Consider the following 115,343-nt stretch of genomic DNA (forward strand, 5'->3'; position numbering starts at 1 on the left):
AATATGCGATTCAAGCGCGTTCTTAGGATTATGCGTAAAGACAAGTACATTACTGACGCAGAATATAAAAGCGCTAAAATGCCACAAACCATTAATCAGACTAAGCAAAACGTTTATTCAGGACCTCAAGGTTATTTGCTTCACATGGTTCGCAGCGAGCTTACTCAAAGCGGAGCTTTTACAAAGGAAGACCTTGATACTGGCGGATATCGTATTGTTACAACAATCGACAAAGCTAAGCAGGATTTAATGTTTAGTGTGGCAAGCCCTGCTATGGGTGGTCGCGGAATCACTCCAGCTGGGTTGCAAGTAGGTGGAATGAGTGTAAATCCTAAAGACGGGTCAATCATATCCGTTTATGCTGGAGATGACTATCTTTCTAAACCGCTTAATAATGCTACTCAAGCCCTTTATGAGCCTGGAAGTACCATGAAGCCATTCGCTTTAATCGGTGCTATTCAAGCTGGAACAAGTCTTAATACGCTGTTTAATGGAAATTCTAACCTAAAGTTTGAAGGCATAGATAAGCCTGTTAACAACTATGCAAACACTAATTGGGGAACAATCAACCTTTATAAAGCAACAGCAAACTCTGTGAACACGCCGTTTATGTCTTTGCAGCAAAAGCTTGGGCGTAGGGCTGTGGCTCATACTGCTGTTACGGCTGGCTTGGATCCTAAGAGGATTAATGGCGAAAATCCGTTCACAGTGTTGGGTAACGACCCTGTGCATGTTAGCGAAATTGCGCGAGCCTATTCTACGATAGCAAGTCAGGGACGTAGACCAGATATTCATATTGTTGCTAGCGTTAAGAATCCAGATGGTAAAGAATTTTATAGAGCTCCAACATCTGGACGACAAGTGTTTTCTCCAGCAGACATGGCTCTTACCACTAAAGCTCTGCAAGGCGTTGTGCAATATGGTACTTCTACGGAAGCTAGGGGTGTTGGCAAACCTATAGCTGGAAAGTCTGGTACTGCAAACGATGAGACTGCATGCAGCTTTGTTGGTTTTACTCCTAGTGTTGTAACCGTGTTTGCTATATGGTATCCGAATGCGCAGGGAAATCCTCAGCCTGTTCCGTCTTTCCGCGGTTATCCAGGCGGTGTTGGGTATTCTGCGCACTTGTTTACAAAGTATATGCGTCACGCGCTTACTGGAATGCCTACCGAGAAGTTCCCAGAAGCTAAGGATAACGGCAAAATTGGTGGTGAAGATGGCAAGTGGGGACTTGGCGGCAATAGGCATACTTCGGAATACGACTACTCGGATAGAGCTTCTGACGATAAAGAGCCTTATAAGGAAAATAAGGATAAAGTAGATAGGACAGAAAATAAGCCTTCAGATTCTGCAGGCGCGGCTGCTGGCGACTCTTCACGCGCGTCCGAAGGATCTTATGGATCTGGGCTTGGTTCGGGAGAGTCTGGTCAGTCTGAACGCGATTCGTCTGGAGCATCTGGCTCGGCAGGGTCGCAATATGGATACTCTGGATCAGAGACTCAAGAAGGCGCTGCTGGCGGCGATTAATCTATATTTCCCCGAGTTTGTACGTGAATCGGGTCGAATTTGGTACAAAAAGCGTCGATTGGTTCGCGCGTTACAAGATTACGTAGGTTGCGCCAAGTAGGTAGAGATTCGAGATTTTTCGCACTGAATGAGATGAACCTCAGCATGAAATGGTGATTCATCGAATGAAGAAGAAAAATCGAGAATCTCGGTGATTAAGATATACGCAAAAGTTTTAGATATTCAGAAGGTTTGATGTATTTCTATACGAGCAATAAAAGAGGAGCGTAGCGACGGGACTTGCGAGGAGAGAAATACTCAAACCTCGCGCAACAGCAAGCAAAGAAATACCGTTCGCGCGCTACTGCGCAATTCGCGCAATGATGTAGCGCTCAAGCGTTTGAGGCGTAACATCTTCGTATCCATGTATATCAGCGAATTGCGGTCCGTTACTTACGTCTAGATTCGAGTACGCTGTTTGTGCAAGAGTCGTCGCCCCCGAAGCCGCAGCCGACTTTAACCCTGCAAACGAATCCTCAATAGCGATGCAATACTTCATGTTTTGCGCACTAATACCAAGCAGTTTCCCTGCTGCTAAATATGGCTCGGAGCTTGGCTTTGTAGCATATCCATCGTCTCCGCAAATGTATCCTGCAAACGCACCTTTTGGCGCATGGTTCACAATGTTTTCAACAAGGCGCCTTGGTGAATTGCTCACTAGAATCGAAGGGATTCCTGCATCCGCTAATTTTTGCAAAAGATTCAGAACGTCTGGTACCCATGGAACCTCTATCTGCTCTTTTTGCGCCACATAGTCCACCATCGCGTTGCCGATTTCTTCAACGCCCATTTTTGTTCCGCGAGCAATCATGGCTTCAGCAACGTCTTTTAAAGATCCACCAGAATACTGCCAAGCTAATTCTTCGCTCCATTCGCCACCATGTTCTTTTGCGATTTGGATTTCAGCATCATGCCAATATGGTTCCGAATCAATTAACGTGCCGTCCATATCCCAAAAGACTGCGGAAAGCTTGTGATTTGTGGTGTTTTGCGCTGCTGTTGTGTTTATTGCCATCAATACCCTTTTGTTTTGTTGCTTTACATATGCAATATTTATATTTTATATTTACATTTTATATTTAAACATTTGATTAGTATTTAATAATATCTAAACTAATGTTAGACTGCTACATTGCTATATTCTGAATGCTCGCCACAAAACAACAGACTTATCGTCGTTTAAATCATCATAATCACAATTGTTGTATTGAGCATCGTTTTGCGAGTGAGAATGTTTATTATACGATGATGGCAATGCGCGCTGTTGGACACGAATATCGCGCCGCCAATCCTTTGCGCTTTGTGACCTTTGAACTTCTACAATATTCCCATCTACAGTCGCAGTAAAAATATTTCGTTCAGCGCAATTGGCTTCTTCAATCAAATGTCTTACTTGTCTTTTAAGCTGGCGATTTTCTTCTTGCAAAGCCAAAATACGCATTATTCCAGCAAGATTTACTCCATCTTCTTGACTTAGTTTTTGTGTTTGCACAAGCCTATCTATGTCTCTAAGAGAGTATCTTCTAGCTCCACCTTCTGTACGCTGTGGCATAATCAAGCGCAGCCTGTCGTACTGTCTTAGTGTTTGTGGATGAGTGTCGGTTAGGTTGGCTACGTGGCTTACTGTAAAAATCGGCATGTCGATTTTAAAGCCGACTTCATCTGCGCCGTCAAGAGTTGCGCTTCCACGCACTAACGCCACTGCACACATTTCGTACAATGCTTTAGTTTGGCGCTCCAACCTAACCATGACTTTTCCTTTCTACACGCATGCGTTAAGCGATTTGTTGCTATGCTCGCAAATCGTGCACTTCTTGCTCATATGATTCTCCGCATGCCTTGTTGAATTCTTTTGCAGCACGCTTTATCATCATGCCCGATCGCTTTGGTATTTGTATTTGTACGATTCCTACAAAGGCTCCATTTTTACCTGGCACGCCTTCGCCTTCTACACGTACTTCGCTACCGCTAGATGTTCCAGCTGGCACTTTAAACACTACTGGATTACCATCTAGGTTTTTAAGCGTGACTTTTGCTCCGCGAACAGCCTCATCTAGTGTAAGCGGAAGATTTGCCACTAAATCACAGCCGCGTATAGAAAAATTATCGGTTTTTTCTACCTGCACCTGTAAGTACATATCTCCAGCTTCTCCACCAAACTTCCCTGGCTTACCCTTGGACTTTAAGCGGATTTTTTGCCCATCTTTTACTCCTGCTGGAATATGAGTTTTAAACGACTCTCCGCCCGATCGCAGCGAAACCGTAGCACCTTTGAATGCTTGTTTAAATGTTAGTTTGATTGAAGTTGTAATGTCTTCACCGCGTTCAGGCGAATTTTGTTGAGCAGATTGACCATACTGACCATATTCTGCGCCACCATTAAAGCCACTTCCTCCAAATCCTTGCGAAGATTGCGCTCCTGCGCCTCCCGTGAACATGGAGAATATGTTTCCCATGTCTGGTCCAGCTCCGCTTGTGGAGAATCGCACGCGAGAGCCGCCGCCCATTGGCGATCCGCCGAACATCGATGAGAATATATCACTGAATCCACTTGCGTCGAATCCGCCTGCTCCAGAACCTCCAGCGAATCTTGCTCCACCCGCTCCAAATTGGCGTATCGCATCGTAACGCTGACGTGTTTGCTTATCTTTCAACACGTCATACGCTTCGGACACGTCTTTGAATTTTTCTTCCGCTTCTTTTGTTTTGTTTAAATCAGGATGATATTTTCTAGCTAGTTTTCTGTATGCTTTTGTGATTGTGTCTTCATCGGCATCTTTGGAGACACCGAGCACTTTGTAGAAATCTTTGGCTAACCATTCATTTTCAGCCATTTGTGCCTCCTTCTTATGTTTCGAGCACATTGGCATAACATTTATATATAAACCTTAAATACAAACCTACTCGTGTTGGTTTTGCGTTTTTAAACAGTGTTTTAAACGTTTTAAACCAGCACGAGTAAGTTTTTATGGGATTCTTCGCAAGTCGGTAACTGCGTTTTAATGCGTTACATACAAACCATACGAATGTTTCACAGCGTGTTTCACGAGTTTGCTGGCGATGCAACAACCACTCTAGCTGCGCGAATCACTCGATCTCCGATCCTGTATCCTGCTTCTACAACAACATCTACTGTGTCTTTTGTAGCATCTGGATCTGGCTTATGCAGAATCGCATCGTGCTTAGTAGGGTCAAATTCTTCGCCCTTTTCGCCGAACTTTTCAACGCCGAATTTCTCAAATGCTTTGTCTAACTTTGCAGCAACGGCTTTAAATGAATCATCCATATCGCTATGTTCACGAATACGATCAATATCATCTAAAGCAGGTAGCAAAGCTGTTAAAACATCGATAATTCCATGTTGACGGAACCGATCTTGCTCTTTAGAAGCACGGTTGCGGAAGTTTATGAACTCTGCTCGCTCGCGTTGCAACGCTTCCAAATACTCCGCTGCCTCTTTTTTGGCTTTGCCAAGAGGCGTTAAAGAATCTTCTTTTTCGTTGCTTTGCTTGTCTGAAGAATCATTATTTTCTTTCGACTTACTAGCGTTGGCTGCATCGTCGGTTGCTGGCGACTCTTCACGTTCGGCACTTGCATTAGCGTCCGCATCTTGCGTTGCCGCATGCTTTGCCTCATGAGTAGCTGCGTCTTGTGCTGCGTCTTGTACTGCGTCTTGCGATGCATTCACATGCTCATTAGACGAGGCTGCACTAGCAGAATCTGCTGGATTTGGCGATTCTGCCGAATCGCCAGCATCCGAAGGCACATCTTCCAATCCGCTCAAGTAGTCGTTGGCGTTAAACTCGGACATTACTTGTTGTCCTTATCGTCCTTGTCGTCGTCCACCACTTCGGCGTCAACCACGTCGTCATCCTTTGCAGAAGATCCAGCGCCAGCATTTGCATCAGCAGAAGCGCCTGCAGAGCCTGCGCCAGCCTGAGCGCCAGCAGCACCCTGCTGAGCGTAAAGCTGCTGACCGATCTTTTGAGCAGAAGTCATAAGCTCGCTCTGAGCAGACTTAATCTTCTCAATATCATCGCCCTTCAAAGCTTCCTTCAAAGCATTCACCTTATCGGTAACTTCCTTGGAGATTTCGTCAGAAAGCTTATCCTTATTATCGTTCACAAGCTTCTCAGTCTGATAAGCGAAGGATTCTGCCTGGTTACGAGTATCCGCTTCTTCCTTACGCTTCTTATCTTCAGCTTCGTGAGCCTCAGCTTCCTTAACCATGCGGTCAATCTCGTCCTTTGGCAAACCAGAACCGCCCGTAATCGTCATGGACTGTTCCTTGCCAGTGCCCTTATCCTTAGCGGAAACGTGCACAATGCCGTTAGCATCAATATCGAAAGTAACTTCAATCTGAGGAACACCACGAGGGGCTGGAGCAATACCAGTCAACTCAAAAGTACCGAGAGGCTTGTTATCGCGAGCAAACTCACGTTCACCCTGGTAAACCTGAATCAACACGGATGGCTGATTGTCTTCTGCAGTAGAGAACACTTCGGATCGCTTAGTTGGGATTGCAGTATTACGCTCAATAAGCTTTGTCATAATTCCACCCTTGGTTTCAATACCCAAGGAAAGTGGAGTTACATCAATAAGCAGAACGTCTTTGCGGTCTCCCTTAATAACGCCCGACTGTACGGCTGCACCAACAGCCACAACCTCATCTGGGTTCACAGACTGGTTAGCTTCCTTACCGCCCGTAAGCTCCTTTACAAGCTCCTTGACGGCTGGCATACGAGTTGAACCACCAACAAGCACTACGTGATCAATCTGGCTTACGGAGATGCCAGCGTCGGAAAGCACGTTGTTAAATGGCGTACGGCAGCGACCGAGCAAGTCGGATGTCATTTCCTCAAAGTGAGCACGAGTCAAAGTCTCATCCAAATGCACTGGAGTTCCGTCTTGAGTCATTGCCAAGTACTGCATAGAAATTGAGGTAGAAGTAGAAGAGCTAAGCTCCTTCTTTGCTTGCTCAGCAGCTTCCTTCAAGCGCTGCAAAGCAATCTTATCCTTGCTCAAATCAACGCCATACTTGTTCTTAACTTCGCCAACAAGCCAGTCGATAATCTTCTGATCCCAATCATCGCCACCCAAGTGGTTATCGCCGTTAGTCGCCTGCACCTGAATTGTGGAGAAGCCGTCATCATCCTTACCAATCTCAAGCAAGGACACATCGAAAGTACCGCCGCCCAAATCGAATACCAAAATGCGCTCGTCTTCCTTGCCCTTTTCAAGACCGTAAGCCAAAGCTGCAGCAGTTGGTTCGTTAATAATACGAAGCACATTCAAGCCTGCAATCTTACCTGCATCCTTAGTTGCCTGACGCTGAGCATCATTGAAGTATGCTGGGCATGTGATAACAGCATCGGTTACTGGTTCGCCCAAGTAAGCCTCAGCATCGCGCTTCAACTTCATCAAAACCTGTGCGGAAATCTCTTGTGGAGTCCACTTCTTGCCGTCAATTTCAACAGACCAATCAGTGCCCATGTGGCGCTTTACAGAGCTAATCGTGCGATCAACGTTTGTTACTGCCTGACGCTTAGCAACTTCGCCAACCAAGATTTCGCCCGACTTGCTGAATGCCACCACGGATGGTGTTGTACGTGCACCTTCAGCGTTAACAATAACTGTTGGGCTTCCGCCTTCTAGTGTTGCAATGCAGGAGTTCGTTGTTCCTAAATCAATACCTACTGCGCGTCCCATAATATCTCCTAGCTATCTTTAATCTATGTACCTTAATATGCACTCAAATTCCTGGCAGCTAGCCTTGCGACTAACCACTTTTTCTTTTTACAAAACTTGAGTCTAACACACTCAAGTTATTAAAGTCAAGCATTTTTGAGCGCGTTTCGCAAAAACTTAATACTACTCCACTCAACTTTTGCAACTTTTCGCAAAAATCACGCAAATCTAAAATGTCTAAGCGAATTATCAATGGCGTTATATCGCGCCAAAACTCCAATAAGCGGCTTTCCTATACCAGTTATAATCTTGATTGCTTCAGTTGCCATCATTGCGCCAACAATAGCTGCAGTCGCGCCCAATACAGCCGATTTTGGTACTTTTTCTTTAGGCGGAGGGCAAGCATACAAGTCACGCAAACTAGGCCCTTTTCCTGGCACAAAAACGCTTACTTGACCTTCATAATAAAGAACTGAGCCATAGACTTCTGGCGCGCCAGCGCTCCAAGCAGCATCCGCAATCAAAAAGCGTGTAGCAAAATTATCACAACCATCAATTATTAAGTCGTGACTTTCTACGAGCTGCTTTGCGTTGTCTTCATTAAATCTATCTACAAGGTTGATTTTTAAACCTGGAGATAACGCTTGCAGACGCTTAGCCGCAAGTTGCGCTTTCGACTTGCCACACTGATCCACAGTGTATAAAGTCTGCCTTTGCAAATTAGAAAGCTCTACAACATCGTCGTCGCAAATCGTGATTTCACCAACTCCTGCGGCAGCAAGCGAAAGCAAGCACGGCGAACCAAGTCCACCTGCCCCAACCATGCAGATTTTCGCATCGCGAAGTAACTGCTGATGTTCATGCGTAAAGCCCGGCAGGAGCAAGTGGCGAGAAGTTCGTTCTGCCTCAAGCTCCTGCAGGTTATCATAGATTTTATTAATCGTCATGCTGAATAATATGCCGAAAAATATTCTGAATAATATGCTGAATCAATTACAGTACAAAATTTACAGTACTGCATCAGCCCAAGCGCGACCTTCAACAGGCGAAGAAGCGAGCGCATGCTCACGCTTAGGAATACGACCAGCATCGTGAGCAAGCTTTCCAGCAGTAACAGCAGCAGCCATTGCGCGACCCATCTTTACAGGATCTGGGCAGCGAGTTACAGCGCTTGCAAGAAGCACGCCAGAGCAACCGATTTCGAAAGCTTTAACAACATCGGAAGCAGTGCCAACTCCAGCATCCAAAATCACAGGAACGCCAGCTTCTTTGCTTTCTTGAACAATCAGCTCAATGTTTCGAGGATTTAAAATACCAAGTCCAGTTCCAATTGGAGCACCCCCTGGCATAACAGCCTTTACGCCAAGCGACACAAGACGACGAGCCACAATCGGGTCGTCATTCGTGTAGCAAAGCACGCTGAATCCTTCTTCAACTAGCTTTTCGGCAGCAAGCAAGACTTCGCGAGTATCTGGGAGCAAAGTATCGTCGTCTGCAATCACTTCGAGCTTAATCCAATCAGTTCCAAGTGATTCACGAGCCATTTTTGCTGTAAGAACAGCATCATGAGCAGTTTTGCAACCAGCAGTATTTGGCAAAACGTTAATATTATGGCGTTGCAACATGCCGTAAATATCCACGCCAGTTTTTGCGTGACGACGTAAAGCAACAGTCGCTACTTCCGCACCTGAAGCAACAAGTGACTTTTCCATAATGTCAATGCTTGTCATTCCACCAGTGCCAAGCAAAAGCCTTGAATGTAAGGTTTTACCACAAAGCTGCCAAGTATCGACATTTTCTTCATTATTTTCTGTATTATTTTCTGCCATTTTAAGCCTTTTATATAAATTTTTTGAAACTATACTCAAATTATTTGAAATCAACCGCTATTGTGGATCAGTCGCCTATTGAGGGTCATCCGCCCTGAACAGCGCTGAGAATTTCGATTTTATCCCCATCGCAGATGATGGTTGATTCCCATTGGGCGCGCTTAAGCACATCGTCGCCAATGGCGACCGCAATGCCAAAACCTAAGTCAGATCCGTAGAGTTGTGCAACAAGTTGGGCAATAGTCAAGTTATCCTTCACTTGAGTGGTTTCACCATTGACGACGATTTGCATAATTCAACCTTTATTAACGTCTATTAAAACTTGCGTTTCTAGAAACTTGCGTAACTAGGAACTTTCTTCACTAGAAGCGAGCAGGATTGCAGCTCTCCAAGAAGCCCTTTTCCTTCTCAGTCAACTCTTGCTCAAGCACAAGCTTTGTAGTCAAAGAAGAACCCAAAGCTGTGAGCAAAATTCCGTGACGGAAGTAACCAGTAGAAATAGTTGTGTGCGTCTTAGGATCAATGCCAATGAATGGTAAATCGTCTGGAGTTCCAGGGCGTCCACCAGCGGTAACCTCTGTAATCGAGCATTCCTGAATGCCAGGAAGTACGCTTGCTGCATCGCGGAGCAAATCAAGCACACCGCCAACCTTTGGAATATCGCGGTCGTCTTCGCGAGAAGTAGCGCCGAGCACAAGCTCGCCTGTTTCCTTAGCGCGAGGCACCAAATACACTGGGCGATCGTGCACAAAACCACGAACCACAGAGCTCAAAATTGGGCGCAAAGGCTCTGGAATAGTCATACGAATCATATCGCCCCACACAGCACGAAGCTTAAGCTGAGGAAGCATATCCTTAGCACCCAAACCAGATGCCAAAACTGTGTCTGGACCCAAATCGTCTGGAGTGCTTGCGCGACGCTCAATAACAACACCACGCTTTTCAAGTGCATCAATCATTGCTGCAGTGAAAAGACGAGGATTAATCTGATGATCATCTGGAACGCTTACAGCGCCTGCAATCGTCGGCGAAAGCGCAGGCTCAATTTCACGAAGCTTACTCACAGAAATATGCTCAGCTCTACGTCCGTAACGATGCTGCAAGTTTAGCAACTCGTTTACGTGCTCGTTATCTGCAGCATCACCGCCAATTACGTAAGATCCGCACTCTAAGTAGCCAGTTGGCTTATCGGTGTATTTTGCAACCGAATCAACCAATTCCTTATACATAGTTGCAGACTCAAACATGAGCGGATACAAGGCATCCTGCTGATATTGCATTTCTGCGGTAGGAGCTAACATGCCGGCAGCATGGTGAGAAGCACCGGAGACTGGATCTGGATCAATTATGCTAACTTTTACGCCAGCTTCCGTAAGCCTCCATGCTGTTGCTAAACCAATGATACCTGCACCAATAATACGAATATTTCGCATAATACTCCTTCCCTACGGCGGCATTACCCGCATCAGGTTTACGGTCGGCTTTCGCCCTCTCAGCCTGTATAGAACAAGCTCCCGTGTTTCGTCTATTTTGGTTAACTTTAAACCTTTTAGACTGTTTTTTAGATTATTTTTTAGATTATTTTCTCTTTTTGGCTTTTGCAATCACAACTACTGGCGATTATTTGCGGTAGTGCAATCATGCAAACGCACCCATGCGGGTGATTTGCAATTTTGCTTTGCATAAGCCACAGTTAGGGATTTTAACACTTTTGTGAAAAATTACTAAATCCATTGGTATGTTCTTAGCAATGTTCTTCAAAATGTTATTTTTAGTTTTCTTTGCTATGTTATCGGCGTTTTCTTCGGCGTTTTCTTCTTTACAACAACAAATAAAATGCGGAAAACAAACAAATAATTAATGGCTTGAAGAAACTATCCCCAAGCCATTAATTTACATTACTCCAATCGTAGCAGCATCACACACTGCTACAGATTAAACTAACGAGCCGAATGCCTCCTACGCTTAGACGCAGCACCAGCCACTCCGAGTCCAGCAAACACCGCAGCGAAAGCAGCAAACACCGAGGAGCTAGCGCCAGTATTAACGCCACTCACGTCACCACGCTTGAGATTCATTCCAGCAGAGTTACGCGCCGCGAGCATTCCATCACGCAAAGCTGCACGCGCAGCACGCAAACGAGCCAAAGCAGAATCAACCTGCCCCTGAGTAGCATTAGCGTCCGCTAACACTAAACGAGCATAATCCAAAGCCGCATTAAACTCACTCACCAAGCTAGAATCAGCCACTACACCATTAGCATTAGCCGAAACATCACCAAGAGCTTGATCAACCTCAGCCTGCAAAACACTCTTATCAACAACATTATTAACACTAGTAGTATTCGAATCATTAACACCAACACCAGTATTAACATCGGTATCGGTTCCAAAATCATAGTCAGAACCACTACCAACACCACTACCACTATTAATAAGCCTATTATAAGAATCAATCAACTTTTGCTTAGCATCACGAAGCCTACGAAGAGCCTGATCAACCTGATCCTGCGTAGCATTAGGATCCTTAATAACACTATCCGCATCATTCAACGCCTGCTGATACTCCGCAACATCAGCAGCCTTACCAATAATAAACGGAATAGACTTACGGAAATCAGGATCATTGCCCGCCTCAGTATTCAAATCAGACTTATCAGTCTTATGAGAATCAGCAAGCTTCTGCTTAGCATCCTGAAGCTTCTTCAAAGCAGCGTCAACCTGAGCCTGCGTAGCATTCTTATCACCAAGAACCTTCTTAGCATCCTCAAGCGCCTGCTTGTAAGCCTCAGCCTCAGGAGAACCAACAGCATTCTGATACTCAGGAGTCTTAGTGAAATCAGAATCCTTACCAGCCTCAGCAGTCAAATCAGACTTATTAGTCTTATAACCATCCGAAAGCTTAGACTTAGCATCCTGAAGCTTCTTCAAAGCCTCATCAACCTGAGCCTGCGTAGCATTCTTGTCGCCAAGAACCGTGTTCGCCTCATCGAGCGCCTTCTTGTAGGCTTCAAGAGCCTGCTTAGACGCATCATCACCCTTAGCTTGAGCATTCTGATACTCAGGAGTCTTAGTGAAATCAGAATCCTTACCAGCCTCAACAGTCAAATCAGACTTATTAGTCTTATAACCATCCGAAAGCTTAGACTTAGCATCCTGAAGCTTCTTCAAAGCATCATCAACCTGAGCCTGGGTAGCATTAGCGTCACCAAGAACCTTCTTAGCGTCATCCAAAGCCGTCTTATAAGCTTCAAGAGCCTGCTTAGACGCATCATCATCCTTAGCTTGAGCATTCTGATACTCAGGAGTCTTGGTGAAGTCGCCATCAGCATCTGCTTCAGACTTCAGCTTAGAAGGATCAGTCTTGTAGACGTTAGTAATCTTCTTCTTAGCATCTTGAAGTTCCTTTAGAGCCTTGTCAACTTCCTTCTGGGATGGGATGTCCTTTTCACCAGGCTTTGGCTTACCGTTCTCATCGAACTTGCCAAGCAAAGTCCTAGCTTTCTTCAACGCATCCTTATAAGCAGTGACGTCAGCATTATCCTTGTCGCCATCAGCCTTCTTAGAATCAGCGTTCTTGAACTCAGTAGTAGCCTCAAAGTCAGCATCCGCTACTGTGCCTCCGTCAGCAGTAGACTTCGCAGCTTCAGTATTCAAAGCCTTAGCATCGGTCGTAAAGGCGTCATCGATAGCTTTCTTTGCCTGTTGCAACTCATCCAAAGCTTTCTTAACATCAGCATTAGTTGGCTGCTTATCAACATCAGCATTCGAATCTGGGTTATTCACCTTGTTGATAAGTTCCTGCGCGGCCTTGAGCTTCTCGTTGTAAGCTTCCAGCTTCTTAGTTGCGGAATCATCTTTCTTTGCATCCTCTTCAGATTCAGCGTTCTTCTTTTCGAGCGCATTCTTGTACGCAACCGACTCTTCAAACTTAGGAGTTACAGGTTTGCCATCTTGATCTTTATCGCCGACTTCGTTAGAAAGCGGAGTTACATTAGTCTTATAACTATCAGCAATAGTATTCTGATAGTTCTTGAGCTGCTTTACTAACGCATCAACCTCACGCTGAGTAAGCTTGTTTGTATCCTTAAGCTTTTCAGCAATCTTAGCAATCTGACCTTCAAAACCAGTTTGCTTAGTAGCATCACCCAAGTCCTTACCAGCCTGCTCATGCTTAGCGTTGTTAGCGTCATCCTTGATAGCAGTAGCATTCTTGTATTCAGGCGTCTTCTTGAATACATCTTCTGCATATTGCTTGGCTTGCTTAAGCTTATCAACGTCCGTCTTGTAGCCGTCAACGATGTTTTGCTTAGCTTTCTTCAAAGCCTCAAGAGCTTCATCAATCTGCTTCTGAGTTGGATGATCGCTGAGGGTGCCAGATGTGTTATCTTGCGCCAACTTGCGTGCTTTTGCCAAAGCATCCTTGTACGCTTTCACATCATCATTGTCTACCTTATTGCCGTCAGCACCGTCCTTCTTCTTAGCATCAGCGTTCTTGAACTCTGGCGTATACTCGAAGTCGTCTTCAGTAACGGGAGCATGCTCAGCAGTAGACTTATTAATTTCTGTCTCAAGACCAGTAGTAACGGTCTTATACTTCTCAATCTCAGTACGAGCATCGTCAAGATCCTTAAGCGCGGCATCAATTTCTTTTTGAGTTGGCTGCGCATCCAAAGGCGTCTTGCTATCAGAATCTGCCTTCTTAAGCAATTCCTGAGCTTCAGCTAACGCTTTGTCGTATGCCTTTTTGGCTGCAGCAGCAGCGTTGTTCTTGGTGTCATCAGGAACAAGCTTGCCGTTATCTTCCTTCATGAAGTGAGGATCAGACGCATTGCGATACGCATCAGAAGTTTGCGTGCCTTCTGTAGGTGCAGCGCCATCTGTAGAGCCGTGCTTCTTTACGCTTTCCTTGAGCTTGTCGGTGTCGGTGTTGTAGGCGTCAAGAGCCGAACGCTTCTCGTTCAAGGTCTTAAGCGCATCATTAACTTCCTTCTGCGTTGCATCAGGCTTCTTGAGCAAGTCTTTTGCTGCATTAAGAGCAGCACCATACTCATCTACAGCCCTTTTAGCGGCATCATTCTTAGCATCATCAGCAGTTGTTCCGTCATCATTCTTGAAATCAGGATGCGAAGCATTCTTATACTCAGGCGTCTGCTTGGTGTTGTCATGCTCGTTAATCGACTTAAGCAAATCGTCAGTATTGGTTGCAGCAAACTTGTTCAAGTCAGCAACTGCTTCATTCATTCCCTTAAGAATTGCATCAATATCCTTATCAAGCGGCTCACCTTGCGCATGTGCCTGAATATTCTTCAGGTAGTCTTTGTCATCAAGGTTGCCGTCCTTCTCAGGGGTATTCGTATCAGGAATATCCTTACCATTTGCTTGATCCTTAGGCATCTGTTTATTAAGCGCCTGGTGTAGCTTCTCTACAGCTTTGTCATACCTAGTCTTAGCAGCCTTTGCCTCTACACTTGCATCATCTGCAGATGCATTCTTATACGCTGGGCTGTTTTGTATTGCGAGGTCATTAAATACAGCTGCCGAAAGCCTGCTGGTGTTAGTTGCATACTTGTCAATAACAGTACGAGCTTTTTCAAGAGCTGTCTTGGCTTCATTAATCAATCTTTGATCTGGAGCAGTTCCACCATTCTTAGCTTCTTCTAGCTTTTGCTTAAGCTCCTTGGCTTTTTGATAAGCATCGTTGTAATCTTTGAACGCTTTCTTGGCGTCAGTATCACCTGCTTGCGCCTTATCAAAAGCGTTAAAGTATGCAGGCATCAGGTAACCGCTAAAGTTATCCGCAAGCACTTTCGTAAGTTCATCAGCGTTACTTGCATATTTTTCATGCAATACTTTTTCAGCAGCTTCAAGCTTCTTTTTAGCATCGTCAACTTCAGCCTGAGTTGCTTTATCGTTCTTAAGAACCTTGCGCGCATTATCTAACGCGTTGTTATAGTTGTCAACAGCGGTTTTAGCAGCTTGCTTTTCTTGATCATTAGCGCCGCTAGTCTGCTTGTCAAAGGCATTCTTGTAGAAAGTGCTCTTTTTGCCGTTTGGCTTGTCCGGCTCAGGATTATCAAAGGTGAGCTTTTCAGCAGTTATCAGCTGCGACTTATCGGTAGCTTTAGCATCAAGCGCCTTCTTAGCATTCTCAAGAGCTGTAATTGCAGCGTTAACGTCCTTTTGAGAAGCGTTTGGATCTGCTGAAAGATCCTTTGCCTTCTTTACAGCGTTATCGTAAGCTGTGCGCTCACCATCAGTTGCGTTTTGATAAGCTGGGTCGGCGTTAGTCAGCGTTTGAGTGCCCTGATTGTCCCTACCATCCTTCACCTTGCCATGCTCAGCAATAGCAGCGTTAAGCTTTTCTTTGTTGGTGGTGAAGTCATTAAGCTTTGCGCGTGCAGCATCAAGCTTTGCCTTGGCTTCGTCAACAGCCTTTTGCGTGGCGTTCTTGTCGTCCTTTACCTTATTAGCTTCAGCGAGCGCTTCATCGTAAGCCTTCTTGGCGGCTTTAGCAGCTTCATTCTTCTTGGTATCAGGCTGACCACTTGCATCCTTGAAGTCAGGCTCAGTAACATTCTTATACCTATCAGTAGTTACAGTACCAGGTTTTTCAGCGGTAGCGCCTTCGGCAGCTTTACCATTAGCATCAATCGAGGCACTCAGCTTATCCTTCTTGGTAGCGTCACCATCAAGAGCCTTGCGAGCCTTGTCTAACTTAATGGTCGCATTGTCAATATCAGCTTTTTGCTTCTCAGTAAGGTCAGACTCTTTTGTATCTTTAACTTGCTCGTACAAAGCTTTAGCAACTTTGAGTGCATCATCGTAGTCGCTCTTTACCTTGTCCGACGCGTTGTAGTACTCATGCTGCGTTGGAACTTCATTGCCCTCAACAGCAACAGTCTTGTGCTCCTCAACAGATGTCTTCAAATCTTTCGTCTTATGATTCATCTGCGGCACAAAGATAACGTTAATTGCCTTTGCCGTATTGCCTGGATGTCGATTTTTCTCCAGATAAACATCCTTATAGTACGACATTGCATACGGCTCAACAAACAGACGTGCCTTGAAAATCTTGCCCTTTTTAGCAGCCACCGTTACAGAGCCAGCTTCTTCATCCCATGTATACGAACCAGCTTCTGATAAATTATCACCGAGGTCTACGTCAGAATTAGAGACTTTCTGATTCCCATACCAATAAGCGCCGTCCATATTGCCAAGCGTTAGCTCGCCCGTTGGCTCGCCATTTTGCAACGCATAGTGCATGTGCGACTTTTGCGCGGTATTCCCTGTACCTTCATAGGAAAGCAGCTCGCCGCCCTGAAGGTCACGCAAACCAGACTTTGGATTCTTTGGTGTAGCTTTCAGCAAACCAAGAATCTTTGTTGTATTAAACTCTTCTGCTTTAGTTGGGTCGTAACGGTAGATGATAGTGGTTTTCTGATCATTACTCCAAGAAATACCTTCGTCGGTGTCGCGACCATCAATCTTGGTTTTAGTCCACGAAACGTCGTAATCCGTACGAATATTTGGAAGCTTTGTAAGCTTATTCGCCTTTATATCAGACGTAAACTCGGCAACCGCCTTATCGGTCTTGATTTTAACGGTAATCGTGTTTTCCGCCTGACCGTTCGAGATGCCCTGATTAGCTTGACCAGCTTTAGTAAAATTGCCCTTAAGATATTCAAGCGAAATCTGATCTACACTGGTAAGGCCAAGTTCTGTATTGGTCTTGTTGGCCTCAAAAATCGACTGCTTGATTCGGTTAAGCTCCGCGGTTGAGTAATCGAGTGGGTTGGCAACAAAGACTGCTTTGTCACCAGTTGGAACGGTAACATCCTTTTCTGCAACCTTCTTCAACACAAGGTCGCGCACAGCGATCTTCGGCGCATCCTCAGTATCCACGCCGTCGAAATTAATTACAGCATTACCTTTATCAAACGAAATCTTATCTGCCGTAACGCCATTAATCTTGGCAAGCTTCGTCTTAATTTCTTCCTGAACTTCAGCCGAAAGATTATTCGGGTCTTCAACAATCGGCTTTTCAATAACATCGTTATAACGCACAATAGTCAGCGGAATAGCCTGCGACTTAAAACCAAGATCGGTAACGAAATGAGTATCTACGATAGATACACCAACTTTACTATTTGCTTTCGTTAATGCATTCTGATCGTATTCGTTGCTGCTAGTAGGAATTTTCTCATCGATAGTATCTAACTTTCGTTTACCAACCTTGCTTAACGCTTGAATTTGTGCTTCTAGCGATAGACCATCAATACCACTCTTGTTAACATGCGTTGTTTTGCCATTCTTTTTAGCATCATCCATAGCATTGTTGACATCTTTTTCGGTGATAGCAGCATCACTTACTTTTTTAACAATAGTTCCAGCACTTTTCGGAGGTACTAACAGAGCCGCTCTGAATTGATCTGATACTGCATCTTCTTTAGCACTTCCAGGAACTGGAGTTGGATTAATCTGAATCGAACGTGTTGCAGAATAACCTTGCGCATTCTTAATACCTTTGGAATCACCACGTTCATCTTTACGGAAAATCCTATTCATGGTAAGTGTTGCAGAACCATCAACGTTCTTTTCAAACACATATTCGCCAGAATATGGCTGATGTCCGTTATTGTCGGAATCAAAATCAATACTTCCTGCAGTTTTTTTGGTATTAATATGGTTTGAAGTTGAAGGAAATACAGCTACACGCGTAACAGCCTTATCTGCTCCATTAGCATCTTGCTGTTTAGGAAGCTTAAATATTATAGGATTATTTGCGAGTTGCTCATCATACTGATTATCCACTGTGCCAAAGCCATAAACGTTCGGCATTTCACCTGTTTGACTAGAGAAAGCTACTTCTTTTATGTCACCATTAGAAGCGCGATTCTGATTTTCAGATGTAGCGGCATCAGTTTGTGGATTTTCTTTCACCGCACGCTTTGTGCGCCTTGCAGGAGTTTCTGCAGTGGCGCTACTAGCTACATTAGTCTTATTATCATCAGTAGTCGCAGACTTATTATCCTTATTATCTACAGACTTACCATCAGCCTTAGAGTTCTCGCCCTTAGTGCTCTCAGTCTTACCAGTCTTATTCTCTTTAGCTGATTCAGTCGATGTAATAGGAGCAGCAGTTACCTTAGGTTCTACACTCTGCTTAGCATCTGCGGATTTCTTACTATCAGTAGGCGCCTCCACCTTAGTCTGCTGAGGAGCCTCCACAACAGACTTAGTATCTACACTATTTTTATTAGAAGGCTCAGCTTTCTTAGAAGCCTCAACCTTAGAAGCATCATCCTTCTTAGTAGTATCTGTCGCAGTCTTCTTAGAATCCTCAGCCTCAGCATTCTTCTTAGCAACTAAATTCTGCTCCTTTGCAGAATCATTCGTATTAACAGGCGCAGTAGCAGCCTCCGCAGCCATTGCAGGAGTTGCGCCAAAAGCAATCGCCGCGCCAGCAATTACGCCAGCAGCACCAGCCGAAAGAGCAGCCACTTTGCGCATGTCAACAACCTTTGCAGACTTATCTTTTGCAGAACCAAATGTCTTGTTGGCGTGTTTACCAGATTTTGTAGTCATGTTCTCCTCTTTCGTGAGTTTAATTCGATTTATTTGATATTGCTTTGCGCGCCAACCGTGGCCCTCAAAGCCCTATAGTTTTTGACAATAGTTTTACACAGTCTTATAGCGTACATCTATAATGATGTATCTAGCCTTTGATAAATCATTATAACATTTTAGAAAAAATTTTGAAGACAACTAACAAATGTTTATAGCTTCGGGGGATACATACCCCCCCCCCCCCAAGCCTTTTATTTTAAGGGTTTTTGCGAGATATTTTTTTCAAAAATTCTTGCGATTCTGGCGAGTCAACCGCCACTTTTAGCTCACTCATCTAAACATTTGTATATGATACAAATCACATTTTTAGACCCTCTGCAGCGCGCTTTTTCTTTTATCCCGCGTTTGTTCCCATATCAGGTTGATATGTAAACAAGAGCAGGAATACTTGCCCGCGTTTGTTCCCATATTTGGCGTTTCAATAAACAAACGCGGGAATACCCCTCGCGAGTGTAGAAACACCCAGCCCTCACACAACGCCAAGTAAGTGGAATCGTTCGCGCTGACTGCATAAAGTGCGGCGGAGATTCGAGATTTTTCGCCCTGAATAGAACTTGACTTCAAGTAAACAAAATCAAGAACACTTCCCCGATTTTGTTTACTTATCTGGCGTGTTGGTAAACAAAAACAAGAGTGGGTTCTTGCTTTTGTTTACTTATCAGTCATATAAGTCCACAAAACCAAGAATGCTCCCCCGACTTTGTTTACTTATCTGGCGTGTTGGTAAACAAAACCAAGAACAGAATGCCAGTGAGGGCTGGGTGATTCTTGGTCGAACAGTATAAGAGCGGCAGCCGATACCAAATAATCCAATGAGCCACCACTACAAACAAACTTCAACACAAAAACAAAATCAAAACCAAATCGGAACAACCGCAACAACAACCAACACGCAAGAGGCAGAGCGTTGTGAGACAAGAAACACCCAGCCCTCACGCAACATTAAGCAGGAATATCGCTCGCGCGTTACAGCGCGCTCACGTCTTCGCTTGCGTTGAAAGCACACTGTGCTTTCAACCTTAAGCAAGCTCAGCGCTACGAAGTAAAATCTCCTCAAGCGCGCGCTTAACCGAATCAGGCAACGTGCACTTCCATTGCGCCCACTTAGCAACCTCTGGGTGCTGCGGCGCATGTGCGTTAGTCAAGTCAACGCTTTGCTGATGGCGCTCAAACTCGCTTTCGCTAGTGTACTCAAGCGCACAAAGCTCGCTTATAGCACTCGCGCTGCCACCAGCCTGGCGAATCGCATCAAAAGCAATCTCCTTGCCGCGGTACGGCATTTGCGCCTGTAAAAGCAACCTGTAGCAATCGCCAACCTTAGGGTCTTGCGCAATTTGCAAACCGCCATCCACAATCACTCGCACGCAATCACAAACAGGCACATTGTGCACAGAAACAGTAAGACTTAGCGTAGATTCTTCGCCTTCATATGAAACTTCTACAGCCTTAGATTCAAGCTGATTTTCCCCAACAAAAACGCGAACGCGCGAAAAGTCTGGGCAAGCCACGCCTCTAAACACCACGCTCCAATCGCGATTAGAAGGCAGCGAAGAAACAGCACTATCACAACCCGTTGCAGCGTTGATCACAAATTGTGTAGATGCGTTGCCGTCGCGCCAAATCAACTCCATGCGCGTATCGGCAGTTTTCCCAGCGCACGCGTCTTCAAAGCAACCATTATCTTCGCGCATCACAAACTCGCCGTTCGCAGCTGGGAATGCAAGAACGCGCAAAGATCGCGGATTTTCAACGCTATTAACAGCAGCCGCCGCCTGATCGCTACTTGCGCAAGACGCTTCGCTCGGCAAAACTTGCATTGGAATAATGGCACCAGCGCGCGCAAACGCTGGCACGCGGTCGATTCCTCGCCAAACCTCAAACCTGCGCCCAGCACAGCCGCGCGAAACATAGCGCCTTCCGTCAAAGAAATCGTACCAATCGCCTTCTGGAAGCCAGACGGCAGTGCATCCGCGCTCAACTTGCTCGCACCCCTTGCTAACGATTGGCGCAACAACAAGCTGGCTGCCAAAACGGTACTCGTTCGGCATCTCGTATGCTGCAAGCGTTTCTGGCGATTGCCAATACATTGGCTCTACGATTGGTCTGCCATCAACCGCCGCGCGATAATTCATCGTATATAAATAAGGCAGCAATTGCGCGCGAAGTCGCAGCATTTTAACCATCGCATTGCGCGTCTCAGCCGGGAAATTCCACGGCTCTTTGCCCGCAAACGGCGAGCAGCTGGAGTGAAGGCGATTAATCGGGCTAAACGCGCCGAAAGCGTACCAGCGTGCCTCCAGCTCATCGCATCGCACGCCAAGCATGTGGCCACCAATATCATGGCTCCACCAGCCGTAGCCAATGTTGGACGCCGTAGAAGTAAAGTAAGTTTGAAAAGCCAGCGAATCCCACGTTGTTACGCTATCTCCCGAGAATCCCACTGGGTATCGGTGCGAACCAGGCCCCGCATAGCGCGAGAACGTAAGCGGCCACGCACCGCCACGCCCCGAATCCTGGTAATGCACGTGGTTAAGCATCCAAAGCGGATCCAAGCCAGCCTGCTTTGTAACTCCGCCCTGCTGCCAATCAATCCACCAGAACCCAACGCCCTCGTTCTCCATGCGCCGATGCATGTTTAGGTATGCTCGCAAAAAGCGCGGATTTGTAAGGTCAAACTCAACTGCCTTGCCGCTTGCAGGGTCAATTCCCATATCGCGCGCAACTTGCGCATAATCTTCTTCAAACGCGCGCACGCCGTCTCTCGGGTGCAAATTAAGCGTTGCAACAAGCCCTTCGCTGGCAAGGCTGCGCAAAAACGCACGATGATCCGGGAACAAATCGCGATTCCACGTGTAGCCAGTCCATCCCGAACCATACTTTGGGTCCACATCCGTTACATGCCAATCCATGTCGATTACGGCCGTGGAGAACGGTATACCTTCGCGCTTAAATCGGCTCATCAGCTGCAAATATTCGTCTTGGCTATACCTGTAGTACCTGCTCCACCAGTTGCTTAGCGCGAATCGCGGAAGAAGCGGCTGCGCGCCCGTAAGCTTGTAAAAGTCGCGAATTGCGCCTATATAGTTGTGACCGTAGCCAAAGAAGTATAAGTCTTTAGAGTTTTCTCCAGACACGCCGCCATCCGCCTTTGCGCGCGGCTCCACCCATGCTCCGTATGGGTTTTCTTTTCCATCAACAGCAGCCGCGTACGCGATTTGTGCCGAGCGCGAATCGTCTAACACGGCCCACCCGTCGCGAGATATTACGCCCATTCCAAGCTTTACGGCACCATCCGCCTCATCCACTGTTCGCGCTGTGCCGAGCAAATTGCCGTGGCATTCGTCGCCGTAATGCCATGTGTTGAATTGCGAGCCTGGCACTCCGCGCACAACAATGCTCAAGCCCTCTTTACTAAACGGCTGCTGGTTGTACGTGATCAGTAGTTTTTCGGTTTCGACTTCTATCCAGCCATTTTCCAAGTTTTTTACACTATATTTTGGATTAACAGATTTTGGATTAAAAGCGCGCGATGCTTCATCTTCGGTTGCTGGCGATTTTTCCGCGGCAATCTGCGCACTGCTCTCGAAGTTTCGTCTTACAACTGTTTGCGTAGGCGCGTCTACGAATCCGCCGTTTTCGCTCCACTCAAGGCGCACAAGCGAATCCGTGATTAACGTAATTCGCCAATTTTTGCCGATTATAACCTGCGATTCTTTTGCCTTAGCCAGCGGATTTTTAGCGTAATCGTAAAAAATGTGCGCGTCTTGGATATTTTGTGCATCTTGCACACCTTGCGCCTCCTGCGACTCACTCTCGTTTTGTAAAGTCATTAGACCAGACCTTTTCTACTTATCTTTTCTACTTACCACTTCTACTTGCCACTACCAGTTGAAATTCCAGCAATAAACTGCTTTTGGAACACCAAGTACACTACTATTACAGGAATAATAGCAAGCGATGCCGCAGCAAACAAACCGCCGTAGTCAGTTCCAAATCTTCCGCTAAACGTCTTCAATCCAACTGCAAGAAGCTGCTTTTTCTCGTCTGTAATCATAAGGAATGGCCACAAATAGTCTTCCCAATTCCACAAGAACGTAAATATTGCGAGCGCAGCAATAGTATTGTGGCTCATTGGCAGAATTATTCTGTGGAATATTCTAGAATCCGAAGCTCCATCTAGTTTTGCTGCTTCAATCAATTCGTCGGATATTCCGCTTATTGATTGTCGGAATAAGAAGATTCCAAATGCGCTTATTAAGCCTGGAACTATAAGTGCACGATACGTATCTTGCCAACCAAAGCTAGTCATCATGTCGTATTGCGGAATGATTGTTACTGCCCAAGGAACCATCATCGTGCTTATTACTATTCCAAAAAGCAGATTTCTGCCACGGAACCTCATTTTTGCAAACACGTATCCAAGAACGGCACTCGTGTAAATGGCTATTACCGTTTTAACTACCGATATAAACAATGAGTTAAAGAATAGCCTCAAAAAGTCGAATTTCTCTTGAATCCCAACGTAATTCCCAAATGTGCTTGGCTTTGGGAACAGCCCCCCATCTATGCGCACAATGTCGCTGTTTGGAGCAAAGGAAGATACAAACATCCAAATAAATGGCACGATTGTTAAGAAAGACAATAAGAATAGGAATATTGTTAGAAACCATCCAATAATGCTCTTTTTAAGATTTTGTTTTTTCATACTAACTCACTATCCTTAGACGCTTTAAACATTATGAATGTTAGGATTCCAGTGATTATAAATAGAACAACGCTCATTGCAGATGCTATTCCAAAGTTATACTTTTGGAACGCTTGATCAAAAATTAGGTAGCTGATTGTGTACGTTGATGTTCCTGGACCACCATTGGTCATAACAAGAATCTGAACATACGCTTGAATATAACCAATCATAGATGTGATTACTATAAAAAGTGTTGTTGGCTTTAGCAATGGAACTGTTATTCTAAAGAATTTTTGCACGCTATTAGCGCCGTCTATTTCTGCCGCTTCGTAAACATCTTTTGGCAGATTCATTAGTCCAGCCAAATATAATACCGTTGCGTAGCCAAAGTCTTTCCAAATTGTCATTATTATGATTGCTGGCATAGCCCAAGTGGAACTGTGCAACCAATTTATATTTAAGCCTGTAACCCTATCGATCATGCCAAACTGCGGGTCAAACATCCACATCCACACAAAGCTCACTGCCACCAACGGCGTAATTGTTGGCATGTAGAAAAGACCTCGCAACGTGTCTTTGCATTTAACAAGCTTGGAGCTTAACAACATTGCAAAACCAATGCCAAGAATAACGCGGAATACAACAGATACAAACGTAAAGATTGCGGTGTTTGCAATGGACTTCCAGAATAACTTATCTACTAAAATCTGCTTAAAATTATCCAGCCCAACCCAATTGTATGTTCCAACAAGCGGATTCCATTCGTGGAAACTGCCTGCAAAAGCCTTATATATTGGATAGGCAAGAAAAATCACAAAATAAACAATCAGAAACACTACTGCTATATTCCGAAAGGAGAAGGTTCGAGAAAGAGCAGTGCTTATTTTTGACATACCACCATTATGTTTTCTCATTTTGCTCAAATGAGAATCCTGATTAACTTGTTTCATGATTTTCCTTGCCTTACCTACTGAGCACAGTGATTACGATTTACAACTAGTTAACTAATCTGCTTTGTTTTTACTTGTGCTCTTTGAAGAACTCATACTTACTTTCTGCAGACGTAAACTTAGAATTCTTCATATCTTTAACCATTGTTGCTTGAGCCTCTTTGATTGCATCATCAATAGACTCACCATTTTGCATAACGTTCTGGAAAGCAGCCTTGCTACTTGTTTCCACGGTAGAAGGCGTGATTCCTGGCCAGATTAGGCGATCTGCACGCGGCTGAATCGCAGCCATTACTGGAGCCTTTAGAATCTCAGGATCGTTTTGCAAAGACTTCTTTGCTGGGAACGAGTTCAAATGCTTTACTGCCGAGCGAATAAACGCATCGTTAGCGAGAATGAACTTAATAAAGTCTTGAGCAACCTCTTGCTGATCTTTTGACTGGTGAGCGTTAATTCCTGGAGTGGATTCTCCATTGTAGCGATCGTACGCAAATGGCTTTTCTTTTGTAAATGTTGGAGTTGGGAAGACTCCATATTCAATATTTGGGTACTTTTCTTTTAGCACACCTTCGAGCCATCCCCAGGCATAAACCATTCCAGATTGGCCGTTTCCAAAGCTTTGCGTGTAATCCGTGCCAAAGTCGGTAGAAATGACCTTGTCTTTGTCGTACAAATTCTTCAAGAACTTCATGTTTTCACGCGTGACTTTGTTGTCAAAATTAGGCTTCTTGCCACTTTCATCAAAAGCAAGTTCACCACGCTGATAGTTCAATCCTTGATTGATTGCAGCATAAGCATCGCCGTTCACGTTAAATCCAGCCTGTTCCATCTTGGAACCGTTCCACTTAGTGAGTTTCTTTGCCACTTCGCGCAACTCATCCCAAGTAGAAGGAATATCTGCCTCGGTTAAGCCAGCTTCCTTCCAAAGCTTCTTGTTGTAGTAAATGTTTCCCGTATTGATTACGGAATCAATGTACTTTACATTACCTTTATCATCTTCATGCGCACTCGCCGTTGCGTAATCCGATTCCATAGCAGCCTTGTCAATCTTGTAATCGGCAGCATATGGGCGAATAAGCTCATCTTTGGAGTTGTGAATATTGAACAAAGCTGGGCCCTTTGTTCCCTTTAGAGCAAGCGGAAGCTTTGTCCAGTAATCATCCCAAGCAACGTTCTTAGTCTTAAACTTTACATTTGGATAAATCTTTTGATAATCCTTAATCATGTCGTAAATTGGATCAGTGGACGCGTCTCCCCAGCTCCAATACTCAAGCTGGATTGGCTTTCCTTGATTTACTAAATGATTTGGGTCATACTTTAAAGCTTGACCCATAACAGCTAGGCCTTTGTCTTTCTTTGTATCTGTTACTCCTGCTGCACCATTATTCCCACATGCGGCAAGCGTAGAAATCATGCCCAAAACTGCTATACAGGATATGCATATTTTTTTAATCTTCATTGTTACTCCACTTCCTCGTGAAATTGATGGGTAATTTTATAATATTGCTTTAAGTTTGACTCGGTCAAACATTAAAAATGTAAATGTAAAGGTTTTCATTTTGAATCCTTAATACTAAGCTAGTTTTGCACGAATAAATACTTTTTAGGCGGCGTGTCTAAAAATGTAAACCTTTTCATTTATGATGACTAGAAGCAGGGTGATTACAAGAGATGCAGTTAAAAACTCTGCAGCTAAAACGCTTAAAAGAGGTGCGACTTGTCAAAAACTAGTATTTGCGATGTAGCAACACTGGCAGGAGTGTCGATTGCAACAGTCTCCAGAACATTCGCACACCCAGAAAAAGTCTCCGCATCTACACGCGCCAAAGTCATGCGCGCAGCTGAACAAATGGATTTCACTGTTTCTAGAACCGCCGGAGAGCTTAAAACAGGCAAATCGTATCGCATAACGCTACTAATCGGAAGCAGTAAAATCGAATGGTTTAGCTCGGCAATTATAGAAGGATTAAATAGCGTACTTAACAAAAATGGCTACGACCTTGTAATACACCTTTTAGAAGGAGTTGAACAAAGAAAAAACTTCTTTAAAGAACTGCCTTTACGCGCAAACACAGACGCAATAATCGTATCGTCATTTGACATAAGCAGCAATGAGGCCGAACAATTACAACGCATAAACGTACCAATTGTCGGAATAAACTGCACAGCTTCTAAAGTGCTCTCTGCATCAATCGGAATCGACGATGCTCTGGGCATAAAACTTGCGATTCAACACTTAGCAACATTAGGACATAAGCGTCTTTTATACGTGTATGAGCATTTTTGTTCATCTTTCCGCTTTAGCTCGTCAAGAAGAATCACAAGCTTTGAAAACGTGTGCAACAATATTGATGGAATGCAAGGGAAAGTACTACCAATAGACATAAAAGATGACCCCATAGATGCCACTCTTTCTGAGCTTTTTACACAAGAAAATCCTCCTACTGCAATATGCTTCCACCAGGATTCAACAGCAATGCCGTTCTTGTTTAGATTACAAAAATTAGGAATTCGCGTGCCTGAAGATTTATCGATTATAGGATTCGACAATGGCACTTATGCAAAAGAGGCTGGACTAACCACAATCCGTCAAAATCCTAAAACAATGGCAGAACAAGCTGGGAACATTGCGATATCTCTTATAGAAGGTAAAGCTGTAGCGCGAAGACATCTTACAGCTCCAGTGCAACTTATTATAAGAAATTCTACGGCTGCGCCTAAAGCAAAATCGTGAATGCGCTTGCGATTACAAGCATAAGCGGATACCACGCATACATAAGCCAGCGGAATTGCTTAGTTTGCTTAGGACCGTCGCCATACGGACTGCGGTAATGCAGCACAGCCACGCCAACGCCAGGCGCCAAAAGCGACATAGCGCCGAACGCGCCAGCAATCAGCTCCATGCGAATCTCATGGTTTTCTAGGAATCTAAAAATGAGAACAAATCCTAAAAGTAAAGCTCCGCCCCAAAAAATATTCTGCCTAAAGCCGACTTTTCCGAAAAGATTCCACAATATTCCTGCAACCAGAATTACTACGATTGACGCCACTTTTTGCGCGCCCTTAAAACGCGCACGAACCATGTCGATTCCCGAAAGCACAAACAGTGCGATAACAAGACCAAACACTGGGTTTTGCGAGCGCATATCGAAAGCGCAACCAAAGGTTGTAAAGTCGTACGGAACTTCGCAAATAAGAGCCAATATAAGCAGACGGAGCGTGTAAAGGTTGAGGTTATGCGTGTTTTGATATCCGCGAACGAGCAGCCACGCGTACCACGGCAGAGCCGACCAGCTTATAACTTCGCACACCACGGCAGCAGTGAGGCTCCACATGTTGGAATTGGAAAGACCTCCAAAAAGGTGCGGAATCACGGTTGTACCGAACGCGCTGAGCATCATCATTACAGCGCCGAGCAGCTTGAACTTTTTGAGCGTAATCCCCATTTTTATGTTCTTGTCTGCGCGGATCTTTGGTTTTAGCGCGTCCATAATTCACCTCTTGCTCGCACGCGTGGCGTTAAGTGCGTATATAAGTACGTATATAAATACGTATACTACGCCAAGCTGGGTAGAGATTCGAGATTTTTCGCAGCGGATGAAGCGAACCTCAGCATCTTTGATGGTGACTCGCTGAAGCAGCAAGAAAAATCGAGAATCTCAGGCGATTAAGCAATACGCAATTGCTCAAGCACGTAAGAGGGCTGGGTGATTCTTGGTCGAACAGTATAAGAGCGGCAGCCGATACCAAATAATACAATGATCAACCACTACAAACAAACTTCAACCAAAAACAAAAAATTAAAGCCAAATCGGAACAACCGCAACAACAACCAACACGCAAGAGGCGAAGCGTTGTGCGAATCGACGACTTCGAGCTGCATAGCGCGCGAGAAGTCACCTCGATTCGCTGAGCCGCTTAAATGTAAAGTCCAGTGGACTTTACATGCGACGAAGGCGTGAGCGCGGCTAATCCGCGCGAGCGTAGAAACACCCAGCCCTCACACAACGCTAAATAGGAAAATCGTGTTATAAAACAAACAGAGCGAAGGACTGCGCGCCGAGTTTAAGCGCGGAAGAGTCGCAAGTAACCGCTCCAACCGAAATCCGCGGCCGCAAAATCGCCTCTGGCGTAATCCCTGCAAGCGCGCTAAGCGAAATCGTCTCCTCGTTTAATCCAGGATTCATAGCCACAATAATTTTTTCTGTAGAGGATTCGCCATCCGACCCATCCGGCTCAGCCGCGCATCGCTCGTACGCAAAGCTGCGACCATCCACAGGCGCGTGCAACACTCTCCAAGTGGCATCCGCATGCAACGCCGCGCACTCGTGGCGCAAAGCAATCAGCGCGCGCACCCAGTTAAGCAGCGAATCGCCATCCTGCTCCTGCCCCAAAACTGTTGGAATTTCGCCACTTTGCACGGCTTGGTTGCGCGAATTTGCGCAAGTCCTTCCATCCGCGCGCGCCTCAACAGGCAAATACAACTTCGACTTTGCAGCCGTGGAGAATCCAAAATTCTTGGAATCATCCCACTGCATTGGCGTACGCGTACCCGTGCGCGCGTAACCGCCTTCTTTTGTAGGAATATCGCGGTATTTCATGCCGATTTCGTCGCCGTAATACACAAACGGCACGCCTGGCATTGTAAGAATCATGCCAAACGCAATCCGCCTTTCGCGCTCGCTTAATCGCGGAGCAAGTCGCGGCGTATCGTGATTGCACGTTATAAAACTAAAGTAGCCATCGTTACAAGTAGCCTCGTATTGTGGGCAATAATCGTCTAAAAATGGGCAAATGCTGCCGCCGCCACGCGCATTAAAGTAGCTGTGGTCGTGCTCGGGATTGCTGTCTAGCGCATTATCCACATCTCTAGCTAAGCGCGCATAACCGTTAGGATTCCCATCCCAGCGCCAATTCAAATAAAAGTCCATGTCGAACCCAGCAGCCAGCGCCTGACGAGGCCTGCCCCACTCCGAAACGAAAGCAGCCTGCGGATACTCGGCTTTTACAGCGCCCAGCATTTCTTGCCATGCGTGAATCGTGTTGTCTTTGCCAAGGCTTCCTTCGCCATTGTTGTCGTCGTTTTTTACAAGCGAATCCGCCATGTCTACGCGGAAGCCGTCTGCCCCAAGCGAAAGCCAGAATCGCATAACATCAACCATTGCAGCGCGAGTTTCTGCCGCCTCCTTGGAATCTGGCGCGGATTGCCACGCGCGATCCCTATGTGCAAAACCGTAATTTAGCGCTGGTTGGCATTTGAAGAAGTTAAGAATATACGTGGCATCTCGCTCGCTTTCGCCGCCAATAAACGGCATGGAATAGCCACTAAACGCACTGTCTGTCCATATGTATCGCTTGCTAAACTCGTTTTCTTGCGCGCGCGAGCTTTGCTTAAACCACTCGTGCTCTTCGCTTGTGTGACCTGGAACAAGGTCTAGCAAAATGTGCATTCCGCGATTGTGTGCTTCGCTAAAAAGACGCTGCAAATCCTCGTTTGTGCCGTAGCGCGCTGCCACTTTTTTGTAGTCGCGCACGTCGTAGCCCGCGTCTTTAAATGGCGAATCGTAGCAAGGATTTAGCCAGATTGCATTGCAACCAAGCGATTTTACGTAGTCGAGTTTTTCGATTATGCCTGGAATATCGCCGATTCCGTCGCCGTTTGAATCGTAGAAGCTTTGTGGGTAGATTTCGTAGAATACGGCGTCGCGCAGCCATTGCGCATGTTCGTTTTGCATATTTCCCCCGTTTTGTTGGCGTATATTAACTTTTGCGTATATTAACTTTTGACTTGTCCGACTTTATTTTACTATTAACATTCTTGCTTTTGTTTCCGCATTTTGTACCACATTTGACCTAAATCACGTACATTCTCAGGAAAACAACTCCGCACTTTGTACCACATTTGACCTAAATCACGTACAAAAAGCGGAAAAGATTGACGCACTTTGTAGCTAGCAATCATCAATTAGCTTAACCAATCAATAATAAAATTCCGTTAAATTTACTGAGTTATAGAATAAAATACGATTTTCTAAAGCTAAAAAGTCACTTTACAAACAATTTTTCTAATCACTTGCGACATGATTTGCTAACACTTTTATATCCGTGTATACTACACAGTGCTTATACACGGATTTCAATAAAAATGTGACGCTGCTCAACGCAGCAAAACGCGATGTTGCGCCACATGGAATCTGTTACTATGCCACCAAAGAACATGCCAAGCTGGCATGATATAGGAGGTCAAGGATGACGAATATGAAGAAAGTGCTGGGCGCAGGCCTCGCAATCGCTACAATGTTTGGATTTGCTGCATGCGGTTCTAGCACCAACGCTGGCTCCAGCAGCAAGTCAAACCCAGTAAAGCTCACCGTGTGGTCTTCTTCCGAAGATCAGAAGGCTGGCGGCTGGATTCAGGCTATGGAGAAAGCCTTCAAGAAGGATCACCCAGAGGTTACTTTTAAGAACGCTGTTGTTGCTCCACCAGATGCTGCTAAGACCGTTAAGCAGGATGCTAAGGCTGCTGCCGATGTTTACCTGTTCCCTAACGATCAGCTCGGCGACTTGGTAAAGGCAAACGCAATTGGCGAGTTGAGCGATGATGCCGCTAAGCAGGTTAAGGAAGACAACGATGAGACCATCATCCAGTCTATTACTGCTCAGGATGGCAAGATGTATGGCGTTCCATACATGGGCAACACTTGGTTCATGTACTACGATAAGTCCAAGTTCTCCGACGAAGACGTTAAGTCCCTCGACAAGATGCTCGAAAAGGGCAAGGTTGCTTTCGATATCAGCAACGCTTGGTACCTTCCAGGCTTCTACCTCGATGGCAACATGACCCTCTTCGGTGAGAAGAGCAACGATGGCAAGGCCGGCATCAAGATTGGTGACAAGGCTGCCGAAATCACTAAGTATGTTGCAAAGCTCATCCAGAACAAGAACTTCGTAATGGATGGCGATGGTGCTGGCTTGTCTGGCATTAAGAACCACACTGTTGACGCTTACTTCTCCGGCTCTTGGGATGCTGGCGACGTAAAGAAGGCTTTGGGCGACAACTATGCTGCTGCTCAGCTTCCAAAGTTCAAGTCTGAAGATGGCGAACATCAGATGAAGTCCTTCGCTGGCTCTAAGGCTGTTGCTTACAACCCTAACTCCAAGGCTCCAGAGATGGCCGCTAAGTTCGCTGCATTCCTCGGTTCTAAGGAATCCCAGGAGCAGATGTACAAGCTTCACGGCGATATCCCAGTTGCTAAGTCTTTGGCTGATCTCGTTAAGGACAACCCAGCCGCTGTGGCTCAGATGAACACCATTGCTAAGACTTCTGTCTTGCAGCCAACCGTTCCAGAAATGGGTGCCTTCTGGGATCCAATGAAGACCTTCGGTACTGCATTGGCAAACAAGGAAGTCAATGATGGTAACGCTGCTGCAAAGGTTGCAGACTTCCAGAAGGGCTTCGAGGAAGCTCTCAAGAAGTAAGTATTAACTTACGACTATTTTCTAAATTTAGATTCTTTCAAAAAGAGAATAATATTTAGAAAACAACGGCAAGGACGCCCCGCTCCCCTAAGGATTTTAAAATCGGGGCGGGGCGTCTTTTGCTTGTAAAAAGCCCCACAATTTTACGAAAGGCATGTCATGACTGGCACGACATCCACCAAGCGAGGGAAGCGTAAGAAGGCACCTGATGCCGAATACATTGCCCCTTCGCAATACTCATTACAGGAGGCTGCAAAGCACGCAGACGTACTGTCTTGGGTTTCGATAATTATCTTCGGTTTTGGTAACTTCGTTCGCAAACAGTACGTGAAAGGTCTCGTATTCATTCTATGCGAGGCTGGAGTTCTTGCCTTCTTGGCCACAACTGGCGCTGAATATCTACCAAAATTCGGTACTCTTGGTACTAGGAAGCAAGGTAGAGTAAAGATTAACGGCTTCTGGCACTATGTGGCTGGAGATAATTCTGTTGAAATTTTGCTGTATGGCGTTATGAGCATTGCAGCAATTGTTGTTTTAATTTATTTAGCTACTTTGTCTTTGCGTAGCGCATACAAAGCTCAGTCTTTTGTGGCACGCGGAGAAAAGCCTATTACTTTTGTTAAAGATGTTGAGTCTTTGCTCGACCGCCATGCGCACGTTGGTTTTATGACTCTTCCAACCGCTGGAATTGTTTTGTTCACGGTTTTGCCATTGGTGTTCATGATTTCGATGGCATTCACAAACTATGATCGCGACCACACATTGCTGTTCCATTGGGTTGGTTTGAACAACTTCTTTAAGATTCTTGGAAATACAACTGGAACCATTAATGCTGGAATCTTCTTTGATGTTTTGATTTGGACCCTTGTTTGGGCTTTCTTCGCTACATTCTTGAACTTCTTCTTCGGCATGTTTATGGCAATGATTATTAACAGACGCACAACTCGTCTTAAGAGCTTGTGGCGTATCTGCTTCTCTTTGACCATTGCTGTTCCACAGTTTGTGTCTTTGCTTGTTATGCACAGCATGTTGCAAAGAGATGGCGCTATTAACCGTCTTCTCATCTCTTCTGGCTGGATTCATTCTCCACTACCGTTCTTCCAGGATGCTACTTGGGCAAGGGTTACGGTTATTCTCATCAACCTTTGGGTTGGTATTCCTTACACCATCATGCAGATCACTGGTATTTTGCAGAACGTTCCAGCTGAACTTTACGAAGCAGCAGAGCTTGACGGTGCAAGCTGGTGGCAGCGTTTCATGAACGTCACTATGCCATACATCTTCTTCGTTATGACTCCATACCTGATCACCACCTTCACTGGAAACGTTAATAACTTCAACGTTATTTACCTCTTGTCTGGCGGCGAACCAACACCAATTGGTTCTTCTGCAGGTAAGACTGATTTGCTCATCACCTGGTTGTACAAGCTTACGGTTGATAAAGATAACTACAGCATGGGCGCGGTAATCGGCATTATGACATTCATTGTGCTTGCGATTGTTGCTTTGATAACATACCGCAACTCTGGCTCCTACAAGAATGAGGAGGGATTCCGGTGAGTAATAAGAAGGATCTTATGCAAGGCGAACAGACTGTGCATAGTGTACGTAGCGTCCCATTCTGGCGCGATCAGCGTATCCGCCGCATATTCGGAGACGTTGTAGCTCATCTGTTCCTGATTGTTATGGCTGTGATTTGGCTTGCGCCAATCGTATGGGTGTTCTTGGAAAGCTTTAACCAGAACACTGCACCATATCAGACAACATTCTTCCCAACTAAGTACACGTTTAATAACTACATTCAGTTGTTCACTGAAAGAGAAGTTCTTGACTTCCCACGAATGTTCTTGAACACCTTGATTGTGTCTATTTTCGTGTGCATTATCTCTCTGTTCTTCGTTCTTGTAGTAGCGTTCTGCATGTCTCGTTTGCGTTTCCGCGGTCGTAAGACATTTATGAACATTGCTTTGATTCTTGGTATGTTCCCAGGCATCATGGCAGTTATCGCTATCTACTTCATTTTGAAGGCTTTTGGCTTGACGAATGGCTCTGTTGTTCTTATTTCCCTTATAATCGTTTACTCTGCTGGTAGCGGCATGGGCTTCTACGTTATGAAGGGTTATATGGACACCATTCCAAAGTCTTTGGATGAGGCCGCTTATTTGGATGGCTGCACAACTTGGCAAGTGTTCTGGAAGATTATTCTTCCAATCTGCAAGCCTATGATTGTGTTCCAAGCTATTGTTAGCTTCTTGGGTCCATGGCTTGACTTCGTTTTGGTTAAGACTATTGCTCGTACTCAAGATAATTACACTGTGGCTTTGGGCTTGTACCAGATGTTGCAGAGAGAATACATCAATCACTGGTTCGCACGATTCTCCGCTGGAGCTGTGTGCGTTTCCATTCCGATTGCAATCCTGTTTATTGTCATGCAGCGATTCTATGAAGAGTCGATGTCTGGCTCTGTTAAGGGATAGTAACCTCTACAGCAATTGTGGGGTTTAATTGAAAATGGGGGCCGAGCGTTTTAAAGCGTTTCGGCCTTCATTTTCTGAATAATTAAAAGAAGGATATATTACATGACGTTCACGTCTTCAACACAATGGCCAGTGTACTCGGGTCAGCTTGGATGCTCGCTTAATGAAAAATCAACAACATTCACAGTTTGGGCGCCAACCGCATCATGCGTAACGCTAAGACTTTTTGAAACAGGAAATAACAGCGAGCCGTTCAAAACACGTAATTTAAAGCCATTGCGCGACGGCGCATGGAGAACGTCAATATTGCAAAGGCTAGATGGCGTTTACTACGATTTTCTGGTGACTTTTGCGGATGGAAAAGTCAATCGTACAAGTGACCCGTGGGGTGTTGCTAGTGGCGTAAATGGCGAGCGCAGCATGGTTGTAAGTGAGGAACGCGTTAGCCCAGCTGACTGGCACAAAGATAAGTCGCCAGAGTTTGTACGCCATGCGACGGTTGTTTGGGAAACGCATGTTGAGGACTTTAGCAGCAATCCTAATGGTGGTTTTAATCCAGAACATAGGGGTCAGTATCTTGCTTTTACAGATTCGCATACGACTTTAGATGGCGATAAGCACTTCCCTACTGGAATTGACTATCTTAAAAAACTTGGCGTAACTCACGTTCAACTAATGCCAATCTACGATTTTGCTACTGTGGATGAGGTTGCGATTTCGTCTGCTCGCAAAAACGGTGAGGGTGTGGATTCGCTTTACAATTGGGGCTACGATCCACATGCGTACAATGTGCCGGAGGGTGCTTACTCTAGCAATCCATACGACGGTACGGCAAGAATACGCGAGTGCAAGGCGATGATTGGCGCTTTGCATAAGAATGGTATACGCGTAGTTATGGATGTTGTTTATAACCACATGTTTGAGGCTGCGTCGAATGTGTTTGAAAGTGTAGCTCCAGGCTATTTCTGCAGGCGTAAGGCTGATGGGTCTTTTGCAAATGGTTCTGGCTGCGGCAACGAGATGGCTTCCGATCATCCTATGTTTAGGCGTTTTATGATTGAGTCCATTTTGCATTGGGCGCGCTGCTACCACGTGGATGGCTTTAGATTTGACCTTATGGGCTTAACGGACGCGGAAACGTTGAACATGATTCGCGCAGAGCTAGATAAGCTTGATGGCGGCAAAGATATTCTTATGTACGGCGAGCCGTGGGGCGCGGGCGCTGCAGCTGTTGGCGATGACTGCCCTATGGGTGATAAAAATGGTCGCGGCCACCTTGATTCTAGAATCGGCTGGTTTAGTGATGAGTCTCGTGACACGCTTAAGGGCAATGTTATGGATCATCATGACCGCGGATATGTAAATGGCAATGAGTTTTGGACTGCGGATCCTGTTCGTAACGCGTTTAATGGCTGGCGTGGTATGCCTTGTGCTGGTAAAAGCGTTGGTCAGATTGTGCAGTATGTTTCTGCTCACGATGATTTGACTTTGTGGGATAAACTGTGTATTTCTATGCGCGATAACGCGTCTAGCAGCGATTTTGACGCAAGTGACCCAAACAGCGTTGCAGACATCTTTAGCGCTAATATTCTTAGCTCCGGCATAATTTTGTGTTCTGCTGGAATGCCATTTATGCTTGGCGGCGAAGAGTTTGGTCGCACTAAGCACGGTTGCGATAATTCCTATAATCGCGGTGTGCTTATGAATCAGCTGGATTGGTCTAGAACTAAACAATTCCAGCCGCTTGTAGAGTGGTATAGTGCGCTTATATCGCTTCGCGCTAAGAATGCGGAGTTTTATGATGCTCAGCACACAAGGCTTACTGCGTCTGATAATACTGTTCTTGCGGAGCAGATTGGAAGCGATTTGATTGTGTGCGTAAATCCTATGAATGATGCGTCTGCAACAATTGATTTGCCTGCTAAATCTGCAAACCCGTGGCGCTACGTGTTGGATTCCACTGAGTATTTTGCTAAGTGGACGGGGCGCGACTCTGGCAGCTGCGTTTCTATGCTGTGCGATGATAATGGCTCTCAGCGTGCGGTTCATGTGCCGCCGCGTACATTTGTTGTGTTGAGTCGCAAGCGCGCTTGATTGCTCGAGTTCTTGAGCGCGCTCGACTTGCATTTTATCCCGATTTTGTTCCCTTATTCCTATGATTTGGGAACAAAGTCGGGATTATTTTTTGGTTTATAGTCGAATACTAATATTTTGAATACTTAGTCGAATACTTAGTCGAATACTAATATTTCAAGGCAAATCCTTGTAATTTCCTTAATTGTTCCTTATAACTTGCCAAAGTTAGCGAATTATTCCTGTTGTTCTGCTAGAATCACTTTTATACTTTATACCCCTATTATGTATATGCAGAGTAGAGAAGTAGAAAGTTCAGAAACAAGACAGGGACGTGATGCAGACGCAGATTGTATGCCAGCGCTTTGATCTTACAACTTGATAATTAAACAAATATCCCCACCCCCCAAACCTAAATGATTTGAAGAATGAGGTAAATATGAACGCTAAGATTGCAGCCGCCATCTCTTTGGGTGCTAGCTCTTTGGCTCTTATTGGAAGCATAAGCATTGCAAACGCTGCCAACGCCGCCGACGCGACTACAACAGATACGTCCAATCATCCAGCAGCACGGGTTGAGACCATATCCAACACTGGTTTTAATGCTGTTAGCAATGTTATGTCTTACGGTCCAGAAGATTCTACACCACAAACCGTTAATCCTCCTGTTGCTGGCGACGCTGTTGCTGGTAAGCAAGAGAAAGAAAATTCTGGAACAGTTCAAGGTTCAGACACATCTAAGAATAACACTCCAGCAAATGCAGAGATACTCCAAAAAGTCGAAGAATCAACGAAACTGCAAAAAGAAGCTAAGAATAAGCATGATGAAGCAAATAAAGCTGTAGAAGAAGCAAAACGAGAAGTTGAAGATACTGCAAGAAAAATTAATGAAGCTGTAGAAAAGAAAAATAATGCAGAAAATAGCATTGCTGAGACCAATAAGAAAATAGAAACAGAGACTCAGAATATAGCAAATGCCAAGCAGCGCATTGAAGAGAAGAATAGAGCCGTAGAAGAGGCAGAAAAAGCCAAGAAGGTTGCTGACGAGGCTAGACAAAATGCTGAACAAGTAAACAAGATTAGGTCTGAAGAAAAAGCTGCAAAAGATGAACTTGCTAAGGATGCAAAAGATGACCACGAAGATACTGCAGAAGATTTAGCAAATGAAGAAAAGGCTAAATCTACGCTTGAAGCAGAGCTAGCTGAAGATAGAAAAAATGTTGAACAAGCAAAATCAGATGCTGAACAAGCAGAAAAAACCGCTGCCAAAGGTAAAGACGCTGAAACTAATCTTAATAAAATCAATTCAAATCTTGAGAAATTAACAGAAGAATTAAAAGAAGCTAAGAATAATAAAGAAACAAACTCCAGCAAAATCGCAGAGTTGAAGAAAAATGTTGAAAAAGCAAATGAATCTGTTTCAAATGCTAAAAAGGATGTAGAAGAAAAGAAACGTAAATATGTTTTACAGCAAGAAAAAGTAAATACTCTTGAAAAGCAGCTACAGGAATTAGAAAAAGATACTTCTAAACTTGGCAACTCTGAGCATGCTGAAAAAATGAATAAAATAGGACAAGAAAAACTAACTGAAAGCGATGCAGCAGAAAAACTTAAATCAGAGTTAGACAATGCTACTCGTACGCTTCAAGAAGAAACAACAAAAGCTAATAAAGCTGAGCAAGATCTGATGGAAGCAAACAAAAACAATGACGCTATTAATGAAATATCAGATGCAATTAAAGAGTTAACTTCTGAAAAGGAATACAATAATAAGATTGTATTGGAAGCTGCTGAAGCAAAAGAACTTGCATCTAGAAAGAAGACTGAGGCTGAAAAATTAGCTAAAGATATTAAAGAAAAAGAATTAAAGTTACAGGAATACGAAAAAACAATAGCCGAATTACGCGAATCTAAACAAGATGCCGAAAAAGCTTTTTCTACCACTAAAGAGGCAGCAGAAAAAGCTAAAGAGGAGGCAGAAAAAGCTGCTCAAAACTTACTAGCAAGAACAGAAGAAGCACTAAGAGCAGAGAAAAAAGTTCAAGACGAAACTGCTAATTTTGAAAACGCTAAAATGGATAAGGATACCGCCGAAAAGAATCTTAATCAACTGAAAGAAGACTTGAAGCGAATCGATAAAGAAATATCAGAAGCGAAAACTACTGTTGAATCAACTAAACAACTTGCTGAAACAGCAAAGCAAAAACTAAATGATGCAAAAACTAATGTTGAAGCAACTAAAGCAAAGATCTTAGAGCTAAAAGCTTCGATTGAAGAGACCAAGCGTACACTTATTTCAAAATATGCTGCGAGCACCCAAACCATAGAAACAGCTTTTGCTTTCATGATAAATGAGGTTGCTCATCGATCTAAAGAACTTGATAAATCAACACAAACGTTGAACGATGTGGAAAAGAGTCTCACTGCAGCAAAACAGAAGGCTGAGGAAGCTTTGAATCCACAGGCGCAAAAGCCAGCTCCTGCTCCAAGCGCGCCGCAAGAGGCTCCACAGACTCAGCCGCAAGAGACTCCACAGGATCATCCACAAAATCCTGCAGTGCCAGAAACACACGCTCCTTCTGCACCAGAGTCACAAGCTCCGCTTACACCTCCAGCGCCTCCAGCGGCTTCAAATCCACAGGTTCAGAAGCCAGAAAACGGTGTGAATCCAGAAAACAACGCGAAGCCAGAGGACAACACGCAAGATAGCAATAGCTCTTCTCGAGGAGACTTTGCAGGAAGCAACTCGCAGCAAGACGGTGGCAATTTGAGTGTTGCTCCAGCTCCAAACACTCCGCAGAATGCGCCACAGAACAATGCTGCACCAAGTGCGCCACAGGCTTCGGCTCCTTCTGCTCCACAGTCTGCTCCACAGTCTGCACCTAAGCACAGTGCTGTCCCAGCAAAACAAACGGAGTCCACACATACCGCAAAAGCTGCAGAAGCACTAGTAGAAAACGCTACTGCTAAGTCGCCAGCAACCGCAGAGACTCCTGCACGCACGCCTCGTGCTGCAGCATCTGCTGCAGCACCTACTACAACACCATCTACCGCACATTCCCATACGCAAAGCGATGCCGAAAAATCAAATAACAGCAACGCTTCTAAGGGAAAGGAAGATGTAAAGAGCGAATCCAAGGAATCCGAAGATTCTAAGAATAACGAATCTAATAACAACAATTCTAAGAACGAAGAATCCAAAAACGAGGATTCCAAGAGCGCAGAGGCTGCAACCCCAAAGGCAACAGCTCAAGATTCTGGAAACAGCGCATTCATGAAGATTGCAGCAATCGCAGGAAGCATCACTGCTGGAATCGCAGCAATCGGCGCAGGATGGCACTTTATGCGAATTCGTCGCAAGTAGTCGCAAGTAGTGAACATGCGCAAATAATCGCAAATAACAAATAACAAAACCGCAGTTGGCATTTAGCTTTCTGCGGTTTTTGTTAATGCGGTTTTTGTTAAATCCCACTAAAATCGCCAATATTGCAAACGATATCAATACTTAATATAATGGTTAGCTAGAGCGTGCCTCAATCCAGTGATGTGTTGAGAAATCGCACTCTTCGACATCGTTTGCAAACCAACATCGATGCGACGAGATTACATGTGCCACTGATTAACAAAGGAGCATCATGAGCACAACAGACAACGCCAAAACAAAGGCTGCCACGCCTGTGCCCGTAGAAGAAAGCGCAGAACGACTCAATCGTCCACTAATTCAGCTAGCAAAAGCCTGCGGAGTTGCAACTTTCTACATAGACCAACTAGGCGACTATACGGAAATTACCGATGAAGCTCTTGTTGGCGTGCTAGATGCACTAGGTTGGCAAGCAGATACAGAGGAAAATATTGCAAACTCACTAAAACTAGTGCAAGAAAAGCGAGATAACGAACTTCTGCCACCAACCGTTGTATGCTTTAATGGCACAAAAACAATAGTGCCTGTGCACACTGGCGGCAGTGCAATCGACCCAAGCAAAATTCATGTAACGCTGACTTTAGAAGACGGAACAGAATACGAGGATACGCCTGATAAGCCTCTTAATAACTTTAAGACAAGCAAAGAGGGCGACTTGTTGCTGGAACTTCCAGAAGATTTGCCAATGGGTTACCACACTCTGAAAGCAACTGTAGATGACGAATGCTCCTTGCATACTCAGGTTACACTGATTTCTGCTCCAGCAAGAATCCCTCTTCCACAAAGCGTTCAGGAACGCCATCGCTGGGGCTACATGACTCAGCTCTACTCCGTGCGATCAAAGGAATCTTGGGGAGTTGGCGATTATGGCGATTTGCGTAGACTTCTTAAAGACGCGGGTAGCATTGGCAAAGCCGACTTCATGCTTATAAACCCAATTCACGCTTGCGCACCAGTGGCACCTTTAGAGCCTTCGCCTTATTTGCCTGAGTCGCGCAGATTCTTAAACGTAACTTATATTCGCCCACAGGATATTCCAGAATACGAGCAATTAAGCGATAGCCAGAGAGAACAAGTAGAGGCTCTGCACGAGTCGGTTGAAGCGCAAAACAACGATCCAAATCCTATGGATATTAACGCTGCTTGGAGCGCAAAACTACCAGCATTAAAGATGATTTTTGAGCAGCCTAGAAGCGCAGAGCGCGAGCAGGATTTCGCAGACTTTAAGGCGCGTTCTGGAGAAGACTTAGACGCTTTTGCAACTTGGTGCGTAGCCTTTGAAGTTTGGGGCGCTCCTTGGGGAGATAACCTTTGGTTTGATACCACTGGCAAGGGCACTCCGCAGATTGACGCACTTAAGAGCGAGCACGCCGATTTGTTGGAGTTCCACCGCTGGCTGCAGTGGATTGCAGACGAGCAGGTTGCAGCTGCCCACGCCGAAGCCAAAGCCGCTGGAATGGCAATCGGTCTTATGCAAGACATGGCTGTTGGCGTTCACGGCTATGGCGCAGATGTGTGGTGGAGCCCAGAGCGATTTGCTAACGGCGTTAGCGTTGGTGCACCTCCAGACTTCTACAACCAGCAAGGTCAAGATTGGGGTCAGCCTCCATTTGACCCTAATTATCTAGACGAAACTGGATACATTGCATACCGAGACATGGTTCACAACGTGTTCTTGCATGCTGGCGCGGTTCGCATTGACCACGTGCTCGGTCTTTTCCGCTTATGGTGGATTCCGCAAGGTCAAGGAGCTAAAAACGGTGCTTACGTGTACTACAACGTGGACGCTATGCTTGCTGTTCTTAGTATTGAGGCAACTCGCGCAGGCGGATTGGTGATTGGCGAAGATTTGGGCACTGTTCCAGCATATGTTTCTAAGGTTCTTGCCTCGCACGGAATTCTTGGAACTGTTGTTGAATGGTTCACTCACAACGACGATGCAGAAAAAGCCGCTAAGAAGGCTGGTAAGAAGCAGATTATATTTGCAAACCCTTCTACATACCGCGAATACGCTTTGGCATCTGTTACAACTCACGACATGCCACCTACAGCTGGATACCTTGCTTTCGAGCATGTTAAACTTCGCGAGGAGCTTCATTTGCTTACCGATTCTGTAGAAAGCTTCCAGAAGGCTGCGAGCGCAGAACGAGACGCCATGATGAAAATGCTTTTGGAAGGCGGATGGATTAGCAAGGATGCTGCAGAACATGTAGAGGACCATGTGCAAGAGATTGTAGAGGCCATGCATGCGATTATGCGTACTTCCCCATCTTTGCTTTTGCAAGTGGCGCTTGTTGACGCAGTTGGAGAAAAGCGTTCGCAGAATCAGCCTGGAACAAGTACAGAATATCCAAATTGGCGTATTCCTCTTGCTGACAAAGATGGCAATGTTATTCACACTGACGAAGTGTTCAAGTCGCCTAGAGTGCTTTCTATGGCAGCTGTTATGAACGGCAAACAATAGTTAGAATTTAAGCCAAAATAACAGTCAAAACAACAATAAAACAACAAAAAGAAAGGGCTAAAAACCTTTATAAATAAAGCCATTTAGAGTATAATGGAAGGGTATGGTTACCTGTTAAGAGTAACTTTATTCCCTCCCCCGACATGGTGTTAGGATTTGTGCATAGTTGCACATTTAACGCACCTTGTAATGATGTCCCAAATGAGGCGAACATCCGTGATGGTGTTCGCCTCATTAATTATTTTGCCGATTGCCCTTATTTGGTTACCACGGTTATTTGGTTACCCAAATAACCAATTAAATATAATTCTCGGGTTACTAATGTCAATTCACAGATCACTTACCACTTGTTTTAACGTATTTTGCAAACACGCGCTCAAGCAGCGGAGTGTGAAGCATAATCAAAGACCCCCATCCAAGCAAAATCAACAATGGCAATCCCTGCAAAAAATACTTTAAAGATAAATAGACAAGCGCAAAAAATACAGAGTCAAGCAAAACCATCATAAAAGTGGTTGCAATGTAAGATACGCTAAAAATCAACGAATTAATCAAAGTTCTACCAACAGAATTTTCAAATCTTGCTTGAAGAGCAAACACCCATTGAGCAACCAAAACCCATAAAATACTAATCGCAAACTTTATTATTAAAAGTGGCGTAAGCTGCAGAAAAATCCAAGACCCTACAATTGCCACAAGAATCGGAAGCAAAATTATCCAAATAATAGTAGATTTAACAAAATTATTTTTAAAAGATTTAAAATAGATTGAAGTTGTGTGTGCTTCGCCGCGCTCAATTCTTCTAGCAGTTTCATGAGCAGCTGTAATTGATGCGCCAATCGTTATAATCGGAACACTCGTAATAATCATTAAAATGGTAAGCCATACTGCGTCTGCAAACGATTCCATTCCTTGAGCAAACTTTGAATCGGGGCTTCCAAAAGAAATCATTACAACCACTCCTGCATAGTTAAACGCAATCTAAAACAAATCTAAAACAAATCTAAAACAACAATACACTAAAAAATACTCCTAAACACAAATGATGGTGGAAGCAAAGTTTTGCAACCACCATCATCATGCAACCGAAGCCCGAAGGAGAAAAGACCTCAGCCTTTTACCGCACCAGCCATAACGCCTTTGATAATATACTTCTGGCAGATGAGGTAGAAAATAATAATTGGAAGAATGGCAAGAACCAAGCAGCCCATCATGGCACCCATTTCAACAGAACCATAACCACCCTTCAAATATTGAACTGCAATCGAAACAGTCTTATACTTGTTCAGATCCAAAGTGAGGTAAGGAAGAAGGAAGTCATTCCAAATCCACATTGTTTGCAAAATCGACACAGATATAATAGCAGGTCTCATAATCGGAACAATAATCTGGAAGAATATGCGCGGTACGGAAGCGCCATCAATCATTGCGGACTCTTCCAACTCCTGAGGAATACCCTTCACAACGCCCGTGAAAATAAACACAGCCAAACCTGCGCCAAAGCCAAGGTAGATAATCCACAATCCCCAAGGGGTGTTCAATCCAAGCTTTGTAGTGATGTTGGAAAGAGTGAACATAACCATCTGGAATGGCACAATCATATTGAACAAGAACAATACGTAAAGCAGCTTTGCAGCCCAATTGTTTACTCGCACAATCCACCATGCGCACATCGAAGTGCACAAAAGAATCAGAACCACAGCGCCAATCGTTACAACAATTGTCCACCAGAAGCTCATCAACAAATTCGTGCGGTTAATGCCAAGAACGTAATTATCAAAACCAATAAACGACTTTGGAGTAAGTGAGAATGGCTCGCTAGCAATATACACCTTTGACTTAAAGGAGTTCATAAACACTAACGCGATTGGGAAAATCCACAACAAACTCACTACAGCAAAAAGCGTGGTCCAAAGCACAGGATGCTTAGTCTTCTCGTTCATGCTGCCACCTCCTTAGACGTTGTCAACCTGTTCTGAATCAAAGCAATTACAGCCACAATGATGAAGAATATGACTGCCTTTGCCTGACCGACGCCTTCACCATTGATTCTTCCATAGAATGTGTTGAAAATGTTCAACGCCAACATCTCCGACTTTCTGGAAGGAGCACCATTAGTCAACGCCAAGTTCTGATCGAACAGCTTGAATCCGTTTGTAACAGTCAAGAATGTGCACACTGTAATGGACGGCATCATAAGAGGAATCGTAATCTTAAACAGCGTCTGCATTGGAGTTGCGCCATCAACAGCTGCCGCCTCAATAACATCTCCTGGAAGCGCCTGCAAACCAGCAATGTAAATAATCATCATATATCCGATTTGCTGCCAGCATATCAAAAGAACCATGCCCCAGAATCCGTACGTTGCAGAATACGTAATAGCACGACCAAAATAGCCTAAAATACCATTAAGCACTACTTGCCAAACATAGCCCAAAACAATGCCACCAATAAGATTTGGCATAAAGAACACTGTACGGAATAAGTTTGAACCTTTGAACTTCTTTGTAAGCATATACGCAATTGCAAAAGCAATAACGTTAATAACAACTGTTGTTACAACAGTAAAAGCAGTTGTGAAAATCAACGAATGAATAAAATGAGGATCGCGCAAAGCCTTGCGATAATTGCGAATACCCACAAACTTTCCATCCGTAACAGTATGGAACTTAGTAAAGCTAAGATACACACCCATTACGAATGGCACTAAAAAGCCGATTACAAAAGCAGCAAACGTTGGCAAAGCGAATAACGCCCACCATTTGCGTATTGCTTTTCCACTCATATTAATCATGACTCGTCACTTTCTCCTCCTTGAGTACAACGCCTGTACGAGCGTCGACGCCCGAACCAACACTTTTATATTACTACATGCAACAGCAATGTCAAACGTTGTCATTTTTTGCATGTCGTTACGCGATGAAATCAAAATCAAATGTGAAGAAAATCCCTATTTTTGGCGATTTTGCAGCAAAATCTGCTATTATTATTTTTATTGCAAACGTTTGTGTATAAGAGGCGCAATGAACATTGATGTATGCGCTGCTCATATACTATCGTTGAAGATGTTTGAATGATATTAATGAAGACATTAATAAAAATATTGATGAAGATATTGATGTTGTGCGAATAAAGGAGTTCACATGCCGGCTAATATTCAAGATGTTGCCAACGAAGCTCACGTATCAGTATCTACTGTTTCGCGCTCATTTACACGACCAGACTTAGTTTCCGCAATAACTCGCGACAAAGTGTTGGCTATTGCAGAAAAACTAAACTTCTCAATATCTCGTTCTGCAGCCGCGTTAAAATCTGGCAGAACTCTAAGAGTCGCACTACTAATGAGCGACAGCATTCGTCTGTGGTTTAGCGCATCCATAATGCAAGGATTGAATCAGGTTCTTCACCCAGCAGGCTACGATCTATCAATTTTCCAAATATCAAGCAGCCAAGAGCGCGCAGAATTTTTTGATATGCTACCAACTCGAAGAAATGCGGATGCTGTAATAGTTTGCTCATTTGACGTGAATAAGTCGGAAGTTGCTTCATTAAAGGCAACTGGCGTACCAGTTTTAGGCATAAACTGCTTATATCCTATGGACTGCGATTTTGACGCAACAATTAATATTGATGACGATCAGGGCGCTAGGCTTATGGCTCGCCACCTTATTGGATTAGGTCATAAAAATATAGCTTATATTCGCACAAATCGCGATGTTTCCCTTCATTTCAGCGTTTTACAACGTTATCATTCGTTTATTGACGAATGCAAGATTAACAATATTACTCCTACAGAAATCGTAGCTCCAGAAGGTTTAGACCGCATAAGTTCAATAGTTTCATCGCTTTTAAGCAACAGTAGTATGCCTACTGCAATCGCATGCCAAGAAGACGGAATAGCAATACCTTTAATGTTCCAGCTTTCTAGAAGCGGATACAGCACACCAGGTGATCTTTCAATTATCGGTTTTGACGACAGCTTCTACGCTAGAGAAACAGGACTTACAACTATTAGACAAGACCCTGTAAGTATGGCAGTGGATGCTGCAAAAATGACTTTATCTTTAATTAATAGAGATTATTTAGATGAAAGTCGCCGATACATTACGATTCCAGCACAGTTAATTGTGCGCTCGAGTACATCTCAACTTGACGTAGATTAGTTTAAGTACCATCTTAAATGCAATCTTAAAATACTATTTAAATATCAGACTAAATCAGACTAAATTCAAATTCAGCCTAAATTCAGCCTAAATTCAAACAAAAGAGCTTCAAACCCCTAAGGCTTGAAGCTCTTTTAGTAGGCTATTAATGCACTGTGCTAATGCAATTACATCAACAGCCCAATCTTATTAAATTATCATTTTAAATTATGTTCTTAAATTATGACTTTAATTTGTAATCAAGTTTAAGCCGAATAATCAATATTCAGATTAATCCTGATCTTCGTGAGTCTGAGCAACTTCCTTAGCCCAATTGTCAACGAAGGCGCTCTTAACCTTATCCCACTTGCCAGTGCCCTGAGCATACTCAAGCAAAGCGGAGCCAAGATCGTTCTTCCAGTTGTCAGATGGCATCATAGTGAAGTTCCAGCTTACAGGAGTCTTACCAGACTGAGCATCTTCAACAGCAGCAGCAGTCAAAGGATTCTCAGACTTCATATCAGCAAAGCTCTTGAATGGAGTGGTGAAGCCCATCTTCTTAGACATAGCTTCCTTGCCGTAATCAGAGGTAAGAACCCACTTCAAGAAGTCCTTAGTTGCCTTCTTGTTTGCATCCGAAGTCTTATCGTTAATGCACCAGTAGTTCTCGGAGCCAGTAGCCAAGCCCTGCTTTTCTTCGCCCTTAGCACCAATGTAGATTGGGAGCATGCCAAGGTCTTCAGCCTTCATACCAGCCTTCTGCAAGTCGGTCCAAGCCCAAGTACCATTCTGATAGAACACAGCCTTGCCAAGCGAGAACTCAGAGTTTGCATCCTCGCCAGTCTTAGAGCTGAGCTGAGTTGCAGGAGTGGTGGAATCAGTAATGTAAAGATCAAAGATCTTCTTGTAGCCATCAAGGAACGTGCCCTTAATCTTTGCTGGCTGCTTAGTTACCTTGTCTGCCTTGAACTCATAGTACAGAGGAATGTTTGCAAGGTGAGTCTTAAAGCGCCAATCAGAGCTGGAATCGAAGCCAGCAGAAGTGAAAGCACCATCAACACCAAGTTCACCCTTACGAGCCTGAATGTCATCAGCAACAGCCTTAAGCTTATCGAAGGAATTAATCTCTTCAGCAGACTTTACCTTTGCATCCTTAAGCTCAGTGTACTTCTTTAACAAAGACTTGTTGTAAATCAAGCCGTAAGTTTCCATTGCGTATGGAACACCAACAACCTTGTCTCCATCCTTAAGAGCAATATCCTTGTTCTGAAGCTGCTTGTAAAGCTCGGTATCCTTAAGATCTGCAGTGTAATCCTTCCAGCTTGCGTAGCCAACAGGGCCATTCACCTGGAAGAGTGTAGGCGCTTCGTCGCCCTTGCTGATTTCACTCTTAAGAGACTGCTCATATGTGCCAGAGGCAGCGTTCTGGACCTTTACAGGAACACCAGTCTTCTTGGTATATTCCTTAGCAACTTCCTTCCACTGATCAGCAGATTCTGGCTTGAAGTTAAGGAAGTAAACCTTGCCCTTATCGGAAGAATCCGAAGAGCTGGAACCGCATGCAGCGAGCGCACCGAATGCCATCGCGGAGCAAGCTACAAGCGCAATTGTTGACTTAATTGTACGATTCATCATCGAACCTTTCTCCTATGCCGTCGACCCTACTATGAGCCGCCGCACCCCTAGGTGCCCTTTTCGACAATTTTTATTATGCCTCAAATGCAAAAATATTGCAAACGATAGCAGTGTTGATATGATGGCGTGTCGAATAATCTGCAACAATCACAAATCAACAATTCCAGCGAACGATTACACGATCTCCCTTATAAGTTCCAAGAGCGCTGTAGTGGGCGGTGTCTAGTCGCAGCAACCGCGCTTGAGACGCATCAACGCCTAACCATCTCATAGCTAAAATTCTAAGAACATGCGCGTGCGCAACAATAATCACATCCTTGCCGCTTTTAAGCTTTGGCAAAACAGAGTCGATTATTTTTTGCGTTCGATCAGAAACATCCTGCAGACTTTCCCCATTGCAGCGTACTACTTTCACTGTTTCACCACTCGGAAGAGACTCTTCACAAGAATCCGACATAAACTCTGGAAGAGCCTTAGGACCATCTCGCCAAACATCCCACGATTCTACTCCGCTTAACGCGGAGACATCTTTTCTAGTTCGCCCTTCTGCACACCCATAATCCCATTCAGCTGCGTACTCTAGCGGCGTGCAATGCGTAAAACCTGCTAGTTGAGCTGTTTGACGAGCGCGAACAAGAGGGCTTACAAACTGGCAGTCCGCATCAAAACCCTTAGGAAACGCTTGTCGAATGCGCTCACCAGCATAAACTGCTTGCGAACAACCAATTTGTGTAAGCGGTATATCCGTTCTACCTGTATGCTGACCTGATTCGCTCCAAACAGTTTGTCCGTGACGCAAAAGAACAAGTCTTCCCTCGGGAGCTCCGCCACAAGTTGCTGGAACATCTTGAATCTCGTACGAATCTCCGCTAAATGAACCACCATTAACGTCAACGTCAATACTGTTCAGCATAAATCCACTCCGCCTTAAGCACCGCCAACAAGTCGAAAATCTGCGCTTGGTGCCTTAGCGCAAATCTAAACCCATTACATACAAACTGGCTCCACTGCCATGTTCGCTCGCTTTTATAACACTTTTATAACACTTTTACATGTCAATTACTAATTGGTATTTCGCTACCATTAACATAAAAATATGACGTTAACCCAAAATGATTCACGATATGATTCGCAGCACGATTCACGACAAGACTCTTCTGGTCAATTTTATACCGAATCTTCCAACGCGCATGCAGATTATAGTGCGACTCATAATACGTCTCGCATAGCAACTCGCAGCGCGTCAAATCTTACAATTAAGCGTTTAAACAGGGTTAGCGATAAAGCTATTGCGTTAAAACAAAAAAGACTTAAAAATCCTGACACTTTGTTAGATATGATTGCAAAATCTGCAATTCCTGCAATCGTTACAATGGTCGTAGGTAAAGTCGCAGAAATCGTATGGAAGCATTACGTAAAAAACAATAAAATGCACAAAATCGCGCAAAATAAACAATTTGAGAAATACAGAAAAAATAAAAGCAGTAAAAATAAAGACGTAAATAGAGAAGACTATAAAGAAATCAATAAAGACAATAAACAAGAAGATTCTTTACTAATGAGCATCGGACTGGCGATTTTTAGCGCAATCTTAACAACAGTTGCTGGTAGATACACAAATCGCGCGGTACTATCTGCGATTAATAAAAGGCAAAGTCGCAGAAAATAACAAGAAAAACAAAGTATTAAAAAACAAGGTATTTTAAATAATTTAATATTATAAATATTTTTAAATAGCATAATTTTAAGGAAATAAAATGACAGAGTTGCAGCAAAATAACGATCAAGACAACGAACAGATTGAAGAAAATAAAACAATTCAAACACTTCTTAATCGCAGATCTATACGCGCTTTTAAAAACGAGCCGATTGACCCACAAATTGTCAAGACTCTTGAAGCAGCGGCGCAAAGAGCAGCATGCAGTCAGTTTTTAAACGATTGGTCCGCGATTAAAATCACAAGCGTAAGCCTTAAGAAAAAGCTTTCCGAGCTTGGAAATCAAACTTATATAGCCACAGCACCACTTCTGTATGTTTTTATTATTGACCAGCACAGAAATGCTGCTATAGCGCGCAAAAATGGCATTGATGCAAACGGAAACGACTTTACGCTTAAAACAGGATACAGGTTCTCACAATCACGAAATGACGCAATTCTTGCACTACACGCTATGGAAACAGCCGCGGAATCGCTTGGACTTGGATGCGTAATTCTTGGTTCAATTTTGAACAATATACCCGATTTAATTGAACTTTTGAAGTTGCCAAAATACACGTATCCAGTACTTGGGCTTGCGATTGGAATGCCAGACCAGTCCCCAGAACTAAAACCTCGTATGGATTCGAGCATGCAATTCTTTGAAAATGAATATCCTAGCAGCGATGAAGTTTTGCTTGAAAAACTTGCCGAATTCGACGAAAGAGTGCATAAATACTACGATTTGCGAAATGCCAGCAAACCAGTAGACGCGTTCAGCTCACAAATCACAAAGCTTGCTGTAGATTCTGGAGCCAAAAACCATAGTTGCGAATCGCAGCTTAATGCGCAAGGATTTACTTTTAAGTACTGATTTACTGATTTACTGATTTTTTAGCGTTAATTTTTTAGCGTTAATTCTTTAACGAAGACGCGGCTTATACCCGCGTTTTCTAGACTTAGGTTTGGTTGTTTCAAACCGCGAGCGCATATCGCAATACTTACGAATTGCAGGATTTGAATGCGTTAAATGCCAACTTCCGCAATAATCGCATTTATAAACCCATAATCTCGCTCCGCGCTCTCTAAGGCTTTTATCCGCTGCCATAAGAGCCTGCCCTTTATTGGCATACATTATTTTTTGGGTAGATTCACATCTGCGCGGAGTAAAGAAATACATGTAACCCATAGTATCACCGCAACAAACTGCGCAATTATTTGCCAAAAATGTACCAAATTTGACCCATTTTTGGCACAACGTCAGCAGCTTCTTCCTGCATTTGTTGTCGCAATAGCCAATTCGGTAAACAAACGCGGGAGGAGTACTCGCGCGGATTATACGTTCGAGCGGTGCTACAAACGCACTACAAGATTGTGAATTGCGCAAAATCATATTACAGCAAATCAAAATAAGTTCAATTTAATGTCTTTTAGTTCAAGTCTTAATTATTATTCAGCCAAAATTCAAAATAAATTCAATTTTAGGCTTGCAAAATGCTTTTTTATGCGTAAAATTGTCTTTTAATCGCCTCAAAGTTCAATTTATAGCTTCTATTTTGAACTTTGTTGTAAGTTTGTTCAATTTAAGAATGCTGATTTTATAAGCTTCTATGAGAAAGACGGATTATGGCACAGAATTTTGCAAACGACCTTAAAAAGGCCATGAAGATCAAGGGATATAAGCAGATTGATGTAATCGCGCTTGCAGCAAAAAATGGTCATAAGCTTGGCAAAAGTCAACTAAGTCAATATTTAAGCGGCAAAACTGAGCCACGCAAAGACGTGCGAGATATGCTTGCACAAATTCTTGGAATTAACGGCGACGGAATCAAAGGCGGCCATTCGTGCGCAAAAGTCGCGCAAAACTGCCAGCCTGCAGAAGAATCACAATTAAGTCAGCCACAGCTCACAGAAGAACAACTTTCCCAAACACTCAAACATAGATCTTTCAACAAATCCACCAAACTTGAGCACGTGCTTTACGACGTTCGTGGCCCAGTTGTAGAAGAAGCAAACCGCATGGAAGCAAATGGAACGCATATTTTAAAGCTCAATATTGGGAATCCTGCGCCTTTTGGTTTCCGCGCTCCAGACGAAGTGATTTACGACATGCAGCAGCAGCTTATTGACTGCGAAGGCTACTCGGACAGTCGCGGACTTTTCTCTGCGCGCAAGGCGATTATGCAATACGATCAGCTTAAGGGCATTCCAGGCGTGCAAATGGAGGATATTTACACTGGCAACGGTGTTTCCGAGCTGATTAATCTTTCTATGCAAGCGCTTCTTGATTGCGGCGACGAGATTCTTATTCCAAGCCCAGACTATCCGTTGTGGACTGCGTGCGCGAGCTTGGCTGGCGGCACTCCTGTGCACTACATGTGTGACGAAAAGTCGCATTGGTACCCAGATATTGCCGATATTCGCTCTAAAATCACTCCTCGCACTAAAGCAATCGTGATTATTAACCCAAATAATCCTACGGGTGTGCTGTATAGTCGCGAAGTTTTGGAAGAGATTGTTAAGATTGCACGCGAGTTTAATTTGATTATTTTTGCGGACGAGATTTACGACCGTCTTGTTATGGACGGCAAGAAGCATATTTCGATTGCTTCTCTTGCTCCAGACGTATTCTGCGTAACTTTCAGCGGACTTTCTAAGTCGCATATGATTGCTGGCTTCCGCATCGGCTGGATGAGTCTTTCGGGAGATAAGTCCAAGGCTCGCGACTACATTATGGGACTTAACATGCTGTCTAATATGCGCTTGTGCTCGAACGTTCCTGCGCAGTCGATTATTCAGACTGCTTTGGGTGGATACCAGAGCGTTGAGAAGTATTTGGAGCCAGGCGGACGCGTGTATGAGCAGCGCGAGTATTGCTATAACGCGCTTCAAGAGATGGATGGCGTAAGCGTTGAACGACCAGACGCTGCTTTCTACATGTTTGTAAAGCTCGATCCAAGTCGATACAACATTCACGACGACGAACAGTTTGCTCTTGATTTGCTACGCGATCAGAAATTGCTGATTGTGCACGGCAAAGGCTTTAATTGGCAGACTCCAGGCTACTTCCGCGTAGTCTACTTGCCGCGCTTGCAAACGCTTCGCGACGCAATGGGCAAACTCTCCAGCTTCCTCTCCTACTATCGCCAGTAAAAAAAAATAATTTTTATATAAACAAAAAAATTATTATTAATTCTGGTCATATTACAAAAATTATGCACATAGTGCCACGCTAAAAAAACTTAACGTGGCACTATATTTTTCATAGGAGGAAGGAATCAAAGTATTTACTACGCAGCCTATTCTCGTATAGATGCTGCTGGGCCAATTGACTCACGCAGCAGCACAGTAATAGGTAGACATACGTGACGAGATGATGCTCGTTCATACCCAGCATTCAAAGTCTCTACTATATATTCAGCAGCTAAACGTCCTTTAGTTGTAACAGGCTGTTTAACTGTTGTCAACGGTGGATTACTACATGCAGACTCATCTAGGTCGTCAAAGCCTGTAACAGAAATATCACGTGGGATTTGTAAACCAGACTGTCTAGCAGCATCCATTACTCCAAATGCAATAACATCACTAAAGCAGATGAACGCAGTTGGAAATACAGAATTATTTTGTTTAGTTATTTGTGCAAAAGCTTCTTCTCCTCCAGTACGAGTACATGGCACCTCAATAACATTTTTCTTATCGACCAGTGGGGCTATTCCATTCTCTTCTAAAGCAGAAATCACACCATCAATACGGCGACGAATTGTTCCATGCCAAGAAAGATACCCATCATCATTGCCTGATTCTGGAGAAATCACCACAAAATTGCGATGGCCCAATGAAATAAGATGCTCAGTTAGTTCTTTCATAGCGCGCGACTCATCAATATTGATACTCGGAGCCTGGCTATGTACTTCACTGTCAACAATCACAAATGGCTTTCCTTGCTGCATAAGAGCTTCAACTTCACCACGATCTTCTTCTAAACCAGTTACTATAAAACCGTCAACGGCAGCATAAGGAATTGCTTTTAACATAGAATTACGAAGTGGAGGCACTAAAAGAAGCGTCAATCCCTCTCGCTCACAGATTTGCCCAATACCCTGAATAAATTCTGAATAGTATGGGTTTTCTAACACTCGCCCTAATTGCTGTGGTAGTAACAATCCCAAACTATTTGTCTTTTGAGTTCGCAGCATATAAGCAACAGGATTACGCACATATCCTAGTTCCTTTGCAACTGAAAATATGTGTTCTACAGTTTCTGACGATAAGCGATCAGGAGTATTATACGCAAAGGAGACAGCAGATTTAGAGACACGCGCTGCATCAGCAATATCCTGCATTGTAATTTTCTTTCCCATGCTTCACACTTCTTACTTCTACATTATTTTTACTATTGAGCTTGCAATACGATCATAGAATTATCTTTATTGTGGCGCCAACTATCTCCAACAGTTACACCATTTATAATTCGCCAATTATGATTTTGCAATTGTTGAGGTAGCTTCGATGAATTATACTCTACTAAATTACTACGTGAAATAATCATCAAAAGAGATTCTTCCTTATGCTCTCGCGAAATAATGACAGTATCTCCATCAACAGCGTAACAACTTTGAGTACCTCTTCGCAACGCAATATGATCACGCCGCAATGCATTTAATTGAACAATTGTACGGAATATTTCAGCATTTGTATCAAGACTATCCCACTGCATGCCAGAACGGCACCCTGGATCATTATCGCCAACCATACCAAGTTCATCACCGTAATAAATCATAGGAGCACCTTCGCAGGCAAACATGCAACAGTAGGCAGTTATGCAATCCTCAGTATTATTTTGGTGCGCAGTTAAAACACGCTCAGTATCGTGACTACCCAACAAATTCATCATCCCATGGTGATATCCATACGGTATGCGCTCCTGCAAACGGTTAATACCGTTAACAAAATCGTATGCATTGAATCGCTTTGTCGCAGTAAAACCTAAAACTAAATCACGCAGAGTATAATTCATTGTGCTATCGGTAGTGTCTCCTTGCAGCCATTGAGCAGGGTCTCTCCATTCTTCAGCTATCAAACATAATTCTGAATTTTTTTCTTTAACAACTTGCCTAAAATCCTGCCAAAATTCTGGATAAATAAAATATGGAACGTCAAGACGATAACCGTCGATACCTTGATCAATCCAATATCTCGCAACATTAAAATGATGCTCACGCACCTTTGGATTAAACACATTCCACTTCGGTAGATATTCACAACCAGAACAGGTTTTATAATTAGGCACAGGCAATGACTTAACTGGAAAGTTTTTCACTGAAAAATAATTAACATATTCTGAATTCTCTTCATTTTTAACAACATCTTGAAACATCCAATGAGTTTTACCACAATGATTTAAAACTGCATCTAGTACTATACGTATATTCCGCTTATGCGCTTCATCTACCAATGTATGGAAATCTTCAAGAGTTCCTAAAAGTGGATCGATTTTAAAATAATCGTTTGCGTCATAACGATGATTTGTTGCAGCAGAAAAAATTGGATTCAAATAGAGCGCGTTGCAACCTAAATCATGAATATAATCAAGTTTTTCTGTAATTCCAGCAATATTACCACCTAAGAAATTCTCACGCGTAGGCTCAGCATCCCATGGATCAAGCGGCACATGACCTTCAGTTAGCATACCGTAGCCTTCACAACGATGGAAACGATCAGGAAAAATCTGATAAAATCTTGCATCAGGCAACCACTGTGGTATAGACATAATAAACCCCATCCCTAATATTTCTACAATTTCTAATCTTTCATACCAGTATTGGCAATTCCTCTAACAAGCGCACGTTGGAAGAAAAGGAACACAATAATACTTGGTATTGTTGCAGTCAAAGTTCCTGCCATCAAATAATTCCAAGAGGTTCCGTAACGCCCTACGAAGGATGCTAAACCAATCTGAATTGTACGAGTTTCATCCGTATTCGTAACCAATAACGGCCAAAGGAAATCATTCCACGCAAAGAGAAAACTAAAAATACCAAGCGTCGCAAACGCTGGGGACGACAATGGAACGATTACTTTGAAGAATATTCCAAACCTGCCACAACCATCAATGCGCGCTGCCTCATCAAGCTCTCGAGGAATTGTTGCAAAATATTGGCGAAGTAAAATAATGCCAAACACATCTGCAAGCCTAGGAACAATCAAAGCATACAGCGTATCGACCCATCCTAAATTAGCGACTATCTCATAAGACGGAATAACAATCACAAAATTAGGAATCATCAATGCAGAAAGCAGCAGAATGAATATTGTTTTCTTCAAAGGAAATTCTAATCGCGCAAAAGCGTAGGCGGCAAAGGCATCAAATATTAAATGTCCTACAACAATTCCTACCGTCATCAATAGCGTATTCCAATAATATTGCGCAAACGGCGCCGCTTGCCAAGCGTGAATATAGTTTTCCCAATGCCATGATGTAGGAAAAATTGAAGTATTCGTGTATGTTTCAGCACGCATTTGCAAAGAAGTAGTGAACATCCACAAAAATGGAATGATTACTGTTGCTGAACCTAAAATCAGAATCGCATGACGCGCCAAACGCGACCATAATGATGACTTCATTATTCTTCTCCTTGTGCTCCAGAAACTTTCCATTGAATCATCGTCACGCCTAGCACTAGCGCAAGCGTAATGAACGCTATTGCTGTTCCATAGCCAAAATCACCGAGCTTGAACGCATCACGATACATCATCATGCCAAGCACTTCCGTGCCTCCGCGAGGACCGCCACCCGTGAGCATGTATGCAAGGTCGAAAGATTGGAAGCTCGTTACCAATGCCTGAACTACTACAAAAAACGTCATTGGAGACAGCAATGGGAAAGTAATCTTCCATAATTTTTGCCACCCAGTAGCTCCATCTAATGCAGCCGCTTCATACACGCTTTTTGGCAATGCTTGTAACGCAGTTAAATACAAAATAGCGTTAAAACCAATATTTTTCCACACGGTCAAAAGAATTAATGCAATAAGCGCAAGCCAGCGATTTTGTAACCAATCTGGTCCGTGTATATTGAATTTCATCAACACACTGTTCACGAATCCAGAAGGATCGAGCATATATTTCCACACAATAGCTGCAGCCACAGAAGATGTAACCACTGGAAGGAAGTAAATACTACGATAAATACTCCTACCTCGTATAGGCGCATCAAGCAAAAGCGCGAGCAACAATCCAGTCAGCACACTTAATACACATACACCAGCAGCATAAATAATTGTTACCATTAAGCTGTTGAAAAACTCAGGATCTTGGAAAAGACGAGCATAGTTTCCCAAGCCAATAAATTTCTTTTCTGGAGAGAACCCATCCCACGATGTTAGTGAAATATATACAGCAGACAACACAGGGTACAGCACGAAACCACCAATAATAAGCACTGCTGGCAACAAGAATACCGCAGCACAAATTACCTGATCTTTCTGGTAGTGCCTGTGCGCAGACTTGAGAAAATGACGTTTTTTCATTACATACTCCTTGATGCAAAGAACTCCGATAGCTGAGCCAACTTTATTTCATTCGACCCAGCTATCGGCACAGTATTTGTGCGATCAGCCTTTGGCAATCACGTCGTTTACTGCCTTTTCAGCATTCGCAAGCGCTTCGTCAACACTCTGCTCTCCAGCGAAAGCCTTCTCCACAGCCTTTGCAAATTCGAAGGAAATCTTTGGATACAATGGAGTATTTGGACGCGTATGAGCAATATCCATTTGTTCCACAAACGGAATTAAACGAGGCTGTTCCTTCTTAACCCAATCCAAATACTTATCAGACTTTGCAACACTCTTCGTTACAGGAAGCATGCCAGTCTTTTGCGACCACTTAATCACCTGTTCTGGCTGTAAGAACCAGTTCAAGAATTCGCCAGCAGCCTTGGCACGAGCATCAGAATTATGGAAGACGATTGCTTGTTCACCACCGAGATTAGTTGCTTCCTTGCCATCCTTTGGATGAGGAGCTTTCGCTACACCGAAATCAAATGGTGGATCTGGCGCCCAGATGCCAACCATCCAGCTACCTTCCTGAGCAGAACCACCCTTGCCCTTTTCAAATTCGCCCCACTTAGCATATGGGCTCACGCCGCTCTTTATAAGATCCATCCAGAAGTTCATAGCCTTCTTGCCTTCTGGCGTATTGAATGCAGCCTTAGAATTATCCTTCGTCAAGAATTCGCCGCCAGCTTGCCACAAGTTGACCTGGAAGTTCCAAGTTAAACCTTCGCCGTTATCTCCTGCTTGAGTAAGCAAATCATACCCTGGCTTGCCTGTCTTTTCCTTGATTGTCTTGGCAACTTTCTTCAACTCATCCCATGTTTGTGGTGGTTTGTTAGGATCTAACCCAGCTTCTTTATAAACGTCCTTGTTGTACATGTACGCAAGATTATTGGCAGTAACTGGCACAGAAACTTGTTTGCCGTCAATATGACCATAGTCAATCAATGCAGGAGTCACATCATCGAGCGTTTTCGAGCTGATAACCTTAGAAAGATCAGTCAAATTGCCCATTTTTGCAATCTGTGGCACCCAAACCAAATCACTTATGGAAATATCCGGCAAGCTCTTCGACGAAGCCGATGCACGAAGCTTCGTCATAAAATCAGAATTCGGGACGCTCGCAGTCTTAATCTTAATATTTTTATGCGAAGCATTAAAATCCTTCACCATTGCATCAAAGGTATCGGCATTAGCACCATCCCAATAATGCCAAATGGTAAGTGATGTCGCACCATTAGCGTCAGACGATTTTGCACTACCGCATGCACTTACGCTAATAATCATTGCAGCAGCACCAATCAGTGCACATATTTTTGTAAGTTTCTTCATTGTAACCTTCTTTTTATCTGCATATGTTAACTTGCACTCATTTTGCATTTAGAAAATGGATGACGAACTATTCTCTAAAGCATCAGAAAACAAACTCATAGTTTTTTTATTCTTTGTTGTATGACTACATAACAAGCAAACAGTTTTTAATTGCCGCAAACACTGGATCATAGGAATCTACATATCATGTTCACAGAAAACACCAAATTAAAAATGCACGCTTGCTTCCACCTCCTCCCCTCCAACTCCGAAGACATTATCTTTAGATGCCCACTGTTTGTCGTCAAGCAATGCCTTAAATTGGAACTTTTTACCTTTAGGTATTCTCTCCATTTCAGTCTCCTTTGAACTGCAATGCTAAACTCTTGTAAATCAATTTACTACATTGTTAAACAAACGTCAATCCCTTAAAAATTACATGTTATCTACTTGCCGCGCCTGCAAGCCGCAGCGATGCAAATCACGACACAAACAACAAAGCGCAAAAGTAAGTACATTTCGGAGTAGTTAAGAGTACTTCGGAGTACTTCGGAGTAAAACACCGCAATAAACACAAATAAAACCCAACAAAGCTATACAAGAGTAGGGCTCAGAACACTTCGGAGTAGTTCGGAGTAGTTCGGAGTAAAACAACAATGTACTTAATAGCGCGCTATAAATACTCTTAATTTACTCATATGTCATTCCAGTCAAATCCTTGAAAGAATAACATTCTCTATATCCTTCTTTTGATATAGTAATCACAAGAATTATTCGTATAAAAATCGCGCAGTAATGCTTCGATATTTAAGGCGGAACAATGGAAGAGTACAAGATTGAAGAGATTAAAGACCTGAAAGAAGGTCAGTATTTTGATCGCAAAAGTGCTCGCATAAAGCCTAAAGATATACTAAAACACGTCATTGCCTTTGCTAACGCAGACGGAGGCACATTAGCTATCGGCATCGAGGATAATGGCAAATTAACTGGCACAAATTATACGGAGGCACATTCTTTAGACGAATACGAACTAGCAATCCAACAAGATATCATTGGTCAGCCTTCAATCGATTACAGTAAGTTAGACTATGAATCCGAAGATGGCAAAAATGCATTATTTATCATTCATATCGATTGTTCAAAGAATAGACTTATTAAAAATCGAAGTGAAGAAGTTTATTTAAGAATTGGAGATAAAAGCGTCAAACAAAATTACTCTCAAATTAAGCAATTAGAGTATGCTAAAGGTGAAAGATTATTCGAGGATAATCTAATTCCAGATGCTAACCTGGCAGATCTTGATGAACAACTGTTGAATGAATATAAAAAACAACTTAATTGCGAACATTTACCCAATCAGCAAGTATTAGAAGCTCGCGGATTTATGCATCAAGGTCAACTAACTACCGCATCAATTCTAATGTTTGGCAAAAATCCAAGCTATTATTTCCCACAAGCTCGTCTGAGATTCTTGCGATATGAAGGAACCCACCGTGAGACTGGCGCACGAATGAATATTGTTAAAGATCAAACCTTTGACGGACCGATTCCAACAATTATTCGCCAATCACAAACAGCTATACGAGCGCAATTGCGCGAATTTGAATATCTTGGAAACGATGGAAGATTCAAAGTCGTACCAGAATATCCAGAATTTGCCTGGTTTGAAGGAATTGTTAACGCCGTAGCACATCGCGATTATTCATTAAGAGGCGATTACATTCGCGTCAGCATGTTTGACGATCGATTCGAGATATTCAGTCCTGGTTCCTTGCCAGATATTGTAACATTAGAGAATATGCGACATACGCGCTACGCTAGGAATCCTCGTATTGCTCGCGCATTAGTTAACTTCGGCTGGGTTCGAGAACTCAATGAAGGAATTAATAGAATTTATGAGGAAATGGCGGAATTTTATCTCAATGATCCTCAATACAGCCAGCCAAATCCTTACTCTTTATTGCTGACGTTAGAAAATAACTATGCTTCGCGTCAAATGCGTATGGACGATCATATAAATGAGTTAGAGGAAAAACTAAATAATGGCGAGTTCAATGAGAATGAGCGAAAAATTCTCGCATATTCATATAGCAATGATCGAGTTACCGTAAAAACAGCTGCAAATCTTATTAATATGAGTGAAGCTACAGCGCGAAAATTATTACGTGGACTTGCTAATAAACACGCTCTACTGTGGCATGGAAACTCTAAACTTGACCCTAAGCAATATTATGCGCGCATAAAAGATTAAATCAAGCACAGGGAAAACAGTTAAGAGTAGTTAAGAGTAGTTCGGAGTAGTTCGGAGTAGTTCGGAGTAAAACACCGCAATAAACACAAATAAAACCCAACAAAGCTATACAAGAGTAGGGCTCAGCACAGTTAAGAGTAGTTAAGAGTAGTTAAGAGTAGTTAAGAGTAAAACACAGTAACAAACACAGCAAAAACCCAACAAAGCTATACAAGAGTAAGGCTCAGCACAGTTAAGAGTAGTTAAGAGTAGTTAAGAGTAGTTAAGAGTAGTTAAGAGTAAAACACAGCAATAAAACACTAATTTCACTCGCAGTCCAGAAAAAGGTGTATATCAATAGGCATATATCATTCAGAATATGAAAGACATTCATAACATGAAAGAAAAAAAAAGAGAAGGAAATGAACGCTGCGGCACGAATTCGCACAACTCTTATTATTGCCGTTTTATCGCTTAATGCTTTTCTTTTAACAAGCTGTAGATTTGGCGTGAGTCTATATCTTTTAATGCATGTCGACTTATCTCACGCAGCGCTTAACGCGGTATCGGTAGCGCTTATGACCTGCATAGCAGCACCGCTTGGCGGCATTATCGCAGATAAATATCCACCAACTAGATTGTTTATAGCGCTAACGTTCTGTTTTGCCTTGTTGTGTGCTGGATATGGTTTCGCTTTAGTAGCACAGCATAATCTTATTGCTATTATGGTTACGCTACTCGGCATAATATTCGGGTTCTTTACTGCATTTTCTTCACCTAATCAAAAAGTATTGATGGCGTATAGCGTACCTACTGGCGAAAAAACCAAATTTTTAGCAAGCATGCGCATGTGGATTAATCTCAGCAGGCTTGCTGCACCTGCAATCACTGGCATATTTGTTGATATATGCAATCCGCTCATTTTCTTTACGAGCATTGCTATTGTGATGATATTAGCGGCGCTACCTCTACTGTTAGTTAATCTAAACCAGCAAGCACAAAATAGCGCAAACAATACGAAAACAGGAACAGGAAGCAATAAAACTGCTGGTTTTGCAGCTTCTCTACACTATATGAGATCTACACCATGGTTAATAGTCTTAGGAGTAGTATCAGCATTACAATCGGGATCATGGCTTGCTGCATTCAGACTAATGGGAGCACACCATTGTCTCACGCTTTTTCATTCGGCATCCACTTGGGGGTCAATAGTCAGCATATTTAACATTGGCATGATTGTAGGTTCGCTATTATGCAAATATATTGTGCTGCATTATGAGATTTTATACTCTATTTTATTACCTGGATTCCTTTCTATTCCTTTACTTATTTTCGCACTTAATAATTGGATTGCTCTTTTTCTTTGCTCTGCTTTCATTGCAGGTATTATTTTTGACGCCACTATTGTCTATGGGCAAACAGCTCTTCTCGACGGCATACCGACACGCATTCTCGGCGCGACTACTACTTTTACTTCTATTATGGAGCAATGCGGCATTATCGTGGGGTATGCAAGCGTACTAGCATGGGGAAATCTAAATTCATCATTATTCATAATGATTGCAGCTGGTGTAATACTTGTTTCAACAGGTATAGCCTTATGGATTATTCAAACTCGTAAACAAACATACCCATCAATGCTTACCAAAGATTATTGGGCACCATCAACATGGGTAAAAAGAAGCATATAACAAGCTATTTAGTGCAAAAACGCAATAAAGCCATACAAATGCACATGGCATTCTTCACTCATCATCGTCAAGCCTCAACCATATTGCATTAAGTTACTAAGATTTGAGCGAACTTATTCGCTGCGGAGTAACCCCCATAAGCTCTCAGCGCCTACCTTTATAAGATTCCCTTTGTAAGGGTTTTCCTAGACAAGATATTCATCATACAAATTCAAGTACTATTATTACTTAAATAATGCTTTTCTAAAGGAGCAGTATGATAGCAAAGCATATTACTGTTGGCATTGTCGACGATGATTGTTTTTGTCTACACGGCCTAAAAACATATATTGAACAGGTTGTTCCGTCCTGCAATATTTGCTGGTTGTCAACATGTGCCGATCAAGCAATTCAGTTTTGTCAAAATCAATGCCCAGACGTGCTGCTAATTGACATGTATATGTCTGGGGTCTCGGGAATTAAAATATTATACGAATTGCGAAGAAGACACTCGCTCCCAATAATAATTGCTATAACTTCATTTCCTATCAACGATTATGCCTTAAAAGCATCGGCAGCAGGCGCGCAAGGCATTGTTGGGAAAAACCACCCCGAAACTATTTGCGCCATGCTCAGCAGTATTATCCAGGGAGCGTTCAAGCCGCAAATAATAGGTGATCTTCATTTTGACGACACGATGACAGCATTTCAACGTTTGCAAAATAAGCCAAAAAAGGGACGCCTTGCTTTAACGGATCATGAGACTGAAATTGTAAAGTTGTGCAGTAAAGGCATGACCAATGCGCAAATCGCTAAACGTTTATTTGTTGAAACTTGTACTGTGGAAACTATCCTTCGTCGCGTGTTCAAAAAGTTGAATGTGACAAATCGTTCACAACTTATTACCACATGGCTGCATGATGAATATTTAGGAAATGATACACAATGATTATTTTCTTAATGCGTCGTTTGCGAGAAAAGCTTATTGACAATAAAACATTTTTACTATTGGGATGTTTGTCGAGCGCAATGGATGCATATATTTACTCAAATAGCGACAATAGCACAATACAACTTGTTATAGTTTACATGATTCTTGCTGCTATGAATCTGTTCCTTTGCTTGCTCCCGCATTTTATGAGCATGTGCTATATTTTTGTGCACCTCAGCATTCTTGTTATTCCTAGTCTGAATCTTCCACCAGTAACTTTCGGGCTCATCATATCATTTGTTTTTATTTCGTATTTATATCCGATTCAATTTACATTACCTTTATTCTTAGTACTAGATGCATTACACTACGTTGCATACCGATACCTATCAACTTTGTCTTTCAAGTATCTTATTGCTTACCTTTTAATAAATATATTTTGCGTTTGCACTGGTATTATTTTGCGCATTTATCACCAAAAAATGGTTCTTTATGAAAAAGACAAGCAAACAATTAATAATCTTAATTTGGCTGTGCGAATGCACGATAAATTAACTAATAAGATTGCAGATATTGCACTACAAAGTAAAATAGCATTACTTGACAAGTCTATTTCTAAAAAGCAACGAGAAGCTATTGAAGAAATAAATGATTTGGCAGATCAGGCTTTTGAAGAAGGTCATAATATTATCGACATTCTACGTGGAAATACTGCTAAGCATGATGCTCGAAGCGAGTTCATTCAGCGCATTGAAGATACGCTACAAATGAACGACTCAATCAATGAATCATGTGGATTAAAAGGAAGATCCATATGCAATATATCTAGTAACGATATTCCTGAAGACATTAGAGATGAAATCATCTGTGAAGTTATTGAATTAATCGAAGAGCTATATTTGAACATGCGAAAATATGCTTCTTTAGTTTATTACATCAGAATTTCGATACGCGAAAAACAAATTGTTATAAAACAGTTTAATGTCCGATTTTTGGGCGAGAAAAGTAAAGATGCGATTCGCGCAGTATCTCAAAAAGGGCTTCTGATTCATCGCGATACCCTAAAGCATTTAGGCGGTTCACTTTATTTTCGAGCCTTTGGCAAGTATTGGGAATGTAATGCAGTTATCCCTTTAAAAAATGAACATAACCATATAAATAGTATACTTTACTGATTCAGTTTAAAAGATTAATGAATCTTGAGTAGTTTTAGTTAGTAATTATTTGTAAAGGTTTTCCTAGACAAGATATTGTTTACCTTTTAGCACGCCATTAATTTATAAATTGTAAAGGTTTGATATACACAATTATTTTCTTGTATTAGAAGGAGAAGAATATGAGTAATTTAGAAGATACAAAAGCACAAATTCCGTCCGTATTTTGGACAATAGCCAATGGCGTATTTCTTGCTAGCGGAATTGCGCTGATTGTAATGCGTAATGATTATCTATGGGGAGTGCCTCAAATTATCGCTGGATTATTTGGCCTTGCAACCATGTTTCTCATTAAAAAACCGTGGTGCGCGCAACTATATTTTATCGTATCCTCACTAGCTGTAATAGCAAATGGGCTTATGGAAATATTCGGCATAATCCACGGATCTGGATACGGTTATGTTCCGCTGATTATTGGTATAATTGTGCTTCTATTTATAGGCCTTGATAAGGATGAAAGTTCAAAAGCTCTTGGCATAGCCAAAAATAAGTAAAAGCATTAGACTGCGAATTTTAATATAAAAACATATCACAATTTTCAAAGGTCAAGCTGTAGCCATGTATCCTACGGCTTGGCCTTTGACTATTTATCTGTTAATGGTTTATTTTGCATAGAGTTTATACGTTACTGAACAATTTATTTGCACATAATCTCAACCATATTGCATTAAGTTACTAAGCTTTAAGCAAACTTATTCTCTGCGGAGTAACCCCAGTAAGCTCTGCAACATCACGAACCGTCAATCCCTGATTCCTTAGTATGCGAACCGTTTCACGCATAAGCATAGACGCTTCTTCTTGAGTTTTTATAGCTGCAGATTTTGCATCTAGCATGCGCTGAAGCATAAGCTCATCTTGTTCACTAAGTTTCGGAGTTACTTTCACGCCATTGACTTTAACATTTAAAGTTGCAGCAGCGTCTTTTACCATTGCTGCAACCTGATCAAGTCTACGTACTTGAGTAAATAATCCTGGTATTTCTGACACTTCTATAGCCCACCAGCCATCGCATCTGCGAGCTATAACGGTCACCATTTGTAAACAAGTCGTTGCATTATCATGCTCAGTAGCACTCATTGATTAAGTCTTTTCTCCAACTCTTTTCGCTTCAAACGTATAAGTATATGCCTATTTATCAATTCAATAAATAGGCATTGCATACAAAATCAGCACAATAAAGCTATACAAATGCAATTACATCACAGGACAATTAGTTTGCACATCCTGTTGGAATCCTGATGGATCTCCCAGTTTTGCTTTGCGCATGTGCTCTTTGAAAAAGTTTCGCGTTGCATCATCACAACGGTCTGGACCCATAAACGGCATACTAGGCACTTTTTCAAGCTCACGCAAAGCTTTACTCGCCGCTTGCTCATCACTAGCATACGTGTCTAGCCATTGCCGTTCCCAAGCACACTGATAATAATTAGATGCTTGCGTATCGCCATATCCACTCTGGAACTGACCGTCTTTTTCTTCTCCAACCAAGTTTGCAGGAGCTTTATATTTTTTAGGCCAACTAAGCTTTGCCACAGATTCCTGATATTCCTTCTCTATATGAGCAAAATCAACAATCTCTCTAGGCGAACTATTTTGCGAGCGCGCGCCATCCATACCGCTCGCATTATTGTTGCCTACTCCTCCACACGCATTAAACATAAGAAGCGCACTAAGCACACCAATAATAAGAGTTGCTTTATCAATAGTATGATTATTCATTATTCCTTCTTTCTTATTTTTTGAAAATTAACGCAATGCTAATGCTGGTTGTAAGCGCGATGCTTTTATTGCCGGCACCACACTTCCAGCAAGTGCTGTGATAAAAGCCGAAATAACAGCTTCAATAGCGGCTTCATATGGGTAAACTGGCGGACTAACTGGGCTTGCTGCATCCCAAAAACTTGATGCTATAGACACAAGACCAAAAGAAACAGCGACGGCAGCAATAGAAACTATCAACGCTAAAATAATCGCACTGCCTAACACGAGTGAAGCAATCGACCATCTAGTAGCACCTAAAGCTCTGCGTATAAGCAGTTCATGTGTGCGCTGTTCCAACGATGCTAAACCAATATTGATTAAACCTAACGCTGAAACAAAAAGCAATAATGCTGCTACGATAGCAAAACTTAATTGCAATACTGTTATCACATTCTCGTAATTATCACTATTATCATGTCTTCTAATTTCGTTTACTTGCCCACCACAACAGTCATAAAGAGCATCTGAAACATAAGATTTAATTGATTTTTGAGAACGATTTTCTTTATTCAACCAGTAGATTGAGCCTTGAGCTTCTTTTTCAGAATATTCCCAAAGAGTTGGAGCATAACGTAACAAGCCTAGAATATTCACGTATACTTTTGCCGAGTCTACGCCATCGTTCACAACTCCAACAATCCTTATAGGACTCATTTGTGTTGTTTTGCGAGAAGTAATAAATGCTACTTCACCAATCTTGTATCTTTTGCTAGCAGATTGGTTTACTACCATTTCTAATGCGTTGTTTTTAGCGCTATTACTAAACCATCTTCCACTTACAATAGGTAAGTTATAAACTTTGTTGTATCCTGCCGTAGTGTAAACAGCGTCAACATATTGAAGATTGCTGGTCTTATATTCTTTGCTTATTTTTACACTATTCGAGACTGGCATAGAAGCGCTAAACAGTAGTCCAGTGTTTGGTTGTAGCATAACGTTAGCGTTACGGTTTGCGGATTCAATGCGATTTAAGAATTTGTTAAATACTGAATATTCGTCAAAATTTTGTGCTGAAAAAGTAATCTCGTATGTTGGTCTACGACCGTTTAGTTGTTCGTTAGTTGCAATAAGATAGTCCTTACCAACCGTGCCGATAAGCACTGACGCAATAACAGCAACGATGCCAATAAACATTGAAAAACCTGTGAGGAAGGATCTCATAGGAGACAGGCGCAAATCTTTAAACAGCATGATCATAAAGAACACCGCCTTCCATAGTAAAAATGTGAGAGCAAGAACGAGCCACTTTCATATCATGAGTGACTAATAGTAATGTTGTTCCAGATTCTTGAACACGATCATGCAACACTTGAAGCACTTTTTCTCCCGTACTACTATCAAGAGCACCAGTTGGCTCATCGCAAATAAGTAATTCGGGATTAGTGACGAGAGCACGCGCTATTGCGACTCTCTGCTGTTCACCGCCTGATAGCCTTCCAGGGTATTCGTTTAGTTTATCTTGCAATCCAACAGCACATAATGCTTCTTCTATCGTTTTTCTTCTTGTCTGCTTGCTTTGTTGTAGTCCTGCATACAAAAGCGGCAACTCAACATTTTCTCTAATACTTAAATGCTTAATAAGCGAATAGTTTTGGAAAACAAAACCAATATTTCGAGCGCGCATATGCGATACTGTAGTATCACTACACTTTTGGATTGACTTGCCAGAATAATAGTATTTTCCAGTAAAATTTTTATTCAAAAATCCAATAATAGAAATAAGACTCGTTTTGCCAGATCCAGACCTGCCAACTACCGCGTATGTTTCACCTTGGTTAAGTATCATAGAAGCAGAGTTGACAGTGGTAAGCCATTCGCCATTGCCTAGTTTTACACGCGCTGACACGTCTTGTAGTTCAACCAGTGGAACAGGATTGTCTCCCATAATCATTGCGCTCCTGGAATGAGATTAGGAGAAACACCTGCTACAACATCACCCTCATGCAAGCCAGACGTAATTTCAATATTAGCGCCGTCACTGATTCCAAGACCAACTTCTTTACGCTCCCAATTATCGCCTTTCTTGTATGAGACTAAGCCTTTTTGAACTCTTCCAGAAACCGCACTAACAGGCAGAGTTAGAACCGATTGTTTATGCTTGCCATTAAAAACAAGCGTCGCATTTTGGCCTGATTCTACTTCTGTGCTTTTATCTATTAAACACGTTAAAACTTTTGACGATACACTGGGTGTACTTTGCATACTCGACTCATCTGTTTGAGTTGAATCAGCATTATCATTCTTGCTACTACCCGAGGCTGAAACATCGGTAGAACTTCCACCGCTTTGTACTATTTGCAAACAATTGGTTGGCCCAACACCATCTTCAACTTGAAAGCGACCTTTAACATCTGCAATATCTGCAGAACGAAGTAAAGCTTTTGCGTTAAGGCTTATTGAAAAACCTTCATATTGAAGAGTGAATAGCGGGAAAGATTTAGGCATGTCCGCAGATGATTCAGCTACTGACACAACTTTCGCGTCTACGGGAGCAATAATCTTGTTACCAGCATTGTAACCTAAAATACTTCCAGCTTTTACAGCACTTCCTGCCTTTACCGATGGAGAAAAATTCCCCCTACATATAGCACCGATAACAAAGGTAGACGATTGTTCTATTGTTGCTTTACCCGACACAACTTGTGTTAAAGGCTGTTTTTTGACTGAAACAAGTGGGACTGAATCATGTGATACCTGCTGTTGACTATCATCAACTGCTCTACCAGCGCATGCAGTAAGCAAACACGCTGGCAGAGCAGCTAACAAGAATACTTTCGTAAACTTACGCATAACACAAAGCTCCTTACTCACCAAACTCGTAAACGCATAGAATGCGTCGAAACAAGCCTCTCAAACTAATCCAAAATAAATAAAGGTCTCGGTAATACTGCAATTAACGCTTTTATGATTACCACTTTATTTAGAATTTCAGCTTTTGGTTAATAGCCTATAATCGCCGTAAAGAGTTTGCATCACACTAAATGATGATTTTTATTTATGATTCTTGAAGCTTGTGTAATACCAGAGAATGATAGGTAGAGATTCGAGATTTTTCGCACTGAATGAGATGAACCTCAGCATCTTTGATGGTGATTCATCGAATGAAGAAGAAAAATCGAGAATCTCGGTGATAAAAACCACGCAAAAGTCCTAGATATTCAGAAGGTTTGATGTATTTCTCTACGAGCAATAAAAGAGGAGCGTAGCGACGGGACTTGCGAGGAGAGAAATACTCAAACCTCGCGCAACAATAAGTAAGGAAATATCTTTCGCACTACGCTTTAAGCGCTCTGGCATGTCGGAGCGCAGGGCTACTAATAAGCCGTGAGGAATAACACGTCGTAAATCAAGTACAATCGCACTACAAGAATATGAACGTGTTCAACTATGAAACATGTTAAATAACAAAAAAGCGGGGAACAATCAAGTTCCCCGCTAATCAAAGAATAATGCGGCAGCGTGCTAGTCTCCCACACCCTATCGAGTGCAGTACCCTCACCGTGTCAGGCCTTAGCTTCCGGGTTCGGAATGGGACCGGGCGTCTCACCTGAGCCATGACCACCGCAAAACTAAATTATACACTCACTATAAGCGAGCGGCAAACTGGCGGTTTGGGAACCGGACATGAACGCGAGCAACAAGAAGAACCCTTATCAAAATCAACAACTTAACCATAATCATGATCATTTAACACTCCATACTGTTAAGAGAATTAAACGATAAACAATACAAGTAGTATCACAATCGCCCATTAGTACTGGTCAGCTCCACCCCTTACAGGGCTTCCACATCCAGCCTATCAACCACGTGTTCTACATGGGGGCTCACACACAAAGTGCAAGGAATGCTAATCTTGGAGCAGGCTTCCCGCTTAGATGCTTTCAGCGGTTATCCCTTCCAAACGTAGCTAACCGGCAGCGCCACTGGCGTGACGACCGGCATACCAGAGGTTCGTCCACCCAGGTCCTCTCGTACTATGGGCAGGTCTCCTCAACATTCCAACGAGCGCAGAGGATAGAGACCAAACTGTCTCACGACGTTCTGAACCCAGCTCGCGTGCCGCTTTAATCGGCGAACAGCCGAACCCTTGGGACCTGCTCCAGCCCCAGGATGCGACGAGCCGACATCGAGGTGCCAAACCATCCCGTCGATATGGACTCTTGGGAATGATCAGCCTGTTATCCCCGGGGTACCTTTTATCCGTTGAGCGATGCCACGTCCGTACGCCGGCACCGGATCACTATCTCCGACTTTCGTCCCTGCTCGACCCGTCAGTCTCACAGTCAAGCCCGCTTGTGCGATTACACTCAACACCCGATTGCCAACCGGGCTGAGCGGACCATTGAGCGCCTCCGTTACTCTTTAGGAGGCAACCGCCCCAGTTAAACTACCCGCCAGGCACTGTCCCTAACACGGATAACGTGTCGAGGTTAGACGCCAGATATGGAAAGAGCGGTATTTCACTGATCGACTCCACGCAAGCTAGCGCCCACGCTTCACAGCCTCCCGCCTATGCTACACGATCCACACCTAACGACAATACCAAGGTATAGTAAAGGTCCCGGGGTCTTTTCGTCCTTCTGCGCTTAACGAGCATCTTTACTCGTACTGCAATTTCGCCGGGCTCCTGGCCGAGACAGTGGGGAAGTCGTTACGCCATTCGTGCAGGTCGGAACTTACCCGACAAGGAATTTCGCTACCTTAGGATGGTTATAGTTACCACCGCCGTTTACCGGGGCTTAAATTCACCGCTTCACCGAAGCTAACGGATCCTCTTAACCTTCCGGCACCGGGCAGGCGTCAGAGCGTATACAGCGGCTTACGCCTTCGCACGCTCCTGTGTTTTTGGTAAACAGTCGCTACCCCCTAGCTTGTGCCACCCCCAACAGCTCCGCCTGTAAAAAACATCACCATCAGGGGTCTCCCTTATGCCGAAGGCACGGGAGTAATTTGCCGAGTTCCTTGGCCAGGATTCGCCCGATCGCTTCGGTATACTCTACCAGACCACCAGTGTCGGTTTAGGGTACGAGCGGAATCACACCTCACGTTGAAGCTTTTCTCGGCAAGCAGGATCACCGGAATCAGCCTTACAGCCTACCCATCACGCCTCAGCTTAAACATCCCCCGGATTTACCTAGAGGACAGCCCACACGCTTAGCCACGGAAAACCACCTCCGCAGCCGGCTACCTACCCGCGTCACTCCCACGCTAACCTACTACCGATACAGTCCCAAAACCAAACCAGTCAAAAACCCCGAAAGGCAATCAACCAGAATAATCAAGGTTAGTACTCTCAGATTCAGTTCGAACGGTGTAACACCGGTACGGGAATATCAACCCGTTCATCCATTCGACTACGCCTGTCGGCCTCGCCTTAGGACTCGACTCACCCGGGGACGACGAACGTGGCCCCGGAACCCTTAGTCATTCAGCGGACAGGATTCACACCTGTCTCTCGCTACTCATGTCTGCATTCTCACTCCCGTAAAGTCCACGACAAGTTCACACTGCCGCTTCACCCCATACAGGACGCTCTCCTACCCCACATGAAACAAATCATGCAGCCGCGTCTTCGGTGGCGTGCTTAAGCCCCGCTACATTGTCGGCGCGGAACCACTAGACCAGTGAGCTGTTACGCACTCTTTCAAGGATGGCTGCTTCTGAGCCAACCTCCTGGCTGTCTATGCGACTCCACATCCTTTCCCACTTAGCACGCGCTTCGGGACCTTAGACGACGATCAGGGCTGTTTCCCTTTTGACGACGGAGCTTATCCCCCGCCGACTCACTGCCATGATAAACCTAACAGGTATTCGGAGTTTGGCTGCTATTAGTACCCGGTATGGGCCCGCAAGCATCCAGTAGCTCTACCCCCTGCAAGCAATAACATGACGCTGCACCTAAATGCATTTCGGAGAGAACCAGCTATCACGGAATTTGATTGGCCTTTCACCCCTAACCCCAAGTCATCCCCCCAGTTTTCAACCTAGGTGGGTTCGGTCCTCCACACGGTCTTACCCGCGCTTCAACCTGCTCAGGGCTAGATCATCCCGCTTCGGGTCCAGGACATGCGACTAAAACGCCTTTTAAAACTCGCTTTCGCTACGGCTCCCCCACCCGGGTTAGCCTCGCCACATACCACTGACTCGCAGACTCATTTTTCGATAGGCACGCCGTCACCCCACAAAGAAGGCTCCGACGGATTGTAAGCGCACGGTTTCAGGAACTATTTCACTCCCCTCCCGGGGTGCTTTTCACCTTTCCCTCACGGTACTAGTACACTATCGGTCAGACAGGAATACTTAGGCTTACCCAACGGTCTGGGCAGATTCACGCGGGATTCCACGAGGCCCGCGCTACTTGGGAATAAACATAAAGAGACATCGCGCAACCTGCTACGGGGCCATCACCCTCTACGGCTGGGAATTCAATCCCATTCACATAACACGACATTTTATCACTCTCCTCAACCCCGTCAGAGGCTGAACAGTCAATCCCACGACCCCGAATACGCAACACCTGACGATTATCACACGTACTCGGTTTAGCCTGATCCGCTTTCGCTCGCCACTACTCACGGAGTATCCTTTCCTGCAGGTACTGAGATGTTTCACTTCCCTGCGTACCCCCCACAAAAACTGTGGTGACCACCCATAACAGTGGCCGGGTCTCCCCATTCGGAAATCCTCGGATCAAAGCCCACTCGGCAGCTCCCCGAGGCATATCGCAGCCCGTCACGTCCTTCATCGGTCCTGTCTACCAAGGCATCCACCATACGCCCTTACCAGTGATACACCAGTAAAAAGCCTATCGCTTAACTCTCTAGACAATAAATCATCACACTAAACGATCACAAAACGATCAAGCGACTCCACCAAAATGGAGCCGGTTGAAATTGATAAAAGTAAAAACAAGCAAAACCAAAAAAAGTCTCACTATTCTTACTCGCGTCCACTATCCAGTTCTCAAACCACCAAACACCAAGAACACAAGCCAAAAACCAAAAAGCCTCAACCTGCAATCCAAGGGCTAGGACCGCAACCCCAAACAAGGGGGGTGGCAATCCGGGAACCCAAAAGCATGCCCAACAAACTCATCTAAAAAACGTCAACTATTGTTTTCCACACCAGTAACCACACTCAATCCGAGCGTGCACAAAAACTCCGTAGAAAGGAGGTGATCCAGCCGCACCTTCCGGTACGGCTACCTTGTTACGACTTAGTCCCAATCACGAGCCTCACCTTAGACGGCTCCATCCCAAAAGGGTTAGGCCACCGGCTTCGGGTGCTGCCCACTTTCATGACTTGACGGGCGGTGTGTACAAGGCCCGGGAACGCATTCACCGCGACGTTGCTGATTCGCGATTACTAGCGACTCCGCCTTCACGTAGTCGAGTTGCAGACTACGATCCGAACTGAGACCAGTTTTAAGGGATTAGCACCATGTCACCATGAAGCAACCCGTTGTACTGGCCATTGTAGCATGCGTGAAGCCCTGGACGTAAGGGGCATGATGATCTGACGTCATCCCCACCTTCCTCCGAGTTAACCCCGGCGGTCCCCCGTGAGTTCCCGGCATAACCCGCTGGCAACACAGGGCGAGGGTTGCGCTCGTTGCGGGACTTAACCCAACATCTCACGACACGAGCTGACGACGACCATGCACCACCTGTGAACCTGCCCCGAAAGGAAACCACATCTCTGCAGTCGTCAGGCACATGTCAAGCCCAGGTAAGGTTCTTCGCGTTGCATCGAATTAATCCGCATGCTCCGCCGCTTGTGCGGGCCCCCGTCAATTTCTTTGAGTTTTAGCCTTGCGGCCGTACTCCCCAGGCGGGACGCTTAACGCGTTAGCTCCGACACAGAACCCGTGGAATGGGCCCCACATCCAGCGTCCACCGTTTACGGCGTGGACTACCAGGGTATCTAATCCTGTTCGCTCCCCACGCTTTCGCTTCTCAGCGTCAGTAACAGCCCAGAGACCTGCCTTCGCCATTGGTGTTCTTCCCGATATCTACACATTCCACCGTTACACCGGGAATTCCAGTCTCCCCTACTGCACTCTAGCCCGCCCGTACCCGGCGCAAACCCACCGTTAAGCGATGGGCTTTCACACCAGACGCGACGAACCGCCTACAAGCTCTTTACGCCCAATAATTCCGGATAACGCTTGCGCCCTACGTATTACCGCGGCTGCTGGCACGTAGTTAGCCGGCGCTTATTCGAAAGGTACACTCACCCAAAAGGCTTGCTCCCAATCAAAAGCGGTTTACAACCCGAAGGCCTTCATCCCGCACGCGGCGTCGCTGCGTCAGGGTTCCCCCCATTGCGCAATATTCCCCACTGCTGCCTCCCGTAGGAGTCTGGGCCGTATCTCAGTCCCAATGTGGCCGTCCGCCCTCTCAGGCCGGCTACCCGTCGAAGCCTAGGTGGGCCATTACCCCGCCTACAAGCTGATAGGACGCGACCCCATCCCATGCCACTAAACACTTTCCCAACAAGACATGCGTCAAGTTGGAGCATCCAGCATTACCACCCGTTTCCAAGAGCTATTCTGGAGCATGGGGCAGGTTGGTCACGCATTACTCACCCGTTCGCCACTCTCACCAACCAGCAAGCTGGTCAGATCCCGTTCGACTTGCATGTGTTAAGCACGCCGCCAGCGTTCATCCTGAGCCAGAATCGAACCCTCCACGAAAAACTTCAATGAAGAGCCAACAAAAGGCTCCAATATAAAAGAAAAAGACGAGACATTCTTTAAGGAAAGAACATCCCAACAAAAAACCTCACCATCATTTAACCATCTCTCAGGCACCCCACAATCCGTGAGGCTGACAATGAACTGGCAATAATTAACTAATAAGTAGTACAGACACGCTCTTGAGTTCTCAAACCACCACCACACCAGCCGGCCCATCAACCTCAACCGAGGAGAACCAGCCGCGCTGAGCAGCAAGAGATAAACTTACACCAAACCCCACCAAAACGCAAACCAACACCAAACAAACACCACAAAACCATTGAAAACAAGCCAAAACATCGGCGTGTCGAAAACACGCAAAAAACCACAACAAACCACAACAACCACCAACACAAAACCAAAAACAACCCAAAAAACAAACAAAAAACCATAAAAAACACAAAACCCGGGAGTGTCGCGCAAAGCAATATACACAATATCCACAAAATTCACAACATAAACGAAATGCGCACTACATATGAACACCATATATGCGCACCATATATATGCGTGCTATATATATAGATATGAGAAATAGCGAGAAAAACACTAACAACAACCCACACCACCACATTGTGGTTCTAACAGGCGCAGGAATATCTACAAGCGCAGGCATTCCTGATTTTCGAGGTCCAGATGGAGTTTGGACTAAGCACCCAGAGCAAATGAATGTTTACGATATAGACGCGTTTTTAAGCAGTGAAGAAGAACGCATTTATTCTTGGCGATGGCAAAAAGAGTCGCCAGTTTGGAACGCGGCTCCTGGAGCAGCGCACAAGTCGCTAGTAAAACTTGAGAAAGCTGGGATGCTTGACTTAATCGCCACTCAAAACTTTGATGCGCTTCACGAAAAAGCTGGAAACAGCCCAGATATTGTAGTGAACTTGCACGGAAGCATCGGAACATCGCATTGCATGAGCTGCCACGCGAGCTACAATACAGCAGACATTATGCGCGACTTAGACGCGCACCCAGATCCACATTGCAGGCGCGCGCTGCCGTATCGCGGAAATATGCCTTGCAACGGTCTTATAAAAACGGACGTAGTATATTTTGGAGAAGCACTTCCCGAAGGCGCGATGGAACGCAGCGCGCAGGCGATTATGCAAGCAAGCGAACTGTGGGTTATTGGCTCCACGCTAGAAGTGTTTCCAGCTGCCAGCCTTGTGCCACTAGCTGCTCGCGTAGGAGTGCCGATTACGATAATGAACCTGGGCGCTACGCAATACGATTATTTGGCAGAGCGCATAATACGCGAAGATATTGCGAAAGCTCTGCCAAAGTTAGTAGACGAAACTATTGCAAAGTGAATATTGCAAAGTGACTATTACAAAATAATTATTGCAAGCCAACAGCGATTCCCTCCCAAGGCGCAAGCATGCCATTTTTAAGCGATTTAAGGGCATGATCCGCGCTGTAAGTAGAAATCATCACATCATCATACGATACGCTGTTAGAGGCGATATTACGCAACAATCCGGCACTTTGATCAGGTATTGCTACAGATGAATCCGTCATATTTATCATTACGAGCAACTTCTTTACAGAAGCGCAAGGCAAATCGCCAGCAACCGCGCTTGAAGAATTCACACCATTCTCAAGACCTGCCTTACCTGCCACATCTGCCTTAGCATTTTCACAAGTCTGCTCAACCTGCCTAATAAACGCGTAAACACACTCATCATCCGCATCAATCAAATTCCAAGATCCAGCCGAAACAACAGGCTGCAAATGACGCAACGCAATCAAACGCTTATAGAACGAATAAACGGAATCCGAATCTTCCATTTGCTCAGCAGCATTAATATCTACATAATTAGGATTCACACTAATCCACGGCTGCGCATTATTTTGCGACGGAACATTAAAAGGCATAAATCCTGCATATTTAGACGCATTCCATTGCATAGGAGTTCGAGAATTATCGCGACCACGCTTTGCGAGCGCATCCATCATCGATTCCGCCGACTGAATATGCGCTTCTTCTACGCGCTGCTTAAACATATTCAACGCTTCCAAATCACGATACTGCTCGAGACGAGTAAAGTGCGCGTTAGTCATACCAATTTCTTCACCCTGATACACGTATGGAGTGCCTCGGTGCATATGGAGAAGCATGGCAATCGCCTTAGCGGAAAGCACGCGCATCTCATCGCTAGCCTCACTACCCCAGCGAGAAAGCGCACGCGGCTGATCGTGATTATTAAAGAACAGGCTCGCCCAACCAGCCTCGCTAACAGCCTGCTGCTGATCTGCCATTGCGCGTTTTAATGCCGTCAACTTAAGAGGAATAGGATTCCACTTAGTTCCATTTGCGCAATCAACATTAACTTGATCAAACAAGAAGAGCATGTCTAGCTCACCATTAGCAGGATTTGTAATATAAGTGTTTCGATGCGCGGAAATTCCAGGAGCCTCGCCAACAGTTAAGAAACCTTCGCGACCTTTGAAAACCGCTTCGCGCATCTCGCGCAAAAACTCGTCTAAACGAGGGCCATCGGAGCAGAAGAAATACGGCGAAGAGTAGCCGTCGTCGCCTGCCGGCGCATCCTCAATCTGCGAACCGCATTCTCCAGGCAAACGTCCTTCGCTATCTATGCGCTTAGAAATTTGCGTGATCACATCCATGCGGAAACCGTCAATTCCGCGATCCATCCACCAATTCATCATCTTGTATACGGCAGCACGAACCGCAGGATTTTCCCAATTCAAATCTGGCTGCTTTGGCGAATACTGGTGGAAATAGTATTCTCCGCGCTTCGGATCGTAAGTCCACGCGGAACCGCCGAAATACGAACCCCATTTATTTGGCTCCGCACCTGGCTCTCCATGCACATGCCCTTTGCGCACTGGCCTCCACCAATACCAGTCTGCATAGTCGCTAGAAGCATCTCTTGAAGCCTGGAACCACGCATGCTCGTCGGAAGTGTGATTTACTACTAAATCCATCACGACTTTAAGTCCGCGCTTATGCGCTTCTGCCAGAAGCTCGTCCATATCTTCCAGAGTGCCAAAAAGTGGATCAATATCTTGATAATCGGAAATATCGTAGCCGTTATCGTCTTGCGGAGACTTGTAAACAGGGCTAAGCCAGAGCACGTCAACACCTAAATCAGCCAAATAATCAAGACGAGAAGTGATTCCCTTCAAATCGCCAATGCCGTCGCCGTTAGTATCCTGAAAGCTTCGCGGATAAATCTGATACACAACTGCATTTGCCCACCAAGGGTTTGGCGTAGCGCCGTTTGTGCGCACGGATTTTGGCAAGTTTGCTCTGTCAAAAGTAGTCATTTAATCCCCATTAATATTCTAATTATCTATATTTTTATTATTCTATATTTTAGCTATCTTTATTTTAGCTATCTTTGGATTTTGCAAGCAACGTTAAAGTATTACTTACCATCTCAGAATACTTGCGAATAATTTTAGAATTAGTATGAGCATTAGAGAATAATTCATCATGATTCCCCGCTCTTACCAATACTAAAGAAACAGACAATCCATCAACCCAATAAATAAGTAGTAAATCTGGCTGTACATGCAACTCACGGTATCCTTTCCAACTACCAGTAAGAGCATGGTCACGATATTTACTCTTTAATAGCTGTTGATTATTATCTATAAGAGCCTGAAATACGGCAAGAAAATCTTCAGTGTTAATATGCTTTTTACGAATCTTTTTATAGTCATTATCAAATGACTTGATTGTAAGAAGACGTCTCTTTTCACAGACCATTTAGGTAATCCATCATGTCAGAAGCAGTATGTGATTCATGGGTAAATTCGCGATTTTGAACTTGCTTACGAGCTTCATTGTTTTTATTTTCGATAGCTTCTTCAATATACTTTTGAAGTTGTTCTTCGAGTGATTGATAACGCTCAAAATCTTCACGGTTAATAATGAAGTACATTGGTTGATTATTTTTTAGCACTGTAACCGGCATACCAGAACTCACCTTGGCAAAAGCCTGTGCAGATTTACCGTTACTAAAAGCACTAATCGGAACCATAGTGCTTATCGGAGCGACTGTAACCATATGCATTACCCTAACTTTTCTACAGACAATCCATACACATACTTAATACACATATATTTACTATGTTTTTCACAAGTATATATGAAAGTTGTTGCACTTGTAAATATTATAGTTAAAATAGAATAAAAAGCGGCCCGCAGTAAAAACCACGAGCCGCGTCTCCTTCTCATTCACTGTAAGTTCTGCAAAATTAGATACCAAATTAGATACCAAATAAAATACAGAATTAGATACCTCTTATTGCTGATTATTTATTGCTGATTATGCAATTTGAATGCAAGCTCCGCCAAATGAACTCCGTGAGTCAAGAACTCGTGAGTACGGCACACATAATCATTTTCGCGACCAAGCTTTGCAATATATCCGTTGATATAATCAACTTCTGTCTTTCGTCCGCGACTCATATCTTGGTACATTGAAGGATAATGTAAAGGATTTGCGACTCGGCTCACGTAGTCAATAGCCTCCAACTCCTGCTGACGAGTATTAACCATACGAATTCCTGCACGATCGCACACGTCATACGCTTCATTAATAAGCTGTCGAGCCATATCCATAGCTCCTGGGTACGAAATAAACTGACCCATCTGAATCTGATACATTGTGCACAAAGTGTTAACTACGGAATTAAAAACTACCTTCGCCATGCACGTACCCTTGAAATCTTCCGTAATTGTAGGATTCAAGCCAGCAGCTTTAAAGTCGTCTCGCATAGCAAGCTCAACATCACTCACCTGCTCATTCAATGCACACATATTCATCGTACCAACGCCGACTTTACCAATAAAATCAACGTCTCCGGGGCCATTCAGTACGGTTGCAATCATGGCAGTTCCGCCGTAAATACGATCATCCGAGAAATACTGCTGAAGCTTTTCGAAATGACCCCAACCATTCATTGCAGCGAACACAACCTGATGATCCTTAAACAAATGCTTGCAACGCTCCAACATTTCCGCAAGCTGCATCTGCTTCATAAACACAATCCACACATCTGGATCTCCGTCATAATCTTCCGGAGTATACATATTTATTGGCACAAGATGACGATTTTCATGATCTCGGCTCACCATTACTCCGCCTTGCTCGCGGACTTTATTCACATTTTCATCCCAGGCATCAATGAAATCAACATGAATACCAGCCGTTTCCTGCAACAAAACGCCATAGCGATACCCCATAGCTCCAGAACCGATCATTGCATATTTCATGCCACTCATAGTGACACCTCCTTTTAGGTAAAAATGTGCTTAGGCGAAATTCGTACATACATGGAAATTCGTCGAAGCGACTATGAATATAGTAAAAAGCAGTAAGGCTGATTGTAGTGACTAAAATCAGCCAACTGCTTTTTGTTTTTATAGCATATTACACAGTTTTGGGAGAATGTCAAAATTTTTCTAATTGCATCTTTGCGGCGTTTCTAATTAAAAAATTATTCAGTTTTATCTATGATTTTCGAAAAAATTACGCAATAATTGCGCACACTCCGATTCACAAACAGAACCAAAAACTTGCGGATGCGAGCCAATATGCGGATCTCGCAAGCACGCATAACAAAAATACGCATATCGCAAGCACCTACAACGTAATCACCTACAACTCAGTCACTTAAGCATTAAAGAATTGACGAATTTGTTCAACTGTGCCATAGGAAGCTTGAGCGCCAAAACCAGTAGCTGCATACGCAGAAACATAAGACGCTAGCGCAGCAGCTTCGTCTAATCGCATATCTACAGACAAACAAGCTAGTATTGTGCCCATAAAAGCATCACCGCAGCCAGTTGTATCAACAGCTTTAACGCGCTGAGGGGAAATCATGCATACGCAATCTTCCTTGGAATAATCCAACACTACAGAGCCTTTAGAGCCAAGCGTAACTACAGATTCATCAAAGCCAAAATCATGCATAGCGTGAGCTACATGATTCCAATCAAAAGAACACCAATCACCATCTTCTGGCTCTTCAATATTCAAAAGTTGCGCCATCTCGTGCTCGTTAACAAGCAAAATATCTGCAGAATCAATCAAATCTTTAGGCAACTTGTTTAAAAATGGCGAATCGTTAAGAAGCACTTTTACGCCGTTTTCATGCGCTAGTTGCGCGCACATAGTTACAGTTTTTAAAGGACTTTCTAAACAAAGGCCAAGAACTTTTGCGCTAGTAAGAGCGGATTTTACTAATGGCGATTGAACATACTCACAATCGACTAAAGAATTAGAACCTGGAGCATACACAATAGTGTTTTCACCGCTATGAGCATCTACAGTAATCACCGTTGCGCCGCTCTTTTTATTTTCTACGCAACGAACACAAGTTGTATCAACTCCAGAAGATTGCAAAGAATTTAGGAGAAAATCAGCATTGGAATCGTTGCCAACTGCGCCAAACATTTTAACGTTGGCACCTAGTTTTGCAGCCGATACAGCTTGGTTGCCAGATTTTCCGCCTGGCAATACGCGAATCTCGTTTCCATTAATGGTTTCTCCTGGATTAGGAAGACGATCTGCCACAATAGTGTAATCCGCGTTCATAGAGCCGACTATTGCAATAGCGTTTGAATCTGCTTTATGCGATTCTTGCATATTCTCTTGCGTAACTTTTAAATCATTTAAGCGAAGCGACGCTATATTTTCCAATCCACTTAATGAATCAAGCTCACTATAACAATGCATTTTTCTCCTAAATTAGCAACTAATCTTTAATATTAAAATTTAATAAAAGAACCTATAATTTAGAAATTTAGAAAGGAACACCACAGCGCAACAAAACGTTGGAATATGGCGTAGTTTCGCCTGTACGAATCACAAATTTTGCCTGTGAAACTAAAGCTTTAAAACCTTCATCGCCATCGTGCGGAACATACGTTAGTGGCACACCTAAGGATTCTTTTACCCACTCTTCTGGCTTTTTATTGCACGCTTCTTTAGCCATTATGCCTGATTCAAGTACCAAATCATCTTTGATTGCATTCAGCACATCGCTAAATCGCGGAATCCCAAATATTAAAGCTAAATCTATTACTTCTACGCCTTGCGGAACTGGTAATCCACAATCAGAAATAACAAATTGATCCTTATGCCTAAGCTTTGCCAGAGCAGCCGCTAATTGCGAGTTCAAGATGCCATGAGTTAACATTTTTCCTCCTTATGATATTAAATTTTTACCTTGCATTAGTGACTATCAACAGTGATAATCGCATAATAGAAAATGCTCATCAAGCTTAAATGCTTGCTGTAATGATTGTTGTAAGACTAAATATCTACTTATTTGTATTTACTTTATTTTAAATATTTACTTTTATATATTTACAAATAATGCATCAAAAATAATATGACCAAAATAGTACATCCAAAATAACGCATCAAAAATAACGTGATATTAAAAACCACAAATAGTGCGGCGTTGAAAACGATGACAACATACACGTTGCATATGCAATAAAATCGTATTAATTGTTACGCTCAGCATACAAGTCAACGATTTCAACGCCATATAAATGTTGTACTACTTTTTGTACACTTTTCACACTATTTGGTTTACTACTTTTTTGTACTATTTGTTGTACTACTTTTTGTACTACTTGATTTACTATTACTCGAAATCAGCTACATTCTTTGCTGTAACTGTTTTCACAGTAATTGGCTCAGTCTTTGGAACAGTTTGCTTCTTAATGGCTTTTACAGCTGCAGCAACAGCAGAACGTCCAAGCTCCTTTGGTTGCTGAGCAATAGTACCAGCCATTGTTCCAGCCTTAATTGCCTTCATACCATCGGCAGTACCATCAAAGCCAACTACCTTAACATCTTTACCAGCTTTAGCACCTAATGATTGTATTGCACCTAATGCCATCTCGTCATTCTCTGCGTAAATGCCAGCTGCATTTGGATGAGATTGCAACAAGTTGGTTGCAACGTTCAATGCCTCAGCACGATCAAAGTTAGCAGTCTGCTCTGCAACAACCTTAATATTTGGATACTTCTTAATGCGGTCCTTAAAACCTTTGCCACGATCTCGTGTAGAAGCAGCACCTGGAATACCTTGCAAAATCAGAACTTCGCCTTTTTCTCCCATGCTCTTAGCGAGCGCATCGGCAGCTTGAGCACCTCCAGCCACATTATCGGAAGCAATGTGAGAAGTAACTTTTTCGCCAGTTACGGAACGATCCACAGAAATCACAGGCATACCAGAGCTAAGAAGTGGCGCAACAGCTGGACCAGCAGCATCGGAATCCACAGGATTTATAATTACTGCTTTAGCACCTTGAGATTGCGCGTTTTGAGCCTGATCTTGCTGCTTAGAAGAATCGTTCTGAGCATCCGAAACCTGTAAATCAACGCCCAGCTTCTTGGCTTCCGCTTGTGCACCATCACGCAAATCCACAAAGAACGGGTTATTTAGCGTAGATACCAACAGCGCAACCTTGTCGCTAGAGCTTGCGTTTCCACACGCACTCATGCTGAAAACAAGAGCCGATGCTGCTGCAACAGCACAAGCGAGCTTCATACCACGGCGCATAACTAGATAATTCATCATATCTCCTTTGACTATTGCCTTATTAATCGCAAATTCACAATATTTAAAACATTATTTGCATAAATAAGGCTGATGTTTTTGCCATTTATTTACCATATTGTTAAATTGTTTTCAGTTGTAATTTAAATCATTTTTATTAGATTTTTGTTAGATTTCTTATTATATTTTTTGCTACATTTAGGCATTGATTGCTTGCCACCATTAAATCAATACCTTTTATAAACACCCCCCTTCTAAGCAAGAAGATCAAGTTTTTGCGGATTATTAATAGGCCTATTAATATGCCTTATTTCAGTGAGTATCTTCCTTGCGTCGCAAAGTATCGAGGCTTACAGCAAACGCAATCACCAAGCCAATAACAACTTGCTGCCAGAAGGAAGAAACGTTCAAAATGTTCAAGCCATTACGAATCACAGCCAAAAGTATTGCGCCTACGAATGTTCCCGAAATCTTACCTTTGCCACCAGAAAGCGATGCGCCACCAATAACCACAGACGCTATAGCATCCATCTCGTAACCAGTAGCTGCTTGAGGCTGAGCAGAATGCAAACGCCCTGCAATCACCAAACCAGCTACAGCAGCAAAAACGCCAGAAAGAATAAACACCATAATTTGAGTTTTATGAATGTTTATGCCAGAAAGACGAGATGCTTCCATATTTCCGCCAACAGCATACATTGAACGACCTATAGTAGTGAAGTTCAAGATTATTGCGGAAATAACGCCCATAATAATCATCATTACTATTGGCATAGGGATTCCGCATATTGTTGCTCCGAAGAAATTCACCATACCAGAAGTGGAAATAGGACGACCATCTGAAACGACCAGCGTAAGTCCACGAGCCACAGACATCATTGCTAATGTGGCAATAAATGACGGCAGCTTAAGAAAAGCATTAGCAACGCCAGAAATTAAGCCAAAAACTGCACCTGTAGCAATGCCAATAATAATAGTCAATATTGGAGGCAAGCCCATAGAAGCGCCGGTGTAAGCAACAAGCATGCTAGAAATTGCAGCAACTGCACCAACCGACAAATCAATTCCAGCTGAAACGATTACGAAAGTTTGGCCAAATGCCAAAATTGCTACCGTAGCCGCTTGAATTCCAACGTTGAGAATATTTACACTTGTTAAAAATGCAGGCGTAGCGCAAGAAAGCGCTGCACACAAAATAATCAAACCAATAAGTGCACCATTACGAGATGCAAACTTTTTTAACGTTGGCAAAAAGCCTTTGTCGTCTGCACCATACCCTAAACGGTGAGATTTTTCGCTCTTTGTAGCACCCATAACAAATACTCCTTTAACGAGTTTCCAACAGTTCACAGCACCTATTTGCGCTTTTCAAACTGCAGAACGCAAGTTTTACGTTTTACAAGTAATCTTTCAATTTTTAATTTTTCAATATGACTTCACGCCATGTTGTTTATTGTTATTTATTGCTATTTATCTGATTCACTAAGATGCGTTACAGCAAGTTCCATAACCTTTTCCTGCGTAGCCTCGCTTGCAGCAAGCTCTCCACTGATCTTGCCGTTTGACATTACAAGAATACGATCAGACATTCCTAGAACTTCAGGTAAATCTGACGAAGCCATAAGTACTGCTCCACCGTTTTCAACGATATTGTTAATAAGCTCATAGATTTCAACGCGAGCGCCAACATCAACGCCACGAGTAGGCTCATCCAAAAGCAGCACTTTTACGTTTGCCATAGACCACTTGCCAAATACGATTTTTTGCTGATTTCCACCAGAAAGTGAACCAGCAAGCTGATCAATATTTGCCATGCGAATACGCAATTTCTCTGCAGTCTCTTCTTCATGCGCACGCTGACCTTTCAAATCTGCAAAACCAGCATGAGATGTAGGAATTAACGTAGAGATTCCAAGATTATCTGCAACAGAGGCTTCCAAAATAAGGCCTTGCACGCGACGATCTTCTGGCACTAATCCAAGACCTGCAGCAATGCTGCCAGCAATATTTGCTTTAGGAATCACTTTTCCGTCTACAGTAACAGATCCCGAATCGTAAGTATCCGCTCCAAATATTGCACGAAGAACCTCAGTCCTACCAGCACCAACCAAGCCCGCAAGCCCAACGACTTCTCCAGCATGAACGCTAAAAGACACATCCTCAATAGCACCTTTTCGCGTTAATCCTTCTACTTTTAGCAATTCCTTGCCTTGATGCCTATTTCCATGTGGGAACTGATTAGTTATATCGCGTCCAACCATTAACCTTACAAGTTCTTTTTCTGGAACATCTGCACTAACAGTGTCAACGTATTTTCCATCTCGAAGTACGGTTACTACATCTCCAACTCGTGCAATCTCGTCCAAATGGTGAGAAATAAATACCATTCCAACATTTTTAGATTTCAGATCTGCAATAATGCTGAATAATTGTTCACACTCACGCTTTGTAAGTGCTGCTGTTGGTTCGTCAAGAATAAGAATAGATGCATGTTGCATAAGCGCTTTAGCAATTTCTACCATTTGTTGACGAGCCACTCCAAGCTCTCCCATTGGCTTATCTACATCTTCTTCTAAGCCAATAACTTGCAATGCCTCTTTTGCTTTAGATCGCATAGTTGCGCGATCAACAAAACCAGCTTTGGTCGGTAGCATGCCAAGAAACAGATTTTCCATAATGGAAAGTTCAGGCACTAAATTTAACTCTTGGTGTATTACAGCAATACCTAATTTGCGCGCAGAATCTACATTAGGAATACGCACCGTTTTGCCGTTAATCTCAATATGACCTTTATCTGGCTGATAAATGCCACTCATCATTTTAATAACAGTTGACTTGCCAGCACCATTTTCACCAAGTAGAACATGAACTTCACCTGGCTTTACTTTTACTGACACATTGTCAACTACAGTAGAATTACCGAATATTTTCGATACTCCTACTAATGACAGCTCCGTCATGTTTAGCCTCTTCCTTCGCTATAGCAACAATGCAATCGCGAAATTACCATTGATTACGTCAAGTTATTGTTTGTTTAATTACGTTTATATTGACTTGCAAATTGCGAATACAACATTAAGTACAATGCGCAGAGTACAGAGTACGAACAATGTTCACTCAAACAATTAATACACGTACAACAAAGTTACAGTGCAATAATCAGTTGAGATACTGATAGATAAACCATTAAATAATGACGATATTTTGCAGCTTTTTACGAATCTATGCTCGCCCTAGCGATTCGCGAGGGATATACACAGTTTCTACACGCTGCGATTTAACGTCACCATTATTCTCAAGCATATCTAAAAACAGTGCAGCACTTATGTGGCCAATGCGTTGAACTTGCTGTGAAATCACAGAAATACGTGGAGTTGCTAGGCGAAACACTTCTACATCATCGAAAGAAATCAATGATATATCTTTGCCTATTACTAATCCTTCTTGAGCCATCACTTGCATTACTCGCAACGCATCTGGCGAATAGCCAATAATAAGAGCTTTCACTCCAACATTAATCATGCGATGCATTACGCTTGCACACGACGACTGGTCAAATCCTGTTGATTCTACGAATACATGCTCTTCGCCAAATATCTCTGAAGCCACGGTTCTAAATGCTTGCTCACGTTCTTGCAACGATGGCGAAGCAATAATTGGGCCAGAAATATAGCCAACTGAGTGAAAACCATGTTGCAGAACATCTAACAGCGCATCACGAATGCCCTTTGCCGGGTCTGAATCAACTACTGGCACGTGTTCTAAGCCGCCAGCTTGCGGTTCTACGTGGCGATCCATAAACAGCATAGGGAGTCGCTGCTCAATCAGCTTTCTCATAGCTTCAGTAACTTCGCCTTGAGGAACTATAATCGCCCCATCAATACGTTGAGAAAGAATACTGGTTATAAATGAATCTTGACGAGATGCACTTTCAGATGATGTTCCTATAAATGCACAATAGCCTGCCTCAAACAATGAGTCTTGAACAGTGTAAGCGAGTTCGGCAAAATATGCGTTACGAATGTCTGGCACAAGCAGTCCTACTGTTTTTGTGCGTAACGATCGCATTGCTTGCGCGCGCGAATCTGGGATATAACCTAATTGAGCAACCGCACGCTCAACTTTTGCCTTGGTGTTTGCCGATATACGACCCGTGTTGTTTAATGCACGAGACACAGTTGACACTGATATTCCAGCATGTTGTGCAACATCGCGAATCGTAATATACGTCATAGCACCTCCCATCGGTAACACTATACAAAACTATACAAGTACAGCATTTAAGATTATTTACATTGCAATTTATATGCTCTGATTTTCTCTTGTATTCTATATTCTAAATTACGTTTTTCCATATACTCCTCTCTTTTGAGAGAATCACACTATGCATCTATGCATACGATGTTTTTACTAACCTCAATCTCACTAAGTAGCTTCATCAGCGCTGACCAAAGTCACCCATGAGATAACGTTTTCACACCCTTCTTACTTCCGTAGTAAGTCTTGTGCGGTAACGTTACCGCAACTATAACATTTAAAAAGCGCAATTGCAAGATAAAAATACTAAGAAATTTATATTATTAAAATAATTATTAGTAAAATGAAATAATCTAAAAATACGAATAGATAAGATTAAATAAGACACAATAAAAGAAGACGAAACTAGGCTATATTAAACAAGACTAAACAAAGCTAGAGAAGACAGCTAGAAAAGACTTGAGTAAATCAAACCTACCTGCGATTCTTAAAAATCTACTCTTAAAAATCTACCTGCAATTCTTAAAAAAATCGCTTAGAATCTGAACACACTGCGATTCACAAACAGAACCAAAAACTTGCGGATGCGAGCCAACATGAGGATCTCGCAGAATATCCCAAACAGATCCACATGCGCCAAGTTTTGAATCCCATGCGCCAAAAACAACACGCTTTATATGTGTTTGTAAAATCGCGCCAGCGCACATAGGACAAGGTTCTAAAGTAACAACAAGCGTGCAATCACTAAGATTCCAAGACTTTTGACCCTCTGCTGCTTGCCTAATCGCAAGAACTTCTGCGTGAGAAAGAGGGTCAGAGTCTCGCTCACGAAGATTAGAGCCGCGCCCAATAATCACTCCAGAGCCGTCTACAACAACAGCTCCAACTGGAACTTCTCCGCAATCGGCAGCAGTTCGCGCAAGTCGCAAAGCTTCTTGCATGAGTGGAACATATTCGCGCGCGCCGAAAGTCACATTAACCCCGAAGAAATATTGTGCAGCGCAAGCCAAGAGCGAATATCACCAAGTTCTTCCATATGAACAGCATGGTCAAGCCCGCGATAACGTTTCTCCTCAAGCCACGTATGTTCCTCAAGCCAGGCTGCAGCCGCTGAAAACTCGTAAGGAGCAATAACAGCATCATCCAAACCATAACCAAAGAAAACAGGCGTATTAAGATCCGCAAGAACATCATCATTAAGAGAAATATCCTTGGCAATATTAGGAGCTACAAAGCCAGAAAGTGCAACGGCTGCACGATAACGCTCAGGGTTAAGCCTGAGAATATGAACAGCAAGAGCAGCACCCTGCGAAAAACCAAATGGCACAACAGCGCGATCTTCAGGAACGTTCGCAGCAACCCACTCGTCAATTGCAGCAGCTGCAGCATACATATCTCGATCTAAGTCATCTCCCTGAGGAACAGCATCATGGAACCAGCTGTAAGCGCCTTGATCTAATCGAAGCGGAGCACGAAGAGAAATCGCATCATTATAAGGGGCAACAACGCGCAGCAAATCAAGCAAATCATCCTCATTGGAACCCCACCCGTGCAGAAGCAAAAGAAGAGGTCTTGTAGCGTAAGCCGACGCTTCTCCGCGAGAATACTTAGCAGCGCTTACATGCAAATCTTCGCCGAAACGTCCTGGAACAACGCTAGATTCGCGACCAGCATGGAGACCATTTGAAGCGCTTGCAGCACTGTCTTCGCTGCCAAAATCGCCATTATTGTCGTTATTGTCAAACTCGCCGTTGTCGAACTCATCTGAGATCACACCGTTATGATTAGTCATATCTACAGCATACGGCACAGCTTTGGCATTTATAACCCTTGTAACCCGAACACTGCGCTAAACGCGTAAACGCTACATAAAAATTTAACCCCGACCGTTTAAGTCGGGGTTTAAATTAAAGGAAAAAATATGAATAAGCTTTCGTGAATTACTTTTTAAGTTTTTCACTAATATTATGAAAACACATAATCCTTAGTGCTGCTAGTACATTAGCTGATAAGTTCCTGAAAGTTTGCTACTTTTCCCCTGATTTTTCTTGATATTCGTTGCTAATCTTACAAATTTAGACTTTCAAATCTAGATTTTCAACTCTAATCTTATAAATTTAATCTTCCAAATTTGCGCGATAGAAGTTCTCATAAGACCTAGATGGTGTTGGACCACGCTGACCTTGATAGTGAGATCCGTTAACAGAAGATCCGTAAGGATTTTCGCAAGGAGAACTCAGCTTAAAGAAGCACATTTGACCAATCTTCATGCCTGGCCACAATTTAACTGGCAGAGTGCTAACGTTTGAAAGCTCCAAGGTGATATGACCTTCAAAACCTGGATCAATAAAGCCAGCCGTAGAATGAGTTAAAATTCCAAGACGACCAAGAGAGCTTTTACCTTCTAAGCGCGCCGCAATCGTAGAATCCAACTTCACATACTCCCAAGTGGAACCAAGAGCAAACTCGCCAGGATGCAAAATCCAAGGCTCATCAGGCGCAACCGCAAACTGCTCAGTAAGCTCGCCTTGATTTTCTGCAGGATCCACGTATGTGTAAGCATGATTATTGAACAATCGGAAGAATCGGTCGAGCCGCACGTCAATCGACGCAGGCTGTACCATTTCTGGGGTCCATGGGGTCAAATCAATATGACCCTCGTCATGAGCTTTGAGGATGTCGCGATCAGACAACAGCATAACGTCAAATCTCCTTGCGATAAAACTTCGTAAAACAAACACTTAAACACTGATACGCCAAGTGTAGCGCGTGCCGCGGTCGAAAATATTAGGCAGAAATCGCAGCAGAGGAAGCAGCTTTGCGTCTAGACATAAATCGCAAAACGCACTTTCTTAACTCCGAAGCAATAAGCACAACCATTGAAAGACCAAGGCACTCCACCCACTCCATAAAGTCGAGCGGAACTGTGCCAAACGGACCATTAAGGAATGGTATATAAATTACAGCAAGCTGCAACACTACGGAAACTGCGATTGCACCCCAAAGCCAACGATTTGCGAACAAGCCAACAAACACGCTTTGCAAATGCGAGCGAGATGCAAGAGCATTAAGCATTTGAGCAAACACAAGAATAGTGAAGCCCATTGTGCGCGCGTGAGTCATTTGAGCTGCATGAGTTAAAACAGTTGTGGAGCGGTCTGTAAACAATCCGCCAGCCAAATGCATATCCATGCCAATCAGCGTTATAGCTGCCATAATCACGCCAATAAACACAATGTCTCCCCACATTGGCTTATCAATAACGCTATCCGTAAGTCTTCGCGGACGCCTATTCATAACATCATCCGTTTGCGGATCAACACCCATTGCGAGCGCAGGAGCAGCGTCCGTAAGCAAATTAATCCACAAAAGCTGCGTTGCAAGCAAAGGCAAAGTCACGCCAACAGAGTTTGGCTGCGTAATTCCCAAAGCGCCAGCAAACACTACGCCACCAAAAACAGTGAACACTTCGCCAACATTGGAGCTAAGCAAATATCTCAAGAATTTACGAATATTGTCGAAAATTCCGCGACCTTCGCGCACTGCTGCAACGATTGTAGAGAAGTTGTCGTCTGCCAAAATCATCTTTGCAGATTCTTTAGTGACTTCCGTACCCGTAATGCCCATTGCAACGCCAATATCTGCCGACTTTACAGCAGGAGCATCGTTTACGCCGTCGCCAGTCATAGCAACAATATTGCCTTGCCTTTGTAGCGAGGAAACAATCGCAAGCTTGTGTTCTGGAGCAACGCGCGCGTACACGCTAGTTTTACTTATAGCTTCATCAAAAGCAATATTATCGTCGTTGCGCGAAAGCAACTCGTCAAGCTCATCGCCAGTAAGCGCATGCTCATCTTTTCCGATAATGCCAAGGTCGCGAGCGATTCGAGCAGCAGTAAGCGGATGATCGCCAGTAATCATAACAGTTCGAATTCCAGCACGATGCGCTTGAGCAACGCTATCTCGAACTTCGATTCTAGGAGGATCAATAATCGCGACCATGCCGTTCCAAATCAAATCAGACTCCAAAACATCACTTTGTTCAGCAACGTCTGCTATTTGACCTGCAGCGTTAGAAACCATGCCGTCAACTTTAGCTAAACTATCTACGCCAAGCGGCCTATACGCCATTGCAAGAGTGCGATACGCTTCTCCAGATAGCTTTTCCACGTTTGCAAGAATTTCTTCGCGATCTCCGTCTGTAAGAGGACGAACAGCGCCAGCAACTGCGATTCGCGTGCAATAAGAAAGCAAAACATCTGGAGCGCCTTTAGCGCAAACAATAAGATTCCCAGAATCCGACCCGTCTTTAACAACAACAGACATGCGTTTGCGCTCAGAAGTAAACGGCACTTCCGCAACGCGACTAAGATGCGCATAACGCTTGTCCGCCTTGGTTTTGCGAGCCGCAACAATAAGCGAAACCTCGGTAGGGTCGCCAACTGGCTGCCATGCGTCAGATGATTCATTATGGTGCAAATCGCCATCGTTTGCTAAATACCCAGATCCAAGCGCGCCAATCACCTCTGTTGCTAGAGCTGGAGGAACAGCCAAATCCGCATCTAAAGAATCAAGCAAAACCATTCGTCCCTCTGGCTTATACCCACTCCCCGTAAGCTGCACCTGGCCACTAGGCGTTATAACACGCTCAACAGTCATTTCGTTTCGAGTTAAAGTACCCGTTTTGTCGGAGCAAATAACAGATGCGGAGCCAAGCGTTTCTACAGACGAAAGCTTTTTAACAACAGCATGATGCTTTACCATGCGCTGCACGCCAAGCGCAAGAACAACCGTTAAAATAGCAGCCAAGCCTTCTGGAACAGCAGCAACAGCAAGAGATACCGAAAGAAGCAAAGAATCTATAACATCTTCAATAGTGCGGAACCCTTCAAGCGCCCACATAGACGCAAGCACAACGGCTGCAATAATACACACTGCGATTCCAAGAACCTTAGATACGCGAACCATCTCCTTCTCGAGAGGAGTGGCTTCTTCTTGCGCACTAGAAAGCATATCCGCGATTTTTCCAACCTGAGTTTTCATGCCAGTAGACGTGACGATTGCGCGACCAGTGCCCTGCGTTACGGCAGTGCCATTAAACACCATGTTTGTGCGGTCTGCCAAAGATTTTGGCGAAGCTAGAGTTTCTGGACGCTTGCTAACAGCAACCGATTCTCCCGTAAGGCTTGCTTCTGCAACGCGCAAAGAAGCGGCTGCAATAAGCCTTGCATCTGCAGAAACAGCATCACCTTCGCCAAGAACCAAAATATCTCCAGGCACAACATCCGCCGTATCTATGCGCATAACTCGCCCATCTCTAAGAACAGACGTTTGCGGAGCGCTCATTTTTGCCAGCGCTTCAACTGCTTCTTGCGCGCGCGACTCTTGAATATAGCCCAAAACTGCGTTTGCTATAAGAATCACGATTATAACTATTGAGTCAAACGGCAAAACTTCGCCGCCACTTTCACCACCATGTTGTGCGCGCTCAACAAACCATGCGATTGCGGAAATAATAGTAGCCGCTATAAGCAAGTAAACAAGCGGATCTTTAAACTGTTCGAGGAATCTCTTCCACGCTGGTGTTTTAGGAGCGCTAGCTAAAACGTTCGGGCCAAATTGCGCGAGCCTTTTAGCCGCCTCATCACTACTTAAACCCGTAGAAACGTTTACATTAAGCGAATTTGCAACATTTTGCACGTCTTGTAATGACGGATCTTTGGATTGATCGCTTTGATCAACCATATTTTCCCCCTTGGGAGCGCCGCGGAGTAGTCAATAATCAAAATTTTTACGCAAAGTTGACTCAAAATCTTGATTATTGCGCGGTTGTGGATTATTGCAATAACAATAATTAAGTACCGTTCTATTATGCCACATAAAGCGCCAAATACTAATGCCTCGCTAATGCAGCGCCAAAGCATCGTCAATGCCTCGGGGGCATGTGAAAATAGGAATATGGCTATGAAAAAAGGACCGACCAAGGGGTCGGGTGGAAAACATCGTAATGCATTGCGCGGCAAGGGACCTACTCCTAAGGCAGAAGACCGCGTTTACCATAAGGCTTATTTCGCTAAAAAGGCTGCGATTAAGCGCACGTTTGCAGATCCGCGTTTGGCAGCTAGACGAAGAGTAGATAAGTTGGGCACAGATAGCGACGAGTTGGTAATTGGGCGAAATGCAGCTCTTGAAGCTTTGCGCGTAGGCGTTCCTAGCACGCAGCTTTATGTTGCAAATCGCATTGAGCATGACGATCGCACGCGCGAAATTGTTAAGCTTGCTGGCATGCAAGGCTTGCGACTTTTGGAAGCGGATCGCTTGGAGATGGATCGCATTGCTCACAGCACCAATCATCAAGGCATTATATTAAAGGTGCAGCCTTATCAATATTATTCGCTGCAAGAGCTTGTTGATCGCGCAGAAAAGAAGTCTCGCGCTATGGAAGCAGCGGATTCTGCATCCGCTCGCATTAACGCGCGCCCATTGTTTATAGCGCTAGATGGAGTTACCGATCCACAAAATCTTGGTGCTGTTATCCGATCCGCAGCCGCTTTTGGCGCAAATGGCGTAATTTTGCCAGAGCGCAGAAGCGCATCTGTTACAGCTGCCGCTTGGAAGGTTTCTGCGGGCGCTGCAGCACATTTGCCTGTTGCTAGAGTTGTGAATTTAAACAAGGCGATTCAAGGTTTGCGCGAGCGCGGATGGTATGCGATTGGTCTTGACGGTGGCGGCGACAAGCTTGTTGGCGAAACTGGTTTTGAAACCGATCCGCTTGTTGTAGTTCTTGGAAGCGAAGGCAAGGGCATGAGTCGCCTAACGCGTGAAGCTTGCGATGCTATTGCTGGAATCCCAATTTCTAGCGCTGTCGAATCGCTTAACGCATCCGTTGCAGCTGGAATCAGCTTGTATGCTGTTGCTAACGCTCGCAGGCTTGCCGCCTTGAGTCAAAATTAGTAATTAGCATTGCGAATTAAGAGTTAACACTCATGCGGATTTTTAAGCCACGCAATTTACAAGATTCACATAACGCGCGCACATTGGCTTTATTATTAGCTTTTGTTTTATACATTGCGATTATTGCAATCGTAATGTGTTTCCACGAACCTTGGTTTGACGAAGCTCAAAGCTGGCTGATTGCGCGCGATTCGTCGCTTACAGACATTATTAGCGTTAGAACGCATTACGAGGGTCACCCTCCTTTTTGGAATCTTTTGCTTGCGATCGCAGCTAAAAATGGCGTTCCATACGAGTTTGGAATTAAGGGTATTCAACTGGTTTGCGCAAGCCTACTGGGTGCGTGGCTTATTTTTAAGTCGCCTTTTAAAAGCGCAAGCAGCCTTGCAACTTTTCTTATTCCGTTTACTTATTTTGCTTGCTTCCAGTACGGTGTTACATCGCGACCATACGCTTTGCTTTGCTTAAGCTTGCTAGTAGCGGCACATTATTGGAATAGTGCGGATTCTAAAACTTCTAGCGCTTGGAAACTTGCGATTAGTCTTATGTTTATGTGCTTGCTTAGCGTGTATGGGATTGCATTTGCTGCAGGCTTTACAATTGCTTGGATTTGGCGAGTTTTTAGCAAGAATATTAGCAAAACTCTTAATTTTAGCTCCATTCTTCACGCGATTAAAGCAACAATCGCATCAAATTGGTCGCGACTTATATCTTGGGGATTAATCGCCATTTTTGGCGCTGCAAACCTTGCTCTTGCATGGCCAGCAAAAAACGCATTCGCAACTCGCGCAACGATTGATGGCAATTCAACAATTGCAAAATGCTTCGCTTTTATATTCGTAATGCCTTCCGAAAGCATGTTTACAAGCTTTTATGGCGATATTTCAATGCGAAGAATGCCTTTTGACTTTTTGCCAATTGCAATATGCACGCTGTTTAGCCTTGCGATTTGGGCGTTTGCCATTAGAATCGCCAAGCGCAGAAAACTCCTTACAGCTCTTGTAATCCCTTATTTTGTCCTTACAATCGTAGCTGTTCGCTATTTTACGCTTCACCACGCAGGTCTAATATTTGTGTTTTTGCTTAGTGTGCTTTGGATTAGTCACATAAAAGAGCCGCTTAGTACAAAAGATATTCCTGCGATTTTTGTTAAAGTCGCCCCTACTAAATTCAGATTTATAAAAAACAAAGCTTTTAAAATCAACCTACTAATATCGATAATCCTTGCACCAAGCCTAATTTGGAACGCGTTTGCTTGCGTAAACGACATTCTGTTTGACTATTCGCCTTCTAGAGCTGTAGCACAATACATATCTAGTAATCACTTGCAAAATAAGCGTTTTGTAGCATCTTGGCTCCATAACGACGAGCAGGTTGACGAAAGTGGAAAAGTTATTTCTCACGAAGAAAACGACACTCACCAATATTCGTGGCTTTTAATAGGCGCAAACCCTTATTTTTCTAAAAATCTTATAGATTGCGCTTACGAAAACAAGACCTTTATAACGAATGAAAGCCCTACTGCAAGCCAGCAAGCACAAGAGTTGACGGATTGTGCTGCAAAGGGCGAGCCAGAATTTTTTGTTAGCGAATCCAGCCAGCCGTGGTACTACTTCTTGGCTTTAAACTACAACATTTCGCATTACAATGCGCACGCTGTTTCCAACGTTAAAACGTCTTGGAAAGCTTGGGTTTATGAAAGCACGTCTACTATTTACGAGCGCAAAGCGCATATAAAATAAGCAAAAACGATTGTTTCGCAATCGCTAAAGCAGCTCAATCTTTGGATGCTCGGCTCTAAACTCGTTTGTATGCGAATCGCTAGCATACCCAAGCGCAAATCCAGTTAAAAGCTCCATGTTTTCTGGAACGTCAAACTCCGCGTTTAGCGGATCTCGCCAGGTCGCCAAAACTCCAAGCGGACAAGAGTCAACGCCTAAATCTTTAGCAGCAAGAAACAGCGTTTGTAGCATAAGACCTGCATCCATTGCAGCAAATGGCATAAAGTCGCGTCTAGCTAAAACAAAGCCAATAACGGGTGCTCCAAAAGCTTCGAAATTTCTGCGCGTATGGGCGTTCCTGGCTGCAAAATCGTGCCTTTCGATTCCTAAATGCGAATATAACGCTAGACCGAGTTTAGCGCTTCGCTGTTTTAGATCGTCGGGGTACGGCTTTGCAACAGGAACGTCGCCATTAGGCGCTGACTCTTGAGCAAACTGAGCGCGCTCAGATTCGCTCAAACTCTTATCTTTGGCTTTAAGCATTGCATTGCACTTATCTAAATAAGCTTTTACAATGCGATCTTTTTTGCCACCTTGCGCAATCGCAAGCGCGTAAGCTCTTGTGTCGCTCCAGCTTGGCGCAAGAGAAGCAGTGTGCAATATTGACTCTAAAACGTTTTGCTCAATCGGCTTGTTTAAAAAGTCGCGTGCAGAAAACCGCTCCGATGCAAGTTGGCCAAAATCTTTGTAAGTCATACTATCAGTTTACCAGAAACCGAATGGGTCAAAAATGCCACCATCGTCGGAATCGTCGTCTCCGCCTCGAGGGAGCTGATCCAAAGGATCATCATCTCCATCTGAAGAATCGCCTCCATTGTTGTTCTGGCTCTTCTTATCGGAAGAATCAGGCTTTTTACTTCCGCGCTTCCTCAAGGATCGAGGGTCTTGACGAGTTGCGCCATTAACAGCAGCTTCTTCTTGGTTAAACTTGACTGTTAGATTGACAGTTCCGTTACCACGAACAACTGTTATTGTTGCCTTATCTCCCAAAGCGGTAGCGCGCACAAATCCCAAAAGCGAATAATTGCTTGTCACAGGCTTTCCATTAAACGCCACGATTGTATCTCCAGCACGCATTCCGCCTTTTGCTGCAGGAGCGCCAGGAGTTACAGACGCCACTTGAGCGCCGCCGCGCGTAATGTTATTTTGCGTTACGTTCACGCTTTTAACCATAATTCCAAGAGCAACGTGCTTTACAGAACCATTCTTAATAATCTCGTTTACTACGCGCTTAACAAGATTGGATGGAATAGCAAATCCAATTCCAATAGACCCTGCTGTGCCACCTCTAGCAGAAGTTGCGGCAATAGAAGAATTAATACCGATTACTTTTCCAGCAGCATCAAAAGTTGGTCCGCCAGAATTACCAGGATTGATTGCAGCGTCAATTTGCACAGCATTTGTTACAATTTCCGAACGACTCTGATCATCCATAACGGAAACTGGGCGATTAAGCGCGGAAACAATGCCTGTTGTAGCAGTATCGTCGTAACCAAGAGGATTTCCAATTGCCATCACAGGTTCTCCAACAGCAAGCGCATCAGAATTAGCAAACTCAACTGGCTTTACGTTACTTGGTAAACCGTCTACTTTAAGCACAGCCAAATCGGTAGTTTTATCGGTTCCAACAAGCTTTGCCTTGTAAATCTGGCCATTAGATAGCGTTACTTGCAACTGTTGCATTCCAGCAATAACGTGATTGTTTGTAACAACATGACCTTGCTTGTCGATTATTGCCCCAGAGCCTTTGCTCATATTCTTGTCATTGCGCGCCTGAATAGACACAACGCCGCCAGAAACGTTTTTAGCAACCGAACGCCAATCTGGAGATTGACCACCTTTTACTACTGCTGTGCCTTTTGAAGATGATTGTGTGCCTACATCTGCAAGCGTTCCCGAACCTGGAATAGAAATTAGTCCTTGAGTAATAGCGAATGACATTACAACAACGCATACCACTGCAGAAATAATTGACGACACAATCGCCACTGTTATATTTGAGTTTTCTCTGGACTCTTTTCTAGCGCCACGCTTTTTGTACACTACATGTGGACCTTGATTTGGATTCTGATTTGGATTCTGATTTGAACCCTGATTTACGACCTGTACTTCGCCATGAACTGCATCATCCTGATTATCGCCAGCATCGCCATCAGCAGCATCGCCATCAGCAGCATCATCACTCAAATCATAAGGATTCCCAAACCTAGAATTTTTAATATTGCTGCTATAAGGATCAGCATAAGGCAAGAACGGATTATCCAAATTGTCATCCGAACGCACATAATCTCCGTTAACTGTGTTTCTTGACGATTCTTCACCATCATTAGCAGAAGAGTCGCCAGCAACCGAAGAGTTTGCAGAATTATTTTCATCGCTTCCGTCACCAGTATTAACAGGACCATATGCACCATATTCTGGAGCAGGACGATAAATCTGAGGCTCATCCTGACCAGTCTGCTTAGCATTCTCCGTCTGCGACTGTCCTTGTGAAGACTGCTCAGATTGCACATCACTAGAATCATAGGCCTTAGAATCATAAATATCGTCAGCCATTAATCCTCCTTAAATCTTTTAACACAACATACTCTAATCTGACTACACGCATTCATACAAGTTAATATGCGATTTTTACGCGATTTAATCTCTCTACACTCAAATAAAGCGTAAGTTAAAATCTAAGATTTAATTTTCTTACAATACGAGTTAACCGTTTTGCTCTTAAAATTACCTGAATATTTAGCCATATAATACCGTATAAATACCATATAGTTACCGTATGAATACCGTAAAATTAGCTAGCGGTTTTTATAGAAAATACATAAACACGTAGAATTTAACGAACGGTTGCTGGCGACTTTTCCGCGCACAATGCCGCAACTTATGAGCATATCGTCATACCTTCTAATAGAGTAAAAGGTATGACTAATCTTATTGAACAGCCACGCGGAGCAGAGCCTGGTAAACCAGGAGATCGCAGAGAATTCTCGTTTGTAACGAAAACGCGTTTAGAAAATACGGCGGACGGCAAGGGGCGTGACGGCGCACGATACGGACGTACAGGCGTGATTCACACGCCTCATGGAGATATTCACACGCCTGCTTTTGTGCCTGTTGCAACTCAAGCCGCAATGAAAGCAGTGCTGCCAGAGTCAATAAAAGATTTGGGTGGCCAATGCATGCTTTCTAACGCATTCCACTTATATGAGCGTCCTGGCGAAGACATTCTAGACGAAGCTGGCGGGCTTGCAAAGTTTATGAACTGGAATGGTCCAACTTTTACGGATTCTGGCGGCTTCCAGGTGCTTTCGCTTGGAGCGGGATTTAAGAAAACTCTTGCAATGGACGTTACTGGAATGAAATCCGACGACGTTATTGCAGAAGGCAAAGAGCGTATGGCATTCGTTGACGAAGATGGCGTTACTTTTAAGTCGCCGCTCAACGGCTCAACTCACCGATTCAGTGCGGAAATCTCAATGGGTATTCAGCATAAGCTTGGCGCTGATATTATGTTTGCTTTCGATGAGCTTACAACTCTTATGAACACTCGCCGTTATCAAGAGGAGTCTGTTGAGCGCACTTTCCGCTGGGCTAAGCGTTGTGTTGCTGAACACAAGCGATTAACCGAGGCGCGATTGGGAAAGCCATATCAAGCGTTGTATGGAGTAGTTCAAGGTGCGAATTACGAAGATTTGCGTAGGCATGCAGCAGAGCAGATTGCTTCACTTGACTTTGACGGCGTTGGAATCGGCGGCGCAATTGAAAAGCGCATTATTGGGGATACTTGCGCTTGGATTTGCGACGCTATGCCAGAAAATCGCCCTCGCCATGTGCTTGGAATTGCTGCTGTAGACGACATTTTTGCTTGCGTAGAAAACGGCGGCGATACTTTTGATTGTGTGGCTCCTGCACGATGCGGACGAAACGGCGCGATTTTTACTCGCCACGGACGATATAACGTGAAGCGCGCCGAATTTAAGCACGATCAGGGTCCGCTTGAAGCTGGATGCGATTGCTACACTTGCACGCATTATTCGCGCATGTATGTAAATCATTTGCTACGCGCTAAAGAGATGAACGGATACACGCTTGCCACTATTCACAACGAGCGATTCTTTATTAAACTTCTAGACGATATTCGTGCATCGATTGACGGCGGATATTTTGAAAACTTCCGCGATGAATCGCTTGCGCACTACTACGAAAATGGCTCGCGTGGATAATTTGCTTGGTGTTGCGCGCTCCTTGCTTGGTATTGCGCGAGGTTTGAGTATTTCTCTCCTCGCAAGTGACGCGCTCCTTTACGGGGGTCTTATGAACGTTAATATTCCAAGGCCTCAGTATGGCGCTATTTATTGCTCGTAGAGAAATACATCAAACCTTCTGGATATCTAGAACTTTTGCGTGTTTTTCATCACCGAGATTCTCGATTTTTCTTGCTCTCTCGGCGAGTCACCACCTTCGGCGCTGAGGCTCACCTCGCTCGCGGCGAAAAATCTCGAATCTCTACCGTACGTGATGCAGTCAGCGAGAGCGATTTTTCCGCTTTTTGTAGCTCTAAACGGCGTGTCTAACAACAAAAAGCGGGAATAGTTTACGCATTACGCAGCTCGAAATCGTCTATTCGTAAGGGAATTACGTGCTTTAGTGCTTATGCAGTCTATTGAGCAAAATAGACTGAATTGGCTCATAATGGTCGTTTACAGCCTGCCTATACCCATCTGCGTCTCCCGCAATAGCTGTTTTAAGCATAAGCTCGTGCGCTCTAGCTGTCTTTTCAAGTTCGTCCGAAACTTCCAATCCCAATTGTGGCAAAACCGCCATATGCACAAGCCACAAGCATCGCACGAATTGCTCTGCAATCGTATTGTTTACCGCGTGCAAAATACCAGTGTGGAAAGCAATGTCTTGTTCTAGGAACGTTTTTCCAGCGTGCGCCTCTTTAGCCATTATTTCCGAAAGCGTTTCCAGCTCTGGCTGCTGCGTTCCTTTAAGTGACTCAACCACCTTATCCGCGCACCCAAGGTCTAGGAATTTTCGCATTTCTACAACATCGCTTAAATCTTCAAAATTCTTATTTATTGAGATTAAAGAGCGGAATGCAAGTGTTTCCACCATTGGGTCAAGCGATAATGAGCCAACGAACATGCCTTTTCCTTGCTTAACTTCCACAATATTAAGCGCTTCAAGCTTACGAATTGCCTCGCGCACCGAAGATCTTGATGCGCCAATCAAGTTACAAAGCATTGGTTCTGTTGGTAGCATGTCTTTTGGCTGCAAGCGTTCTCTTAATATGAGCGACCTGATCGCATCCATTGTTTCATCGCAGCGTTTTCTAGCTGTGATTGGAGCGGAGTTTGAGTTTGAGCTTGCCTGTAAGAAAGATAAACGATCTAGTGTTGTCATCTCGTCGTCTTCATGGCTGCTAAATGTCTCTTCCATGTTGGCTCCTTTCAGTTCGCGTAAGGCTTCCTTCTTCTAAATCTTTCATTTTTTCACTTGTGTTTATTTTATTTTTTATACAATCTAAATCTGTATTGTTTAAACTTTTTGCATTGCTTTTAAAACCTATTTGTAAATTATCCTGCTTCCAAAGATTGGAATCTATTGCTGTTATATAGATTCCAGTAGTCTCTCTTTCCCACAGTAGTTGCAAAGTTCGTTTATTGCTAGAGCTAAGGCATTGATAAACGTGATGGAATGGGTTTATGCACACGTTTTTTGCCCACGTTTGCCCACCGTCGTAGCTGAATCGCACAACTCCGCGGCCGCGATAGGGCATCATTTGGCTCGCGTTTGCAAAGGCTATGCAATCTGCATTTTCGCTGTTAAAACAGGTTGTGCTCGGCTGGCTGAATATTTCTGGCAAACTTGTGTCAAAAATCAGCTCGCTCCACGTTTCTCCGCAATCATGACTAATGGCTTTGCCTACACATCCCGAGCGATTTTGATTTCGGAAGAAAGCTAAAATATCGCCATTTTTGCGTTCAACAAACACAGTTTCGGAGCTTGTGGCATCGTCGTCTTGCATTGTTATAGGATCTACGATTTTTCCGTTGATTAATCGTCCTTCGTTAATCATTTTGCCTCGGCGCCATGTTTTGCCGTCGTCATCCGAAATAAGCGCTCCCGAAGAATAGTGTGATTTGCTTTGAGCGCTGCAATAGAATGGCACGAGTATTCTGCCGTAATGTTTTTCGCTTTGTCTAATAACAATTCCATTCCCTGGGCATACTCCAGCGAAGCTCATCCATGGCTCTTTAACCATGTGATCGATTAGACGTGGCGCGCTCCACGTTTTGCCGTCGTCATCCGAGTAGATTTGCGCTATATAACACGTTTTTTCGGCGAATAATGGCTGACTTTCGCTTGCAATTTCTTGCGATTTCCATATGTTCCACGTGGAACTGTCGCAAGTTTGATTATTGCTTAAAGTGCTGTTCAAGTTACGATTCAAATCACCATTCAAATCATCACTCAAATCGCTATTTTTTATACTTCCGTCTGGGAAAACTAGCCACTTTGTTAAGCATTCTTTTTCGCTAGAATCGCATGGCAGTTTTACGGCCGCGCTCCCATCCATTAATGCTGCGTAGTGTCTGCCAAAGCGATCTTCCAGCTTGATTCTTCCGCATTCGTCCACGCCTACAGCGGTTTTGCAATTTGTTAACCCAATTCCGCCAGGATTAAGATCTATTAATACGTTAATTCTTTCGCTTTTTCCCGCTGGATCTAAAATAGGGCAGGAGTCGATTGCGCTCGCGCCCAGTTTTCCAAGGTTTTTGCCAGGCATGTTGATTACTGTTTGCAAAGGACCCCACGTTTTTCCGCCATCTGTGGATCTGCGAATTACAAAGTTTATGTGGTTTGGGGCGTCGTTTGAAACGCTTGTTCGCTGATCGGCTCCTGCAATTAGCGTTCCCATGCGCGTTTTTACAAGAGATGGTATTCTGTAGCTGCGAGATTCTGCATATCCCGTGTCAAATAATGCTGTTGTTACAAGTGGCTTTACTTTCGATATTCTTTGGATTTGTCCTTCGGTGAGCGCGCTAAAGTAAATTCCTCCCGTTCTGGCTTCGCCCATTAATCGCACTCCGCGCAAGTCTTCGCCAATGCTTACGGCGTTTAATCCCGTTATGTTTGCAAACCAGAATTGTCCTATGTTGTGCGACTCGCTGTAACCGTCTACGCAAATGTCTGTTGCTCCGCGATTTGCGCGAATAATCAAGTCGTGCCATTCGCCGTCGTCAACGCTTGCGGCTGCTTCGATTACGCTTTTTACGCCTGTTTCGTCGTCGATTAGCGTGATTTTTATACCTTCTTGCCCTGCATACACGCTTATTTTTTCGCTAAATTCTTGTTTAGTTTTTGTTCCAGCAGCAAAAAGCACTCCGTGCTGACCTGGTCCGCGCAATCTGAATTGAATGTGCAGAGTTCCGCTCGTTTTGCAAGATACGCGTTTTATGTCTCTTGCACAAATAGTAGGTCCTGCAAACCATATGTCTGGCTGTGCCTGAGTGGACGAATTTGCAATTTCTCCTGGATTTGGCAAGTGACTTGAGTAATAAAAATCATAGATTTGCGAAGATTTTTTCGTTGCTGCACACGCCTCAGCCGCTTTTGCACTCACTCTTTGCGGCCCAAGATTAGTCGCGCTTGCAAAGCATTGGTATCCGTCTAAATAGAATCGGCTTCCAAAACTTCCGTACGTTATTGCAAAATCGTGTTCGCGCCCGTTGCTTATGTTTAAGGCGTCTTCCATGTGTAGCACAATTTCTTTCGCGCCGTTTGCGTCTGCGATATCTTCTAAAAGATTTTGTGCACTAAGCAGTGGAGCGTCTTCTTTAATACTTATTTTTATTATTGGAGTTGTGTGCTCTTGTTGTGCAGAAGCTTCCGACTTTTGCGCGGGCTTAATATCTAATAAATCACAATCCGCATTTGCTACAAATTTAAATCCTATTATTCCTTCGTTTTGATTTATTCCTTCGTTTTTATCTTTACGATTGAGGCATGATGCGTTTTCGCTAGATGGTGTAATTTTTATTGTGGCATGGCTGAATCGCGTATGCTTCGAACCCTCGATATCCGCGATATCTTCAATAAGGCTCGTCGTCTTCGTTGAACGGCGTTCCATCTTTAGTCCTCCATGACCAGAAAAATTAAAACCACTATGTTTTAACACGTCTGACGTCTTACGACATCTACTTATTTAGTCTATCACATATTTTTATGCAAACGCGCAACTGCTGTAAGATGATGTCACAAAATAAAAAAGAACGTTGAAAAATCAACGTTCTTAAAGAGTGCGAACGGCGGGACTTGAACCCGCATGAGCATACACTCACTGCCACCTGAAGACAGCGCGTCTACCATTCCGCCACGTTCGCATACAGAGCACAAATCTACCATATTTGCAGCCGTTTAGCAAATATTGACACTTGTGTGTTGTTTACGAATTATCCGCAATTGATTAGATAACGCTGCCAGGTTAGGTAGAGATTCGAGATTTTTCGCACTGAATGAGATGAACCTCAGCGCCGAAGGTGGTGATTCATCGAATGAAGAAGAAAAATCGAGAATCTCGGTGATAAAAGACACGCAAAAGTTCTAGACATTCAGAAGGTTTGATGTATTTCTATACGAGCAATAAAAGAGGAGCGTAGCGACGGGACTTGCGAGGAGAGAAATACTCAAACCTCGCGCAACACAAAGTAAGGAAAATCGTTAGCGTGGATTAGCCGCGCTCACGCAGGAATACGCAAGAGTTACATAGCTTGGTGTGCATAAGATGAAAGAACCGCCCCCAAACGAGAGCGGTTCTTTCATCTTCAATGGTGATGCCTGAGTACATTGACATCACTTTAATCGCAACGATACGATTTCCGTTACGAAATTTTATGGCCGTCACACCAAACGTGCTCAACTGCCAAAGTCCCTGGATTTAGCAAAAGCAAATCGGCAGCGTATCCTTTTTCAACCAAGCCCAAAGGAGCGCTAGTTATAGCATTCGGCTTATCCACTCCAAGCGCACGTGCAGGAATAAGAGTTGCAGCCGCAATCGCTGCTGGCAAACCAATGCCAAGTTCTTTAACAGCGCGCTTAACTGCCACTTCCAAGATCAGGGTAGATCCTGCAATAGCTCCATTAGAAACAAGCCTTGCGTGACCGTCTGTAACCGTAACGTCTAGAGCACCAAGCTTGTAATTTCCATCTGCGCATCCTGTTGCAGCCATAGCATCCGTCACAAACGCAATGCGATTAGGAGCAGCATCAAAAGCCATTCGCAAAACTGGGTTTTCAACGTGGAAACCATCGTTAATAAGCTCAATAGTTACGCGTGAATCCTCCAAAGCAGCAGGAATTGGACCTGGCTTACGGTGATGAATGCCGTTCATAGCGTTAAACATGTGAGTCATAAGCGTAGAGCCAGCGTTAAAAGCTGCGCGAGCTGTTCGATAATCCGCATCGCAATGCCCCACTGCCGGAATCACGCCAGCTTCTACAAAACGCTTAATCGCCTCCATGCCGTGTTCTCGCTCAGGAGCCAAAGTAATCTGGCGCAAAGTGCCATCTGCTGCCTCGAGCAATGCTTCAACGCGCTCAGGAGTAGGATCCACTAAGCAATTAGGGTCGTGAGCGCCTTTTCGAGACAATGCCAAGAACGGACCCTCTAAATGCGACCCAAGCACATCTGGGCGCGTTTGCATAACACGCTTAACAGTACGCAAATTCTGCTGCATTACGTCAAGAGGGTTTGTAATCAAGCTAAGAACTTGTCTAGTTGTTCCGTGAAGCATGTGATACGCGCGCGCTATAGCAATACCTTCGGCACCATCGTCAAACGAATGCTCCCAGGCTCCGTGAGCGTGCAGATCAATATACCCTGGCGTAGCAAAACAGCCACGCCCATCCACAACACTTAAATCAGATGCGCTTAAGCCGCGAGTTCTAATAGCTAAAGCAAGGTCTTCATCTAAAATGCCAGTCTCTAGAATTACGCCGTCACTAACCAAAATCCACGAATTAGGTACAATTCCTCGAGCATCCACAACACTTACGTTGCGCACTACAAAATTGCGCCCCTCGTTTGATTTTAGTGAATCATCAATCTTCTTTACGGCATCTAAATACACATCTTTTGACATTTCATTCACCTATGCTTGTGCTTATTTGATATCTTATTATCTTAAATTTATTATCTTAAATTTTAGACTTGTGTATCAGATCCCCTGCCAAGATGGCTTATTTGCATACACCCAGCGATAGTAGTCAGCAAGCTTAAGTTTGCTTGCAGCAGCCTCATCTATAATCACTGTTGCATGAGGATGCATTTGAAGCGCAGAAGCTGGGCATAGCGAGCTTACTCCACCTTCTACTGTTGCAGCTACAGCATCTGCCTTATTTTCACCAAACGCAAGAAGCACAAGATGACGTGCGCGCAAAATCGTTCCAATTCCTTGTGTTATGCAGTGAGTTGGAACTTGGTTAATATCACCGTCAAAGAATCTGCGGTTGTCTACGCGAGTCTGTTCGGTTAGTGTTTTAACGCGAGTGCCAGATGCAAGAGAAGATCCTGGCTCGTTGAATCCTACGTGACCGTCGGAGCCGATTCCCAAGATTTGCACGTCAATCCCACCAGCGGCAGCAATAGCAGCGTCGTAGTCTGCTCCAGCGTGCGCAATCTTATCACCTTCGCTTAATGGCGCTCCATTAAGAACATCTCCTGGAACATGAACTAAATCTGGGTTTAGTCCTATTAAATCTGTTACAGTTCTGCGGATTGTGCTGTGGTAAGACTGTTCGTGCTCTAATGGCAATCCAATATATTCGTCAAGCGCAAATCCACGCACGCGACTTACGTCAACATTCTTGTCTTTTACAAGCTTTGCAAGATGCTCGTAGGCTTTTAATGGGCTTGATCCTGTTGCCAATCCTAGTACTGCGTCTGGCTTGCGACTAATCAAATCTACAACAGATTCGGCGTATAGCTCGCCTGCCTCATCCTGATCTTTTACAATAATAACTTCAGCCATCTTTAGCTTCTCCTTTAAAGCTTTGGTGATTTGATTCTGCAAATACTCCAAGCAAATATTAGCATTGCGGCATACGTTTTAAGCGTACGCCGCAATACCATTTATTTACTATGCACCATGAATAAACGATTTTGTTTAAATTATTTGCTTAAATTATCTGATAAAAATACTCACTTAGTAGAAGCGCTTACTTCTTCTGGGGTCTTTGCCAAAGTCAAGCCAACTTCCTTAAGAACGCGAGCCACGGCTTCAACGTTTTCTCCCTTAAGTGGGCAGACTGGATCTGGCATCTGATTTGTGTCAAACACACCAAGCAACGCCATTGCGGTCTTAAATGCTCCAACGCCAGCACCGAAGCCTGCCACTCCGCTAGGAACAGTAACGATTCGCATCAAAGCAGCAAGCCAATCCTGCTCCTTCTTAACCGTTGCCCAATCGCCAGCCTGAGCAGCCTTCCACATGCGCACGTATCCAGTGGCCTCAACGTTTGCAAGTCCTGGAACAGAACCGTCTGCGCCAGCCATGTATGCGCCGTCAACAACAACCTCTTGACCCGTAAGCAAAGTCAATGGGTGGCCAGCCTTATTGTTGTCGTCTACAAGGAACCTGAACGAAACGTCATCGTTGGAAGAATCCTTAACGCCTGCAAGTACGCCATCTTTACCAAGCTTTACAAGCAAAGCGCCTGGAAGCTTTGTGTGTACGCAAACTGGAATATCGTAAGCGAACAGTGGCAAATCTGGAACAGCTTCGTGAATAAGACGGAAGTGGCGCTCAACTTCTGCCATGCCGCCGAGTGCGTAGAATGGCGCTGTTGCAACGATTGCAGCCGCTCCAAGCTCCTTAGCTTCCTTTGCATGCTCAATAACGCGGTTTGTTTCCGTATCGATGCACCCAACCAACACTGGCACGCGGCCGTCAACAATGCGCATTACGGTTTCAATGATTTCGCGACGGCGCTTATCTGTGCTAAACGCAACTTCGCCAGAAGATCCAAGCGTAAACAAGCCGTCTACGCCTGCTTCAATCATTCGGTTAAGCGAACGCTCAAAGCTAACAACGTCTACTTCGCCGTCTGCCGTTAATGGCGTAACTACTGGTGGAATAACGCCGTGGAATTTTTCTGCCATGATTAAACTTCTTTCGTATTTTTTATGACTTTTTATGATTTATGACTTATGATTTATGACTTTAGATTTTGGAATTAATGGGCGGCCTGCATGGATTTACTGCAAGGTCTTAACAGACCGCCCGCGCATTTAAGCTAGCAACTAGCGACTAGCACCTGCTTGCGCTACTTGCACTCTTCTTCCGTTGGATGCAAAAGCGAAGGCGCCGCGCCCATCAAAATCTTTGTGTACTCATCTTGCGGATTGTTAATCACTTGGTGAGTTTCGCCGCGTTCAACAATCGTTCCGTGATTCATAACAACAACTTCGTCGGATATGTATCGGATTGTTTGAATATCGTGGCTAATAAACACCATTGAAAGATTCAGCTTCTTCTTTAAGTCGGAAAGAAGATTCAAAATCTGAGCACGCACAGAAACATCCAAAGCGGAAGTTGGCTCATCTGCGATTATTACATCTGGGTTAAGCGAAAGTGCACGAGCGATTGCCACGCGCTGACGCTGACCGCCAGAAAGCTGACCTGGCAAAGCGCCAAGAACAGAATGAGGCAAACCAACCATTCGGATTAACTCCTTGGCTCTAGCATCGCGCTCAGCTTTGCTTCCAATCTTGTGCACAACAAGCGGATCAATCAACTGGTCAATCACACTCATGCGCGCATTCAAAGCCATTGCTGGATCCTGGAACACAACGGAAACCACGCGTCCAATATCCATACGCTCTTTTGCAGTTCTATGCGTAACGTCTTGACCTTTGAACAAAACCTTGCCGCTTGTAACTTGCTGAAGGCCGCACATAATGTTTGCAGTAGTAGACTTTCCGCAACCAGATTCGCCAACAATACCAATCGTCTTGCCTGGCATAAGCTTAAGATTTACCTTGTTTACGGCTGTAATCTTGTTCTTATGGAATAAGCCAGATCCTGCTCGAGTAGTGAACACCACTTCGGCGTCGCGCAACTCGATGATTGGAACATCGCCATTTTCGCTTTGATTTTTGTTTGCGTCATTAACATTCATGTTCATCGCACATCTCCTTTATCGGAGTTGGTCAAAATTGCGGAAGGTGCATCCGTTTCAGGCTCTGGAGGCGCAGCGTAGAAGTGCCATGTTCCTGGAATACGCTTCATTATTGGGCGCACATCAAGTCCTTGATCTGGATGAGAAGAACGCGGTGCGAATCGATCTCCCTTAGGGAAGTCGGATGGGCTTGGAACAGTTCCTGGAACCTGATGCAATCTTGGAGCGCCAGCCTCAATGGAGGTTACGGAGCCAAGCAAGCCGCGCGTGTACTCGTGATGCGGATCGGTGAGGATTTCCTTGGTGGAGCCTTGCTCAACAACCTGACCTGCGTACATTACGGTAATCGAGTGCGCAACCTTTGCTACAAGAGCCAAATCGTGGCTTACAAACACCATTGCGAATCCAAGCTTTTCGCGCAATTCGTTAAGAAGGTCAATTACCTGCTTTTGAACAGTAACGTCCAAAGCGGTTGTTGGCTCATCTGCGATTATCAACTTTGGATCTCGCGTAAGTGCCATTGCGATCAACACACGCTGACGCTGGCCACCAGAAAGCTCGTGTGGGTAGGATTCAAGCGTGCGCTTTGGATCCAAGCCTACAAGCTCCAGCAACTCTTCGGCGCTGCGAGTGCCACCTCTAGAAGTTAGCTGCTTCATTTGCGCTTTAATAAGCATTGATGGGTTTAAGGAAGACAACGCGTCTTGGTAAACCATTGCGATTTCGTGTCCGCGCAAAGCATTGTGCTCCTTTGGGCTAAGCTTTACAAGATCCTTGCCATTAAAGAGGATTTGTCCACTAATCTTAGCTTTTGGATCAAGCAAGCCCATAATCGCAAGCGAAGTGATTGACTTACCGCAACCAGATTCACCAACCAAGCCCATTGTTTCGCCTGGGCGAACAGAGAAGCTCAAGTGATCCACAACGTTTACACTGCCGTAGCGTGGGAACTGAATGCACAAGTCTTTAACTTCAATAACTGGAGGCTCAGTAGACGTTGGCTGCAAGCGATCCGTACGCTTTAACTCGGCCTCGCGAAGCTTTGCCAAAGACTCAACCAAAGCGTCGTGCTGCTCCTTGTAAGCTGCCACTGGATCGGTGAGAATCCTATCTTCCTTGCGAGCTGCATCCGCATCTGCAGCAGTCTTAGCTACTGGAGCGGTTGGAGCTGCAACCATTGCATCCGTAATGCCCTCAGAAAGAATGTTGAGGCACAAAACGGTAATCATGATTGCTAAGCCTGGGAACAATGCCTGCCACCAGTATCCGAAGATAACGCCTGCCTTAGCAGAAGACAAAATGTTGCCCCATGTTGGCGTTGGCTCTGGAATACCAGCGTTGATGAAGCTAAGAGAAGCTTCGAACACGATTGCGTCTGCCACAGAAAGGGTTGTGAACACCATAACTGGAGCTGCAATATTACGAGTTACATGCTTGAGCAAAATCCAAGGTGCGCGAGCGCCAGAAACAATTACTGCACGCACATAATCTTTTCCATATTCGCTTATAATGTTTGCGCGCACAATTCTTGCGATTTGTGGAACGTAAAGCACGCCGATGGAAATGATTATACCAATCATGGATTGTCCAAGAATTGCAAGGCACACAGCCGCTAATGCGATTCCTGGGATTGACATTACTATATCAATCAGTCGCATTATAAGCTCAGATATCCAAGTGCGGCTTACAGCTGCGATTGCGCCGATTATTGAGCCCATTACCAAAGCAAAGATAACAGACGACAAACCGATTACGAGCGAGTAGCGTGCGCCGTACATAACGCGCGAGAACACGTCTCTACCAAGGTTATCTGTACCGAACCAGTGCGCTCCTGTTGGAGGCTGATAGTTTTGCGTAATCTTTACTGGGTCGCATGGAGCTAGGAATCGCGCGAATACTGCGCAGAATGCCAGTATTGCAATCACAATAAGCGATATTTTAGACCCTAAGCTCATGCTTTTAAATCTGTTAAATTTGATGCCTGGCTTAGATGCGGCATCTACTACCTGATTCTTTCCGAATAGCATGTCACACCGTCCTAATTCTTGGGTTGATTAACACGTAAAGCAAATCAACAATAATGTTTATGAAGATGAATGCAATTGCAACAACCAAAACAACACCTTGAACAAGCATTGGTTGGTTGCCATTAATGCCGTCGAACATTGCAGTGCCCATTCCTGGGAGTGCAAAAATAACTTCGATAACGATTGCACCACCCATGAGGTAACCGATCTTCATACCAAGAGTCGTGATTGGTGTAATCAGAGCGTTGCGGAACACGTTTCTAGCAACCACCACACTCTTTGGAATACCTGCGCCAATTGCGGTTCGCACATAATCCTTATCCAATTCTTCTACCATCGAGGTTCGTATGATTCGCGTAAGCTGACCTGCTACTGGAAGACCTAATGCGAAGCAAGGCATCGCCATTCTAGCGATGTAAGCTTCTGGATCCTCAAAGAACGGCACAAAATCGCCAGATCCTGGGAGCCATGCAAGCTTGATTTGCAAGACGTAAATCAAAAGCACACCGAGCCAGAAGGATGGAGTTGCGATTGCAATAATCGAAAGCACGCGGACTGTTTGGTCAACCCAAGTGTCGCGGTAAAGAGCTGCAAAAACGCCGAAGATTACTGCAAAGATTATTGCTATCAACAAACCAATGAAGGTTAGCTGCAAGGTGATTGGGAAGGCATCTGCCACTCTCTGAGCTACAGAATCCTTGTTTACACCGTAAACACCCATGTTTCCTTGGAACAGTCCAACTATGTAAGACCCAAACTGCTCCCACCACGGACGATCGTAACCCATTTCATGGCGGAATGCGGCAAGTGCTGCTGGCGATGAGTTTTCACCTAATGCTGCAACTGCTGGATCATATTTTGAAAATGACATAAGGAAGAATACGAGGAACGTAACACCGAATGCCATGAATGGCAGTGCGATTAATCGCCTACCTAAAAGTCTAAGAAAATTACTCATAAGACATCCACACATCCATTGAAGAAATTTGTTATTAAGGCATAACAAAACCGGCCCATCTGCACAAAGGCAAGAAAGGTAAACAGCCGGGCCGGTTTTGCGGTTAGAGGTTAGGGAAAATGAAGTTTGTTATTTTTTAGCTTGCACCTACTTTGTTAGCTTTGCTTTTACAAGGTTGATGCCAGTGGAGCCGATTGCATTCCACTCAGCTAACGCGCCCTTCTTTACTGCAGTCGTAGTCTTACGATGGAAGAGTGGGTACAGAGGAACTTCGTCGCTGATCAAATCGAAGCACTGGTTCCAGTACTTCTGACGATCTGCTGGCTTGGCGGCTTCAAGAGCTGAATCCATGAGCTTGTGAAGCTTTGCGTATCCTTCGGAGTTCTTCCAGAATGTGCGCTGACGGGTCCAAGCATTGTCGCCATACCACCAGCTCATCAACAAGTCTGGGTCGTTGCCGAATACAGATGGGTCGCCTGGAGCGAGAACCATGGAGTAGTTTGCATCGTTGCGGTCGGTAATCTGTGGGTAAAGTGCAGAAGACTTCATGGACTTGATTTCTACATCCATACCAATCTCAGCAAGATCGTTCTTGATCTGCGGAGCGAGCTGAGTAATCCAAGTGTGGTCTGTGGTGTAAAGAGTGAACTTTAGTGGACCGCTTACACCAGCTTCCTTAAGCAAGCTCTTTGCCTTAGCAATGTTCTTGGTGTAAACGTTCTTTGCCTTATGATAGTTTGCGTAATTCTTTGGCAAGAAGCTTGTTGCTGGCTCGCCCTGACCGCTCATTTGGTTGGTGATGAGCTTGTTCACATCAATCGCGTAGAGAGCTGCTTGGCGAACTCGCTTATCATCAAATGGCTTTTGCTTTGTGTTGAACATAACGAATGGAAGCGTGAAGCCCTGTGCGGTCTTAAGCTCGGAACCAGACGCCTTCAAAGTGTTGAATGCTTGTGCTGGAACCATTTCCATTACGTCTGTCTTTCCGCCTTGCATTGCGGTTACGCGAGCAGTATCGTCAACGGTTACGTTCCAAACCATCTTCTTGGTCTGTGCCTTGTACTTGCCGTTATAAAGATCGTTGCGCTCAAACTTTACTTGGTTATCTGTAATGGACACATACTTCCATGGACCAGAGCCGATTGGCATGTTCTTAAGATCTGCGTCAGACTTTGCTGTTGGAACAATCTGGATTAAAGCAAGACGCTGCTTGAACAGTGGGAATGCTTTCTTTAGCTTGAAGATTACATGACGATTGTCTTTTGCTTCAACTGAATCAATAAAGTCGAGCATAGATATATAGAGGCTGCCTTTTGCAGTTGTGCGCTTGAAGGAAGATACTACGTCTCCTGCTGTTACTTCAGTTCCATCCGAGAACTTTGCAGCATCGCGAATTGTTACCTCATATTCGGTGTCGGAAATCTTCTTTGGCTCACCTTTTGCAAGAGCGTTGAAGACTTTAAAATTGCTGTAATCAAGAGCATAGAGCGGCTCTGTCACATGCCAGTTTGCTGACATTGGCAATGCGCCCGAAGTAGTGGATGGCGCAAAGTCACGGCTTGCATATGCGACTTGAGCTGTGATTGTATCTTTAACAGCAGTCTTTGCTTTTGCTGCCTTGTGGGTTTTTGCTCCACCGCAGCCAGAAAGCATCATTAATGCGGCTACACCTGCAGCGATTACCGCGGTTAGCTTTGAGTTAATTCGTGCCATATTTTCTCCTCACCATTGAGTTTGTTTTCTTCGCATTTCATCCTCGAATGCGAAAACGTTTTAAATTATAGCGCGTGCGTTATTTTCGCGTTACTTTAAACATAAGAGGTCTGATGTCTGATGTCAAGTTATAAGTGTGTCGAATTTGTGAAAATTTTGATTTAATTTTTAAAGTCATTAAATTAGCACAAAACCGCACAAAATCAACACACATATAATCAATACTTTTATTTAATTGTTTACTTTATCAAGTACGGTTGCTGGCGATCAATCCGCCTACAATGCACCGCCTACAGCTTTGCCGCAAACCAGCGCGTAATCGACGTTGGGTGTGTAATTGCAGTTCCAACCACCGCAGCCCAAGCTCCCATTTGCATAACCTTATGCAACTGATCAGGAGTATGAATACGCCCTTCGCAAATAATCGGATAGTTTGGGAAAGCTTGCAAAATCTGGCCTAAAAGTTCAAAATCAGGACCATCAGTCTTTGGTCTTCCTGGAGAAGTACCAGCCAAAGTCGTAGATATAATATCTGTTCCGCAATCAGCCGCGCGCTTAGCATCGTCGAAGTTTCCGCAATCAGCCATAACAACTATGCCTTCGTCATGCAAAGCACGAACGGTCTGCTCGTAAGTCAGACCATCTGGACGCGGTCTATCCGTAGCATCAATCGCAATAATATCTGCCCCAGCAGCAGCACAGCAGCGTGCGTGGCGCAAAGTTGGCGTAATATAAACTCCCTCATGACCGTCTTTCCAAATTCCAATTACAG

General features: G+C 44.0%; 81 protein-coding genes, 1 tRNA gene, 3 rRNA genes and 1 pseudogene (2 of these 86 running past the window's edge). 21 read left to right on the plus strand and 65 right to left on the minus strand.

From position 1 onward, the window contains the following. On the plus strand, positions 1-1,527 hold the 3' portion of the coding sequence (locus tag ABVC65_RS01410; protein ID WP_353582425.1) for a transglycosylase domain-containing protein. It extends 825 nt beyond the left edge of the window; 1,527 of the gene's 2,352 nt are visible here — the last part of the coding sequence; the start codon falls outside the window, past its left edge; the stop codon is at positions 1,525-1,527. Positions 1,528-1,867: 340 nt separating this feature from the next. Here the strand turns inward: ABVC65_RS01410 and ABVC65_RS01415 are convergent, their stop codons facing one another. The 14 genes from ABVC65_RS01415 to ABVC65_RS01480 form a co-directional block, all read right to left on the minus strand. Beyond that, positions 1,868-2,581 carry an HAD family hydrolase gene (locus ABVC65_RS01415; protein ID WP_353582426.1) on the minus strand — a complete coding sequence of 238 codons (714 nt, stop codon included), beginning with the start codon at positions 2,579-2,581 and terminating at the stop codon, positions 1,868-1,870. 120 nt (positions 2,582-2,701) lie between these two features. Beyond that, complete coding sequence (locus ABVC65_RS01420) at positions 2,702-3,316, minus strand: heat shock protein transcriptional repressor HspR (protein WP_004112824.1); 615 nt, start codon at positions 3,314-3,316, stop codon at positions 2,702-2,704. Positions 3,317-3,356: 40 nt separating this feature from the next. After that, the gene (locus ABVC65_RS01425) at positions 3,357-4,400 is read right to left on the minus strand and encodes a J domain-containing protein (protein ID WP_353582427.1); all 1,044 of its coding nucleotides are present in this window, start codon (positions 4,398-4,400) and stop codon (positions 3,357-3,359) included. A 209-nt stretch (positions 4,401-4,609) separates the two neighbouring features. Further along, entirely contained in the window at positions 4,610-5,377 is a 768-nt protein-coding gene (grpE, locus tag ABVC65_RS01430; RefSeq protein ID WP_353582428.1) for a nucleotide exchange factor GrpE, read from the minus strand. After that, positions 5,377-7,275 carry a molecular chaperone DnaK gene (gene dnaK, locus ABVC65_RS01435; RefSeq protein ID WP_004123135.1) on the minus strand — a complete coding sequence of 633 codons (1,899 nt, stop codon included), beginning with the start codon at positions 7,273-7,275 and terminating at the stop codon, positions 5,377-5,379. The genes grpE and dnaK overlap by 1 nt, the downstream gene beginning before the upstream one ends. Positions 7,276-7,472: 197 nt before the next feature. After that, on the minus strand, positions 7,473-8,201 hold the full coding sequence (locus tag ABVC65_RS01440; RefSeq protein ID WP_353582429.1) for a HesA/MoeB/ThiF family protein: 729 nt from the start codon (positions 8,199-8,201) through the stop codon (positions 7,473-7,475). Positions 8,202-8,261: 60 nt separating this feature from the next. Beyond that, entirely contained in the window at positions 8,262-9,083 is an 822-nt protein-coding gene (locus ABVC65_RS01445; protein ID WP_004123132.1) for a thiazole synthase, read from the minus strand. 85 nt (positions 9,084-9,168) lie between these two features. Continuing rightward, positions 9,169-9,375 (minus strand): sulfur carrier protein ThiS, encoded by a 207-nt coding sequence (gene thiS, locus ABVC65_RS01450; RefSeq protein ID WP_353582430.1) that lies wholly within the window; start codon positions 9,373-9,375, stop codon positions 9,169-9,171. Positions 9,376-9,445: 70 nt separating this feature from the next. Continuing rightward, complete coding sequence (thiO, locus tag ABVC65_RS01455) at positions 9,446-10,516, minus strand: glycine oxidase ThiO (protein WP_020760071.1); 1,071 nt, start codon at positions 10,514-10,516, stop codon at positions 9,446-9,448. Positions 10,517-11,023: 507 nt separating this feature from the next. Next, positions 11,024-18,670 (minus strand): peptidase, encoded by a 7,647-nt coding sequence (locus ABVC65_RS01460; protein WP_353582431.1) that lies wholly within the window; start codon positions 18,668-18,670, stop codon positions 11,024-11,026. 1,061 nt (positions 18,671-19,731) lie between these two features. Beyond that, positions 19,732-22,542 (minus strand): TIM-barrel domain-containing protein, encoded by a 2,811-nt coding sequence (locus ABVC65_RS01465; protein WP_353582432.1) that lies wholly within the window; start codon positions 22,540-22,542, stop codon positions 19,732-19,734. Between the two features lie 41 nt (positions 22,543-22,583). Further along, complete coding sequence (locus tag ABVC65_RS01470; RefSeq protein WP_004124111.1) at positions 22,584-23,417, minus strand: carbohydrate ABC transporter permease; 834 nt, start codon at positions 23,415-23,417, stop codon at positions 22,584-22,586. Continuing rightward, positions 23,414-24,349: a carbohydrate ABC transporter permease gene (locus ABVC65_RS01475; protein ID WP_116692464.1), complete on the minus strand. Its 936-nt coding sequence runs from the start codon at positions 24,347-24,349 to the stop codon at positions 23,414-23,416. The genes ABVC65_RS01470 and ABVC65_RS01475 overlap by 4 nt, the downstream gene beginning before the upstream one ends. Positions 24,350-24,419: 70 nt before the next feature. Then, positions 24,420-25,808 (minus strand): extracellular solute-binding protein, encoded by a 1,389-nt coding sequence (locus ABVC65_RS01480; protein WP_353582433.1) that lies wholly within the window; start codon positions 25,806-25,808, stop codon positions 24,420-24,422. Between the two features lie 258 nt (positions 25,809-26,066). Between ABVC65_RS01480 and ABVC65_RS01485 the strand changes: the two genes are divergently transcribed. After that, positions 26,067-27,083 carry a LacI family DNA-binding transcriptional regulator gene (locus tag ABVC65_RS01485; protein ID WP_004124119.1) on the plus strand — a complete coding sequence of 339 codons (1,017 nt, stop codon included), beginning with the start codon at positions 26,067-26,069 and terminating at the stop codon, positions 27,081-27,083. Here the strand turns inward: ABVC65_RS01485 and ABVC65_RS01490 are convergent. Both ABVC65_RS01490 and ABVC65_RS01495 read right to left on the minus strand, forming a co-directional pair. Beyond that, a complete protein-coding gene (locus ABVC65_RS01490) occupies positions 27,067-27,840 on the minus strand; it encodes a TraX family protein (RefSeq protein ID WP_353582434.1) in 774 nt (257 codons plus the stop codon). The genes ABVC65_RS01485 and ABVC65_RS01490 overlap by 17 nt on opposite strands. Before the next feature lie 537 nt (positions 27,841-28,377). Next, positions 28,378-30,084: an alpha-amylase family glycosyl hydrolase gene (locus ABVC65_RS01495; protein WP_353582435.1), complete on the minus strand. Its 1,707-nt coding sequence runs from the start codon at positions 30,082-30,084 to the stop codon at positions 28,378-28,380. A 514-nt stretch (positions 30,085-30,598) separates the two neighbouring features. Here ABVC65_RS01495 and ABVC65_RS01500 point away from each other — a divergent pair. The 6 genes from ABVC65_RS01500 (at position 30,599) to malQ (ending at position 42,263) form a co-directional block, all read left to right on the plus strand. Then, positions 30,599-31,828 (plus strand): extracellular solute-binding protein, encoded by a 1,230-nt coding sequence (locus ABVC65_RS01500; protein WP_353582436.1) that lies wholly within the window; start codon positions 30,599-30,601, stop codon positions 31,826-31,828. Between the two features lie 159 nt (positions 31,829-31,987). Continuing rightward, entirely contained in the window at positions 31,988-33,388 is a 1,401-nt protein-coding gene (locus ABVC65_RS01505; protein ID WP_353582437.1) for a carbohydrate ABC transporter permease, read from the plus strand. Next, positions 33,385-34,305, plus strand: coding sequence for a sugar ABC transporter permease (locus tag ABVC65_RS01510; RefSeq protein ID WP_004123106.1), 921 nt, complete (start codon positions 33,385-33,387; stop codon positions 34,303-34,305). Before ABVC65_RS01505 ends, ABVC65_RS01510 begins: the two co-directional genes overlap by 4 nt. A 102-nt stretch (positions 34,306-34,407) precedes the next feature. Continuing rightward, the gene (pulA, locus tag ABVC65_RS01515; protein ID WP_353582438.1) at positions 34,408-36,399 is read left to right on the plus strand and encodes a type I pullulanase; all 1,992 of its coding nucleotides are present in this window, start codon (positions 34,408-34,410) and stop codon (positions 36,397-36,399) included. Positions 36,400-36,817: 418 nt separating this feature from the next. After that, entirely contained in the window at positions 36,818-39,742 is a 2,925-nt protein-coding gene (locus ABVC65_RS01520; RefSeq protein WP_353582439.1) for a hypothetical protein, read from the plus strand. 271 nt (positions 39,743-40,013) lie between these two features. After that, positions 40,014-42,263 (plus strand): 4-alpha-glucanotransferase, encoded by a 2,250-nt coding sequence (gene malQ / locus ABVC65_RS01525; RefSeq protein WP_353582440.1) that lies wholly within the window; start codon positions 40,014-40,016, stop codon positions 42,261-42,263. 336 nt (positions 42,264-42,599) lie between these two features. Here malQ and ABVC65_RS01530 read toward each other — a convergent pair whose 3' ends face one another. The 3 genes from ABVC65_RS01530 to ABVC65_RS01540 form a co-directional block, all read right to left on the minus strand. Further along, positions 42,600-43,214 carry a YesL family protein gene (locus tag ABVC65_RS01530; protein ID WP_004112933.1) on the minus strand — a complete coding sequence of 205 codons (615 nt, stop codon included), beginning with the start codon at positions 43,212-43,214 and terminating at the stop codon, positions 42,600-42,602. Positions 43,215-43,372: 158 nt separating this feature from the next. Further along, entirely contained in the window at positions 43,373-44,206 is an 834-nt protein-coding gene (locus ABVC65_RS01535; protein WP_004112932.1) for a carbohydrate ABC transporter permease, read from the minus strand. After that, positions 44,203-45,057 carry a carbohydrate ABC transporter permease gene (locus ABVC65_RS01540; protein WP_004112931.1) on the minus strand — a complete coding sequence of 285 codons (855 nt, stop codon included), beginning with the start codon at positions 45,055-45,057 and terminating at the stop codon, positions 44,203-44,205. The genes ABVC65_RS01535 and ABVC65_RS01540 overlap by 4 nt, the downstream gene beginning before the upstream one ends. A 349-nt stretch (positions 45,058-45,406) precedes the next feature. Here ABVC65_RS01540 and ABVC65_RS01545 point away from each other — a divergent pair, with 349 nt between their 5' ends. Then, on the plus strand, positions 45,407-46,426 hold the full coding sequence (locus ABVC65_RS01545) for a LacI family DNA-binding transcriptional regulator (protein WP_353582441.1): 1,020 nt from the start codon (positions 45,407-45,409) through the stop codon (positions 46,424-46,426). 270 nt (positions 46,427-46,696) lie between these two features. On the opposite strand, the gene ABVC65_RS01550 is transcribed toward ABVC65_RS01545, so the two are convergent. Continuing rightward, positions 46,697-48,040, minus strand: coding sequence for an ABC transporter substrate-binding protein (locus ABVC65_RS01550; RefSeq protein WP_353582442.1), 1,344 nt, complete (start codon positions 48,038-48,040; stop codon positions 46,697-46,699). Positions 48,041-48,194: 154 nt separating this feature from the next. After that, positions 48,195-48,953, minus strand: coding sequence for a histidine phosphatase family protein (locus ABVC65_RS01555; protein WP_004113771.1), 759 nt, complete (start codon positions 48,951-48,953; stop codon positions 48,195-48,197). Positions 48,954-49,136: 183 nt separating this feature from the next. On the opposite strand from ABVC65_RS01555, the gene ABVC65_RS01560 reads away from it, so the two are divergent. Then, positions 49,137-49,709, plus strand: a complete 573-nt coding sequence (locus ABVC65_RS01560) for a hypothetical protein (RefSeq protein ID WP_353582443.1) — start codon at positions 49,137-49,139, stop codon at positions 49,707-49,709. Between the two features lie 88 nt (positions 49,710-49,797). Then, a complete protein-coding gene (locus tag ABVC65_RS01565; protein ID WP_353582444.1) occupies positions 49,798-50,610 on the plus strand; it encodes a nitroreductase family protein in 813 nt (270 codons plus the stop codon). 48 nt (positions 50,611-50,658) lie between these two features. Here the strand turns inward: ABVC65_RS01565 and ABVC65_RS01570 are convergent, their stop codons facing one another. After that, entirely contained in the window at positions 50,659-50,925 is a 267-nt protein-coding gene (locus ABVC65_RS01570) for a hypothetical protein (RefSeq protein ID WP_004138399.1), read from the minus strand. Positions 50,926-51,362: 437 nt separating this feature from the next. Between ABVC65_RS01570 and ABVC65_RS01575 the strand changes: the two genes are divergently transcribed. Then, positions 51,363-52,889 (plus strand): aminotransferase class I/II-fold pyridoxal phosphate-dependent enzyme, encoded by a 1,527-nt coding sequence (locus ABVC65_RS01575; protein WP_353582445.1) that lies wholly within the window; start codon positions 51,363-51,365, stop codon positions 52,887-52,889. A gap of 146 nt (positions 52,890-53,035) precedes the next feature. Here ABVC65_RS01575 and ABVC65_RS01580 read toward each other — a convergent pair whose 3' ends face one another. From ABVC65_RS01580 to ABVC65_RS01605, 6 genes are all read right to left on the minus strand, one after another. Beyond that, on the minus strand, positions 53,036-54,097 hold the full coding sequence (locus tag ABVC65_RS01580) for a LacI family DNA-binding transcriptional regulator (protein WP_004123088.1): 1,062 nt from the start codon (positions 54,095-54,097) through the stop codon (positions 53,036-53,038). 32 nt (positions 54,098-54,129) lie between these two features. Continuing rightward, positions 54,130-55,506: a glycoside hydrolase family 13 protein gene (locus ABVC65_RS01585; RefSeq protein ID WP_004112890.1), complete on the minus strand. Its 1,377-nt coding sequence runs from the start codon at positions 55,504-55,506 to the stop codon at positions 54,130-54,132. A gap of 32 nt (positions 55,507-55,538) precedes the next feature. Beyond that, positions 55,539-56,360, minus strand: a complete 822-nt coding sequence (locus ABVC65_RS01590) for a carbohydrate ABC transporter permease (RefSeq protein ID WP_004112888.1) — start codon at positions 56,358-56,360, stop codon at positions 55,539-55,541. Next, entirely contained in the window at positions 56,360-57,265 is a 906-nt protein-coding gene (locus ABVC65_RS01595; RefSeq protein WP_004112884.1) for a carbohydrate ABC transporter permease, read from the minus strand. The genes ABVC65_RS01590 and ABVC65_RS01595 overlap by 1 nt, the downstream gene beginning before the upstream one ends. Positions 57,266-57,349: 84 nt before the next feature. After that, positions 57,350-58,621: an ABC transporter substrate-binding protein gene (locus ABVC65_RS01600; protein ID WP_004123085.1), complete on the minus strand. Its 1,272-nt coding sequence runs from the start codon at positions 58,619-58,621 to the stop codon at positions 57,350-57,352. A gap of 207 nt (positions 58,622-58,828) precedes the next feature. Then, positions 58,829-58,954: a hypothetical protein gene (locus tag ABVC65_RS01605; protein WP_004123084.1), complete on the minus strand. Its 126-nt coding sequence runs from the start codon at positions 58,952-58,954 to the stop codon at positions 58,829-58,831. 466 nt (positions 58,955-59,420) lie between these two features. On the opposite strand from ABVC65_RS01605, the gene ABVC65_RS01610 reads away from it, so the two are divergent. From ABVC65_RS01610 to ABVC65_RS01630, 5 genes are all read left to right on the plus strand, one after another. Further along, positions 59,421-60,851 (plus strand): ATP-binding protein, encoded by a 1,431-nt coding sequence (locus ABVC65_RS01610; protein ID WP_353582446.1) that lies wholly within the window; start codon positions 59,421-59,423, stop codon positions 60,849-60,851. 401 nt (positions 60,852-61,252) lie between these two features. Then, complete coding sequence (locus ABVC65_RS01615) at positions 61,253-62,521, plus strand: MFS transporter (RefSeq protein WP_353582447.1); 1,269 nt, start codon at positions 61,253-61,255, stop codon at positions 62,519-62,521. 256 nt (positions 62,522-62,777) lie between these two features. Continuing rightward, positions 62,778-63,449 (plus strand): response regulator transcription factor, encoded by a 672-nt coding sequence (locus ABVC65_RS01620; protein WP_353582448.1) that lies wholly within the window; start codon positions 62,778-62,780, stop codon positions 63,447-63,449. After that, the gene (locus tag ABVC65_RS01625; RefSeq protein ID WP_353582449.1) at positions 63,446-64,606 is read left to right on the plus strand and encodes a histidine kinase; all 1,161 of its coding nucleotides are present in this window, start codon (positions 63,446-63,448) and stop codon (positions 64,604-64,606) included. Before ABVC65_RS01620 ends, ABVC65_RS01625 begins: the two co-directional genes overlap by 4 nt. Positions 64,607-64,767: 161 nt before the next feature. After that, positions 64,768-65,139, plus strand: a complete 372-nt coding sequence (locus tag ABVC65_RS01630) for a hypothetical protein (protein ID WP_004112863.1) — start codon at positions 64,768-64,770, stop codon at positions 65,137-65,139. Between the two features lie 181 nt (positions 65,140-65,320). Here ABVC65_RS01630 and ABVC65_RS01635 read toward each other — a convergent pair whose 3' ends face one another. The 9 genes from ABVC65_RS01635 to ABVC65_RS01675 form a co-directional block, all read right to left on the minus strand. Further along, the gene (locus ABVC65_RS01635; RefSeq protein ID WP_353582450.1) at positions 65,321-65,722 is read right to left on the minus strand and encodes an XRE family transcriptional regulator; all 402 of its coding nucleotides are present in this window, start codon (positions 65,720-65,722) and stop codon (positions 65,321-65,323) included. A 117-nt stretch (positions 65,723-65,839) separates the two neighbouring features. Next, positions 65,840-66,364 (minus strand): hypothetical protein, encoded by a 525-nt coding sequence (locus ABVC65_RS01640; protein ID WP_353582451.1) that lies wholly within the window; start codon positions 66,362-66,364, stop codon positions 65,840-65,842. A gap of 27 nt (positions 66,365-66,391) precedes the next feature. Then, the gene (locus ABVC65_RS01645; RefSeq protein WP_353582452.1) at positions 66,392-67,603 is read right to left on the minus strand and encodes an ABC transporter permease; all 1,212 of its coding nucleotides are present in this window, start codon (positions 67,601-67,603) and stop codon (positions 66,392-66,394) included. Next, entirely contained in the window at positions 67,587-68,297 is a 711-nt protein-coding gene (locus ABVC65_RS01650; protein ID WP_016824030.1) for an ABC transporter ATP-binding protein, read from the minus strand. Before ABVC65_RS01650 ends, ABVC65_RS01645 begins: the two co-directional genes overlap by 17 nt. Continuing rightward, the gene (locus ABVC65_RS01655; protein ID WP_016824033.1) at positions 68,294-69,196 is read right to left on the minus strand and encodes an efflux RND transporter periplasmic adaptor subunit; all 903 of its coding nucleotides are present in this window, start codon (positions 69,194-69,196) and stop codon (positions 68,294-68,296) included. Before ABVC65_RS01655 ends, ABVC65_RS01650 begins: the two co-directional genes overlap by 4 nt. A 659-nt stretch (positions 69,197-69,855) precedes the next feature. After that, a 5S ribosomal RNA gene (rrf, locus tag ABVC65_RS01660) occupies positions 69,856-69,972 on the minus strand. Positions 69,973-70,138: 166 nt separating this feature from the next. Then, positions 70,139-73,199: ribosomal RNA gene (locus ABVC65_RS01665) — 23S ribosomal RNA — on the minus strand. Between the two features lie 374 nt (positions 73,200-73,573). After that, positions 73,574-75,101 (minus strand): 16S ribosomal RNA (locus tag ABVC65_RS01670). The 16S, 23S and 5S rRNA genes sit together here, the layout of an rRNA operon. Positions 75,102-75,368: 267 nt before the next feature. After that, positions 75,369-75,596 (minus strand): hypothetical protein, encoded by a 228-nt coding sequence (locus ABVC65_RS01675; RefSeq protein ID WP_353582453.1) that lies wholly within the window; start codon positions 75,594-75,596, stop codon positions 75,369-75,371. A 74-nt stretch (positions 75,597-75,670) separates the two neighbouring features. Between ABVC65_RS01675 and ABVC65_RS01680 the strand changes: the two genes are divergently transcribed. Further along, positions 75,671-76,453: an SIR2 family NAD-dependent protein deacylase gene (locus ABVC65_RS01680; RefSeq protein ID WP_353582454.1), complete on the plus strand. Its 783-nt coding sequence runs from the start codon at positions 75,671-75,673 to the stop codon at positions 76,451-76,453. A gap of 28 nt (positions 76,454-76,481) precedes the next feature. On the opposite strand, the gene ABVC65_RS01685 is transcribed toward ABVC65_RS01680, so the two are convergent. The 15 genes and pseudogenes from ABVC65_RS01685 to ABVC65_RS01755 form a co-directional block, all read right to left on the minus strand. Then, a complete protein-coding gene (locus tag ABVC65_RS01685; protein ID WP_353582455.1) occupies positions 76,482-78,434 on the minus strand; it encodes an alpha-glucosidase in 1,953 nt (650 codons plus the stop codon). 64 nt (positions 78,435-78,498) lie between these two features. Beyond that, on the minus strand, positions 78,499-78,879 hold the full coding sequence (locus tag ABVC65_RS01690) for a type II toxin-antitoxin system YafQ family toxin (protein WP_004120072.1): 381 nt from the start codon (positions 78,877-78,879) through the stop codon (positions 78,499-78,501). Further along, positions 78,869-79,180: a hypothetical protein gene (locus tag ABVC65_RS01695; protein ID WP_004120074.1), complete on the minus strand. Its 312-nt coding sequence runs from the start codon at positions 79,178-79,180 to the stop codon at positions 78,869-78,871. Before ABVC65_RS01695 ends, ABVC65_RS01690 begins: the two co-directional genes overlap by 11 nt. Positions 79,181-79,431: 251 nt before the next feature. Further along, positions 79,432-80,400 (minus strand): ketopantoate reductase family protein, encoded by a 969-nt coding sequence (locus tag ABVC65_RS01700; RefSeq protein ID WP_004120076.1) that lies wholly within the window; start codon positions 80,398-80,400, stop codon positions 79,432-79,434. A 225-nt stretch (positions 80,401-80,625) separates the two neighbouring features. Then, a pseudogene (locus ABVC65_RS01705) lies at positions 80,626-80,727 on the minus strand (nucleoside deaminase); the annotation flags it as partial. A gap of 64 nt (positions 80,728-80,791) precedes the next feature. Next, positions 80,792-81,856: a ribokinase gene (locus tag ABVC65_RS01710; protein ID WP_353582456.1), complete on the minus strand. Its 1,065-nt coding sequence runs from the start codon at positions 81,854-81,856 to the stop codon at positions 80,792-80,794. A 67-nt stretch (positions 81,857-81,923) separates the two neighbouring features. Beyond that, positions 81,924-82,319, minus strand: coding sequence for a D-ribose pyranase (gene rbsD, locus ABVC65_RS01715; protein WP_004120082.1), 396 nt, complete (start codon positions 82,317-82,319; stop codon positions 81,924-81,926). Between the two features lie 456 nt (positions 82,320-82,775). Then, positions 82,776-83,714 carry a D-ribose ABC transporter substrate-binding protein gene (locus ABVC65_RS01720; protein WP_004116565.1) on the minus strand — a complete coding sequence of 313 codons (939 nt, stop codon included), beginning with the start codon at positions 83,712-83,714 and terminating at the stop codon, positions 82,776-82,778. Positions 83,715-84,008: 294 nt separating this feature from the next. Then, complete coding sequence (locus tag ABVC65_RS01725; RefSeq protein WP_004120084.1) at positions 84,009-85,010, minus strand: ABC transporter permease; 1,002 nt, start codon at positions 85,008-85,010, stop codon at positions 84,009-84,011. Positions 85,011-85,162: 152 nt separating this feature from the next. After that, a complete protein-coding gene (locus tag ABVC65_RS01730) occupies positions 85,163-86,656 on the minus strand; it encodes a sugar ABC transporter ATP-binding protein (RefSeq protein WP_116692434.1) in 1,494 nt (497 codons plus the stop codon). Positions 86,657-86,918: 262 nt separating this feature from the next. Next, positions 86,919-87,929, minus strand: a complete 1,011-nt coding sequence (locus ABVC65_RS01735) for a LacI family DNA-binding transcriptional regulator (RefSeq protein ID WP_165847568.1) — start codon at positions 87,927-87,929, stop codon at positions 86,919-86,921. 533 nt (positions 87,930-88,462) lie between these two features. After that, positions 88,463-88,927, minus strand: coding sequence for a nucleoside deaminase (locus tag ABVC65_RS01740; RefSeq protein WP_353582457.1), 465 nt, complete (start codon positions 88,925-88,927; stop codon positions 88,463-88,465). Beyond that, the gene (locus tag ABVC65_RS01745) at positions 88,924-89,745 is read right to left on the minus strand and encodes an alpha/beta hydrolase (protein ID WP_116692647.1); all 822 of its coding nucleotides are present in this window, start codon (positions 89,743-89,745) and stop codon (positions 88,924-88,926) included. Before ABVC65_RS01745 ends, ABVC65_RS01740 begins: the two co-directional genes overlap by 4 nt. A 325-nt stretch (positions 89,746-90,070) precedes the next feature. Next, on the minus strand, positions 90,071-90,652 hold the full coding sequence (dcd, locus tag ABVC65_RS01750) for a dCTP deaminase (RefSeq protein ID WP_004113895.1): 582 nt from the start codon (positions 90,650-90,652) through the stop codon (positions 90,071-90,073). Between the two features lie 88 nt (positions 90,653-90,740). Continuing rightward, positions 90,741-93,698: a cation-translocating P-type ATPase gene (locus ABVC65_RS01755; protein ID WP_353582458.1), complete on the minus strand. Its 2,958-nt coding sequence runs from the start codon at positions 93,696-93,698 to the stop codon at positions 90,741-90,743. 213 nt (positions 93,699-93,911) lie between these two features. On the opposite strand from ABVC65_RS01755, the gene rlmB reads away from it, so the two are divergent. Both rlmB and ABVC65_RS01765 read left to right on the plus strand, forming a co-directional pair. Further along, the gene (gene rlmB / locus ABVC65_RS01760; RefSeq protein ID WP_032838836.1) at positions 93,912-94,907 is read left to right on the plus strand and encodes a 23S rRNA (guanosine(2251)-2'-O)-methyltransferase RlmB; all 996 of its coding nucleotides are present in this window, start codon (positions 93,912-93,914) and stop codon (positions 94,905-94,907) included. A 32-nt stretch (positions 94,908-94,939) separates the two neighbouring features. After that, positions 94,940-96,649: an ABC transporter ATP-binding protein gene (locus ABVC65_RS01765; RefSeq protein WP_353582459.1), complete on the plus strand. Its 1,710-nt coding sequence runs from the start codon at positions 94,940-94,942 to the stop codon at positions 96,647-96,649. A gap of 24 nt (positions 96,650-96,673) precedes the next feature. Here the strand turns inward: ABVC65_RS01765 and ABVC65_RS01770 are convergent, their stop codons facing one another. Continuing rightward, the gene (locus ABVC65_RS01770; protein WP_353582460.1) at positions 96,674-97,384 is read right to left on the minus strand and encodes a nitroreductase family protein; all 711 of its coding nucleotides are present in this window, start codon (positions 97,382-97,384) and stop codon (positions 96,674-96,676) included. 9 nt (positions 97,385-97,393) lie between these two features. Continuing rightward, positions 97,394-99,244, minus strand: coding sequence for a S1C family serine protease (locus tag ABVC65_RS01775; protein WP_353582461.1), 1,851 nt, complete (start codon positions 99,242-99,244; stop codon positions 97,394-97,396). Between the two features lie 365 nt (positions 99,245-99,609). Here ABVC65_RS01775 and tgt point away from each other — a divergent pair, with 365 nt between their 5' ends. Further along, positions 99,610-100,911, plus strand: a complete 1,302-nt coding sequence (gene tgt, locus ABVC65_RS01780; RefSeq protein ID WP_353582462.1) for a tRNA guanosine(34) transglycosylase Tgt — start codon at positions 99,610-99,612, stop codon at positions 100,909-100,911. A 421-nt stretch (positions 100,912-101,332) separates the two neighbouring features. Here the strand turns inward: tgt and ABVC65_RS01785 are convergent, their stop codons facing one another. The 11 genes from ABVC65_RS01785 to ABVC65_RS01835 all read right to left on the minus strand — a co-directional run. Beyond that, the gene (locus tag ABVC65_RS01785) at positions 101,333-102,130 is read right to left on the minus strand and encodes a FadR/GntR family transcriptional regulator (RefSeq protein ID WP_353582463.1); all 798 of its coding nucleotides are present in this window, start codon (positions 102,128-102,130) and stop codon (positions 101,333-101,335) included. Then, complete coding sequence (locus ABVC65_RS01790; protein ID WP_353582464.1) at positions 102,114-104,825, minus strand: sialidase family protein; 2,712 nt, start codon at positions 104,823-104,825, stop codon at positions 102,114-102,116. Before ABVC65_RS01790 ends, ABVC65_RS01785 begins: the two co-directional genes overlap by 17 nt. Before the next feature lie 170 nt (positions 104,826-104,995). Further along, a tRNA-Leu gene (locus ABVC65_RS01795) sits at positions 104,996-105,078 on the minus strand. 498 nt (positions 105,079-105,576) lie between these two features. Beyond that, positions 105,577-106,836, minus strand: coding sequence for an N-acetylglucosamine-6-phosphate deacetylase (gene nagA / locus ABVC65_RS01800; protein ID WP_353582465.1), 1,260 nt, complete (start codon positions 106,834-106,836; stop codon positions 105,577-105,579). Between the two features lie 75 nt (positions 106,837-106,911). After that, positions 106,912-107,724: a glucosamine-6-phosphate deaminase gene (gene nagB / locus ABVC65_RS01805; RefSeq protein ID WP_004116530.1), complete on the minus strand. Its 813-nt coding sequence runs from the start codon at positions 107,722-107,724 to the stop codon at positions 106,912-106,914. 170 nt (positions 107,725-107,894) lie between these two features. Further along, positions 107,895-108,854, minus strand: coding sequence for a dihydrodipicolinate synthase family protein (locus ABVC65_RS01810; protein ID WP_014554271.1), 960 nt, complete (start codon positions 108,852-108,854; stop codon positions 107,895-107,897). Positions 108,855-109,018: 164 nt separating this feature from the next. Then, positions 109,019-109,879 (minus strand): ABC transporter ATP-binding protein, encoded by an 861-nt coding sequence (locus tag ABVC65_RS01815; RefSeq protein ID WP_353582466.1) that lies wholly within the window; start codon positions 109,877-109,879, stop codon positions 109,019-109,021. After that, entirely contained in the window at positions 109,876-111,900 is a 2,025-nt protein-coding gene (locus ABVC65_RS01820; protein WP_353582467.1) for a dipeptide/oligopeptide/nickel ABC transporter permease/ATP-binding protein, read from the minus strand. Before ABVC65_RS01820 ends, ABVC65_RS01815 begins: the two co-directional genes overlap by 4 nt. 1 nt (position 111,901) lies before the next feature. Further along, positions 111,902-112,807 carry an ABC transporter permease gene (locus ABVC65_RS01825; RefSeq protein ID WP_004113928.1) on the minus strand — a complete coding sequence of 302 codons (906 nt, stop codon included), beginning with the start codon at positions 112,805-112,807 and terminating at the stop codon, positions 111,902-111,904. A 198-nt stretch (positions 112,808-113,005) separates the two neighbouring features. Continuing rightward, on the minus strand, positions 113,006-114,571 hold the full coding sequence (locus tag ABVC65_RS01830) for an ABC transporter substrate-binding protein (protein ID WP_353582468.1): 1,566 nt from the start codon (positions 114,569-114,571) through the stop codon (positions 113,006-113,008). Between the two features lie 290 nt (positions 114,572-114,861). After that, positions 114,862-115,343 carry the 3' portion of an N-acetylmannosamine-6-phosphate 2-epimerase gene (locus ABVC65_RS01835; RefSeq protein ID WP_004113937.1) on the minus strand. The gene runs 187 nt beyond the window's last position, so the window shows 482 of its 669 coding nt (coding positions 188-669); its start codon lies beyond the right edge, outside the window; the stop codon is at positions 114,862-114,864.

Origin of the sequence: Gardnerella vaginalis (assembly GCF_040427915.1) — a bacterium.
Lineage (GTDB): Bacteria > Actinomycetota > Actinomycetes > Actinomycetales > Bifidobacteriaceae > Bifidobacterium > Bifidobacterium vaginale_C.

Excerpts from the sequence above, each read along its gene's own strand:
- ABVC65_RS01415 (WP_353582426.1), bottom strand. The coding sequence starts at position 2,581 with ATGGCAATAAACACAACAGCAGCGCAAAACACCACAAATCACAAGCTT.
- ABVC65_RS01420 (WP_004112824.1), bottom strand. The coding sequence starts at position 3,316 with ATGGTTAGGTTGGAGCGCCAAACTAAAGCATTGTACGAAATGTGTGCA.
- ABVC65_RS01425 (WP_353582427.1), bottom strand. The coding sequence starts at position 4,400 with ATGGCTGAAAATGAATGGTTAGCCAAAGATTTCTACAAAGTGCTCGGT.
- grpE (WP_353582428.1), bottom strand. The coding sequence starts at position 5,377 with ATGTCCGAGTTTAACGCCAACGACTACTTGAGCGGATTGGAAGATGTG.
- dnaK (WP_004123135.1), bottom strand. The coding sequence starts at position 7,275 with ATGGGACGCGCAGTAGGTATTGATTTAGGAACAACGAACTCCTGCATT.
- ABVC65_RS01440 (WP_353582429.1), bottom strand. The coding sequence starts at position 8,201 with ATGACGATTAATAAAATCTATGATAACCTGCAGGAGCTTGAGGCAGAA.
- ABVC65_RS01445 (WP_004123132.1), bottom strand. The coding sequence starts at position 9,083 with ATGGCAGAAAATAATACAGAAAATAATGAAGAAAATGTCGATACTTGG.
- thiS (WP_353582430.1), bottom strand. The coding sequence starts at position 9,375 with ATGCAAATCGTCGTCAATGGTGAAACCACTCAAGTGAAGGATAACTTG.
- thiO (WP_020760071.1), bottom strand. The coding sequence starts at position 10,516 with ATGCGAAATATTCGTATTATTGGTGCAGGTATCATTGGTTTAGCAACA.
- ABVC65_RS01460 (WP_353582431.1), bottom strand. The coding sequence starts at position 18,670 with ATGACTACAAAATCTGGTAAACACGCCAACAAGACATTTGGTTCTGCA.
- ABVC65_RS01465 (WP_353582432.1), bottom strand. The coding sequence starts at position 22,542 with ATGACTTTACAAAACGAGAGTGAGTCGCAGGAGGCGCAAGGTGTGCAA.
- ABVC65_RS01470 (WP_004124111.1), bottom strand. The coding sequence starts at position 23,417 with ATGAAAAAACAAAATCTTAAAAAGAGCATTATTGGATGGTTTCTAACA.
- ABVC65_RS01475 (WP_116692464.1), bottom strand. The coding sequence starts at position 24,349 with ATGAAACAAGTTAATCAGGATTCTCATTTGAGCAAAATGAGAAAACAT.
- ABVC65_RS01480 (WP_353582433.1), bottom strand. The coding sequence starts at position 25,808 with ATGAAGATTAAAAAAATATGCATATCCTGTATAGCAGTTTTGGGCATG.
- ABVC65_RS01490 (WP_353582434.1), bottom strand. The coding sequence starts at position 27,840 with ATGGACGCGCTAAAACCAAAGATCCGCGCAGACAAGAACATAAAAATG.
- ABVC65_RS01495 (WP_353582435.1), bottom strand. The coding sequence starts at position 30,084 with ATGCAAAACGAACATGCGCAATGGCTGCGCGACGCCGTATTCTACGAA.
- ABVC65_RS01500 (WP_353582436.1), top strand. The coding sequence starts at position 30,599 with ATGACGAATATGAAGAAAGTGCTGGGCGCAGGCCTCGCAATCGCTACA.
- ABVC65_RS01505 (WP_353582437.1), top strand. The coding sequence starts at position 31,988 with ATGACTGGCACGACATCCACCAAGCGAGGGAAGCGTAAGAAGGCACCT.
- pulA (WP_353582438.1), top strand. The coding sequence starts at position 34,408 with ATGACGTTCACGTCTTCAACACAATGGCCAGTGTACTCGGGTCAGCTT.
- ABVC65_RS01520 (WP_353582439.1), top strand. The coding sequence starts at position 36,818 with ATGAACGCTAAGATTGCAGCCGCCATCTCTTTGGGTGCTAGCTCTTTG.
- malQ (WP_353582440.1), top strand. The coding sequence starts at position 40,014 with ATGAGCACAACAGACAACGCCAAAACAAAGGCTGCCACGCCTGTGCCC.
- ABVC65_RS01530 (WP_004112933.1), bottom strand. The coding sequence starts at position 43,214 with ATGATTTCTTTTGGAAGCCCCGATTCAAAGTTTGCTCAAGGAATGGAA.
- ABVC65_RS01535 (WP_004112932.1), bottom strand. The coding sequence starts at position 44,206 with ATGAACGAGAAGACTAAGCATCCTGTGCTTTGGACCACGCTTTTTGCT.
- ABVC65_RS01540 (WP_004112931.1), bottom strand. The coding sequence starts at position 45,057 with ATGATTAATATGAGTGGAAAAGCAATACGCAAATGGTGGGCGTTATTC.
- ABVC65_RS01545 (WP_353582441.1), top strand. The coding sequence starts at position 45,407 with ATGCCGGCTAATATTCAAGATGTTGCCAACGAAGCTCACGTATCAGTA.
- ABVC65_RS01550 (WP_353582442.1), bottom strand. The coding sequence starts at position 48,040 with ATGATGAATCGTACAATTAAGTCAACAATTGCGCTTGTAGCTTGCTCC.
- ABVC65_RS01555 (WP_004113771.1), bottom strand. The coding sequence starts at position 48,953 with ATGCTGAACAGTATTGACGTTGACGTTAATGGTGGTTCATTTAGCGGA.
- ABVC65_RS01560 (WP_353582443.1), top strand. The coding sequence starts at position 49,137 with ATGACGTTAACCCAAAATGATTCACGATATGATTCGCAGCACGATTCA.
- ABVC65_RS01565 (WP_353582444.1), top strand. The coding sequence starts at position 49,798 with ATGACAGAGTTGCAGCAAAATAACGATCAAGACAACGAACAGATTGAA.
- ABVC65_RS01570 (WP_004138399.1), bottom strand. The coding sequence starts at position 50,925 with ATGGGTTACATGTATTTCTTTACTCCGCGCAGATGTGAATCTACCCAA.
- ABVC65_RS01575 (WP_353582445.1), top strand. The coding sequence starts at position 51,363 with ATGGCACAGAATTTTGCAAACGACCTTAAAAAGGCCATGAAGATCAAG.
- ABVC65_RS01580 (WP_004123088.1), bottom strand. The coding sequence starts at position 54,097 with ATGGGAAAGAAAATTACAATGCAGGATATTGCTGATGCAGCGCGTGTC.
- ABVC65_RS01585 (WP_004112890.1), bottom strand. The coding sequence starts at position 55,506 with ATGTCTATACCACAGTGGTTGCCTGATGCAAGATTTTATCAGATTTTT.
- ABVC65_RS01590 (WP_004112888.1), bottom strand. The coding sequence starts at position 56,360 with ATGAAGTCATCATTATGGTCGCGTTTGGCGCGTCATGCGATTCTGATT.
- ABVC65_RS01595 (WP_004112884.1), bottom strand. The coding sequence starts at position 57,265 with ATGAAAAAACGTCATTTTCTCAAGTCTGCGCACAGGCACTACCAGAAA.
- ABVC65_RS01600 (WP_004123085.1), bottom strand. The coding sequence starts at position 58,621 with ATGAAGAAACTTACAAAAATATGTGCACTGATTGGTGCTGCTGCAATG.
- ABVC65_RS01605 (WP_004123084.1), bottom strand. The coding sequence starts at position 58,954 with ATGGAGAGAATACCTAAAGGTAAAAAGTTCCAATTTAAGGCATTGCTT.
- ABVC65_RS01610 (WP_353582446.1), top strand. The coding sequence starts at position 59,421 with ATGGAAGAGTACAAGATTGAAGAGATTAAAGACCTGAAAGAAGGTCAG.
- ABVC65_RS01615 (WP_353582447.1), top strand. The coding sequence starts at position 61,253 with ATGAACGCTGCGGCACGAATTCGCACAACTCTTATTATTGCCGTTTTA.
- ABVC65_RS01620 (WP_353582448.1), top strand. The coding sequence starts at position 62,778 with ATGATAGCAAAGCATATTACTGTTGGCATTGTCGACGATGATTGTTTT.
- ABVC65_RS01625 (WP_353582449.1), top strand. The coding sequence starts at position 63,446 with ATGATTATTTTCTTAATGCGTCGTTTGCGAGAAAAGCTTATTGACAAT.
- ABVC65_RS01630 (WP_004112863.1), top strand. The coding sequence starts at position 64,768 with ATGAGTAATTTAGAAGATACAAAAGCACAAATTCCGTCCGTATTTTGG.
- ABVC65_RS01635 (WP_353582450.1), bottom strand. The coding sequence starts at position 65,722 with ATGAGTGCTACTGAGCATGATAATGCAACGACTTGTTTACAAATGGTG.
- ABVC65_RS01640 (WP_353582451.1), bottom strand. The coding sequence starts at position 66,364 with ATGAATAATCATACTATTGATAAAGCAACTCTTATTATTGGTGTGCTT.
- ABVC65_RS01645 (WP_353582452.1), bottom strand. The coding sequence starts at position 67,603 with ATGATCATGCTGTTTAAAGATTTGCGCCTGTCTCCTATGAGATCCTTC.
- ABVC65_RS01650 (WP_016824030.1), bottom strand. The coding sequence starts at position 68,297 with ATGATTATGGGAGACAATCCTGTTCCACTGGTTGAACTACAAGACGTG.
- ABVC65_RS01655 (WP_016824033.1), bottom strand. The coding sequence starts at position 69,196 with ATGCGTAAGTTTACGAAAGTATTCTTGTTAGCTGCTCTGCCAGCGTGT.
- ABVC65_RS01680 (WP_353582454.1), top strand. The coding sequence starts at position 75,671 with ATGAGAAATAGCGAGAAAAACACTAACAACAACCCACACCACCACATT.
- ABVC65_RS01685 (WP_353582455.1), bottom strand. The coding sequence starts at position 78,434 with ATGACTACTTTTGACAGAGCAAACTTGCCAAAATCCGTGCGCACAAAC.
- ABVC65_RS01690 (WP_004120072.1), bottom strand. The coding sequence starts at position 78,879 with ATGGTCTGTGAAAAGAGACGTCTTCTTACAATCAAGTCATTTGATAAT.
- ABVC65_RS01695 (WP_004120074.1), bottom strand. The coding sequence starts at position 79,180 with ATGGTTACAGTCGCTCCGATAAGCACTATGGTTCCGATTAGTGCTTTT.
- ABVC65_RS01700 (WP_004120076.1), bottom strand. The coding sequence starts at position 80,400 with ATGAGTGGCATGAAATATGCAATGATCGGTTCTGGAGCTATGGGGTAT.
- ABVC65_RS01710 (WP_353582456.1), bottom strand. The coding sequence starts at position 81,856 with ATGCATTGTTATAGTGAGCTTGATTCATTAAGTGGATTGGAAAATATA.
- rbsD (WP_004120082.1), bottom strand. The coding sequence starts at position 82,319 with ATGTTAACTCATGGCATCTTGAACTCGCAATTAGCGGCTGCTCTGGCA.
- ABVC65_RS01720 (WP_004116565.1), bottom strand. The coding sequence starts at position 83,714 with ATGAATTATCTAGTTATGCGCCGTGGTATGAAGCTCGCTTGTGCTGTT.
- ABVC65_RS01725 (WP_004120084.1), bottom strand. The coding sequence starts at position 85,010 with ATGGGTGCTACAAAGAGCGAAAAATCTCACCGTTTAGGGTATGGTGCA.
- ABVC65_RS01730 (WP_116692434.1), bottom strand. The coding sequence starts at position 86,656 with ATGACGGAGCTGTCATTAGTAGGAGTATCGAAAATATTCGGTAATTCT.
- ABVC65_RS01735 (WP_165847568.1), bottom strand. The coding sequence starts at position 87,929 with ATGACGTATATTACGATTCGCGATGTTGCACAACATGCTGGAATATCA.
- ABVC65_RS01745 (WP_116692647.1), bottom strand. The coding sequence starts at position 89,745 with ATGACTAATCATAACGGTGTGATCTCAGATGAGTTCGACAACGGCGAG.
- dcd (WP_004113895.1), bottom strand. The coding sequence starts at position 90,652 with ATGCTGTTGTCTGATCGCGACATCCTCAAAGCTCATGACGAGGGTCAT.
- ABVC65_RS01755 (WP_353582458.1), bottom strand. The coding sequence starts at position 93,698 with ATGGTTGATCAAAGCGATCAATCCAAAGATCCGTCATTACAAGACGTG.
- rlmB (WP_032838836.1), top strand. The coding sequence starts at position 93,912 with ATGGCTATGAAAAAAGGACCGACCAAGGGGTCGGGTGGAAAACATCGT.
- ABVC65_RS01765 (WP_353582459.1), top strand. The coding sequence starts at position 94,940 with ATGCGGATTTTTAAGCCACGCAATTTACAAGATTCACATAACGCGCGC.
- ABVC65_RS01770 (WP_353582460.1), bottom strand. The coding sequence starts at position 97,384 with ATGACTTACAAAGATTTTGGCCAACTTGCATCGGAGCGGTTTTCTGCA.
- ABVC65_RS01775 (WP_353582461.1), bottom strand. The coding sequence starts at position 99,244 with ATGGCTGACGATATTTATGATTCTAAGGCCTATGATTCTAGTGATGTG.
- tgt (WP_353582462.1), top strand. The coding sequence starts at position 99,610 with ATGACTAATCTTATTGAACAGCCACGCGGAGCAGAGCCTGGTAAACCA.
- ABVC65_RS01785 (WP_353582463.1), bottom strand. The coding sequence starts at position 102,130 with ATGGAAGAGACATTTAGCAGCCATGAAGACGACGAGATGACAACACTA.
- ABVC65_RS01790 (WP_353582464.1), bottom strand. The coding sequence starts at position 104,825 with ATGGAACGCCGTTCAACGAAGACGACGAGCCTTATTGAAGATATCGCG.
- nagA (WP_353582465.1), bottom strand. The coding sequence starts at position 106,836 with ATGTCAAAAGATGTGTATTTAGATGCCGTAAAGAAGATTGATGATTCA.
- nagB (WP_004116530.1), bottom strand. The coding sequence starts at position 107,724 with ATGGCTGAAGTTATTATTGTAAAAGATCAGGATGAGGCAGGCGAGCTA.
- ABVC65_RS01810 (WP_014554271.1), bottom strand. The coding sequence starts at position 108,854 with ATGGCAGAAAAATTCCACGGCGTTATTCCACCAGTAGTTACGCCATTA.
- ABVC65_RS01815 (WP_353582466.1), bottom strand. The coding sequence starts at position 109,879 with ATGAACATGAATGTTAATGACGCAAACAAAAATCAAAGCGAAAATGGC.
- ABVC65_RS01820 (WP_353582467.1), bottom strand. The coding sequence starts at position 111,900 with ATGCTATTCGGAAAGAATCAGGTAGTAGATGCCGCATCTAAGCCAGGC.
- ABVC65_RS01825 (WP_004113928.1), bottom strand. The coding sequence starts at position 112,807 with ATGGCATTCGGTGTTACGTTCCTCGTATTCTTCCTTATGTCATTTTCA.
- ABVC65_RS01830 (WP_353582468.1), bottom strand. The coding sequence starts at position 114,571 with ATGGCACGAATTAACTCAAAGCTAACCGCGGTAATCGCTGCAGGTGTA.